The 115,343-nt window shown below is 68.6% G+C and carries 103 protein-coding genes, 5 tRNA genes and 3 pseudogenes (2 of these 111 only partly in view); 19 read left to right on the top strand and 92 right to left on the bottom strand.

Annotation, left to right across the window (positions count from 1 at the left end; all coding sequences use genetic code 11):
• The 4 genes in view from LXX_RS05740 to pgl are tightly spaced (at most 26 nt apart) and all read left to right on the top strand, a layout consistent with a single transcriptional unit that may run on beyond the window.
• Nucleotides 1–992: the 3' portion of a glucose-6-phosphate isomerase gene (locus LXX_RS05740; RefSeq protein ID WP_011186004.1), read on the top strand. 619 nt of this gene lie to the left of the window's left edge; the window shows 992 of its 1,611 coding nt (coding positions 620–1,611); the start codon falls outside the window, past its left edge; the stop codon is at nucleotides 990–992.
• A 26-nt stretch (nucleotides 993–1,018) separates the two neighbouring features.
• Nucleotides 1,019–2,560 (top strand): glucose-6-phosphate dehydrogenase, encoded by a 1,542-nt coding sequence (gene zwf / locus LXX_RS05735; protein ID WP_011186003.1) that lies wholly within the window; start codon nucleotides 1,019–1,021, stop codon nucleotides 2,558–2,560.
• Nucleotides 2,557–3,519 (top strand): glucose-6-phosphate dehydrogenase assembly protein OpcA, encoded by a 963-nt coding sequence (locus LXX_RS05730; RefSeq protein ID WP_011186002.1) that lies wholly within the window; start codon nucleotides 2,557–2,559, stop codon nucleotides 3,517–3,519. Before zwf ends, LXX_RS05730 begins: the two co-directional genes overlap by 4 nt.
• Nucleotides 3,516–4,286, top strand: coding sequence for a 6-phosphogluconolactonase (gene pgl, locus LXX_RS05725; protein ID WP_041767495.1), 771 nt, complete (start codon nucleotides 3,516–3,518; stop codon nucleotides 4,284–4,286). Before LXX_RS05730 ends, pgl begins: the two co-directional genes overlap by 4 nt.
• A 79-nt stretch (nucleotides 4,287–4,365) precedes the next feature.
• Here the strand turns inward: pgl and LXX_RS05720 are convergent, their stop codons facing one another.
• The 10 genes from LXX_RS05720 to uvrA form a co-directional block, all read right to left on the bottom strand.
• Nucleotides 4,366–4,731, bottom strand: coding sequence for an RNA polymerase-binding protein RbpA (locus tag LXX_RS05720; protein ID WP_011186000.1), 366 nt, complete (start codon nucleotides 4,729–4,731; stop codon nucleotides 4,366–4,368).
• A 30-nt stretch (nucleotides 4,732–4,761) separates the two neighbouring features.
• Nucleotides 4,762–5,007, bottom strand: coding sequence for a preprotein translocase subunit SecG (gene secG, locus LXX_RS05715; protein WP_011185999.1), 246 nt, complete (start codon nucleotides 5,005–5,007; stop codon nucleotides 4,762–4,764).
• 67 nt (nucleotides 5,008–5,074) lie between these two features.
• A complete protein-coding gene (gene tpiA, locus LXX_RS05710) occupies nucleotides 5,075–5,878 on the bottom strand; it encodes a triose-phosphate isomerase (protein ID WP_011185998.1) in 804 nt (267 codons plus the stop codon).
• Between the two features lie 2 nt (nucleotides 5,879–5,880).
• Nucleotides 5,881–7,092 carry a phosphoglycerate kinase gene (gene pgk / locus LXX_RS05705; RefSeq protein ID WP_011185997.1) on the bottom strand — a complete coding sequence of 404 codons (1,212 nt, stop codon included), beginning with the start codon at nucleotides 7,090–7,092 and terminating at the stop codon, nucleotides 5,881–5,883.
• Between the two features lie 15 nt (nucleotides 7,093–7,107).
• Nucleotides 7,108–8,118 (bottom strand): type I glyceraldehyde-3-phosphate dehydrogenase, encoded by a 1,011-nt coding sequence (gap, locus tag LXX_RS05700; RefSeq protein ID WP_011185996.1) that lies wholly within the window; start codon nucleotides 8,116–8,118, stop codon nucleotides 7,108–7,110.
• Between the two features lie 102 nt (nucleotides 8,119–8,220).
• Entirely contained in the window at nucleotides 8,221–8,847 is a 627-nt protein-coding gene (locus LXX_RS05695; RefSeq protein WP_011185995.1) for a superoxide dismutase, read from the bottom strand.
• Between the two features lie 80 nt (nucleotides 8,848–8,927).
• Nucleotides 8,928–9,908, bottom strand: coding sequence for a DNA-binding protein WhiA (whiA, locus tag LXX_RS05690; protein ID WP_011185994.1), 981 nt, complete (start codon nucleotides 9,906–9,908; stop codon nucleotides 8,928–8,930).
• 56 nt (nucleotides 9,909–9,964) lie between these two features.
• Complete coding sequence (gene rapZ, locus LXX_RS05685) at nucleotides 9,965–10,852, bottom strand: RNase adapter RapZ (protein WP_011185993.1); 888 nt, start codon at nucleotides 10,850–10,852, stop codon at nucleotides 9,965–9,967.
• An 87-nt stretch (nucleotides 10,853–10,939) separates the two neighbouring features.
• Nucleotides 10,940–12,910 carry an excinuclease ABC subunit UvrC gene (gene uvrC / locus LXX_RS05680; RefSeq protein WP_011185992.1) on the bottom strand — a complete coding sequence of 657 codons (1,971 nt, stop codon included), beginning with the start codon at nucleotides 12,908–12,910 and terminating at the stop codon, nucleotides 10,940–10,942.
• 10 nt (nucleotides 12,911–12,920) lie between these two features.
• Entirely contained in the window at nucleotides 12,921–15,836 is a 2,916-nt protein-coding gene (gene uvrA / locus LXX_RS05675) for an excinuclease ABC subunit UvrA (protein WP_050737860.1), read from the bottom strand.
• A gap of 707 nt (nucleotides 15,837–16,543) precedes the next feature.
• Between uvrA and LXX_RS05670 the strand changes: the two genes are divergently transcribed.
• Together LXX_RS05670 and LXX_RS05665 are read left to right on the top strand one after the other, a co-directional pair.
• Nucleotides 16,544–16,747, top strand: a complete 204-nt coding sequence (locus LXX_RS05670; RefSeq protein WP_041767491.1) for a hypothetical protein — start codon at nucleotides 16,544–16,546, stop codon at nucleotides 16,745–16,747.
• Between the two features lie 23 nt (nucleotides 16,748–16,770).
• A complete protein-coding gene (locus LXX_RS05665) occupies nucleotides 16,771–17,094 on the top strand; it encodes a hypothetical protein (protein WP_041767488.1) in 324 nt (107 codons plus the stop codon).
• 181 nt (nucleotides 17,095–17,275) lie between these two features.
• On the opposite strand, the gene uvrB is transcribed toward LXX_RS05665, so the two are convergent.
• The 5 genes from uvrB to polA all read right to left on the bottom strand — a co-directional run bounded on the left by uvrB (nucleotide 17,276) and on the right by polA (nucleotide 26,356).
• Complete coding sequence (uvrB, locus tag LXX_RS05660; protein WP_011185989.1) at nucleotides 17,276–19,342, bottom strand: excinuclease ABC subunit UvrB; 2,067 nt, start codon at nucleotides 19,340–19,342, stop codon at nucleotides 17,276–17,278.
• Nucleotides 19,343–19,419: 77 nt separating this feature from the next.
• A complete protein-coding gene (gene coaE, locus LXX_RS05655) occupies nucleotides 19,420–20,016 on the bottom strand; it encodes a dephospho-CoA kinase (RefSeq protein ID WP_011185988.1) in 597 nt (198 codons plus the stop codon).
• A 112-nt stretch (nucleotides 20,017–20,128) separates the two neighbouring features.
• Nucleotides 20,129–21,571 carry a 30S ribosomal protein S1 gene (gene rpsA / locus LXX_RS05650; protein WP_011185987.1) on the bottom strand — a complete coding sequence of 481 codons (1,443 nt, stop codon included), beginning with the start codon at nucleotides 21,569–21,571 and terminating at the stop codon, nucleotides 20,129–20,131.
• Nucleotides 21,572–21,964: 393 nt separating this feature from the next.
• A complete protein-coding gene (locus tag LXX_RS05645) occupies nucleotides 21,965–23,638 on the bottom strand; it encodes a DUF885 domain-containing protein (protein ID WP_011185986.1) in 1,674 nt (557 codons plus the stop codon).
• Nucleotides 23,639–23,668: 30 nt separating this feature from the next.
• Nucleotides 23,669–26,356 carry a DNA polymerase I gene (gene polA, locus LXX_RS05640; RefSeq protein WP_011185985.1) on the bottom strand — a complete coding sequence of 896 codons (2,688 nt, stop codon included), beginning with the start codon at nucleotides 26,354–26,356 and terminating at the stop codon, nucleotides 23,669–23,671.
• Nucleotides 26,357–26,423: 67 nt separating this feature from the next.
• Between polA and LXX_RS05635 the strand changes: the two genes are divergently transcribed.
• Nucleotides 26,424–26,828: a hotdog fold thioesterase gene (locus tag LXX_RS05635; protein WP_011185984.1), complete on the top strand. Its 405-nt coding sequence runs from the start codon at nucleotides 26,424–26,426 to the stop codon at nucleotides 26,826–26,828.
• 69 nt (nucleotides 26,829–26,897) lie between these two features.
• On the opposite strand, the gene LXX_RS05630 is transcribed toward LXX_RS05635, so the two are convergent.
• Nucleotides 26,898–27,503, bottom strand: coding sequence for an ANTAR domain-containing response regulator (locus LXX_RS05630; protein ID WP_011185983.1), 606 nt, complete (start codon nucleotides 27,501–27,503; stop codon nucleotides 26,898–26,900).
• A 38-nt stretch (nucleotides 27,504–27,541) separates the two neighbouring features.
• Here LXX_RS05630 and LXX_RS05625 point away from each other — a divergent pair.
• Nucleotides 27,542–27,625 (top strand) — tRNA-Leu (locus LXX_RS05625).
• A gap of 605 nt (nucleotides 27,626–28,230) precedes the next feature.
• Here the strand turns inward: LXX_RS05625 and LXX_RS16665 are convergent.
• Together LXX_RS16665 and LXX_RS16660 are read right to left on the bottom strand one after the other, a co-directional pair.
• Complete coding sequence (locus tag LXX_RS16665) at nucleotides 28,231–28,407, bottom strand: hypothetical protein (protein WP_370558485.1); 177 nt, start codon at nucleotides 28,405–28,407, stop codon at nucleotides 28,231–28,233.
• Between the two features lie 43 nt (nucleotides 28,408–28,450).
• Nucleotides 28,451–28,588 (bottom strand): annotated as a pseudogene (locus LXX_RS16660) (FBP domain-containing protein); the annotation flags it as partial.
• A 590-nt stretch (nucleotides 28,589–29,178) separates the two neighbouring features.
• On the opposite strand from LXX_RS16660, the gene LXX_RS05615 reads away from it, so the two are divergent.
• Together LXX_RS05615 and LXX_RS05610 are read left to right on the top strand one after the other, a co-directional pair.
• On the top strand, nucleotides 29,179–29,928 hold the full coding sequence (locus LXX_RS05615; protein WP_141692832.1) for a hypothetical protein: 750 nt from the start codon (nucleotides 29,179–29,181) through the stop codon (nucleotides 29,926–29,928).
• 247 nt (nucleotides 29,929–30,175) lie between these two features.
• Nucleotides 30,176–30,940 (top strand): EamA family transporter, encoded by a 765-nt coding sequence (locus LXX_RS05610; RefSeq protein ID WP_223227732.1) that lies wholly within the window; start codon nucleotides 30,176–30,178, stop codon nucleotides 30,938–30,940.
• Between the two features lie 50 nt (nucleotides 30,941–30,990).
• Here the strand turns inward: LXX_RS05610 and pyk are convergent, their stop codons facing one another.
• From pyk to LXX_RS05365, 49 genes and pseudogenes are all read right to left on the bottom strand, one after another.
• A complete protein-coding gene (gene pyk / locus LXX_RS05605) occupies nucleotides 30,991–32,457 on the bottom strand; it encodes a pyruvate kinase (RefSeq protein ID WP_011185979.1) in 1,467 nt (488 codons plus the stop codon).
• A gap of 64 nt (nucleotides 32,458–32,521) precedes the next feature.
• A complete protein-coding gene (locus LXX_RS05600) occupies nucleotides 32,522–33,979 on the bottom strand; it encodes a glutamate synthase subunit beta (protein ID WP_011185978.1) in 1,458 nt (485 codons plus the stop codon).
• Nucleotides 33,980–34,021: 42 nt separating this feature from the next.
• The gene (gene gltB / locus LXX_RS05595; RefSeq protein ID WP_011185977.1) at nucleotides 34,022–38,599 is read right to left on the bottom strand and encodes a glutamate synthase large subunit; all 4,578 of its coding nucleotides are present in this window, start codon (nucleotides 38,597–38,599) and stop codon (nucleotides 34,022–34,024) included.
• 155 nt (nucleotides 38,600–38,754) lie between these two features.
• Nucleotides 38,755–39,759 carry a prolipoprotein diacylglyceryl transferase gene (gene lgt / locus LXX_RS05590; RefSeq protein WP_011185976.1) on the bottom strand — a complete coding sequence of 335 codons (1,005 nt, stop codon included), beginning with the start codon at nucleotides 39,757–39,759 and terminating at the stop codon, nucleotides 38,755–38,757.
• 81 nt (nucleotides 39,760–39,840) lie between these two features.
• Complete coding sequence (trpA, locus tag LXX_RS05585) at nucleotides 39,841–40,626, bottom strand: tryptophan synthase subunit alpha (protein ID WP_011185975.1); 786 nt, start codon at nucleotides 40,624–40,626, stop codon at nucleotides 39,841–39,843.
• On the bottom strand, nucleotides 40,623–41,834 hold the full coding sequence (gene trpB / locus LXX_RS05580) for a tryptophan synthase subunit beta (protein ID WP_011185974.1): 1,212 nt from the start codon (nucleotides 41,832–41,834) through the stop codon (nucleotides 40,623–40,625). Before trpB ends, trpA begins: the two co-directional genes overlap by 4 nt.
• Nucleotides 41,834–42,604, bottom strand: coding sequence for an indole-3-glycerol phosphate synthase TrpC (gene trpC / locus LXX_RS05575; RefSeq protein ID WP_041768260.1), 771 nt, complete (start codon nucleotides 42,602–42,604; stop codon nucleotides 41,834–41,836). Before trpC ends, trpB begins: the two co-directional genes overlap by 1 nt.
• Nucleotides 42,605–42,620: 16 nt before the next feature.
• Entirely contained in the window at nucleotides 42,621–42,881 is a 261-nt protein-coding gene (locus tag LXX_RS05570) for a DUF6704 family protein (RefSeq protein WP_041767484.1), read from the bottom strand.
• A gap of 69 nt (nucleotides 42,882–42,950) precedes the next feature.
• Nucleotides 42,951–43,649, bottom strand: a complete 699-nt coding sequence (locus tag LXX_RS05565) for a Trp biosynthesis-associated membrane protein (RefSeq protein ID WP_011185971.1) — start codon at nucleotides 43,647–43,649, stop codon at nucleotides 42,951–42,953.
• Nucleotides 43,639–45,198 (bottom strand): anthranilate synthase component I, encoded by a 1,560-nt coding sequence (locus LXX_RS05560; RefSeq protein WP_011185970.1) that lies wholly within the window; start codon nucleotides 45,196–45,198, stop codon nucleotides 43,639–43,641. Before LXX_RS05560 ends, LXX_RS05565 begins: the two co-directional genes overlap by 11 nt.
• A 47-nt stretch (nucleotides 45,199–45,245) precedes the next feature.
• A complete protein-coding gene (hisI, locus tag LXX_RS05555) occupies nucleotides 45,246–45,623 on the bottom strand; it encodes a phosphoribosyl-AMP cyclohydrolase (protein WP_011185969.1) in 378 nt (125 codons plus the stop codon).
• Nucleotides 45,620–46,384, bottom strand: a complete 765-nt coding sequence (gene hisF / locus LXX_RS05550; protein WP_011185968.1) for an imidazole glycerol phosphate synthase subunit HisF — start codon at nucleotides 46,382–46,384, stop codon at nucleotides 45,620–45,622. The genes hisI and hisF overlap by 4 nt, the downstream gene beginning before the upstream one ends.
• A complete protein-coding gene (gene hisG, locus LXX_RS05545; protein ID WP_011185967.1) occupies nucleotides 46,384–47,223 on the bottom strand; it encodes an ATP phosphoribosyltransferase in 840 nt (279 codons plus the stop codon). The genes hisF and hisG overlap by 1 nt, the downstream gene beginning before the upstream one ends.
• Before the next feature lie 48 nt (nucleotides 47,224–47,271).
• Nucleotides 47,272–47,535 carry a phosphoribosyl-ATP diphosphatase gene (locus tag LXX_RS05540; RefSeq protein ID WP_011185966.1) on the bottom strand — a complete coding sequence of 88 codons (264 nt, stop codon included), beginning with the start codon at nucleotides 47,533–47,535 and terminating at the stop codon, nucleotides 47,272–47,274.
• Between the two features lie 2 nt (nucleotides 47,536–47,537).
• Complete coding sequence (gene rpe, locus LXX_RS05535; protein ID WP_011185965.1) at nucleotides 47,538–48,200, bottom strand: ribulose-phosphate 3-epimerase; 663 nt, start codon at nucleotides 48,198–48,200, stop codon at nucleotides 47,538–47,540.
• Between the two features lie 134 nt (nucleotides 48,201–48,334).
• Nucleotides 48,335–49,728: pseudogene (locus LXX_RS05530) on the bottom strand (RsmB/NOP family class I SAM-dependent RNA methyltransferase).
• Entirely contained in the window at nucleotides 49,725–50,633 is a 909-nt protein-coding gene (fmt, locus tag LXX_RS05525) for a methionyl-tRNA formyltransferase (RefSeq protein WP_011185964.1), read from the bottom strand. The pseudogene LXX_RS05530 and the gene fmt overlap by 4 nt, the downstream one beginning before the upstream one ends.
• Before the next feature lie 49 nt (nucleotides 50,634–50,682).
• Nucleotides 50,683–52,656 carry a primosomal protein N' gene (locus LXX_RS05520; RefSeq protein ID WP_011185963.1) on the bottom strand — a complete coding sequence of 658 codons (1,974 nt, stop codon included), beginning with the start codon at nucleotides 52,654–52,656 and terminating at the stop codon, nucleotides 50,683–50,685.
• A gap of 2 nt (nucleotides 52,657–52,658) precedes the next feature.
• Nucleotides 52,659–53,852 (bottom strand): methionine adenosyltransferase, encoded by a 1,194-nt coding sequence (metK, locus tag LXX_RS05515; RefSeq protein ID WP_011185962.1) that lies wholly within the window; start codon nucleotides 53,850–53,852, stop codon nucleotides 52,659–52,661.
• A 41-nt stretch (nucleotides 53,853–53,893) separates the two neighbouring features.
• Entirely contained in the window at nucleotides 53,894–55,177 is a 1,284-nt protein-coding gene (locus tag LXX_RS05510; protein WP_041768258.1) for a bifunctional phosphopantothenoylcysteine decarboxylase/phosphopantothenate synthase, read from the bottom strand.
• A 98-nt stretch (nucleotides 55,178–55,275) separates the two neighbouring features.
• Complete coding sequence (rpoZ, locus tag LXX_RS05505) at nucleotides 55,276–55,539, bottom strand: DNA-directed RNA polymerase subunit omega (RefSeq protein ID WP_011185960.1); 264 nt, start codon at nucleotides 55,537–55,539, stop codon at nucleotides 55,276–55,278.
• A gap of 88 nt (nucleotides 55,540–55,627) precedes the next feature.
• Nucleotides 55,628–56,590 carry a guanylate kinase gene (gmk, locus tag LXX_RS05500; protein WP_041767480.1) on the bottom strand — a complete coding sequence of 321 codons (963 nt, stop codon included), beginning with the start codon at nucleotides 56,588–56,590 and terminating at the stop codon, nucleotides 55,628–55,630.
• Complete coding sequence (gene pyrF / locus LXX_RS05495) at nucleotides 56,583–57,461, bottom strand: orotidine-5'-phosphate decarboxylase (protein ID WP_011185958.1); 879 nt, start codon at nucleotides 57,459–57,461, stop codon at nucleotides 56,583–56,585. The genes gmk and pyrF overlap by 8 nt, the downstream gene beginning before the upstream one ends.
• A complete protein-coding gene (gene carB, locus LXX_RS05490) occupies nucleotides 57,458–60,739 on the bottom strand; it encodes a carbamoyl-phosphate synthase large subunit (protein WP_011185957.1) in 3,282 nt (1,093 codons plus the stop codon). The genes pyrF and carB overlap by 4 nt, the downstream gene beginning before the upstream one ends.
• A complete protein-coding gene (carA, locus tag LXX_RS05485) occupies nucleotides 60,739–61,890 on the bottom strand; it encodes a glutamine-hydrolyzing carbamoyl-phosphate synthase small subunit (RefSeq protein ID WP_041767477.1) in 1,152 nt (383 codons plus the stop codon). The genes carB and carA overlap by 1 nt, the downstream gene beginning before the upstream one ends.
• 1 nt (nucleotide 61,891) lies before the next feature.
• Entirely contained in the window at nucleotides 61,892–62,125 is a 234-nt protein-coding gene (locus LXX_RS12645) for a hypothetical protein (RefSeq protein WP_050737859.1), read from the bottom strand.
• A 284-nt stretch (nucleotides 62,126–62,409) separates the two neighbouring features.
• Nucleotides 62,410–63,726: a dihydroorotase gene (locus LXX_RS05475; RefSeq protein ID WP_011185954.1), complete on the bottom strand. Its 1,317-nt coding sequence runs from the start codon at nucleotides 63,724–63,726 to the stop codon at nucleotides 62,410–62,412.
• A gap of 17 nt (nucleotides 63,727–63,743) precedes the next feature.
• A complete protein-coding gene (locus LXX_RS05470) occupies nucleotides 63,744–64,691 on the bottom strand; it encodes an aspartate carbamoyltransferase catalytic subunit (protein WP_011185953.1) in 948 nt (315 codons plus the stop codon).
• The gene (gene pyrR, locus LXX_RS05465) at nucleotides 64,688–65,239 is read right to left on the bottom strand and encodes a bifunctional pyr operon transcriptional regulator/uracil phosphoribosyltransferase PyrR (protein WP_011185952.1); all 552 of its coding nucleotides are present in this window, start codon (nucleotides 65,237–65,239) and stop codon (nucleotides 64,688–64,690) included. Before pyrR ends, LXX_RS05470 begins: the two co-directional genes overlap by 4 nt.
• Before the next feature lie 408 nt (nucleotides 65,240–65,647).
• Nucleotides 65,648–65,977: a hypothetical protein gene (locus LXX_RS05460; protein ID WP_141692831.1), complete on the bottom strand. Its 330-nt coding sequence runs from the start codon at nucleotides 65,975–65,977 to the stop codon at nucleotides 65,648–65,650.
• 85 nt (nucleotides 65,978–66,062) lie between these two features.
• Nucleotides 66,063–66,302 carry a hypothetical protein gene (locus tag LXX_RS15505; RefSeq protein ID WP_041767472.1) on the bottom strand — a complete coding sequence of 80 codons (240 nt, stop codon included), beginning with the start codon at nucleotides 66,300–66,302 and terminating at the stop codon, nucleotides 66,063–66,065.
• A gap of 558 nt (nucleotides 66,303–66,860) precedes the next feature.
• Entirely contained in the window at nucleotides 66,861–68,366 is a 1,506-nt protein-coding gene (locus tag LXX_RS05450; RefSeq protein WP_141692829.1) for an RHS repeat protein, read from the bottom strand.
• Nucleotides 68,326–71,631: a DUF6531 domain-containing protein gene (locus tag LXX_RS05445; protein WP_155806790.1), complete on the bottom strand. Its 3,306-nt coding sequence runs from the start codon at nucleotides 71,629–71,631 to the stop codon at nucleotides 68,326–68,328. Before LXX_RS05445 ends, LXX_RS05450 begins: the two co-directional genes overlap by 41 nt.
• 94 nt (nucleotides 71,632–71,725) lie before the next feature.
• Nucleotides 71,726–72,433 (bottom strand): DsbA family protein, encoded by a 708-nt coding sequence (locus LXX_RS05440; RefSeq protein ID WP_011185951.1) that lies wholly within the window; start codon nucleotides 72,431–72,433, stop codon nucleotides 71,726–71,728.
• Nucleotides 72,430–72,864: a transcription antitermination factor NusB gene (nusB, locus tag LXX_RS05435; protein WP_011185950.1), complete on the bottom strand. Its 435-nt coding sequence runs from the start codon at nucleotides 72,862–72,864 to the stop codon at nucleotides 72,430–72,432. The genes LXX_RS05440 and nusB overlap by 4 nt, the downstream gene beginning before the upstream one ends.
• Nucleotides 72,864–73,427: an elongation factor P gene (efp, locus tag LXX_RS05430; RefSeq protein ID WP_011185949.1), complete on the bottom strand. Its 564-nt coding sequence runs from the start codon at nucleotides 73,425–73,427 to the stop codon at nucleotides 72,864–72,866. Before efp ends, nusB begins: the two co-directional genes overlap by 1 nt.
• Before the next feature lie 102 nt (nucleotides 73,428–73,529).
• Nucleotides 73,530–73,967 (bottom strand): type II 3-dehydroquinate dehydratase, encoded by a 438-nt coding sequence (locus LXX_RS05425; RefSeq protein ID WP_041767466.1) that lies wholly within the window; start codon nucleotides 73,965–73,967, stop codon nucleotides 73,530–73,532.
• Between the two features lie 5 nt (nucleotides 73,968–73,972).
• Entirely contained in the window at nucleotides 73,973–74,200 is a 228-nt protein-coding gene (locus LXX_RS05420; RefSeq protein ID WP_011185947.1) for a hypothetical protein, read from the bottom strand.
• A gap of 110 nt (nucleotides 74,201–74,310) precedes the next feature.
• Nucleotides 74,311–75,390: a 3-dehydroquinate synthase gene (gene aroB / locus LXX_RS05415; protein WP_011185946.1), complete on the bottom strand. Its 1,080-nt coding sequence runs from the start codon at nucleotides 75,388–75,390 to the stop codon at nucleotides 74,311–74,313.
• On the bottom strand, nucleotides 75,387–75,935 hold the full coding sequence (locus LXX_RS05410) for a shikimate kinase (protein WP_050737857.1): 549 nt from the start codon (nucleotides 75,933–75,935) through the stop codon (nucleotides 75,387–75,389). Before LXX_RS05410 ends, aroB begins: the two co-directional genes overlap by 4 nt.
• Nucleotides 75,928–77,136: a chorismate synthase gene (gene aroC / locus LXX_RS05405; protein WP_011185944.1), complete on the bottom strand. Its 1,209-nt coding sequence runs from the start codon at nucleotides 77,134–77,136 to the stop codon at nucleotides 75,928–75,930. The genes LXX_RS05410 and aroC overlap by 8 nt, the downstream gene beginning before the upstream one ends.
• Nucleotides 77,137–77,177: 41 nt before the next feature.
• Entirely contained in the window at nucleotides 77,178–78,728 is a 1,551-nt protein-coding gene (locus LXX_RS13535; RefSeq protein ID WP_068981839.1) for a shikimate dehydrogenase, read from the bottom strand.
• The gene (mltG, locus tag LXX_RS05395) at nucleotides 78,721–80,250 is read right to left on the bottom strand and encodes an endolytic transglycosylase MltG (protein ID WP_223227731.1); all 1,530 of its coding nucleotides are present in this window, start codon (nucleotides 80,248–80,250) and stop codon (nucleotides 78,721–78,723) included. Before mltG ends, LXX_RS13535 begins: the two co-directional genes overlap by 8 nt.
• Nucleotide 80,251: 1 nt before the next feature.
• Complete coding sequence (gene ruvX, locus LXX_RS05390; RefSeq protein WP_011185941.1) at nucleotides 80,252–80,719, bottom strand: Holliday junction resolvase RuvX; 468 nt, start codon at nucleotides 80,717–80,719, stop codon at nucleotides 80,252–80,254.
• Between the two features lie 3 nt (nucleotides 80,720–80,722).
• On the bottom strand, nucleotides 80,723–83,380 hold the full coding sequence (gene alaS, locus LXX_RS05385; protein WP_011185940.1) for an alanine--tRNA ligase: 2,658 nt from the start codon (nucleotides 83,378–83,380) through the stop codon (nucleotides 80,723–80,725).
• Nucleotides 83,381–83,424: 44 nt separating this feature from the next.
• Nucleotides 83,425–83,616 (bottom strand): hypothetical protein, encoded by a 192-nt coding sequence (locus LXX_RS05380; protein ID WP_011185939.1) that lies wholly within the window; start codon nucleotides 83,614–83,616, stop codon nucleotides 83,425–83,427.
• A 61-nt stretch (nucleotides 83,617–83,677) separates the two neighbouring features.
• A complete protein-coding gene (locus LXX_RS05375) occupies nucleotides 83,678–84,055 on the bottom strand; it encodes a DUF948 domain-containing protein (RefSeq protein WP_011185938.1) in 378 nt (125 codons plus the stop codon).
• A gap of 108 nt (nucleotides 84,056–84,163) precedes the next feature.
• Nucleotides 84,164–84,787 carry a 30S ribosomal protein S4 gene (gene rpsD / locus LXX_RS05370; RefSeq protein ID WP_011185937.1) on the bottom strand — a complete coding sequence of 208 codons (624 nt, stop codon included), beginning with the start codon at nucleotides 84,785–84,787 and terminating at the stop codon, nucleotides 84,164–84,166.
• 183 nt (nucleotides 84,788–84,970) lie between these two features.
• Nucleotides 84,971–86,311 carry a replication-associated recombination protein A gene (locus LXX_RS05365; RefSeq protein WP_011185936.1) on the bottom strand — a complete coding sequence of 447 codons (1,341 nt, stop codon included), beginning with the start codon at nucleotides 86,309–86,311 and terminating at the stop codon, nucleotides 84,971–84,973.
• 117 nt (nucleotides 86,312–86,428) lie between these two features.
• Between LXX_RS05365 and LXX_RS05360 the strand changes: the two genes are divergently transcribed.
• From LXX_RS05360 to LXX_RS05350, 3 genes are all read left to right on the top strand, one after another.
• On the top strand, nucleotides 86,429–87,199 hold the full coding sequence (locus LXX_RS05360; protein WP_041767459.1) for a peptidylprolyl isomerase: 771 nt from the start codon (nucleotides 86,429–86,431) through the stop codon (nucleotides 87,197–87,199).
• Nucleotides 87,200–87,256: 57 nt separating this feature from the next.
• Nucleotides 87,257–88,486, top strand: a complete 1,230-nt coding sequence (locus LXX_RS05355) for a DUF349 domain-containing protein (protein ID WP_041767457.1) — start codon at nucleotides 87,257–87,259, stop codon at nucleotides 88,484–88,486.
• Nucleotides 88,487–88,602: 116 nt separating this feature from the next.
• Nucleotides 88,603–89,187, top strand: a complete 585-nt coding sequence (locus tag LXX_RS05350) for a hypothetical protein (RefSeq protein ID WP_050737856.1) — start codon at nucleotides 88,603–88,605, stop codon at nucleotides 89,185–89,187.
• On the opposite strand, the gene LXX_RS05345 is transcribed toward LXX_RS05350, so the two are convergent.
• The 11 genes from LXX_RS05345 to pdxS form a co-directional block, all read right to left on the bottom strand.
• Nucleotides 89,174–91,423, bottom strand: coding sequence for a RelA/SpoT family protein (locus LXX_RS05345; protein ID WP_041767454.1), 2,250 nt, complete (start codon nucleotides 91,421–91,423; stop codon nucleotides 89,174–89,176). The two genes, LXX_RS05350 and LXX_RS05345, sit on opposite strands and share 14 nt — an antisense overlap.
• A 91-nt stretch (nucleotides 91,424–91,514) precedes the next feature.
• Nucleotides 91,515–91,868, bottom strand: coding sequence for a rhodanese-like domain-containing protein (locus LXX_RS05340; RefSeq protein ID WP_041767451.1), 354 nt, complete (start codon nucleotides 91,866–91,868; stop codon nucleotides 91,515–91,517).
• A 9-nt stretch (nucleotides 91,869–91,877) separates the two neighbouring features.
• Nucleotides 91,878–92,894 (bottom strand): protein translocase subunit SecF, encoded by a 1,017-nt coding sequence (gene secF / locus LXX_RS05335; RefSeq protein WP_011185930.1) that lies wholly within the window; start codon nucleotides 92,892–92,894, stop codon nucleotides 91,878–91,880.
• The gene (gene secD / locus LXX_RS05330) at nucleotides 92,894–94,624 is read right to left on the bottom strand and encodes a protein translocase subunit SecD (protein ID WP_041767448.1); all 1,731 of its coding nucleotides are present in this window, start codon (nucleotides 94,622–94,624) and stop codon (nucleotides 92,894–92,896) included. The genes secF and secD overlap by 1 nt, the downstream gene beginning before the upstream one ends.
• A gap of 67 nt (nucleotides 94,625–94,691) precedes the next feature.
• The gene (gene yajC / locus LXX_RS05325; RefSeq protein ID WP_011185928.1) at nucleotides 94,692–95,093 is read right to left on the bottom strand and encodes a preprotein translocase subunit YajC; all 402 of its coding nucleotides are present in this window, start codon (nucleotides 95,091–95,093) and stop codon (nucleotides 94,692–94,694) included.
• A gap of 71 nt (nucleotides 95,094–95,164) precedes the next feature.
• Nucleotides 95,165–96,208, bottom strand: a complete 1,044-nt coding sequence (gene ruvB, locus LXX_RS05320) for a Holliday junction branch migration DNA helicase RuvB (protein WP_011185927.1) — start codon at nucleotides 96,206–96,208, stop codon at nucleotides 95,165–95,167.
• Nucleotides 96,205–96,828, bottom strand: a complete 624-nt coding sequence (gene ruvA, locus LXX_RS05315; protein WP_011185926.1) for a Holliday junction branch migration protein RuvA — start codon at nucleotides 96,826–96,828, stop codon at nucleotides 96,205–96,207. Before ruvA ends, ruvB begins: the two co-directional genes overlap by 4 nt.
• Nucleotides 96,825–97,445: a crossover junction endodeoxyribonuclease RuvC gene (gene ruvC / locus LXX_RS05310; RefSeq protein WP_176714776.1), complete on the bottom strand. Its 621-nt coding sequence runs from the start codon at nucleotides 97,443–97,445 to the stop codon at nucleotides 96,825–96,827. The genes ruvA and ruvC overlap by 4 nt, the downstream gene beginning before the upstream one ends.
• Nucleotides 97,446–97,463: 18 nt before the next feature.
• Nucleotides 97,464–98,222: a YebC/PmpR family DNA-binding transcriptional regulator gene (locus LXX_RS05305; protein WP_011185924.1), complete on the bottom strand. Its 759-nt coding sequence runs from the start codon at nucleotides 98,220–98,222 to the stop codon at nucleotides 97,464–97,466.
• 64 nt (nucleotides 98,223–98,286) lie between these two features.
• Nucleotides 98,287–98,883, bottom strand: coding sequence for a pyridoxal 5'-phosphate synthase glutaminase subunit PdxT (gene pdxT, locus LXX_RS05300; RefSeq protein ID WP_011185923.1), 597 nt, complete (start codon nucleotides 98,881–98,883; stop codon nucleotides 98,287–98,289).
• Nucleotides 98,873–99,772 (bottom strand): pyridoxal 5'-phosphate synthase lyase subunit PdxS, encoded by a 900-nt coding sequence (gene pdxS / locus LXX_RS05295; protein ID WP_011185922.1) that lies wholly within the window; start codon nucleotides 99,770–99,772, stop codon nucleotides 98,873–98,875. The genes pdxT and pdxS overlap by 11 nt, the downstream gene beginning before the upstream one ends.
• A gap of 69 nt (nucleotides 99,773–99,841) precedes the next feature.
• Between pdxS and LXX_RS05290 the strand changes: the two genes are divergently transcribed.
• On the top strand, nucleotides 99,842–101,191 hold the full coding sequence (locus LXX_RS05290) for an aminotransferase class I/II-fold pyridoxal phosphate-dependent enzyme (protein ID WP_011185921.1): 1,350 nt from the start codon (nucleotides 99,842–99,844) through the stop codon (nucleotides 101,189–101,191).
• Nucleotides 101,188–102,039, top strand: coding sequence for a pyridoxal kinase PdxY (pdxY, locus tag LXX_RS05285; protein WP_011185920.1), 852 nt, complete (start codon nucleotides 101,188–101,190; stop codon nucleotides 102,037–102,039). Before LXX_RS05290 ends, pdxY begins: the two co-directional genes overlap by 4 nt.
• A 30-nt stretch (nucleotides 102,040–102,069) precedes the next feature.
• Here the strand turns inward: pdxY and LXX_RS05280 are convergent, their stop codons facing one another.
• The 8 genes from LXX_RS05280 to LXX_RS05255 form a co-directional block, all read right to left on the bottom strand.
• A complete protein-coding gene (locus tag LXX_RS05280) occupies nucleotides 102,070–102,696 on the bottom strand; it encodes an HIT family protein (RefSeq protein ID WP_041767443.1) in 627 nt (208 codons plus the stop codon).
• The gene (gene thrS, locus LXX_RS05275) at nucleotides 102,684–104,660 is read right to left on the bottom strand and encodes a threonine--tRNA ligase (protein ID WP_041767442.1); all 1,977 of its coding nucleotides are present in this window, start codon (nucleotides 104,658–104,660) and stop codon (nucleotides 102,684–102,686) included. The genes LXX_RS05280 and thrS overlap by 13 nt, the downstream gene beginning before the upstream one ends.
• Nucleotides 104,661–104,679: 19 nt before the next feature.
• Nucleotides 104,680–105,120, bottom strand: coding sequence for an exo-beta-N-acetylmuramidase NamZ domain-containing protein (locus LXX_RS16185; RefSeq protein WP_050737855.1), 441 nt, complete (start codon nucleotides 105,118–105,120; stop codon nucleotides 104,680–104,682).
• Entirely contained in the window at nucleotides 105,102–105,773 is a 672-nt protein-coding gene (locus tag LXX_RS16180; protein WP_141692827.1) for a DUF1343 domain-containing protein, read from the bottom strand. The genes LXX_RS16185 and LXX_RS16180 overlap by 19 nt, the downstream gene beginning before the upstream one ends.
• A 48-nt stretch (nucleotides 105,774–105,821) precedes the next feature.
• Entirely contained in the window at nucleotides 105,822–106,004 is a 183-nt protein-coding gene (locus LXX_RS14230; RefSeq protein ID WP_011185917.1) for a hypothetical protein, read from the bottom strand.
• Between the two features lie 211 nt (nucleotides 106,005–106,215).
• Nucleotides 106,216–106,287, bottom strand: a tRNA-Val gene (locus LXX_RS05265).
• Nucleotides 106,288–106,309: 22 nt separating this feature from the next.
• A tRNA-Cys gene (locus LXX_RS05260) sits at nucleotides 106,310–106,380 on the bottom strand.
• Nucleotides 106,381–106,450: 70 nt separating this feature from the next.
• Nucleotides 106,451–106,523, bottom strand: a tRNA-Gly gene (locus LXX_RS05255).
• Between the two features lie 187 nt (nucleotides 106,524–106,710).
• On the opposite strand from LXX_RS05255, the gene LXX_RS05250 reads away from it, so the two are divergent.
• A tRNA-Val gene (locus tag LXX_RS05250) sits at nucleotides 106,711–106,786 on the top strand.
• A gap of 427 nt (nucleotides 106,787–107,213) precedes the next feature.
• Here LXX_RS05250 and LXX_RS05245 read toward each other — a convergent pair.
• Complete coding sequence (locus LXX_RS05245) at nucleotides 107,214–107,660, bottom strand: NUDIX domain-containing protein (RefSeq protein ID WP_011185916.1); 447 nt, start codon at nucleotides 107,658–107,660, stop codon at nucleotides 107,214–107,216.
• A gap of 265 nt (nucleotides 107,661–107,925) precedes the next feature.
• Here LXX_RS05245 and LXX_RS05240 point away from each other — a divergent pair, with 265 nt between their 5' ends.
• A complete protein-coding gene (locus LXX_RS05240) occupies nucleotides 107,926–109,209 on the top strand; it encodes a MalY/PatB family protein (protein WP_068981838.1) in 1,284 nt (427 codons plus the stop codon).
• Here the strand turns inward: LXX_RS05240 and LXX_RS16655 are convergent.
• From LXX_RS16655 to zapE, 4 genes and pseudogenes are all read right to left on the bottom strand, one after another.
• A pseudogene (locus LXX_RS16655) lies at nucleotides 109,128–109,781 on the bottom strand (PLP-dependent transferase); the annotation flags it as partial. The gene LXX_RS05240 and the pseudogene LXX_RS16655 sit on opposite strands and share 82 nt — an antisense overlap.
• A gap of 71 nt (nucleotides 109,782–109,852) precedes the next feature.
• Entirely contained in the window at nucleotides 109,853–111,040 is a 1,188-nt protein-coding gene (locus tag LXX_RS05230) for an ammonium transporter (protein WP_041767437.1), read from the bottom strand.
• 216 nt (nucleotides 111,041–111,256) lie between these two features.
• Nucleotides 111,257–112,531 (bottom strand): ammonium transporter, encoded by a 1,275-nt coding sequence (locus LXX_RS05225; RefSeq protein WP_041767435.1) that lies wholly within the window; start codon nucleotides 112,529–112,531, stop codon nucleotides 111,257–111,259.
• A 208-nt stretch (nucleotides 112,532–112,739) separates the two neighbouring features.
• A complete protein-coding gene (gene zapE, locus LXX_RS05220) occupies nucleotides 112,740–113,792 on the bottom strand; it encodes a cell division protein ZapE (protein ID WP_011185913.1) in 1,053 nt (350 codons plus the stop codon).
• A 124-nt stretch (nucleotides 113,793–113,916) separates the two neighbouring features.
• Between zapE and LXX_RS05215 the strand changes: the two genes are divergently transcribed.
• Both LXX_RS05215 and LXX_RS05210 read left to right on the top strand, forming a co-directional pair.
• Complete coding sequence (locus tag LXX_RS05215; protein WP_011185912.1) at nucleotides 113,917–114,810, top strand: sulfurtransferase; 894 nt, start codon at nucleotides 113,917–113,919, stop codon at nucleotides 114,808–114,810.
• Nucleotides 114,807–115,247, top strand: coding sequence for a SufE family protein (locus tag LXX_RS05210; RefSeq protein ID WP_011185911.1), 441 nt, complete (start codon nucleotides 114,807–114,809; stop codon nucleotides 115,245–115,247). Before LXX_RS05215 ends, LXX_RS05210 begins: the two co-directional genes overlap by 4 nt.
• A gap of 11 nt (nucleotides 115,248–115,258) precedes the next feature.
• Here LXX_RS05210 and LXX_RS15490 read toward each other — a convergent pair whose 3' ends face one another.
• A protein-coding gene (locus LXX_RS15490; protein ID WP_256030715.1) for an alpha/beta hydrolase family protein crosses the window boundary here: on the bottom strand, nucleotides 115,259–115,343 show its 3' portion. Its footprint extends 368 nt past the window's final position; only the last 85 of its 453 coding nucleotides appear in the window; its start codon lies beyond the right edge, outside the window; the stop codon is at nucleotides 115,259–115,261.

Below are 115,343 nucleotides of genomic sequence, written 5' to 3'. Positions count from 1 at the left end.
GTCTCGCCGGAGTGGATGTCTCCGAGCTGCTGGACGAGGCGGAGGCGACGCTCATCGAGCTCGCCGTCGACAACAATGCGAACCCGGGCCTCGTGCTCGGGGCGGCGATCGCCGGAACGGCCCCGCTGCGCGACAAAGTCGGCATTGTCGCCGACGGCACCCACATCGTCGGCTTCGCCGACTGGGCGGAACAGCTGATCGCCGAGTCCACCGGCAAAGAGGGCACCGGCCTGCTGCCCGTCGTGCTCGACAAACTCGCCCCCGAGCTGGAGGTCAAGCCCGCCGATCTGCAGGTCGTCCGTCTCGTCGCCAATGCGCAAGCGCACCACCTGTTGCCGGCCGACCGGCACGAGGGCGAGATCCTCGTCTCCGGCAGCCTTGGCGCGCAGCTCATCGTCTGGGAGTACGCCACCGCCGTCGCCGGCCGCCTGCTCGGGATCAACCCCTTCGACCAGCCGGATGTGGAGGCCGCCAAGGTGGCCGCCCGCGCACTGCTCGACAACCGTCCCGAGCCGGTCGCCCCCGCGTTCACCGCGGGCGGGGTCGAGGTGCGGACCACCGGAGACTTCCTCGGCGACGCCTCCACCCTGGACGCCGCCGTGGACGCGCTCCTCGCCCAGCTCGGCCCCGACGGCTACGTCGCGGTGCAGGCCTACGTCGACCGGATCGGGCTCCCGCAGCTCGCGGGCGTGCGCGACCTGCTCGCCGCCAAGGCCGAGCGTCCGGTCACCTTCGGCTGGGGGCCTCGCTTCCTGCACTCGACCGGTCAGTTCCACAAGGGCGGACCCGCCGTTGGCGTGTTCCTGCAGATCACCGCCACAGCCCCCGAGGATCTGGAGATCCCGGACCGTCCGTTCACCTTCGGCGAGCTCATCCAGGCTCAGGCGGCGGGCGACGCCAGCGTCCTCGGTGAGCACGGCCGCCCGGTGCTGACCCTGACGCTCACGAACCCTGGGGCGGATGTCGTCTCGCTGTTCGAGGCCGCCAACTGAGCCGTCGATCTAAGGAGATCAAACCTTTGCCACCGGTGGACATCACCCCAGAGTTCAATCCGCTCCGGCTCCCCTCCGATCGACGGCTGAACCGCATCGCCGGTCCGAGCAGTCTCATCATCTTCGGCGTCACAGGCGACCTGTCGCGCAAGAAGCTGATGCCGGCCGTGTACGACCTCGCGAACCGCGGTCTGCTGCCTCCCGGGTTCTCCTTCGTCGGCTTCGCCCGGCGCGACTGGGAGGATCAGGACTTCGAGAAGGTCGTCCACGACGCGGTCAAGCAGTACGCGAGAACGCCGTTCGACGACGACGTCTGGAAGCAGCTCACCCAGGGCATCCGCTTCGTCCCCGGCGAGTTCGACGACGCCGAGGCGTTCCGGCGCCTCAAGGAGACCGTCGAATCGCTGGACGAAGAGCGTGGCACGATGGGCAACCACGCGTTCTACCTCTCGATCCCACCGAAGGCGTTCCCGCTCGTCACCGAGCAGTTGCGCACATCGGGTCTCGCCGACCAGTCCGGCACGGGATGGCGTCGCGTCGTCATCGAGAAGCCGTTCGGCTCCGACCTGACGACCGCGCGCGAACTGAACCACGTTGTCGAGTCCGTCTTCCCGCCGGACTCGGTGTTCCGCATCGACCACTACCTCGGCAAAGAGACGGTTCAGAACATCCTGGCGCTACGGTTCGCGAACGAGCTGTACGAGCCGATCTGGAACGCCAACTACGTCGACCACGTTCAGATCACGATGGCGGAGGACATCGGCGTCGGCGGCCGGGCCGGCTACTACGACGGCATTGGAGCGGCCAGGGACGTCATCCAGAACCACCTGTTGCAGCTCCTCGCGCTCACCGCGATGGAAGAGCCCATCTCGTTCGACGCGACGGACCTCCGCACCGAGAAAGAGAAGGTCCTCGCCGCAGTCCGCCTGCCGGAGGACTTGGGGAAGGCGACCGCTCGCGGGCAGTACTCCAGCGGCTGGCAGGGGGGTGAGAAGGTCGTCGGATTCCTGGAGGAGGATGGGATGAACCCGCGCTCCGCCACCGAGACCTACGCAGCCATCAAGCTCGACATCGGCACCCGGCGCTGGGCGGGCGTCCCGTTCTACCTGCGCGCCGGGAAACGACTCGGCCGCCGTGTCACCGAGATCGCGGTCGTGTTCAAACGCGCTCCGCAGCAGCTCTTCGCGGAGTCTCAGACCAGCGCGCTCGGCCAGAACGCACTCGTGATCCGCGTCCAGCCGAACGAGGGCGTCACGATCCGCTTCGGCTCCAAAGTGCCCGGCGCCGGGATGCAGGTGCGCGATGTCAGCATGGACTTCGGCTACGGCCACGCCTTCACCGAAGCGAGCCCCGAGGCCTACGAACGGCTCATCCTCGATGTGCTGCTCGGCGATCCGCCGCTCTTCCCCCGCCACGAGGAGGTCGAGCTGTCCTGGAAGATCCTGGACCCGATCGAGGAGTTCTGGGCCACGCAGGGCCAGCCCGAGCAGTACCGCCCCGGAACCTGGGGCCCGAAGTCGGCCGACGAGCTGCTCGCTCGCGACGGCCGCGTTTGGAGACGCCCGTGATCGTCGATCTTCCCGACACCACCACCAGCAACATCTCGAAGACACTGGTCAAGATTCGCGAAGAGGGCGGCGCGGTCGCCCTCGGGCGGGTCCTGACCCTGATCATCGCCACCCATCTGGGCCAGGAGGAGGAGGCCATCGAGGCCGCCAACGACGCCTCCCGCGAGCACCCGATGCGCGTCATCGTGGTCTCGACCGAAGAGAAGCGCTCCGCGAACGACGATGGCCGGCTGGACGCCCAGATCCGCGTCGGCGGTGACGCCGGTGCGAGCGAGGTCATCGTGCTCCGGGCCTACGGCGAGACCGCAAGCGACGAAGAGGGACTGGTCACTGGCCTGCTTCTCCCCGACGCCCCGGTCGTCGTCTGGTGGCCCGGCATCGCACCCGCGAAGGTCTCGTACTCGCCTCTCGGACGCATCGCCACCCGCCGGATCACGGATGCCTCCGCGCAGCCGAACCCGCAGGAGGCGCTCGCCCGCCTGGCCGAGACCTATGCGCCGGGCGACACCGACTTCGCCTGGACCCGTCTCACCCTGTGGCGGGCCCAGCTGGCCGCTGTTCTCGACCAGCCGCCGTACGAGCCCATCCAGGGCGTTGAGGTGGCCGGGGCAGCCGACTCCCCCTCCACCCTCCTCCTCGCCGCGTGGTTGCGCTTGCAGCTGCGGATTCCGGTGCAGTACGACCTCGCTTCGCGCGCGGTCGGCTCCAGCGGCATCCACGGCGTCCAGATGGAGCGGTCGTCCGGCACGATCGAGCTGGAGCGCGAGGCGCCGAACGTGGCGCGTCTCTCCCAGCCCGGTCAGCCCAGCCACGACCTCGCGCTGCCCCGCCGCAGCCTCCGGGACTGCCTCGCGGAAGAACTGCGTAGGCTGGACCCGGACGACCTCTACGGCGAGGTGATCACGAAGGGTCTCGGTCTTCTCGGGACCCCGGACGAAGGAGCGGGCACGACAGCATGACGAACGAACGACGGGTTCTTGTCCACCCCGACAAGGAGGCCCTGACGGCCTCGGTGGCGGCGCGGTTCCTCACCAAGACGATCGACATCCTGGACGATCGGAACGAGGCCAATATCGCTCTCACCGGCGGCGCGATGGGCATCGCGGTACTCGAGGCGGTGAATGCCTCCCTCGCCCGCGACACGATCGACTGGTCGAAGGTGCATTTCTGGTGGGGCGACGAACGCTTCGTCGAGCGCGAGAGCCGGGATCGGAACGAGCGCCAGGCGCGCGAGGCGCTCCTCGACTATCTGGACGTGCCTGCGGAGAACATCCACCCGTTCCCGGCCGAGGACGACATTCCGGACATCGACGAGGCCGTGCGCGTGTTCGCGGCGGAGCTGGAAGCCTTCGCTCCCGACGGCGAGCTCTTCCCGAAGTTTGACATCACCTTCCTCGGTGTCGGACCCGATGGCCACATCGCCTCGCTGTTCCCCGACCGCCCCGGCATCCGCGAGACGGAGGCAACGGTGATCGCTGAGCGCGAGGCGCCCAAGCCGCCGCCGCAGCGCCTCAGCCTGACCCGCCCGGTGCTCAACGCTTCGGACCGGATCTGGCTGGTGCTCGCCGGCAGCGACAAAGCAAGCGCCCTCGGCCTCGCCCTCGCGGGTGCGAGCTACACTGAGGTGCCGGTCGCGGGCGCCAAAGGCCGCAAACGCACCGTGTTCTTCGTGGACCTGGATGCCGCCGTGGAGGTCCCCGAAAACCTCATCGCACCGAGCTACTAGCCCGGGCTGCGAAAAGGAAGCCCCCGCCGGTCGGTTCGTTCTGAACCGACCGGCGGGGGCTTCGTGGTCTCGCGCAGTGTCAGGTGCTGGTGAGCTTCCCGCGGCGGGCGCGAAGCTGGTTCAGCGCGTCCTCCAGAAGCTGCTCCGCTTCTTCCTCCGAACGACGCTCCTTCACATAGGCAAGGTGCGTCTTGTACGGCTCGGCTTTGGCGACCGACGGCGGGTTATCCTTGTCGCGGCCGGCCGGCAAACCGGTCGACGGCGAATCGATGACCTCCGGGATCTCTTCGTCCGGCAGGTTCGCCGCGAAATAGCGCACGGTCTCGTTTCCGAGCGCGTCCCAATACGAGATGGCGATGCGGTCCGCGTGGAAACCGCGGTCCTGCTCCCCCATCGGGCCCGCACCGACACGCGAACCGCGAATGGCGCTTCCTCCGGATGCCACTGATACTCCTCTGGTGAAAAGGGTGCGCCGTCAGGCGCTGAACTTGGTTATGAGACCGAGGACCACGATGCACACGATCCAGATGAGGCCCAGGATGACGGTGATCCGGTTGAGGTTCCGTTCCGCGACCCCCGACGCACCGAGGTTGGAGGTGACGCCCCCACCGAACATGTCGGAGAGACCGCCGCCACGACCCTTGTGCAACAGAATGAGCAGCGTCAGCAGGAGGCTGGTGATACCCAGCAGCACCTGCAGGACGACCTGGAGAATCTGCACGCTTTCCCTTTCACTGCGCCGGACCGTGCCCGACGAAAACCAAGGACCAGTATAACGGTCAGCCGCGTCAGATCACGTGCTTCTGGTACCGGATGATCGCGGCGAACTCGGCGACATCGAGGCTCGCACCGCCGACGAGAGCACCGTCCACGTTCGTCTCGCGCATGAAGCCGGCGATGTTACCCGACTTCACCGAACCGCCGTAGAGGATGCGGGTCTTCGCCGCGACCTCATCGCCCAGTGCCTCCGCGATCACAGCGCGGAGCGCCGCGGCGACCTGCTCGGCTTGCTCCGGCGTCGCCGCCTGGCCCGAGCCGATGGCCCAGACGGGCTCGTACGCGACGACAAAGTCCGCCGCCGAGTCGATGCCTGCGAGGGCCGCACGCAGCTGGGCGACCGGAACGGCGCTCGCGCCGTGCTTCTCCAGGTCTTCGGCCGTCTCACCGACGCAGACGATCGGCGAGATGCCGTTCTTGACCGCTTGCGCGGTCTTCGCCGCGACCTGCTCATCGGTCTCGTTGTGCAGGGTGCGCCGCTCCGAGTGGCCGATGATCACATAGCGGGCCTCGAGTGCCGCGAGGAACGACGCAGCGATCTCGCCGGTGTAAGCGCCCGAGTCATGTTCGGAGACGTCCTGGCCGCCGAACGCGATCGGAAGCTTGTCGGCCGCGACCAGCGTCTGGACACTGCGCAGATCGGTGAACGGCGGGAAGACCGCCACCTCGACCGCGCCGAAATCGTGACCGGCGTCTTTGAGCGTCCAGGCGAGCTTCTGCACGACCGCGATGGACTGGAGATGATCGAGGTTCATCTTCCAGTTGCCGGCGATGAGCGGCACACGCCGCACACTCGACGTTCCGGCCTCGTTCACTGCTACCAACCCAAAACCTCCAGACCCGGCAGGCGCTTGCCCTCAAGGAATTCGAGGCTCGCACCGCCACCGGTAGAAATATGCCCGAACTGGTCGTCCGAGAAGCCGAGCGCATGAACCGCCGCGGCCGAGTCACCGCCCCCGACGACGCCGAGGCCGTCGACCTCGGTGAGCGCCTGCGCCACGGCCTTGGTTCCGGCCGCGAACGGGGCCAGCTCGAACACGCCCATCGGGCCGTTCCAGAACACCGTGCGCGCAGCGCGGATGCGCTCCGAGAACACCTCTGCGGTCTCCGGTCCGATGTCCAGACCGAGACCAGAGGTGCCCCACCCGGTGTCCTCGATGCGGTCGACGGGACGAACGAGGTGCTCCGCATCCACGCCGAACCTGGAGGCGACAACGACATCTCGCGGCAGCACGATCTCCACGCCCAGCTGCTTCGCCTGCTCCAGGTAGCCCTTGACGGTGCCGATCTGGTCCGCCTCGAGGAGGCTGGAGCCGACCCGGTGGCCGAGCGCGGCGAGAAAGGTGAACAGCATCCCGCCGCCGATGAGCAGCGAGTCGACGCGCGGCAGCAGGTGGCCGATGACGCCGAGCTTGTCCGACACCTTCGAGCCGCCGAGCAGGACCGTGTAGGGCCGCTCAGGGTTCTCGGTGAGGCGGTCGAGCACGTCGAGCTCGGTCGCGATGAGCGCGCCCGCGGCGCTCGGGAGCGCCTTGGCCAGCTCGTAGACGCTCGCCTGCTTGCGATGGACGACGCCGAAGCCGTCGGAGACGAAGGCGTCGCCGAACGCGGCGAGCTCGGCGGCAAACGCCTCACGCTCGCCCTCGTCCTTGCTGGTCTCCCCCGGGTTGAACCGGAGGTTCTCCAGCAGAGCGACATCGCCGTCCTCCAGTCCGGAGACGGCCTCCGCCGCACCGGCGCCGACGGTGTCGCTGGCAAAGGTCACCGGCTTGCCCAGCAGCTCGGAGAGCCGCTGGGCGACCGGAGCCAGGCTGTACTGCGCATCGGGCGCGCCCTCGGGGCGGCCCAGGTGCGAGACGATCGCGACCTTCGCGCCCTGGGCGATGAGAGCGTGGAGGGTGGGGATGGACGCGCGCACACGGCCGTCGTCCGTGATCTTCCCGTCCTTCAGGGGGACGTTCAGATCACAGCGGACGACGACGCGCTTGCCCGCGAGCGAACCGAGTGAGTCGAGGGTGCGAAGCGCCACGGACGACCCCGGCCGTCAGAGACGCTCGGCGACGTACTCGGTCAGGTCGACCAGACGGTTGGAGTAGCCCCACTCGTTGTCGTACCAGCTCGAGACCTTGACCAGGTTGCCGCTGACATTGGTGAGCTCGGAGTCGAAGATCGAGGAATGCGCGTTGCCCTGGATGTCGCTGGAGACGATCGGGTCCTCCGTGTACTGGAGGATGCCGGCGAGCCGGCCTTCGGCGGCCGCAGCGGCGTAGGCCGCGTTGATCTCCTGGACAGTCAGGTCGTCACGGCCCGTGATGAGCGTGAGGTCGACGATCGAGCCGACGGGGACCGGAACGCGGTAGGATGAGCCGCTCAGCTTGCCTTGCAGGTCCGGCAGCACCAGCCCGATGGCCTTGGCGGCGCCCGTCGACGCGGGGACGATGTTCACCGCGGCGGCGCGGGCGCGACGCAGGTCGCTGTGCGGGCCGTCCTGGAGGTTCTGGTCCGCCGTGTAGGCGTGAGCGGTCATCATGAAGCCGCGCTCGATGCCGAAGGCGTCGTTGAATACCTTCGCGAGCGGCGCAAGGCAGTTCGTGGTACACGAAGCGTTCGAGATGATGTGGTGGTTCGCCGGGTCATAGCTCTCCTCGTTCACGCCGAGGACGAAGGTGCCGTCCTCACCGCTCGCGGGGGCCGAGATGATGACCTTCTTGGCGCCGGCCTCAAGGTGCTTCCTGGCGTCGGCGGCTTTGGTGAAGCGGCCGGTCGACTCGACGACGATGTCGACGCCGAGGTCGCCCCAGCCGAGGTTGGCCGGGTCGCGCTCCTCAAGGACCTTGATCGGCTTGCCGTTCACGACGATGCTGTCGCCGTCGAGGTGGACCGTGGTATCCAAGGGTCCGGTGGTCGAGTCGTACGTGAGCAGGTGGGCGAGCGTCTTGTTGTCGGTGAGGTCGTTCACCGCGACGATCTCGACGCCGCTGCCCTTGGCGAGGGCCGCGCGAAGGTAATTACGACCGATGCGACCGAACCCGTTGATACCGATCTTGACGGACACAGATGTCTCCCGTTTGCTTGAAAGGGGCGCCGGAGGCGCGATGTGGTGTGTGGTGAGCGGACGACGGCGTCCCGGGAGGCACCTTCCCGGAACGCCTCTCCGCTATGAGAGTACCAGCAGACCCGAGGTACTCTGGCGCGCCCGGACGAAGCGCTGGCCAACATCGGCCCAGCTGACGATGTTCCAGAACGCCTTGACGTAATCCGCCTTCACATTGACATAGTCGAGGTAGAAGGCGTGCTCCCACATGTCGATCAGGAGCAGGGGGACGGTCGCCGCCGCGAGGTTGGCCTGGTGGTCGTACAACTGCTCGATGATGAGCTTCTGGCTGAGCGAATCCCAGGCGAGGATCGACCAGCCGGAGCCCTGGATGCCGAGCGCCGACGCGGTGAAATGGGCGCGGAACTTGTCGAACGATCCGAAGAACTCGTCGATCGCCGCGGCAAGTTCGCCGTCCGGCTTGTCCCCCCCTTCCGGCGAGAGGTTGTTCCAGAAAACCGTGTGGTTGACGTGACCGGCCAGGTTGAAGGCGAGGTCTTTCTGCAGTTTGTTCACGTAAGTGAGGTTGTCCGCATCGCGGGCCTCGGCGAGTTGGGCGAGCGCGGTGTTCGCACCGTCGACATAGGTCTTGTGGTGCTTGTCATGGTGGAGCTCCATGATCCGACCGCTGATGTTCGGCTCGAGAGCCGAATAGTCATAGGGAAGATCGGCGAGCGTGTAGTCAGCCATTACTCATCTCCAATTGATTCGAGCGACTTTGCCAGTCTAGTGAGAGCAACACCGGCTGCCGCGGGTTGCTTCCCGGGGGGCTACACCTCATCGAAGTCGGCGGGAAGGCTGGCCTCCGTGCTGGGGACGCCCAGATCCGACGCGCGCTTGTCGGCCATCGCCAGGAGACGGCGGATGCGGCCGGCCACAGCATCCTTGGTCATGGGCGGATCGGCGTAGTGACCGAGTTCGTCCAGGCTCGCGTCGCGGTGGGCGAGGCGCAGCCGTCCGGCATACTGCAAGTGCTCCGGGATGTCGTCGCCGAGGATCTCCAGGGCCCGCTCCACTCGCGCGCAGGCGGCGACGGCGGCCTGAGCCGAACGGCGGAGGTTGGCGTCGTCGAAGTTGACCAGACGGTTCGCCGTCGCCCGCACCTCGCGGCGCTGGCGCAGCTCCTCCCAATTGGAGACCGTCTGCGCCGCGCCCATCTGGACGAGCATCGCACTGATCGCCTCGCCGTCGCGGATGACGACGCGATGCACGCCACGGACCTCCCGGGCCTTGGCCGCCACACCGATCCGGCCGGCGGCGCCCACGAGCGCCATCGCGGCCTCGTTGCCCGGGCAGGTAACCTCCAGCGCTGCGGAACGGCCCGGGTCGGTCAGCGAGCCGCTCGCGAGGAAAGCGCCACGCCACACCGCGGCCAGCTCCTCGCGGGAGCCGGTGGTCAGGCGGTTCGGGAGGCCTCGGATCGGCCGGCGGTGCGCGTCGAGCAGGCCGGTCTGCCGGGCGAGCGTCTCGCCCCCGTCGAGCACGCGGACGAGGTACTGGCTGGCGCGGCGCACACCGGAAGTCGAGATCACCGAGACGACGCCGCGAACGCCGTACAGCTCCGCGAGGTCCTTGCGCACACGGCGCGCCAGTTCGGGGGTGTCGAGCTCGCTTTCGACCGCGATCCGGCCGCCGATCAGGTGCAGTCCGCCGGAGAACCTGAGGATGGTGGCCAGCTCAGCGGCCCGGACGGTGGTCTTGCTGACCTCGACCTTCGTGAGCTCGTCTTTGACATCGGCGGTGAGAGCCAATCGGATTCCTTTTCTGTGGGGCGGCGCGGGTCACACCGTGGGGGAGGCGGCCGGCGTCATTCACGACCCAGGTCGCGGTGTTTGATGCTCACTGCGAGACCGGGAAGACTCCTCAACCGTGCAGCGAGCTCTTCGGCAATCGCGACCGAACGGTGCTTCCCTCCTGTGCAGCCTACCGCGATCGTGGCGTGCCGCTTGTTCTCCCGCTGATATCCGGCGAAAATCGGCCGCAACGCCTCGAGGTAGCTCTCGATGAACTCCTCGGCGCCGTTCTGCTGCAAGACGTCGTTCCGGACGACCTCGTCGAGACCCGTGTACGGCCGGAGCTCCGGCTTCCAGAACGGGTTCGGCAGAAACCGGGCGTCGGCCACGAGGTCGGCGTCCGCGGGGAGACCATACTTGAAGCCGAAGCTCATGACGGTGACCTGGACGTCAGCGGTGTTCTCGTCCGCGAAGATGTCGGTGATTCTGGTGGCGAGCTGGTGGATGTTGAGGTCGCTCGTGTCCACGATGATGTCGCTGGACTCGCGGATCTCACGCAGCCGGGCGCGTTCGGCGGTGATGCCGTCGAGGAGTGTGCCGTTCCCTTGCAGCGGGTGCGGCCGGCGCACCTGCTCGAAGCGCCGGACCAGGGTGACGTCCGCGGCCTCCAGGAACAGGACGCGCACCTTCGTGCCCTCGCGCAGGGACTGGATCATCTCCTGCAGGTCGGCGAAGAAGTTGCGGCCGCGCACATCCACCACGGCCGCGATGCGCGGCAGTCCCGACTCGGCCCGATTGGCCAGTTCGATGAGCGGACGGAGCATCTGCGGCGGGAGATTGTCGACCACGTACCAGTCGAGGTCTTCCAGGGCGTTCGCGACCGTGGAGCGGCCCGCCCCTGACATTCCGGTGACGATCAGCACTTCTTGCTGCTCGGCGGTGGTCTCGACGTCGCTCGTCACGGATGCTCCTTCTTCGCGGGCCTGCCCCCCAGCCTACTGAGTGAACGCGGCGGCCACGATGTCCATTCCGTGCTCCCGGCGGCGGCCTCAGCGGTCCGCGAGCCGCTCGAACACCGCCGCCGCGAGCCTCAGGCCGACGCCGCGCACCTCGGCGATCTCCTCGGGCGCCGCCTTCCTCAGCTGTGCAACCGAACCGAAATGCTTCAGCAGCTCCTTCACGCGCGCGGGGCCGAGTCCCGGGATCTCCCCCAACACGGTCGTGATATCGCGCTTCCGCCGGGAGCGCTGGTAGGTGATCGCGAACCGGTGCGCCTCGTCGCGGATGCGCTGGATCAGGAACAGCGCGTCGCTGTTGCGGGGCAGGATGACGGGGAAGTCCGAGCCGGGCAGCCAGACCTCTTCCAGGCGTTTGGCGATCCCGGCCAGGTGGACGCCGGACACACCGGACTCCTCCAGCGCACGGCGGGCGGCGGCCACCTGCGGCTGGCCGCCATCGACGATGAGGAGGTTCGGCGGGTACGCGAACTTCTTGCGACGCCTCTCCGCAGCCTCGACGGCCTCCGCGTCCAGGTCGGTCGCCAGGTCGTGGCCGTTCGCTGGGGTGAGCGCCTCGACGGGCGGCTCCTTACGCAGGTAAGCCAGCCGCCGTGAGATCACCTGGTAGATGGATTCGGTGTCGTCGGCCGACTCGGGGATGCTGAACCGACGGTACTGATCTTTGCGCGGCAGACCGTCCTCGAACACGACCATCGACGCCACGATGTTCGTCCGGCTCAAGTGGGAGACGTCGTAGCACTCCATGCGGAGCGGAGCGTCCTCCATCCCGAGAGCGTCCTGGATATCGCTGAACGCCTTCGACCGCGCGACGAAGTCGGAGCTGCGGCGGGTCTTGTAGAGGATGAGCGCGTTCTTCGCGTTCATCTCCGCGGTCTGCGCGAGGGCGGCCTTGTCGCCGCGCTGGGCCACCTTGAGCTCGACCCGCCCGCTCAGCCGGCCACGGGTCGCCGCCGGGTCGCTGACGCCACCGCCGCTGTTCTCGTGCCGGCGGCCGGTGAGCCACTGCCCCAGCTCGGCGGCATCGTCTGGGAGAACGGGCACCAGGATCTCCCGCGGTGGCGCATCCGCTCCCTCGTAGGCGTTCTGCATGACGGTCTCGATCAGCTCCCCGAGTTCGACATCCAGCTCCTTGTCGACCACCCAGCTGCGCACACCGCGGATGCGTCCGCCCCGGACGATGAACTGCTGCACGGCCGCGGCGAGCTCGTCGTGGCCGATGCCGAAAGCGTCGAGGTCGACGTTGTCCTGGAGCACGACGGCGCTCTTGCCCATCGCGGCCTCCAGGGCCTGGATCGCATCGCGATGCCGCGCGGCTGCCTCGTAGTCCATCGTGCCCGCTGCCTGCTTCATCTTCTCCGTCAGGTCACGGATGTGCTTGCTGTCGTCGCCCGCCATGAAGGAGACGAAGTCCTCGGCCAGCCTCCGATGCTCCTCCGGCGTCACCCGGCCCACGCAGGGGCCGGCGCACTTGCCGATGTCTCCGAGCAGGCAGGGCCGGCCGGTGAGCTCCGCTCGGCGGTACACGCCGTCCGAGCAGCTGCGGACCGGGAACGCCTTGAGCATGAGGTCCACCGTGTCGCGGATGGCCCACACCTTCGTGTATGGGCCGAAGTAGCGCGCGCCCTTCGCGATCCGGTTGCGCGTCACCAGCACCCGCGGGATGCGCTCGCCGAGCGTCACCGCCAGGTACGGATAAGATTTGTCGTCCCGGAACTGCACGTTGAACGGCGGGTTGTACTCCTTGATCCAGGTGTACTCCAGCTGCAACGCCTCGAACTCGCTGCCCACGACGGTCCACTCGACGCTCGCGGCGGTCGTGACCATGCGCCGGGTGCGCTCGTGCAGGCTGCGCAAGGGCTGGAAGTAGTTGCTCAGCCGCGCGCGCAGGTTCTTCGCCTTGCCGACGTAGAGCACGCGGCGCGTCTTGTCGCGGAAGCGGTACACGCCCGGCTGGGTCGGGATCTCACCAGCCTTGGGCCGGTAGCTGACGGTGTCTGCCACGGAGGGAATCCTAAGCGGCGCCCCGCGCGGCCGACGCCTCGCCCCGCAGGATCTCCTTGAGGAAGTGCCCGGTGTGGCTGCCCGGTGCGTCCGCGACCTGCTCGGGCGTCCCGGTCGCCACGACCGTGCCGCCGCCCGCGCCGCCCTCGGGACCCATGTCGATGATCCAGTCGGCCGATTTGATGACGTCGAGGTTGTGTTCGATGGTGATCACGGTGTTGCCCTTGTCCAGCAGGCCGTTCAGCACCAGCAGGAGCTTGCGGACGTCCTCGAAGTGCAGGCCCGTCGTCGGCTCGTCGAGGACGTAGACGCTGCGCCCGTTCGACCGGCGCTGCAACTCGGTCGCGAGCTTGACGCGCTGCGCCTCGCCGCCGGAGAGGGTGGTCGCGCTCTGGCCGAGCCGCACATAGCCGAGCCCGACCTCCACCAGCGTCTTGAGATAGCGATGGATGGCCGAGATCGGCTCGAAGAACTCAGCCGCCTCGCTGATGGGCATGTCGAGCACCTCGGCGATGCTCTTGCCCTTGTAGTGGACCGAGAGGGTGTCGCGGTTGTAGCGCGCTCCCCCGCACACCTCGCACGCCACGTAGACATCGGGCAGGAAGTTCATTTCGATCTTGATCGTGCCGTCGCCCGAGCAGGCCTCGCAGCGCCCGCCCTTGACATTGAAGCTGAACCGGCCCGGCAGATACCCGCGCATCTTCGCCTCCGGCGTCTCCGCGAAGAGGGTCCGAATGCGATCGAACACCCCGGTGTAGGTCGCCGGGTTCGAGCGCGGGGTGCGGCCGATCGGAGCCTGGTCGACGTGGACGACCTTGTCGAGGTTGTCGAGCCCGGTCACCGTGCGGTGCTTTCCCGGCAGCTTGCGTGCGCCGTTGAGCTTGTTCGCCAGCACGCGGTAGAGGATGTCGTTCACAAGCGACGATTTACCCGAGCCGGAGACGCCGGTCACCGCGACGAACACTCCGAGGGGGAAGTCGACAGTCACCTTCTGGAGGTTGTTGGCTGTGGCGTCCACGACCTTCAGCATCCGCTTCTTGTCGATCGTGCGGCGCTTCGGCGGAACGGGGATCTCGCGGCGTCCGGAGAGGTAATCTCCGGTCAGGGAAGCGGTGTTCTCCACGAGATCGGAATAGGAGCCCGAGTGGACGACGTGCCCGCCGTTCACGCCCGCGCCGGGGCCGATGTCCACGATCCAGTCCGCGGTGCGAATCGTGTCCTCGTCGTGCTCGACCACGATGAGCGTGTTGCCGAGGTCGCGCAGAGCGACGAGCGTGTCGATGAGCCGACGGTTGTCGCGCTGGTGCAGCCCGATGCTCGGCTCGTCGAGCACGTACAGCACGCCCGTCAGTCCGGAGCCGATCTGAGTCGCCAGGCGGATGCGCTGCGCCTCGCCGCCGGAGAGCGTCGCCGCCGCCCGTGCGAGGTCGAGGTAGCTGAGCCCGACCTGGATGAGGAAGTCGAGCCGGATCTTGATCTCGCGCAGCACCTGGGCGCCGATCTTCTGCTCGCGCTCGGTCAGGCGCAGCTTCTCCATGAAGCCACGCGCGTCGCCGAGGCTCAGCTCGGCCGCGTCGGCGATGGAGCTGCCGTGGATGAGCACGGCGAGCACTTCCGGCTTCAGGCGCTTCCCCTTGCAGACGGGACACGGCACCTCGCGCAGATACTCGGCCCACCGGGCGCGCTGCGTGTCTGTCTCGGCCTGCAGGTACTGGCGCTCGATGTAGGGCACCACGCCCTCGAAACCGGAGGTGTAGGACATCTCGCGGCCGTAGCGGTTCTTCCACCGCACCTTGACGTCGAAGTTGTCGCCGTGCAGCACGGCCTCCCGCACGCTCTGCGACAGTTTTCTCCACGGCGTTGTGAGCGAGAACTCGAGGTCCCGCGCCAGGCCGTCGAGCAGCTTCTCGTAGTAGCTGAAGAGGCCCTTGCCCTGCGTCGTCCAGGGGACGATGACCCCCTCGGCAATGCTCAAGTTTTCGTCGCCGAGGAGCAGGTCGTCGTCCACGGACATCCGGATGCCGAGGCCCGAGCACTCCGGGCACGCGCCGAACGGAGCGTTGAACGAGAAGGTCCGCGGCTCGATCTCGGTCAGCTGGAGGGGGTGCCCGTTCGGGCAGGAGAGCTTCTCGGAGAAGCTCTGCCACGCCTCCGGACCCTCACGGTCGACGAAATTGACCTGCACCACCCCCTCCGTCAGCCGCAGCGCGGTCTCCAGCGAGTCGGTGAGCCGTCCCAGGATGTCGGGGCCTGCCACCAGGCGGTCCACCACGACCGAGATGTCGTGTTTGTACTGCTTCTTGAGGGCGGGCGGGTCGCTCAGCTGCACGGGTTCGCCGTCCACCAGCGCTCGTGAATAGCCGCTGGCCGCCAGCTCCTTGAAGAGGTCGACGAACTCGCCCTTCTTCTGGGAGACGACGGGGCTGACGACCATGTACCGGGTGCCCGGCTCTAACTCCATCAGCTGGTCGGCGATCTGCTGCACCGTCTGCCGCTGGATCCTCTCGCCGCAGACCGGGCAGTGCGGCACGCCGATACGCGCCCAGAGCAACCGCATGTAGTCGTAGATCTCGGTGATCGTCCCGACCGTCGAACGCGGGTTGCGGTTCGTGGATTTCTGGTCGATCGACACCGCCGGGCTGAGCCCCTCGATGAAATCCACATCCGGACGGTCCACCTGGCCGAGAAACTGGCGCGCGTACGCCGAAAGCGACTCGACGTAGCGGCGCTGTCCCTCCGCGAAGATCGTGTCGAACGCCAGCGAGGACTTCCCCGATCCGGAGAGGCCCGTGAACACGACCATCGAATCGCGCGGAATCTCCAGATCCACATTGTTCAGGTTGTGTACTCGCGCTCCGCGCACACTGAGATGCGAACCCGTGACCTTGCCGATGTTGCCGGTACCCTGAGTGCTCACTCGTTCCATTCTCCGCTTATTCCCTGGGGCCGCGACCTTTGTTCGCCCAGCGCGCACCCACGCACAGCTGCTCGAACCCGACACACCGTTCGAAGTTTTGTTCGATCCTATCGGGTTCGGCGCACGCTGTGGTGACACGAACAACATGTTCTACCTGCAGGACCTGAAAACGGGCAAAGTGCTCTACTCGTTCCGCGTGGAGACGCGGTGGGCCTCGGACAGCGTTCAAAAAGCATCACGATCGGAAACGTCGTCACCGTCTCCAAGGTGAAGGCCCAATCCATCGGCGCGACCGGAACGGCTCTTGTCTTCCAGTGAGAAGACATCGGACCCGCTCGGGGCCAGCACGAATCCGCACCGCACTCGCACCGAGCCTCGCGCTCGTCACCATCCTTTTGACCAGTTGCACACCGGCATTAACGCGCGAGCGCCTTGAGCTTGACAACGTCGCCGCCATTTCCGCCCAGCTCCGCTGCGACGACAGCCAGACACTCGAAGCGGACATGTTTTGCCGGACCTAGCACCGACGATCAGCGCCGAGAACCAAATCATCGTCGGAAAAAACTGGTACGCCACTGGATCTCCCGTGAAGCTGCGCGAGCTCGCGCGCGAACTGGGCGCCCCGGCACCAGAACCGACCGTGACCCTGAACACATCGCCGCCTCTGATCCCGGAGCACGAGGCACTGGGAATGTGCAGCGCTTACGTCTACCAGCGTGGTCCACACCTCCGTGTTCGACCCCGCCGAGGTCCCCGCTCTTACCAAGGGGAGCGAAGACGCGTACCCGGGCATCCTCGGCATCGTCCAACGCGTGGGAGACGAGTTGAAAGCCGAGAGGGTCTCGGCGGAAACCTTCGATGCGATGGTCACCGCCCACGCCCGCGTGATCCGGGAATACTGCGCGAGGATATACACATAGACACACGAACGAGGAGCCCACGAATGACTCAGCGGACCCCGAAAATCACCCTCCAGGCTGGGATCATCGTCACAGCCGTCGGCGCGGTCGTCCTCATCCTCAGCGGCGACATCGTCCCCAACATGGTCGTCTTCACCGAGCCCTCCGGACAGGCCCTGCTTGGGATCATCAGCATTCTGGCCAGCACGATCCGATTCATCGCGATCCCCCTCGGCTGTGCGCTCATCGCAGCCGGCCTCATCATGCGATACCTGCGCCACCTCCACGACCACCCCCTTCGCGCACCTCGACACCGAAACCGAGCGATAGCCGCGCAATACGGGTTCGTCCGGAAGGACCGCTGCTGAAAGCGTGCGGCTCAGCCTGATCGAGCCTCGGCGAAGGAGATTCTCCACTCCGCGGCCGGGATGGGCCGGAATCGACGAGGATGTCGCGACCCCGCATCGTCGACCATGGCACAGCGCCGGCAACTGTCGACCCCCTCGGCGGCCGTCTGCCGTCGCGCATCGCGCGGTGACCGTGGCGGAGTCAGCTCAGGTGGCCAGCCTTCTCCATCTGCCGCAGGTCGCGCTTGAGGTCCGACAGTTCATCGCGCAGTCGCGCCGCCAGCTCGAACTTCAGCTCGCCCGCAGCGGCGAGCATCTGAGCGTTGAGGTCAGCGATCAGCGACTCGAGCTCGGCCGCACCCTGCGCCGCGATCCCCCCGGACCGCAGAGAGGGGGTCGGGCTCTTCCGCTTCTGGTCCCGTCCGGCGAGGATCTTGGCGGTGTCGGCCTCCTCACGGGCGAGGATGTCGGTGATGTCGGCGATGCGTTTGCGGAGCGGTTGGGGGTCGATACCGTTGGCGCGGTTGTACTCCACCTGCAGCTCGCTGCGGCGGCTGGTCTCCTCGATGGCCTTCTTCATCGAGTCGGTGAGGACGTCGGCATACATGTGGACCTCACCGGAGACGTTCCGGGCGGCGCGGCCGATGGTCTGGATGAGCGATGTCGACGAGCGCAAGAAGCCCTCCTTGTCCGCGTCCAGAATCGCGACGAGCGACACCTCCGGCAGGTCGAGCCCCTCACGCAACAGGTTGATGCCGACAAGGACGTCGAAAACACCCGAGCGCAGTTCGGTGAGGAGCTCGACCCGGCGGAGCGTGTCGACGTCCGCGTGCAAATAGCGGACCTTGACCCCGGCCTCGGCGAGGAAGTCGGTGAGCTCCTCGGCCATCTTCTTCGTGAGCGTGGTTACGAGCACGCGCTCGTCGCGCTCCGCTCGCGCCCGGATCTCTTCGAGGAGGTCGTCGATCTGTCCCTTGGTCGGCTTGACGAGAATCTGCGGGTCGACCAGCCCGGTCGGGCGGATGATCTGCTCCACGACACCGTCGGCGATGCCCAGCTCATACTGGCCGGGGGTGGCCGAGAGATAGACGGTCTGCCCGACGCGCTCCTTGAACTCGTTCCAGCGCAGCGGCCGGTTATCCATCGCGCTCGGAAGCCGGAAGCCGTGCTCCACGAGTGTGCGCTTGCGGGAAGCGTCGCCCTCGTACATCGCGCCGATCTGCGGAACGGTGACGTGCGACTCATCGATCACGACGAGGAAGTCGTCGGGGAAGTAGTCCAGGAGGCAGTGCGGGGCCTCCCCCGGCGCACGGCCGTCGATGTGGCGCGAGTAGTTCTCGATGCCGGAGCAGAAGCCGATCTGCTCCATCATTTCGATGTCGAACTGGGTGCGCATCCGGAGCCGCTGCGCCTCCAGCAGCTTGCCCTCGCGCTCCAGCTCCACCAGACGATCGTGCAGTTCGGTCTGAATGGTGCCGATCGCGCGCTGTATGGTCGCGGGACTCGCGGCGTAGTGGGTCGCCGGGAACACGGACACGGCATCCGTCCGGGCCAGGACCTCGCCGGTGAGCGGGTGCAGCGAGTAGAGCGCCTCGATCTCGTCTCCGAACAGCTCGATGCGCAGAGCGTGCTCCTCGTAGACCGGGATGATCTCGATTGTGTCGCCGCGCACGCGGAACTTCCCGCGCGAGAAATCAATGTCGTTGCGCTCGTACTGCATGGCGACGAACCGGCGGATGAGCTGGTCGCGGCCGACGTTCTGCCCCACCTGCAGCGCAACCATCGCCTCCAGGTACTCCTCCGCGGCGCCGAGGCCGTAGATGCAGGAGACGGTGGAGACCACCACGACATCGCGGCGGCTCAGCAGCGAGTTGGTGGTGGAGTGCCGCAGCCGCTCCACCTCCGCGTTGATCGAGGAGTCTTTCTCGATGAAGGTGTCCGTCTGTGGGACGTACGCCTCGGGCTGGTAGTAGTCGTAGTACGACACGAAATACTCGACGGCGTTGTTCGGCAGCAGCTCGCGGAACTCGTTCGCGAGCTGAGCGGCGAGCGTCTTGTTGTGGGCGAGAACGAGGGTCGGCCGCTGCACCGCCTCCACAAGCCACGCCGTCGTCGCCGACTTGCCGGTGCCGGTGGCCCCCAGCAACACGACATCGGTCTCCCCCGCGGTGATGCGGCCGGCGAGCTCGGCGATGGCCTTCGGCTGGTCGCCGCTCGGCTGGTATTCGCTGACGACCTCGAAGGGACGGACGAGACGGGTGGGTTCCATCCCTCCAGTCTAGGAAGGACCGCCGACACTGAGGCCGGGCCTGCGCTTAGAGCGGAATGGGCTCCGCGCGCAACCGCTCAGCCGCGCAGGCCTGCCCACAGGGCGTCGACCTGCCGATAGGTCTCCTCCAGCGTACCCCCCGTGTCGATCACGAGGTCAGCCGCGGACAGACGCTCCGCGTCCGAGACCTGCGAACCGATCCGGCGTTCGGCCGCGACGGGGTCCATCCCCCGCAGCTCGAACAGGCGACGCGCGCGCGTGGCGGCATCGGCGTGGGCCACCACGACGAGATCGAACGGGTACCGGTTGGCCGACTCGACCAGCAGCGGCACGTCGTACACCACGATGGCATCGGGATCGGCCACGGCGGCGGCCTCAAAACGCGCCGTGGACTCGCGCAGCACAGCGGGGTGCGTGATGCCATTGAGAATGCGCAACGCCGCCGGGTCGCCGAAGACGATCGCGCCCAGCTCGGGCCGGTCGAGGGTGCCGTCTGGGGCGATCACGCCGTCGCCGAACGCGCGGCGGATCTCAGCCAGGGCCGGGGTCCCGGGCTCGACCACCTCGCGGGCGATGCGGTCGGCATCCACCACGGCGGCGCCGAGTTCGGCGAGACGGGAGGCGATGGTCGATTTTCCCGAGGCGATCCCGCCCGTGAGTCCGATCAGCTGCACCCGGCCAGCCTACGCGGTGAGAAAAAGCGTACCCCGTCCACCGGTGTGCGGGTTAACGCCGTGGGCGGCCGGTCCTTTGTGAAGGACCGGCCGCCCACGGCGAGAGACGGACTCAGTTGCTGGAGCTGAGCTTCTCGCGCAGAGCCGCGAGCGACTCGTCATCGGCGAGGGTGCCACCAGCGCCGGTCTCGCTCGAGTAGGAGGCGCTGCCAGCGTCGACAGAGGTCTCTTCGAGCCCCTTCGCCACCTGGCGCTTGTGCGCTTCCCAACGAGCCTGGGCCGCAGCGTACTGCTGCTCCCACTCCTCGCGCTGGGTGTCGAACCCGTCCTTCCACTCGTTGGTCTCCGCGTCGAATCCCTCGGGGTACTTGTAGTTCCCCTGCTCGTCGTACTCGGTGACCATGCCGTAGAGAGCCGGGTCGAACTCGGTGCCTTCGGGGTCGACGCCCTCGTTCGCCTGCTTGAGGCTGAGCGAGATGCGGCGGCGCTCCAGGTCGATGTCGATGACCTTGACGAAGACCTCTTCGCCGACCGACACGACCTGCTCGGCGAGCTCGACGTGCTTGCCGGAGAGCTCCGAGATGTGGACCAGACCCTCGATGCCGTCCGCGACGCGGACGAAGGCGCCGAACGGAACCAGCTTGGTGACCTTGCCCGGTGCGACCTGACCGATCGCGTGGGTGCGGGCGAAGACCTGCCACGGGTCTTCTTGAGTTGCCTTCAAAGACAGCGAGACGCGCTCGCGGTCCAGGTCGACTTCGAGGATCTCGACGGTGACCTCCTGGCCAACCTCGACGACCTCGGAGGCGTGCTCGATGTGCTTCCAGGACAGCTCGGAGACGTGTACGAGGCCGTCGACGCCGCCCAGGTCGACGAACGCGCCGAAGTTGACGATCGAGGAGACGACGCCCTTGCGGACCTGACCCTTGTACAGGTTGTTGAGGAACGTGGTGCGCGACTCGGACTGGGTCTGCTCCAGCAGAGCCCGGCGCGACAGGACCACGTTGTTGCGGTTCTTGTCGAGTTCGAGGATCTTCGCCTCGATCTCCTGGCCCAGGTACGGAGTCAGATCGCGGACGCGGCGCAGTTCGATGAGCGACGCCGGCAGGAAGCCGCGCAGGCCGATGTCGACGATGAGCCCGCCCTTGACCACCTCGATCACGGTGCCGGTGACAACGCCGTCAGCATCCTTGATCTTCTCCACATCGCCCCACGCGCGCTCGTACTGAGCGCGCTTCTTGGACAGGATGAGGCGGCCTTCTTTGTCCTCCTTCTGGAGAACGAGCGCCTCGACGGTGTCGCCGACGTCGACGACCTCGCTGGGGTCGATGTCGTGCTTGATGGAAAGCTCACGCGAAGGGATGACGCCCTCGGTCTTGTAACCGACGTCGAGGAGGACCTCGTCCCGGTCGATCTTGACGACGGTGCCCTCGATGAGGTCGCCGTCGTTGAAGAACTTCAGTGTCTTTTCGACCGCGGCAAGAAAGTCCTCGGCGGACCCGATGTCGTTGACGGCGACCTGCTTCGGCGCCTTGTCGGTCGTTGCGGTTGTCATGTAGTGAATGCTCCGTAATGGACAGGATTCGGGCCGGACGCGAACACGATGTGTGGTCTTCCGCGAACGGCGGCGGATAGAAAGGTCACATGAGTGACGGTCTAGTCTACCCAGGCGGCGCGGGATGCGGCAAGCTGGACCCCAGCGAGGTCAGGGAGCGCCGGTTCCCATTCGGGGAGCACATCGCGGAGCTGAGCCCCGCTTAAGCGCTGGCGTCTGCCCGGACACGGAGCTCATGGAATGTGCCGTGTTCCGGCACGGCGTGGCCTCAGCGCGCCTCGGCGCCGACGCCGTGCCCGATGAGGAAGCCCCCTCCCCGGCCGCACGGGCAGACAAGGGGGACATTCCTCGAACGCGCCGATCGCACGGGACGGCGAGGTCGTCCCGAGAGCGTCAATCGAGGAGCGCCGACGTCAGCGTGTCCAGGCCGACGCCACCGATGTCCAGCGCCCTCTTGTGAAACGCCTTGATGTCGAACGCGGCACCATCGCGGCGGGCGCGCTCATCGCGCAACTGCTCCCAGATACGCTGACCGATCTTGTACGACGGCGCCTGACCAGGCCAGCCGAGATAGCGATTCACCTCGAAGCGCACAAAGCTGGCGTTCATGTTCACATTCCGGCCGAGGAACTCGAACGCGTCCTCGCCGGTCCAGGCACGGGAGCCATCCGGGAGACGCTTCTCAAGGTGGACGCCAATGTCGAGCACGACGCGGGCGGCGCGCATGCGCTGGCCGTCGAGCATCCCGAGCCGATCGGCCGGGTCGTCGAGGTAGCCGAGCTGCTCCATGAGGCGCTCCGCGTACAGCGCCCACCCCTCGGCGTGGCCGGAGGTTCCCGCGATGCGGCGCCAGGAGTTCAGCTGCGCCTTGTTCCAGATCGCCTGGGCGATCTGGAGGTGGTGTCCGGGAACGCCCTCGTGGTAAACGGTCGTCAGCTCACGCCAGGTGTCGAACTCGGTGACACCCGCGGGGACGCTCCACCACATCCGGCCGGCGCGCGCGAAGTCGTCGCTCGGCTCGGTGTAGTAGATCCCGCCCTCCTGCGTCGGAGCGATCATGCACTCGAGGCGGCGGATCTCCGCAAGGATGTCGAAGTGGGACGAGCCGAGCTCCTCGATCGCTCGGTCGCTCGTCTCCTGCATCCAGGTCCGGAGCGCGTCCGTGCCGTGCAGCTTGCGGCTCGCATCGCCGTCGAGGAATGCGATCGCCTCAAGCACGGACGCGCCGGGCTTGATCTCGTTCGCGATGGACTCCTGTTCGGCCGCCATGCGCGCAAGCTCCTCGATGCCCCACTCGTAGGTCTCGTCGAGGTCGACCGTGGCGCCCAGGAAGTCGCGGGAAGCGAGCGCGTAGAGCTCGCGGCCCACAGCGTCCTTCTCCGGGGCGTGCGGCGCGAGCTCGTCACGGAGGAAAGTGGCCAGAGCGGCGTAGGCAGCGGCGGACTTCCCGGCACCGGCGGCCAGCTCTGCCTTCAGCGAAGCGGGTAGCTCCGCGTCGCCGGCTTTCGCTCCGCCGGTGAACGCGAAGAAGAATCCGCTGCCGGCGGCCTGCTTATTGGCCTGGGTGAGAACCTCGCGCACCTGGCGGACGGCCGGGACATTGCCCGCGGCGATCCCGCTGCGGAGCGTCTGGATGTAACCGTCCATCGCCGCCGGGAGGTTGTGCAGGCGCTTCGCGACGCTAGCCCAGTCCTCCTCGGTGTCCGTCGGCAGGAGATCGAAGATGTCGCGCAGTTCCTGGGCCGGCGATGCGATGACGTTGAGGTCGCGCTGAGCGAAGCCCGCCTCGTCCTTCTCGATCCGCAGCTGCAGGTCACGGGTCAGATCGAGCTTGGTGATCCGGTCGACCTCGTCGACGGCCTCCGCGGCCTGGATGCGGGCGAGAGTCTCCGTGACCTTCGCACTGGCCCGTTCCGCTCCGGCGGGTGAGTAGTCGCCGTATTCGCCCTCGCGGCCAGGCCGGCCGAGCCGGACGTGATACTCGGGGTACAGCTCCAATTGGGTGTCGACCCACTTCTCCGCGATCCTGTCGACCGGCGTGGGCTCGCGCTTGTCTGCATTGGCCATGCTCCGAGCCTAAACGACCGCCTGGGTGGCTCAGTGGGCGGCAGAGTCCCAGGTCGAGCCGCGCCCGATCTGGACGTCGAGGGGCACGCGGAGGTCGGCGGCGCCGACCATCCGGGCGCGGACGATCGTTTCCAGGGCATCCCCTTCGCCGGGCGCCACTTCGAAGATGAGCTCATCGTGAACTTGGAGGAGCATCCGCGAGCCGAGCCGCTGGTCGCTCATATCGCCGGCGATCCCGAGCATGGCAATCTTCATGATGTCGGCCGCCGAACCCTGGATGGGCGCGTTGAGGGCCTGGCGCTCGGCGTTCTCACGCAGCACGCGGTTGGTCGAGGTGAGGTCGGCGAACGGACGGCGGCGGCCGAAGATCGTCTCGGTGAAGCCGTCGAGGCGGGCCTGCTCGACCACGTTGCGGAGGTAGTCGCGCACGGCCCCGAACCGCTCGAAGTAGCCGTTCATCAGCTCGCGCGCCTCGGACGTTTCGATGCGGAGCTGCTTGGAGAGCCCGAAAGCGCTGAGCCCATAGGCGAGGCCGTAGGACATTGCTTTGACCTTGGTCCGCATAAGCGGGGTGACCTCCTCGGGCGGAACCCCGAAAACACGGGAACCGACGAAGCGGTGCAGGTCTTCGCCGGCGTTGAACGCCTCGATGAGACCGGGGTCGTCCGAAAGGTGCGCCATGATGCGCATCTCGATCTGCGAGTAGTCCGCCGTCAGCAGTGTCTCGTCCTCGCCGCCCGAGACGAACGACGAGCGGATCTCGCGGCCTTCCTCGGTGCGGATCGGGATGTTCTGCAGGTTCGGATCGTTGGAGGAGATCCGGCCGGTCGAGGTGCCGGTCTGGTCGTACGTGGTGTGGATGCGGCCGTCGCCGGTGACCGAGCGCTCCAGCGTCTCCACGATCTGCTTCAGCTTGGTGGCGTCGCGGTGCTGGAGGAGCAGGCCGAGGAAGGGGTGGGGGCTTTTCTCCTGCAGATCGGCGAGGGAGGCTGCGTCTGTCGAATAGCCGGTCTTCGTCGAGCGGGTCTTCGGCATCCCGAGCTCCTCGAACAGCACCTGCTGGAGCTGTTTGGGCGAGCCGAGGTTGATCTCGTGCCCGATCTCCGCGTACGCACGGGCCGCGAGATCGCTGGCCTTGCCCGTGAGCCGATCGCGCAGACGGGTGAGCGCCACCGCGTCGATCGCGACGCCGTTCAGCTCCATCTCGGCGAGCACGGCGACCAGGGGCAGCTCGATCTCGTCGAGAACCGCGCGGGTGCGCTCGTCCAGGGCGGTGGCCTGACCGTCTGCGACGCGCCGGACGAACCAGGCTTCGGTCGCAGGACTCACCGCATCGGCGAGCGGAACGAGCTGGTTCGGGTCGGACACCGGCAGCGTCTCGCCAAGCACCTCCCACACCTGCTCGGCGAGCGACTGCGGCGCCGATCCCGGCTTCACGAGCCAGGAGGCGATGCGAGTGTCGAACGCGAGGCCGTCCACGGCGAAACCGGCGCGGAGGAGGGTCTTGAACTGCGGTTTGGCGTGGAAAAAGCACTTCCGGGCCGGGCTCGCGAGCCACTCCGTGAGCGCCGCACCGTGGTGACTCCCGTCCTCCCACGGCACGTAGACAGTCTCGGTGGCGGAGGCGAGCCCGAAACCGACCAGCGAGGGACCGCGCTGCCCGGCCGGGCCGACCTCCAGCTGGACCGCGATGGACTCGCCCTCCGCGGACGCCGTCGACAGCCAGTGCGCGAGCTCCTCACCCACGAACGCGCGGACAGGCGGGGCTGTCACCGCACCCGCGTCGCCGGTGTCGGAGAGGGCGGCCGTTCCCTCAAGCATCCCGTCCTCGGCAGCGGTCTTCAGCAAACGGTCAAGCAGCGTTTTGAACTGCAGGCGCGCGAAGATGTCGCGCACGGCGTTCTCGTCCAGCGGTCGCCGCGCGAGGTCTGACGGGCCGACAGGCAGCTCCACATCGTCCAGGAGCTTGTTGAGGCGGCGGTTGCGGAGGGCGTTCTCCTGCTGGTCGCGGAGATTCTGCCCGACCACGCCCGTGATCTCGCCGGCGTGCGCGACGATGTTCGCGACCGTGCCGTACCGCTGCACCCACTTGACGGCAGTCTTCTCGCCGACCTTGTCGATCCCGATCAGGTTGTCGCTGGTCTCACCGACCAGCGCCGCGATCTCGGGGTACTGGTGCGGCTCGATGCCGTAGCGCTCGCGCACAGCGGCCGGATCGTAGACCTTCAGCTCGGAGACGCCGCGGACATTCGGGTAGAGCAGCGTGACCTCATCGGTGACGAGCTGGATGGTGTCTCGGTCGCCCGAGACCAGGAGCACACGGTAGCCCTCCTCGACGCCGCGGCGCGCCAGGGTGGCCAGGATGTCGTCGGCCTCGTAGTCCTCTTTGGCGATGGTCTGGATGTTCATCGCGTGCAGGGCCTCTTCGAGGAGCGGGACCTGGCCGGCGAACTCGGGCGGGGTCTCGCCACGGGTGCCCTTGTACTCCGGGTATTCGCGCGTGCGGAACGAGGCGCGGGAAACGTCGAACGCCACCGCGAGGTGCGTCGGTTTCTGCTGCTGCAGCAGATTGATCAGCATCGCGATGAAGCCGTGAATGGCGTTCGTGTGCTGCCCCTCGCGATTGACGAAGCTGTCCACCGGCAGGGCGTAGAAGGCCCGGAACGCCAGCGAATGGCCATCGATCACGAGAAGGGTAGGCTTTTCGGAGTCTGACACCGGACCAGCCTACAAGCCGCCGGTGACACTCCAGCCGCCGACCGACGATGGCGAGAAAGGGCGATGCATGACCGAGAACGCGCTCGCGTATGTTCAGCGGAGGGGGCTCGGCGCGCTGGCCGAGAAGATGGCCATCGAGATGCTCGAGTTCACGATCGAGCGGGCGGTGGCGCGCATGCCGGTCGCCGGTAACACGCAGCCGGCCAACCTGCTGCACGGCGGCGCGTATGTGGTCCTGGGCGAGTCGCTCGGCTCCATGTCGGCGAACCTCTACGCCGGAGAAGGCCGGCTGGCCGTCGGCATCGAAATCAACGCCTCACACACGCGTTCCGCGACCTCCGGCTACGTCACGGGCGTCTGCACGCCCGTCCACCTCGGCCGCACGCTCACGACGCACGAGATCGCCGTCACCGACGATCAGGGCCGCCGCTGCTCCACAATCCGCATCACGAACCTGATCAAAGAGCGCTAAATCGCCATCGCTCCTCCGTTGTTCCGCGCTGCGAGCGGCGTATCGACGGAACAACGGAGGAATCGTTGGCTATTTCTTGGGGGCGAGCTGCTCGATGATGGCCTGGGCGACGTCGTGCATGGTGAGACGGCGGTCCATGGAGGCTTTCTGTATCCAGCGGAAGGCGTCGGGCTCGGAGAGGCCCATCTTCTCGTTCAGGAGGCCTTTGGCGCGGTCCACGAGCTTGCGGGTCTCGAAGCGCTGCACCATATCGGTGACCTCCGCCGCGAGGGCGAGGATCTGCTGGTGGCGCGCAAGGGCGATCTCGATGGCGGGCAGGAGGTCGTTCGGGGTGAACGGTTTGACGACATAGGCGAGCGCGCCCGCTTCGCTGGCACGCTCGACGAGTTCCCTCTGGCTGAACGCGGTCAGCAGCACGACGGGAGCGATCTGGTCCTTGGACAGGCGCTCAGCGGCAGAGATCCCATCCAGCTGAGGCAGCTTGACATCCATGATCACCAGATCAGGGCGGAGCTCGGTCGCCAGCGCGACAGCGGTCTCGCCGTCACCGGCTTCCCCGACGACCTCGAAACCGTTGTCGCTCAGGATCTCCACGATGTCGAGCCGGATAAGCGACTCATCTTCCGCGACGACAACGCGGTGGGGTGCGGTGGGGGTGGTTTCCTGGTCAGTCACGCAGAGAAGCCTACGGTATTGTTTCTGTGTTGTTGTGCGCCGCTGTGGCGGAACGGCAGACGCGGAGCACTCAAAATGCTTTGTCCTTCACGGGCGTGTGGGTTCGAATCCCACCAGCGGCACAACCGAGAGACCCCTCCATCCCCATTTTTCACAGGCACGGGGTCTCTTCCGTTCTCGCGCTACGCCCATGTGCCACACTCTCATGTCACAAAAAGGCTGGTTAAAATGGCAAAACGGCGATGGCAGCATGCCACCTGTCAGCACGAGGCGCCGAGCGTGGCTAAACGGACCAGCTGAAGCCGTGAAGCCACGGCAGGCGTATGCGGACCACACGCCCACCGTTGAGAAGCTCTTCCAGCCACATCGAACAGAAGTCCGGCGTTGAGGGCCTGACAACCTGGACTCCCCAAGGATTGGACTCGATGGCCCCATCAATCGCCTTCACAGTCACCGTGCCCGCGAAGTCAGTGCCTCCTGTCATGAAACCAGACCACTCTCCTCGCGACCAGCATGGTCAATGATGCAACGGTCGTAGGATCGGAGCGCCCGAAGGCTGGTAGGCAGGGTTTTCTCCTCGTCGTTCTGCGGCTCAGACGACCTCATCGCAAGGCACAAGTGTGCTTCCAGATGACCAGCGGCACAAGCGATTGAGCCAGCAGGCCCTCCCCCGTCAATGACGACCCCCCTCAATAACGACGCAGAGATCAGCCGCGCGTCAGAGGGATCAGAGATGTGTACCGACGACGATGGCGGCGAAGCGCCGCGCTCGCTCGGCGAGTCCGGCGATCCCCTCGTGCATCGCACGCTCGATATCGAAGCCGCCGAACTGCGGCGGCGGCGTGCGGCGGACGTTCTCGCAGCACTCGAACGCGCCGCAGACGAACGCGGACCGTGTCGGCATTGCGGCCGGCCTGGCCGACGCGGCGGGCAGACCAGAAATAGACATCGCGGACACAGTGGACGTCCTGGCACCAGCCGCACATCGTCGGCCTGTGGGACCGTATGGACGCCTCCGACGCACGCAGCAGAATGCCCACCGTCCGCTCGGCGGCCGGGATGACGACATAGCCGCGCTGGGGCACGCTGGGGTCACGCCGTCCGAGGTACTCGCGGCGCTCCCAGTGAATCTCACTGTACACCGGGCGGCAGCGGGAGATCGGCAGCTTCGGAGGTGGAGCAGTTGACGAACGAATCGCGGATCTCCTGGGGAGTCAGGGTCTGCAAGGGCACACCTCCACCGAAGAGATTGCGCTCGCGTCCCATGCTTACACATGTTCCCAGCCTCGACGCCCGGAGGATGGGACGGGCGGGGACCGGCTCATGGCCTCTTGTGCGGCACCGACATACCTGAGGAAATTCAAAGTAGATGTCTGAGCTTTATCCTGACATACTTGCACTGATGCACACCCGAATCCGCAGCAATTCGTATCCGTAAAACGATCTCAGGAAAAGGGTGTTTCGTGCCTGTCCAGAACAGTCGTGTCCCAAACAACCGCTTCGCTCTCTTCGCCGCTGCTCTCTCTGGATTTGTCATCGCGGCCCTGCTGCTCGGCAGTGCTCCTGCCACCGCCACTGCCCCGGCCGCAATCCGCACGGACGGCTCCAACGGTTCCGGCATCACAAGCCTGTGGCCTGGGGCAACCCCATCGACAAGGCGCTAGATGAGCGTGGGATGGGTGAGCCCGCGTTCCAGCCCAGCGCCCTGTCGGCCTTCGCCTCCGCCCACAAGCTGAAAACGGTCTACCTGTCCGTCCCGTGTGCAGCCGACCAAGGCCCGTTCAGCGACTGGCTCCGCTCCGCGGTGAAGGCGTTGCATGGCGCGGGCGTCACCACGGTCGCCGCCCTCGGCGGCGACGTATCGTGGGCCAGCCAGCCTCAGCTCGCCGCCACCTGGACACGATCAGCCCTCACAGCTGCCCCCTTCGACGCCGTGCAATTCGATGTCGAGCCCTGGGTGAACGCCACCGACAGCCAACTGCCGGCCATCGTCGGCGATCTCAGCAACATGTACGACGCGGCCGCTCAAGCGGCCGGAAAGGTTCCGATCGGCGGCGCCCTGCCCTGGTGGCTCGCGACGAAACCCGACCCCAGCGGCGGGACACTGTTCGGCCAGCTACTCTCTCACATCCACTCTGTCGCGATCGTCACCTTCGTCGACCACGCTGAGGGAGAGGACGGCATCGTCGCCCTCGCCCACCCCGCCGCCGCGGTGGCCAGCGCGGCCCGCATCCCGTTCACGATCGGGCTGGAGGCGGACAGCCCCGACGTCGCCGGTGGTTCGGCTGCGACCTTCGGCGATAACTCCGCAGCGGCCTTGGAAGGACAGTCGACGATCGTGCGCGCCCGGCTCTCCGGGCTGAACGGATACAGCGGGATCGCCGTAGAGCACCTGCTCTCCTGGAAAGATCTGCTGACCCGATAGAGCGGACCATCCCGTCCACCGGGGTCCTCGCAAACAAGCCGACGGGCCGGGCCGCCCCGGCCCGTCGGCACGGGGAATTCGGGTAGGGGTCGCGCTACCGGTCAGCGACGGGAAGTAAGCTCGGCGGAGTGAGTTCGCAACGCAGCCGGGTGATCGCCGGGGCCGGCACCCAGGTCGCCACGAAGTCAGCATCAATTTCGGTTCCTCAGTCGCCGGGCTCCTCATCCCGATCGTCGGCTCCCCCGTCGTGGTGGCCGTGCACCAGGTCGTGACCGCCGTCGCCGTTTTGCCGTTCTACCGGCCGAAACGCACGGAACTCACCTGGCGACGGCTCTGGCCGGCGCTCACGCTCGGGGTCGTGCTGTCCGCGATGAACCTCAGCTTCTACGAGGCCGTCGGCCGGCTGGGGCTCGGCATGGCCGCCACCATCGAGTTCCTCGGCCCGTTCGCGCTGGCTCTTTTCGGTTCGCGCCGCCCGCTGGATGTGTGCTGCGCCCTCGCCGCAGCCGCCGGCGTCGTTCTGCTGACCGGGACAGAAGGCGCGATGGACCCGCTCGGCGTCGTGCTCGCGCTGACCGCCGCCGCGTCCTGGGCCGCCTACATCCTGCTGACCCGGCAGGTGGCGATGCGGCTTCCGGGGCTGGAGGGGCTCAGCGTTGCGAGCGTGGTGGCCACTGTCCTGACCGTGCCCATCGCTCTGGTCACGCTGGACTCCTCGCGCATCGACTGGCGGGTCGCGGGTCTGCTGCTGACCGCCGGCATCCTCTCCTCGGCGGTGCCCTACAGCCTCGACACGTTCATCCTGCGGCGGATCAGACCCCGTTTGTATGCGGTGATCACAAGCCTCGGCCCGGTCATCGCGACCGTGTTCGGCGTGCTCGTCCTGGACGAACGTTTCACGGCTGTCCAGCTCGCCGGCATCCTGATCGTGTGCGCCGCCGCCGTCACCCTCGCGACGCAACGCGAAGAACCCCGCTCCGAACTCGAGTCGGCGGCCGGGTCCCTCCCCTGAGCGGAGAGCCGGAACGGGACGGAACTCACTGTCCGCCCACAGGGAGGGGCTCACAGCCGGGAGCGGTCCCCGAAGCGCGAGGCCCTTCGCTGCGTTTCGCTACACAGGACGTCGCCGACCCGGTGTACGCGGATGTCGTTGGTGGTGCCAGGAATCCCGGGAGGCGACCCGGAAATGATGACCACCTTGTCGCCGTTCTCCGCTCGGCCCGTGGACTTCAGCGCCTCGTCCACCTGCGCGACCATCTGGTCGGTGTGGGTGACCCGGTCGACCACGAAGGACTCCACGCCCCAATAGAGCGCCATCTTGCGACGGGTCGACTCCTCCGGTGTGAAGGCGAGGATCCGGATCTTGCTGCGCAGACGCGCCATGCGACGGGCCGACTCGCCGGACTCGGTGAACACGCAGAGGTACTTGGCCTCGACGAAGTCCGCCACCTCGGTCGCGGCCAGGGTGATCGCGCCGGACTGCGTGCGCGGCTTGGTGCCGAGCGGGGCGATCCGGTCGAGACCGTGCTCTTCGGTCGATTTCACGATCTTCGCCATCGTCTGAACGGTGATCTTCGGGTACTCGCCGACACTGGTCTCCCCCGAGAGCATGACCGCATCCGAGCCATCGAGGACGGCGTTAGCGACGTCGGATGTCTCGGCGCGGGTCGGTACCGGGCTCGAGATCATCGACTCCAGCATCTGCGTCGCGACGATGACCGGCTTGGCCGCACGGCGGGCGAGTTCGACCGCGCGCTTCTGCACGATCGGCACCGCCTCCAGCGGCAACTCGACGCCCAGGTCGCCACGCGCGACCATGATGCCGTCGAACGCCTCGATGATGCCCTCCAGAGCGTCAACGGCTTGCGGCTTCTCGATCTTGGCGATGACGGGGACCTTACGGCCCTCCTCGGCCATGATCTCGTGTACGCGCTCGATGTCCCCCGCGTTGCGCACGAACGAGAGGGCGATGAGATCGGCGCCCAGATTCAGGCCCCAGCGGAGGTCGGCCTCGTCCTTCTCGGACAGCGCGGGCACGTTCACCGCGACACCGGGAAGGTTGATGCCCTTGTTGTTGGAGACGGGACCGGCCACGACCACCTCAGTGGTTACGGCCGTGCCATCGGTCTCCAGCACGCGCACGCGCACCTTTCCGTCGTCGATCAGCAGGAAGTCACCCGGCTTCACGTCCTGGGGCAACCCCTTGAACGTGGTGGAGGAGATCTCCTTGGTGCCGATGATTTCCTCGGTGGTGATCGTGAAGATATCGCCCTCGGCGAGTTCGTAGGGACCGGCCTCGAACTTGCCGAGGCGAATCTTCGGGCCTTGGAGGTCGACCAGGACCGCGACCGGTTTGCCGGCGTCCTCCGCAGCCTTCCGAACGTTGGCGTAGACCCCCTCATGCACCTCGTAGCTGCCGTGGCTGAGGTTCATCCGGGCCACGTCGACGCCCGCGTCGACGATGGCGCGGATGTTGTCATAGCTGGAGGTCGCCGGCCCGAGGGTCGCGACGATTTTCGCCCTTCTCATGCTCTTCAGTGCTCCGTGATTCTCGCGCAGTCGAGGACGCGTTCTCGTTTTCGGTGGGGATCCCTCAGACCAGGATGCCGCGGTCCGTGGGACGGACCGGCGCCGGCAGTTGTGTCTCCCCTTCAAGATACCGGTCCACGGCGGCGGCCGCTGCACGGCCCTCGGCGATGGCCCAGACGATGAGCGACTGACCGCGGCCAGCGTCCCCGGCGACGAACACGCCAGCCTCGCTGGTCTGGTAGCCGCCGTCACGCTCGAGGCTGCCCCGCTCATCGAACGGCAGGTTCAGCTGGGAGGAGAGTCCGTCCTGCTCCGGACCGGTGAAGCCCAGAGCGAGAAGGACGAGATCCGCGGGGATCTCCCGCTCGGTGCCGGCCTTCGGCACGCGGTGGCCATCGACATGCTCGGTCTCGGCCACCCGCACCGCGCGCACCTCGCCGTGCTCATTCGCGAGGAACTCGACCGTCGAGACGAGGTACTCGCGCTGACCGCCCTCCTCGTGCGCCGACTGGACTTCGAACAGAGCCGGGGTCAGCGGCCAGGGCTGGTGACCCGGACGCTCGCTCGGCGGCTGTTTGCCGATGGCGAGAGTGGTCACGCTCGCAGCACCCTGGCGGTGGGCGGTGCCGATGCAGTCCGCACCGGTGTCGCCGCCGCCGAGGACGACGACGCGCTTGCTGTCCGCGGTGATCTGGGCGGCGACCTGGTCACCCGCACCCGCCCGGTTCTGCTGGACGAGGTACTCCATCGCGAAGTGAACGCCTGCGAGGTCGCGGCCCGGGATGGGCAGATCCCGCGGCACCATCGCACCGGTGGCGACAACGATCGCGTCGTAACGCGCCCGCAGATCGTCCCAGCCGATGTCGACACCAATCGTCACCCCGGCGCGGAAACGCGTGCCCTCGGCGGTCATCTGACCGATGCGCGCCTCCAGATGCTTCTTCTCCATCTTGAAGTCCGGGATTCCGTAGCGAAGCAGACCGCCGATCCGGTCGTCCCGCTCGTACACGGCGACCGTGTGCCCGGCGCGCGTGAGCTGCTGGGCGGCGGCCAGACCCGCGGGCCCGGAGCCGACGACCGCAACGGTCTTGCCGGTGAGGCGCTCCGGCGGGTGCGGCTGCACCCAGCCGTGCTGCCAAGCCTGGTCGATGATCGACACCTCGACCTGCTTGATGGTCACGGCGGGCTGGTTGATGCCCAGTACGCACGAGGACTCGCAGGGGGCCGGGCACAGCCGCCCGGTGAACTCCGGGAAGTTGTTGGTGGCGTGCAGACGCTCGATTGCTTGGCGACCCTCCCCACGCCACATGAGGTCGTTCCACTCCGGAATGAGGTTCCCGAGCGGACAACCCTGGTGGCAGAACGGAATGCCGCAGTCCATGCAGCGCCCGGCCTGGCGGCGCAGCTGGGCCGGTTCCCCGGCCTCGTAGACCTCTTTCCAGTCCATCAGCCGGACCGGGACGGGGCGGCGCTTCGGCAGCTCCCGCTCGGTCGTCTTCAAGAACCCTTTGGGATCAGCCACAAGTCACCTCTTTTTCGACGGAAACCACACGGTCGGGCAGCCTCATCCGCCAGTCACCTCCAGAATCCGGTTCCACACGACATCACCGTCGGGGTCGAGCCCTTCGTCCGCGGCTTCCTGACGCATCTGGAGCACGGCCGCGTAGTCGCGCGGCAGCACTTTGACGAACCGCGCGACGGTCGCGTCGAAGTCGGCCAGCAGCCGGTCGGCGAGCGCCGAGCCGGTCTCGGTCCGGTGCTTCTCCAGCAGGTCGCGGACGATCTCGATATCGTCGCTGCCGAGCGGCAGCAGCTCGAGTTCGCCGCTCCCGAGAGCCTCCCGGTTGACCCGGGCGGGCGTGAGGTCGTACACGTACGCCGTGCCGCCAGACATGCCCGCGCCGAAGTTGCGGCCGGTGCCGCCGAGGATGACCGCCAGGCCGCCCGTCATGTACTCCAGCGCGTGATCGCCGACGCCCTCGACCACGGCAGTCGCGCCCGAGTTGCGCACGAGGAACCGCTCGCCGACGATGCCGCGGATGAAGAGGCTCCCCTGGGTCGCTCCATAGCCGATCACGTTGCCCGCGATCACGTTGTCCTCCGCTGCGAACGCGCTGTCGCGCGGCGGGCGGACGACGATCTGGCCGCCTGAGAGACCCTTGCCGACGTAGTCGTTGGAGTCACCCTCCAGGCGCAGCGTGATGCCGGCCGGCAGGAACGCGCCGAGCGACTGGCCGGCCGAACCGGTCAGCGTGATGTCGATCGAGCCGGTCGGCAGCCCGTTCTCGCCGTGGCGGACGGTCACCTCGTGGCCGAGCATCGTGCCGACAGCGCGCTCGGTGTTGTGGATGGGCAGGCTCAGCTCCAGCCTGCCGCCGTTCTCGAGCACATGCTGTGCCGCCTCGATCAGCGAATTGTCGACGTGCTCCGCCAGCTCGTGGTCCTGGTCCCGGCCGTGCTTGCGGGGAGCGTCCTCCGGAAGCTCCGGGCCGAGCAGGATGGGCGAGAGATCCATCCCCGACGCCTTCCAGTGCTCGATGGCGCGGTCGACGTCGAGCAGCTCAGCGTGACCGACCGCCTCCTCGAGGCTGCGGAACCCGAGTTCCGCAAGGTGCTCGCGCACCTCCTGGGCGATGAACTCGAAGAACGTCACCACGAACTCCGGTTTGCCGGAGAACCGGGCGCGCAGCTCGGGGTTCTGCGTCGCAACGCCGACCGGGCAGGTGTCGAGGTGGCACACACGCATCATGACGCAACCCGAGACCACCAGCGGCGCGGTCGCGAAACCGAACTCCTCCGCTCCGAGCAAGGCGCCGACGATCACGTCCCGGCCGGTCTTCAGCTGGCCGTCGACCTGCACGACCACGCGGTCGCGCATCCCGTTGAGCATCAGGGTCTGCTGGGTCTCGGTCAGGCCCAGCTCCCACGGCGTGCCCGCGTGCTTGAGCGAGTTGACCGGGGAGGCGCCGGTGCCGCCGTCGTGCCCGGAGACCAGGATGACGTCTGCCAGGGCCTTCGCCGTCCCAGCCGCGACCGCGCCAATGCCCGACTCGGAGACGAGCTTGACGTGGATGCGGGCCCGCGGGTTCGCGCGCTTCAGATCGAAGATGAGCTGCTTGAGGTCCTCGATCGAGTAGATATCGTGGTGCGGCGGCGGCGAGATGAGGCCGACGCCCGCGGTCGCGTGCCGGGTGCGGGCCACCCACGGGTAGACCTTCGCCGGTGGCAGCTGACCACCTTCGCCCGGTTTCGCACCCTGCGCGAGTTTGATCTGGATGTCGTCGGCGTGCGTCAGGTACATCGACGTGACGCCGAAGCGCCCGGAAGCGACCTGCTTGATCGCGCTGCGCCGCTCGGGGTCGAGCAGACGTTCGAGGTCCTCGCCGCCCTCACCGGTGTTGGACTTCGCGCCGAGCCGGTTCATCGCGATCGCGAGGGTCTCGTGCGCCTCCCGGGAGATCGAGCCGTAGCTCATCGCGCCGGTGGAGAAGCGCTTTACGATCGACTCCACCGGTTCGACCTGGTCGATCGGCACCGCCGGGCGCTCGCCGGTCTTCAGCTTGAACATCCCGCGCAGGGTCATCAGGGTCTCGGACTGGTCATCCACGATCGTGGTGTACTCGCGGAAGATGTCGTAGCGGCGCGTGCGCGTGGAGTGCTGGAGGCGGAACACCGTCTCCGGATTGAAGAGGTGGGGCGCGCCGTCACGACGCCACTGGTACTCGCCGCCGGTCGCCAGCCGCTCGTGTGCGATGATCGCGCTCTCGGCCGGATAGGCGGCGAAGTGACGGGCGAGGTTCTCGGCGGCGATCACCTCGATGCCCACACCGCCGAGCTTGCTCGTGGTGCCGGTGAAGTACTCGCCCACGAACTCCTGGCTGAGGCCGACGGCCTCGAAGGCCTGAGCGCCGGCGTAGGAGGAGACCGTGGAGACACCCATCTTCGACATGATCTTGAGGACGCCCTTGCCGAGCGCCTTGATCACGTTCCCGACGGCCTTCTCCGAAGTCACTCCGGTGATCATCCCGCTGCGCACCAGCTCTTCGCAGGTCTCCATCGCGAGATACGGGTTGACGGCCGAAGCGCCGTAGCCGATGAGCAGCGCGACGTGGTGAACCTCGCGCACGTCTCCGGCCTCGACGATCAGGCCGACCTTCATCCGGCTCTCGGCGCGGATGAGGTGGTGGTGAACCGCTGCGAGCATGAGCAGCGACGGGATGGGCGCGAGGTCTTTGGTGGAGTCGCGGTCGCTCAGCACGATGAACTGCGCGCCGGACTCGATGGCCTCGTCCGCTTCGGCGCACATCTCGGCGAGGCGTCTGCGCATCGCATCCTCGCCGGCGTCGAAACGGTAGAGACCGCGGACGGTCGTCGTCAGGCGGCTGCCCGGGCGCGGGTCGATGTGCTGGATCTTCGCGAGTTCGTCGTTGTCGATCACCGGGAAGTCGAGGACGACCTGCCGGGCGTGCTCCGGACCCGCGGTGAGCAGGTTCCGCTCGGGGCCGACACCGAGCGCGAGCGAGGTGACGACCTCCTCGCGAATGGAGTCGAGCGGGGGGTTCGTGACCTGCGCGAACTGCTGCGCGAAGTAATCGAAGAGCAGGCGCGGACGCTCGGAGAGCACCGCGACCGGCGTGTCGGAGCCCATCGCACCGAGCGGTTCGGCGCCCGTCGCCGCCATCGGCTTGAGCAGGACACGGACCTCCTCTTCCGTGTAGCCGAACGTGCGCTGGCGGCGGGTGATGGAGGCCGGGGTGTGTACGATGTGCTCGCGCTCCGGCAGATCCTTCAGGTGGATGCGGCCCTGCTGCAGCCACTCGCCGTAGGGCGCGCCGGCGGCGAGCTCGGACTTGATCTCCTCGTCCTCGATGAGCCGGCCGGCGACCGTGTCCACCAGGAACATCCGGCCCGGACGCAGCCGGCCCTTGCGGACGACGCGACTCGGCTCGATGTCGAGCACACCGATCTCGGAGGCCAGCACGACGAGGCCGTCGTTCGTGATGACGTAGCGGCCAGGACGCAGGCCGTTGCGGTCGAGCGTCGCGCCGACGAGCGAGCCGTCGGTGAACACGATCGCGGCGGGACCGTCCCACGGCTCCATGAGCATCGAGTGGTATTCGTAGAAGTCACGGCGGACGGGGTCGATTTCGGTCTGGTTCTCCCACGCTTCCGGAACCATCATCATCACCGAGTGGGGCAGCGAGCGTCCGGTGAGCGAGAGCAGCTCCACGACCTCGTCGAAGGAGGCCGAGTCCGAGGCGGCGGGCGTCACAATCGGGAGCACCGGGCCCAGCTCGCCGAGCAGCTCGCTCTCGAGCTGCGATTGGCGGGCGCGCATCCAGTTGCGGTTGCCCTGCACGGTGTTGATCTCGCCGTTGTGCGCGATCATGCGGAACGGCTGCGCGAGCTGCCAGGAGGGGAAGGTGTTGGTCGAGTACCGCGAGTGAACGAGCGCCAGCTTGGAGGCGAAGCGCTGATCGGAGAGGTCAGGGTAGAAGGGCTCCAGCTGCAGAGTGGTGAACATGCCCTTGTAGACGATGGTGCGGCTCGACAGCGACGAGAAGTAGATGTCGAGCTCGCGCTCGGCGCGCTTGCGGAGGAAGAACGTCTGACGGTCGAGCGCGATCCCAGCAACCGGATCGCCGTCCTCGGCCGTCCGGGTGCTCGACACGAAGAGCTGCTCGATGACCGGCATCGCGGCGCGTGCCAGATCGCCGAGCTCGTCGGGGCGGTTCGGGACCGGCCGCCAGCCGAGGACGGTCAAGTCCTGCTCGGCGGCGATGGCCTCGACCGCGGCTTTGACGCGCTCGCGCTCCTCCGCGCCGACCGGCAGGAAAGCGTTGCCGGCGGCGTACTCCCCGGCGCCGGGCAGCGCGGTGCCCGACACGGCGCGCAAGAAGGCGTCCGGCACCTGTGTGACGATTCCGGCCCCGTCCCCGGTTCCAGCGTCGGAGCCGACCGCGCCGCGGTGCTCGAGGTTGCGGAGCGCTTCGAGCGCGGCGGCGACGATGTCATGCCCGGCCGTGCCGCGCAGGGTAGCGACCATCGCGAGACCGCAGGCGTCCTTTTCGTGGGCAGGGTCGTAGAGGCCCTGCTTTCCGGGAAGGGCACCGAACCGGTGATGGGGAGGCGTGAGCGCCATAGTTCGACCGTCCTCACAGTGTCGTAGACGTGGGGTGTGGGGTGCGGGGACGCCATCGGCCCTTCAGAAGGGGTTCCGCCGTCGATCCGAGCTGTGTGCGGCCCAGTGGTCCTCGCGCGGCCGGTGGTGCTGGTGGGACCGCCCCGACGGGGGTGTCAGTTCGAGCCGGAAAGGCTTGTGGCCTGGGGCTTATGGGTTCCGGTGCGTTCTTCGTCATCGTCGGCATGGAGAATTTCTTCCGGGTCCGTCTCACCCGATTCTACCTCAGCCTGCGGAGAGACCCACTCACGGCCCGGCAGGTAGGGACCCGGTTCGAGTCCGGTGTGACGCTGCGCTTGCACGCGGAGGATGATCGCACCGAGCACGACGGCGGCGAAAGCGGCCCACACATTGCTGGGGATGCCGAGGAAGCTGAACTCGCTCGGGTCGATGCGGATCGACTCGAGATAGGAGCGACCGAGGCCGTACCAGATCAGATAGACGGCGAGCACCCTGCCCCACTGGAGCCGGAACCTGCGCTCCAGCCAGAGGATCACGAACACCCCGATGACGTTCCAGACGATCTCGTAGAGGAACAGCGGCTGGAACAGCGTCCCCTCCGGCAGACCGACCGGAATGGCTTTGTTGCCGGAGGCGATCTCCAGCCCCCACGGGAGACTGGTCGGCAGGCCGAACAGCTCCTGGTTGACGTAGTTGCCGAGCCGGCCGATGGCCTGAGCGAGGAGCAGCGCCGGCGCGAGCGCGTCGGCGAACGTCCAGAACCGCAACCCGGTCCAGCGGCAGCCGATCCCGACACCCACAGCCCCGCCGATCAGCGCGCCGAAGATGGCGTTGCCACCCTCCCAGATGTTCCAGATCGCACCCGGCTGGAACGGGTTCCAGACGTTGGCGCCGGGGTAGAAGAAGTCGGCCGGATGGGTCACCACGTGGTAGAGCCGTGCTCCGATGATGCCGAGCGGAACGGCCCACAGCAGCACGTCCAGCACGACACCCGGCTCAGCGCCGCGCTTGGTGAGGCGGCGCGAAGTCCACATGGCCGCCACCACGATCCCGGTCAGGATGATGAGAGCGTACGTCTGTATCCGGAACGGCAAGAAGGGCAGATGAATCTGCGCCCACTCGGGGCCCGGGCTCGGGATGCTGGCCATCCAGCTGCTCACCGTCGCAACCACGCGATGACTCACCTTTCGATTGGGGGGTACGCGCGGAGTCGCGCGCGGCCACCCTAGTCTAGATCGGCCTCAGCCGCGAACGGCTCCGCGAGCCAGCTCGGCGGCGATCCGGCCGGCCGCCGCGACGCCCCCCTTCGCCAGCGCCGTGACGAGCGCCGAACCGACGATCGCCCCGTCGGCGTAGTCGAGCACTTCCGCCACCTGCGCGGCGGAGGAGATGCCGAGTCCGACGCAAGCGCTCAGCGCACCAGCCTCGCGAAGGCGACCGACGAGCGTGCGGGCCGCAGCGTCCACATCGGTCCGGACGCCCGTGATGCCCATCGTAGAGACGGCGTAGACGAAACCGCGGCTGTTCGCGGCGGTCTGCCGCCGGCGAGCCTCGGTGGAGGACGGGGCCGCGAGGAAGACCCGGTCGAGGCCGGTGCGCTCGGAAGCCGCGAGCCAGTCGGCGCCCTCGTCGGGGATGAGATCGGGGGTGATGAGCCCGGCTCCCCCGGCTGTGGCAAAATCGTCGGCGAAGCGGTCGACGCCGTACTGCATCACCGGGTTCCAGTAGGTCATGACCAGGACAGGCGCATCGACACGGCTGGTGATCTCGCGCACAGCCGCGAAGCCATCGCGCAGGCGGAAACCGTTCGCGAGCGCGCGCTGCGTGGCGGCCTGGATGACCGCACCGTCCATCACAGGGTCCGAGTACGGGAGGCCAAGTTCGATGACATCGACGCCGTTCTCCGCCAGCGCAACCGCAGCGTCGACGCTCGTCCGCAGGTCGGGGAAACCCGCCGGGAGGTAGCCGATCAGCGCGCCCGCGGCCTCCCCCTTGCGGCGGGCGATGGTGTCTGCCACACGGCTCACGACTGCACGGCCCCTTCTTCGATGAGGCCGAAATAGCGTCCGGCAGTCTCCATGTCTTTGTCGCCGCGGCCCGAGAGGCTGACCAGGACGACTCCCTCCGGTCCCAGCTCGCGGCCAAGGTCGAGCGCCCCGGCGAGGGCGTGCGCGGACTCGATGGCCGGGATGATGCCCTCGGTGCGGCTGAGGAGGCGCAGCGCCTCCATCGCCTCAGCGTCGGACACCGGGCGGTACTCAGCCCGCCCGATCGCCGCGAGCCAAGCGTGCTCCGGTCCGACGCCCGGATAGTCGAGCCCTGCCGAGATCGAGTGCGACTCGATGGTCTGCCCGTCCTCATCCTGCAGGAGCAGACTGCGCGCGCCGTGGAGGACGCCGGGGCGTCCCTTCGTGATGGTCGCGGCGTGACGCGGCGTATCCGCGCCCTCGCCGCCGGCTTCGAAACCGACCAGGCGCACATTCTCGTCATCGAGGAAGGCGTGGAAGATCCCCATCGCGTTCGAGCCGCCGCCGACGCAGGCAGCGACCGCATCGGGCAGCCGGCCGGTGAGCGCGAGCACCTGTTCGCGCGCCTCCTCGCCGATGATCCTCTGCAGATCGCGGACCATCGTCGGGAAGGGGTGCGGTCCCGCGACGGTGCCGAAGATGTAGTTGGTCGTCTCGACGTTCGTCACCCAGTCGCGCATCGCGTCGTTGATCGCGTCCTTGAGGGTGCGGGAGCCGGTCTTGACCGCGACGACTTCGGCCCCGAGCAGGCGCATGCGGGCGACGTTCAGCGCCTGGCGCTCGGTGTCGACCTCGCCCATGTAGATCGTGCAGCTGAGGCCGAAGAGCGCCGCTGCCGTCGCGATGGCGACACCGTGCTGGCCCGCGCCCGTCTCCGCGATGACGCGGGTCTTGCCGATGCGTTTGGTCAGGATGGCCTGGCCCAGCACATTGTTGATCTTGTGCGAGCCGGTGTGGTTGAGGTCCTCGCGCTTGAGGAGGAGACGGGCGCCTCCCCCGTGCTCCGCGAACCGCGGGACCTCGGTGACGATCGACGGTCGCCCCGTATAGGAGCGGTGCAATTCGTCGAGCTGGACGTGGAAGGCGGGGTCGGCCTTGGCGGCCTCCCACGCCGCCGACAGCTCATCGAGGGCGGCGACCAGCGACTCCGGAACGAACCGGCCGCCGAAGTCGCCGAAGTAGGGACCTTCTTCGCTGCGGAGGGGCATCAGACTCCTCGGAACTCGCTGAGCGTCGCGACGGGGTCGCTCGTGACAAGCGCCTCGCCGACGAGCACGACATGCGCACCCGCCGCCCGGTAGTGCGCGACATCGGCGGCCGACTTCACAGCCGACTCCGCCACGCGGATGACATCGGACGGGTACCGCTCGGCCAGACGGCCGAACAGATTGCGGTCCAGCTCGAACGTGGAGAGATCGCGCGCGTTCACACCCACGAGTTTCGCGCCGGTGTCGAACGCACGGCTCAGCTCATCGGCCGTGTGGGCCTCCACGAGCGGAGTCATGCCCAGCTCGACGATGAGATCGTGTAGCTCGGCCAGCCGCCGCTGCTCCAGCGCGGCGACGATGAGGAGCACGAGGTCTGCGCCCGCGGCGCGCGCCTCGAACACCTGGTACGGGTCCGCGATGAACTCCTTGCGGAGGACCGGGAGCGACACGGCCGCGCGCACGGACTCCAGATCCGCCAGTGATCCGCGGAAGCGGCGCTCCTCGGTGAGGACGCTGATCGCGCTGGCGCCGCCGGTCTCGTAGAGGCGGGCCAGCGCGGCGGGATCGGGGATCTCTGCGAGATCGCCGCGAGACGGGCTCGCGCGCTTCACCTCGGCGATGACCTTCACCCGGTCCGCCGGGGCGAGCGCGTCAAGGGCGGGGAGGGGCGGGGCCTGCGCAGCGGCCACGGCCTCCACAGCGCTCAGGGGGCGATCCGCCCGACGCCGGGCCGCATCCTCCAACGCGCCGGCGGTGAGGTCGGCGAGCAAGTCGACGGGCACGGGTTCAGTGGCCCTTCGGCTGGTACTTGGCCCCGCCCACTCCATAGCCCGCACGCTTCATGATCCCGCCGACGAGCAGCCCGACCACGGCGAGACCGGCCGAAGCCCACACGATCGCGGGGAGATCGAAGAAGAACGCGACCGCGCCGATGGCGAAGGCGACGAGCATGATGACCACGGCCGTCCAGGCCGCCGGCGAGTGGCCGTGGCCGGGCTCGACCGGCCCCTGGGCCGTCGACACATTCTCGACTGACTCGGTGCTCATGGGACTCCTGCGCGTCGGGTGCGCGCGGGCGCGCACAGTGGGTGGATCGCTGTCCAGTCTAATGGGTGCTCACCGCGTCGGGTCGTCGCCGCGGCTCAGCTCATCCCAGCTGTCGATCGCGGTGCCGCGATCCAGCGGCGCCGGCTCGGCGGGGAGGGCCGCTTCGGCGCCGGGCGCGGGGCCTGCGGCCGCCTGCGCTCGGGCCGCCTCCTCGGCGAGGACATCTTCGGCCGGGCGGCCGTCTTCGCCCGCGAACCGGGTCTGGTACTTGCGCGACGGACCCGGCCACGCCCGGAGGGACACGATCGCGGTCGCACTCGCCAGAGCGATGATGAGACCCCCGGCGACGGCGAGCCACGGCCAGAACAGGGCGCCGAGACCGTCCACAAGCCCGCGCACGGACACCTCCCCCGCAATCCCAGTCGCAGAGGTGATGGCCGGCCCGACCGCACGCACCGGGTCGCCCAGCGCCGACAGGGACGAGAAGACGATCGAGCCGCCGAGGAGGATGCCGAGCAGGGACAGGACGATGCGGAACGCCGGCCCCGCGGGCGCGAGCGCGGCGGTCAGAGCGAGTCCCGCGAACGAGAGCGCCGTGAGCGCGGGAGCCGCGTCCGATCCAGCAACGGTCACGACACCGTGGTGGTTGGCCGTGTCTGTCAGCCGGACACTGAACCAGATCTGCGTCGCGGAGAGGAGCGCGAAAGCGCCCCCCGCCACGAGGGCGAGGAGGGTCAGGTACTTGATCCGGAGGTTCTCAGTCCGCACCCTGCACCCGTCTCAGTGCATTGGCGACGGCCACCGCCCGCAACGGCGCCGCCGCTTTGTTCTGCGACTCCTCGAACTCCGACTCGGGAACGGAGTCGGCGACCAGCCCGCCGCCGGCCTGCACACGCGCCACACCGTCCATGATCGTCGCCGTGCGGATCGCGATCGCGAGATCGGCGTCGGCGGCGAAGTCGAAGTAGCCGACCACTCCCCCGTAAACGCCGCGCTGCGCGGGCTCCAGCTCGTCGATGATCCACAGCGCCATCGGCTTGGGCGCGCCGGAGAGCGTCCCCGCCGGGAAGGTGGCACGGAAGACGTCGAGCGCACTGGCGTCCGGCAGGAGATCGCCCTCGACGGAGGAGACAATGTGCATGATGTGGCTGAACCGCTCGACGCGCATGAACTCCGTCACCTCGACGCTGCCGGCCGCGCAGACCTTCAACAGGTCGTTACGGGCCAGATCGACGAGCATGAGGTGCTCGGCGCGCTCCTTGTCGTCGGCGAGGAGCGAAGCCTCGAGGTCGAGATCCTCCTCCGGCGTGGCCCCGCGCGGGCGGGAACCGGCGATGGGGTGCGTGAACGCGCGTCCCTCCCGCACCTTGACCAGCGCCTCCGGGGACGATCCGACGATCTCGTAGACGCCGCCATCGGGCCGCTCCAGCGCCAGCAGGTACATGTACGGGCTGGGGTTGAGCGCCCGGAGCACACGGTAGACATCGAGTGCGCCGGCCTCGCAGGCCACCTCGAAGCGCTGCGAGATGACGACCTGGAAGATGTCCCCGGCGACGATCCTCTCCTTGGCGGCCTCGACCGCCGCGAGGAAGTCTGGCTTGGCCGTGCGAGAGACAGGGGGATGCACAGGCACAGCGAGATCCACCTCGGCGAGCCACGCCTCCGCCGGCTGCGCCAGCTCGCCCTGCATCCGATCGAGCCGGGACTGCGCATCCGCCCAGAGCGCGTCGGCGTCGTCGACACCATCGGCCAGCACGTTCGCGATCAGCAGCACTGTGCCGGAGCGATGGTCGATCGCCACGAGGTCGGCCGCGAAAGCGAGGGCCTGGCCCGGGATATCGTAGTCCGCTGGCGGCTGGTCGGGCAGCCGCTCGATCTGGCGGATCGCCTCCCAGCCGATGAAGCCCACGAGCCCCCCGGTCAGCGGGGGCAGGCCGGGGATGCGCGGCGACTGCCAGCGCCGGTGCAGCGCCGCGAGAGCGTCGAGTGGACGGCCAGACGCATCGGGGCCAGCCGCGTCGGGGCCGAGCGCGCGCTCGGCGGAGAGTCCGTAGTCGAGCCAGCGGACCTCCTCCCCTTGCTGGGTCAGAACGCCGAACGAGGCGGCTCCGACGAACGAGAATTGCGACCAGATACCGCCCTGCTCGGCGGATTCCAGCAGGAAGGTGCCCGGCCGGCCGGCGGCGAGCTTGCGGTAGATGCCGACCGGCGTCTCCCCGTCTGCGAACAGTTCGCGCACGACGGGGATCACCCGGTGTGCGCCGGTCAGTGCGTCGAACTTCTCGCGGCTGGTTGTACCGCTGGATGTGGCGATCACAGCTCCTCCGTGTCGTATTGTCGTGTGTGCCGCGACCTCCTGGCCGCTCACCACCCGTCAGCGGCGGATTCGGGACGCTCGCCGAGCACTGGCGCGAGCGGGTCCGCATCAAAACAGGTGTACGTTCCGGTGTGGCACGCGGCGCCGACCTGATCGACCGTCACCAGCAGCGTGTCACCATCGCAATCGAGCGCAACGCCCCGGACGAACTGAATGTTCCCAGAGCTATCGCCCTTGCGCCAGTACTCCTGACGGGAGCGCGACCAGAACGTCACGCGTCCCTCGGTCATCGTGCGGCGGAACGCCTCGGCGTCCATCCAGCCCATCATGAGCACGTCGCGGGTGTACCACTGCTGCACGATCGCCGGAACGAGCCCGGTGTCTGTGAAGCGGATACGCGTCAGCGCCTCATCGAGCCCGGTCATGGCCGGACCTCCATCCCGGCCGCGGCCAGCGCTGTCTTCACATCGCCGATGGTCAGCTCACCGGAGTGGAACACGCTCGCGGCGAGCACGGCGTCCGCCCCGGCGCGGAGAGCTGGAGCGAAGTCGGCGGTTTTCCCCGCACCGCCCGAGGCAATCACCGGCACGGCGCTGAGGGCGCGCATCTCGCGGATGAGCTCCAGGTCGAAGCCCTCCTTCGTGCCATCGGCGTCGATCGAGTTGACGAGCAGCTCTCCCGCACCGAGTTCGATGGCGCGCGCCGCCCATTCCAGCGCGTCGAGGCCGGTCTCGGTGCGGCCACCGTGGGTCGTGACAGCGAAGCCGGAGTCCGTTGACGCCGAACGCTTGACATCGAGCGAGAGCACCAGAACCTGAGCGCCGAAGCGGTCGGCGATCTCGGCAACCAGCCCGGGCCGGGCGATCGCCGCGGAGTTGACGCCCACCTTGTCCGCACCGCTGCCGAGCAGCCGCGCGACATCCTCCGTGCTGCGCACACCGCCCCCGACCGTCAGGGGGATGAAAACCTGTCCGGCGGTCGCGCGCACCACGTCGTAGGTGGTGGAGCGGTCGTCCACCGTCGCCGTCACATCCAGGAAAGTCAGCTCGTCGGCGCCCTGCTCCGCATAGCGACGGGCGAACTCGACGGGGTCGCCCTGGTCACGCAGGTTTTGGAAATTGACGCCTTTCACCACTCGTCCGGCCGCGACATCCAGACACGGAATGACCCGCACGGCAACGCCCATCAGATCCTCGCGGCGTGAATGGAGGTGACGAGGATGGCGCGCGCGCCGAGCTCGTAGAGCGCGTCCATGACCTGATTAGTCTGGTCGCTTCTGATCATGACGCGGACGGCCACCCAGTCCGGCTCCCCCAGCGGCGAGACCGTCGGCGACTCCACCCCCGGCGTGAGCGCGACGGCCTTCTCCAGCAGAGAGACCGGGAGGTTGTAGTCCACCAGCACATACTGGCGTGCGACCATCACGCCCTGCAGCCGGCCCAGCAGCGTACCGGCTCCAGCCGCCGGCGAGGACGAGGAGATGAGCACAGCCTCCGATTCGAGAATGACCGGGCCGAAGATCTCCAGCCCCTGCTTGCGCAGCGTGGAGCCAGTCTCGACCACGTCGGCGACGGCGTCGGCGACGCCGAGGCGGACCGCGGACTCGACGGCGCCGTCCAGCTTGATCAGGGCGGCGTCGACGCCTTCGCCCGCGAGGAACTGCCCCGCGAGACCGGGATAGCTCGTGGCCACGCGCTTGCCATCGAGGTCGGCGAGAGCGGCGTACTGCCCGGACGGCCCGGCGAAGCGGAAGGTGGAAGTGGCGAAGCCGAGCGCGGCGATCTCCGCGGCCGCCGAGCCGGAGTCAAGCAGGAGGTCCCGCCCGGTGATGCCGACGTCCAGTGCCCCCGAGCCGACGTAGGTGGCGATGTCGCGGGGGCGCAGGTAGAAGAACTCGACGCCGTTGCGGGCATCGGAGACGATCAGCTCCTTGGGGTCGCGGCGGCCGGCGTAGCCGGCCTCCTGCAGCATCTGCGCCGCGATCTCGGAGAGGGACCCCTTGTTGGGGACAGCGATTTTGAGCATGGGTTCAGGGCTTTCGTGAGGTGACGGACGAAGAGATGCGGGAGCGCATCACAGATGTCGGTACACATCGGCCAGGGTCAGTCCCTTCGCGAGCATCATCACCTGCAGGTGATAGATCAGCTGCGAAGCCTCCTCTGCGAACGCCTCGTCGCTCTCGTGCTCGGCGGCCATCCAGACCTCGGCTGCCTCCTCCACGATCTTCTTTCCGATGGAATGCACACCCGCGTCCAGCTCGCGCACCGTCCCGGAGCCCTCCGGTCGGGTCGCGGCCTTCTCGCTGAGCTCGGCGAAGAGGTCGTCGAAGGTTTTCACCGTTACAGAGTACTGTGCCAGCGCACGGCCGCGCGCAGCGCCTCGATCCGCTCCGCGGGCTCCCCTCGGAAAACCGCGGAACCGGCGACGAACGTGTCCGCGCCGGCTTCGGCGGCGACCGCGATCGTCTCCTCGGTGATGCCCCCGTCGACTTCGAGCCACACATCCAGCCCGCGGGCTTCCACCGTCTCCCGCAGACGGCGCAGCTTCGGCATCGTCTCCAGCATGAACGACTGCCCGCCGAAGCCGGGCTCCACCGTCATGACCAGCACCTGATCGAACTCGGGCAGAAGATCCAGATAGCCGTCCACCGCGGTGCCGGGCTTGAGCGCGATGCCGGCGCGCGCGCCGAGTGCCCGCAGCCGCCGCGCGAGCGCGACCGGGTCGGCCGCCGCCTCCGCGTGGAAGGTGACCGAGTGGGCTCCGAGCTCCGCGTAGCCGGGCGCCCAGCGATCGGGGTCGTCGATCATCAGATGCACGTCGAGCGGGATGGCGCTGACATCCTGGATGCGCCCCACCATCTGCGGACCGAACGTCAGGTTCGGCACGAAATGGCTGTCCATCACATCCACATGGACGAGGTCGGCCGACGCGATCCGACCGAGATCGCGCTCCAGGTTCACGAAATCCGCCGCCAGGATGCTCGGGTTGATACGCGCTGCCATAGGCTCAGCCTACGGGCAGGGAGGAACGCCGGGCGATCGGCTCCCGCCCGCTTCGCGCGTACCGCAGGATCTCGCGGATCGGCGCTTCCCCGGATGATGAGGTGCGCCACGCCCACGCCGGACCCGGCTCGGCCTCAGCCCGCTTCCGCCTTCGTCAGCAGCGCGATGAACATCGCGTCCGTCAGCTGCCGGTGCGGCCACAGCTGCACGAGGGTGGGGTCCCCGGCGAGGTCGAGCGGCTCGCTAACGAAAGCTTGCACCGCTTCCGCCGTGCGCACCGGCCGCAGCGCCCCCTCGTGGCGGCGCAGCGCGTCCGTGACGACACTGCGGGTCTCGGCGATGTGCGGCGAGCAGGTGACATAAGCCAGCGTCCCGCCCGGTTTGAGCGCGGCCACCGCCGAATCGAGGAGACCCGCCTGCAGGTTCGCCAGCTGGGCCACACCGCGCGGGGTCTTCCGCCAGCGCGCTTCGGGGCGGCGGCGAAGGGCGCCGAGACCGGTGCAGGGGCATCGAGGAGGATGCGGTCGAATGCCGCAGGCTCCGTCTCACCGATCGTGAGGCCATCGCGCTGCCAGACCGGGACATCGAGCGGAACAGCGGCGAGGGCGCGGCGCACCAGCTCCGCCCGCGCCGGGACCAGCTCGTTGGCGACGAGGGTGGCGCCGCCGGCCAGGGCTTCCGCGGCCAGCAGCGCCGCCTTGCCCCCGGCCCGGCGCAGAGGTCGAGCCAGCGCTCCCCCGGTGCGATCGGGCTCGAGCGGGTGAGGGCGAGCGCGGCGAGCTGGGAGCCCTCGTCCTGCACGCGGACGCGGCCCCCGGTCTCGGCCACGAGCCGCTGCGGATCGCCGCCGGGTCGTGAAACCGGGCGGGGAAAAGCGGTCGGGCCGGGCGTCCTCGGGAGCGTCGGCGAGTCCGGGGAGGACGACCAGGTTGACGCGCGGCGCCACGTTGTCGGCGTCGAGCAGCGCTTCGAGCTCGTCGCCGCGGCCCTCGGCCTCCAGCGCACGACGCAGCGTGAGGACGATCCAGACGGGATGCGAGGTGGAAGCGGCAAGCCGATCGTCCTCGTTCTTCGCACCGGCGAGGACGAGCCGCCGCCACTCTGCGGGGGCGTGCCGGCCGATCTCGCGAAGGACACCGTTGACGAAGCCGGTGGCGCTGCGGCTGCCGGCCTGCCGAGCCAGCGCGACGGACTCGTTGACGGCCGCGTGCGGAGCCACGCGGGTCGAGAGCAGCTGGTGCGCGCCGAGACGGAGGACATCGAGGATCGGCGCGTCGATGCGGTCGCCCGGACGGCCCGCCGCCCGGGCGATCACCCGGTCGTAGTATCCCTGCATGCGCAACGTCCCATACGTCAATTCGGTCGCCAGGGCCGCATCGGCGGCCGGGAGCTCGGCGCGGGCGATGCGCGCCGGGAGAAGCAGGTTCGCGTAGGCGTCCGACTCACGGAAGGCGAGGATGACCTCGAGCGCGACCCGGCGTGCATGCTGGGCGTGCGAGCGCTGCGCGGAGGAGGCGCCGCCGCTCACGAGAGCACCGCCTCTCCCCCGGCGCCCCGCCACCAGTCGGCAGCAGCCATGACTCGTTTGCCTGCGGGCTGCACGGTCACAAGCTCGAGCGGGCGGCTCCCGGTGCCGGCCAGGATGCGTTTGCCGTCGGCAACGACCGCTCCGGGCGGGAGCACACCGGCGGCCGTCGGGCGCACCGCGTGGATCTTGAACCGCTCACCGTCAAGCAGCGCCCACGCGCCCGGTTCCGGGGTCACCCCGCGGAAACGCGCATAGACCTCGTCGGCCGGGCGCGTGAGATCGAGCTTCGCGTCGGCGATCCCGAGCTTGGGCGCCGCAACAGGCTCGCCGGACTGCGGGGTCGCCACGGCTGTGCCATCCGCCAGCGCGGCGACGGTGTCAGCCAGCAGCCGGGCGCCCGAGCGCGCGAGATCGTCGAGCAGCTCGCCCGCCGTCTCGTCGGGGCGGATGAGACGGCGCAGTTCGCCGAACACGTCGCCAGCGTCCAGTTCGGGAACCAGCTGGAAGACCGCCGCCCCGGTCTCGCGATCACCCGCGATCAGAGCGTGTTGCACCGGAGCGGCCCCGCGCCAGCGCGGCAGCAGCGAGAAGTGCAGGTTCACCCAGCCCCGGCGCGGCAGCGAGAGCAGGGGCTCGTGGACGAGCCCGCCGTAGGCGACCACGACGCCGACATCGGGCCGCAGCACCCGGACCCGCTCGATCGCCTCCTCGCGAAGCCGGTTGGCGCGGATCACCGAAAGACCCAGCTCCTCGGCCGCGATGGCGACCGGAGATGGGGTCAGGATGCGCTTGCGTCCGAGCGGAGCATCCTCCCGGGTGATCACGGCCGCGACCTCGAAGCGGGCGGCGAGGGCGGTCAGGGAAGGGACGGCGACAGCGGGTGTGCCGGCGAAGACGAGGCGCATGGGCGAAGGTTCTTTCGATCTAGTCGGCCTCCGAGTCTACCCGCGAGGGTCAGAGGATCTCCGGATCGTCGAAGCGCACGCGCAGCGACGGAGCGGGGCGGTAGCCGCCGCGGCCGGCCGGCGCCTTCCGGCGCTGCGTCGCGTTCCGCACCACCTGGCCCCGCACAGCTGCCGCGACCTCGGCTCCACGCGCATACTCGAAGCGCAGGATGCTGCGCACCGTCTTCTCGTCCACCTCCACCGGACCGAGCACGTCGATGAGCAGGCCGGGACCCACCGCGGCGGCGACCGCCTCCACAGCCGCCGGAGCGCCCGTGATCGAGGCGAGCCGCACCGCGGGGGGGAAGCGGAGTCCGCGCCGGTCGGCGAGCTCTTCGCGGGCGAAGTCCACCAGCCGGCCGGTCGCGAAGGCCCGCGCGAGAGCGCCCGACACCCCGACGAGCACGGTGGGCGCGCCAGGCGCGGCCAGGACGGCGGCGCTGGTCCACCAGCGAAGGCAGTCCTCGGCAACACGCAGACTCTCCCGGGCGAGCATCCGCTCGCCGTCGAGCAGCAGGACAGCGCGATAGCCGCCGTCCGCGATCGGCTCGGCCCCGCGGGTGGCGACCACGAGCGCCGGGGCCGGCCCGATGCGCTGCACCGGATGGTCGCCGTCCGCCAGGACGATGCGCGTCCCGGGGAAGGCCCGGCCCAGCTCCTCCGCCGTGCGTCCCGAACCGGGCGTGACCATCCGGAACGCCGTGTGCTCGCAGCGCGAGCAGCTCCAGTCGGTCGCGAGCGCGCCGCACCACTGGCACGAGGGCATCGACCCCGCCTGTCTCTGACCGAGCGGACCGGTGCAGCGGGTGCAGCGGGCGGCCTGTCCGCAGCTCGCGCAAGCGAGCAGAGGAACGTAACCGGGGCGCGCCACCTGCACGAGCACGGGGCCGTGATCCAGGGCTTCCCGGGCCGCCCGCCAGGCTCCCGAAGGGATGCGCGCCGCGCGGGCGGCGGGCTCGTCCGCCTGCTGCGCCGAGGTCAGGACGACTTTCGGCGCAAACGCCCGTTCGGGAGCGATGTCCCGAAGCCAGCCCAGCTCGACCAGCCGCTGAGCCTCGACGCTGCGGACGAGCCCGCTCACGACAAGCGCGCAGCCGGTCAGCTCCTGCCGGACGAGGGCCGCATCCCGGGTGTGGACATAGGGCGCGAGCGGTTCCGCGTGCAGGGGGTCGCTGTCCTCCCAGAGCGCGATCAGCCCCAGATCCTCCGCGGGCGCATACACCACCGATCGGTTGCCGATCAGGATGCGCGGCCCGGCCAGCGCCGTCAAGAAGCCGCGGTAGCGGTCGGCGTTGGCCTGTGACGCATCGGTGCGGACCACCGCCGCGGCCGGGACGATCGCGGCCAGGGCTGCCGACAGCTGCTCCAGATCGCGGTGATCGGGCGCGGCCACGATCGCCGAACGCCCCGCGCTCCAGCTCGCGGCCGCGAGCGCAGCGAGGGTGATCGCCCACTCCCCCACCCAGGTGCCGTCCGGCAGCGGGCTGAGCCAGGGGAGGGGACGGAGGGCAAGGCGTTCGCCGCGCGCGACGGCGGTCTCCAGCGTGCCCTCGCCGTACCCGCGCACGCCGATCGCCGCGGCGGCCGCTGCCGGGTTCCGTTCGCTCTCCGGCTGGGCAAGCCACTGCTTCTCGACGCGCACCATCCGGCCGGGAACCGCCAGGCGCAGGATGTCGCTGGCCGTCCCCGCGCTGCGGTCGGCCAGCCGCCGCGCCAGCCGCCACACCCCGGGCGTGAGCACCGGCACCGGCGAGACGACCGACTCGATCGGGCTGAGCCGGCCCTCATAGGCGCCCTCGGGCTCGGCCCATTCCACGAGGTAGCCGTCGGCGACGCGTCCCGCCGTGCGGAGTGGGACGCGCACCCGGACACCGGGGACCGCGTGGGCGGCCAGCTCCTCGGGGACGAGATAGTCGAAGAAGTGGTCGAGCTGCGGGAGCGGCGAATCGAGGACGACGCGAGCGACCCGGCCGGCCGCCGGCACAGCTACAGCCCCGCGGCCGAGCGCAGGTCGTCGACGCGGTCGAGCCGCTCCCAGGTGAAGTCCGGGAGCTCGCGGCCGAAGTGGCCGTACGTCGCCGTGCGCGCGTAGATCGGCCGGAGCAGGTCGAGGTCGCGCGCGATGGCGGCCGGTCGCAGGTCGAACACCTCACGGATGGCGTGGATGATGCGCTCGTCCGGAACGTGAGCGGTGCCGAAGGTCTCGACGTAGAGACCGACCGGGGCGGCCTTGCCGATCGCGTAGGCGATCTGCACCTCGAGGCGGTCCGCGAGCCCCGCGGCGACCGCGTTCTTCGCGACCCAGCGCAGGGCGTACGCGGCAGAACGGTCCACCTTCGACGGGTCTTTGCCGGAGAACGCTCCGCCGCCGTGACGGCTCGCGCCGCCGTAGGTGTCGACGATGATCTTGCGACCCGTGAGCCCGGCGTCTCCCTTCGGCCCGCCGATCTCGAAGCGGCCGGTGGGGTTGATCAGAGTGCGGATGTGCGAGGTCTCCACTCCCGCGGCGTGCATGACAGGCTCGATGACCTGCTCTATCACATCCGCTCGCAGCTGCTGGCTGGGGATGTCCCGCGCATGCTGGGTGGACAGCACGACGGTCTGCACGCTCTTCGGGACATAGCCCTCGTAGCCGATCGTGACCTGGGTCTTGCCGTCCGGGCGCAGATAGCCGAGCGTGCCGTCCTTGCGCACCGCCGCGAGACGTTCGGCGAGCCGATGAGCCAGCCAGATCGGCAGCGGCATGTACTGCGGGGTCTCGGTGGTGGCGAAGCCGAACATGATGCCCTGGTCGCCCGCGCCCTGCCGGTCGAGGTCGTCCTGACTCCGCTCGGATCGCGTCTCCAGCGCATTGTCGACACCCTGTGCGATGTCCGGCGACTGGGCGCCAATTGAGACGGAGACACCGCACTGCGTGCCGTCGAAGCTGACATCGGAGGAGTCGTAGCCGATCTCTACGATCGTGTCCCGCACGAGCGCCGGGATCTCGACATAGCCTTTGGTGGTGACCTCACCGGCCACATGCACGAGGCCGGTGGTCACGAGCGTCTCGACGGCGACACGGCTGTGCTCATCGACGGCGAGCAGGGCATCGAGGATACTGTCGGAGATCTGATCGCAGATCTTGTCCGGGTGGCCCTCGGTCACAGACTCAGACGTGAAGAGACGCAGATCGGCCATAGTGCTCCTGTTCGATGCCGGCCTCGGTTCGCGGCCGGGTCTCAGACGATGACGTCGAGAATACGATCGGCCACCGACAGTTTGCTCCCGGAGGCCTCCATCACTATATCTCCGCCTCTGCGCAGAACGACGACAGCGTTGCTCTCCGTCTGGAAGCCTTGATCCCAGCCCACCTGGTTGAGCACGAGGAAGTCCGCGCCCTTAGCCGCGAGCTTGCCGCGGCCTCGTTCGAGAAGGAACGACGGTTCGGGCTCTGTCTCGGCCGCGAAGCCGACGATCACCTGTCCGTGACGCTTCTCGCGGGTGAGCCCGGCGAGGATGTCGGGATTGGCGACGAGCTCCAGCGTCAGGGTCTCCCCTGTCTCGGACTTCTTGATCTTGCTGTCGCGACTCGACGCCGGACGGTAGTCGGCCACGGCGGCCGCCATCACCACGATGTCGGCGGCACGGACGGACTCGGTCACGGCCTCCTGCAATTCCAGCGCGGTCCGCACCGGGATGAGCTCGACACCCTCCGGCGGTTCGACTTCCAGGTATGCCGCGATCAGCACGACCTCCGCTCCCCGCGCCTGCGCCGCCCAGGCGAGCGCGACGCCCTGCCGGCCGCTGGAGCGGTTGCCGAAGAAGCGCACCGGGTCCAACGGCTCGCGGGTCCCGCCTGCGGTAATCACGACGCGCTTGCCGCGGAGGTCCACCCCGCCGCGCGGCCTGCGCGCGGCCTCGTTCGCACGCCGGCGCTCCGAGAGCACGACGATGTCAGCCGCGGGCTCGGGGACCGCCGAGACGATCGGGCGCGGCGCGATGCCGACGGCGCGCAACGCGGTCCGGACGATGGTCTCGGTCTCCTCGAAACGGCCCGGCCCGCTGTCGCTGCCCGTCAGCGGACCGGACGCGGGACCGACGACGATCACACCGCGGTCGGTGAGCTTCGCGATGTTGGCCGCCGTCGCCGGGTTCTGCCACATCTCGGTGTGCATCGCCGGGGCGATCACGAGGGGGGCGGTGGAGGCGAGGACGGTGTTGCCGAGCAGATCGTCGGCAAGCCCCGCAGCGAGCTTGGCGATGGTGTTGGCCGTCGCCGGAGCGATCACGATGAGGTCGGCTGACTGGCCGATGGCCACATGCCGCACCTCCGCGACGCCCTCGTACAGATCGGTCGCGACGGGGTTTCTGCTGATCGCCTCCAGCGTCGGCCGGCCGACGAATCGCAGGGCGGCCTCCGTCGCGACAACGTGGACGGAGTGGCCCTCGAGCACGAGCGCCCGGATCACGCCCACAGCTTTGTAGGCAGCGATGCCGCCGGTCACTCCGACGACGATGGTCAAGCGCGCGCTCACGGCGTCACCCCCTCAACGGCAGGGTCCTTGCGCGGCCATCGGCCGCGACGGCCAGGCCGTGCCCGGCGGAAACCCCGGTGCTTGTCTTATTCGGCGGCGGCGATCGGTTTGAGCACGAGTCTGTCCTCGTTGATCTCGTGCATGGCCACGGAGAGGGGCTTGTCGTCCACCGACGAGTCCACAAGCGGCCCGACGTTGTCGAACAGGCTGCCCTCGTGCAGGTCCGCGTAGTAATCGTTGATCTGCCGAGCGCGTTTGGAGGCGAAGATCACGAGCGCGTACTTGGACTCGACTTTGGAGAGCAGGTCGTCGATGGGCGGGTCGATGATGCCATTGGTGCTGGTGGCCATGCGGGATGTCTCCTTGCTTGAGGCAGAACGTGCGCTGCTCGGAACGAAAACGACGCCGCCAGGATGCGGCACGACGAGGGCGGACAGCCTAGGCCGTTGACGGACGTACCGGCGCCGGGCGAACCATCATCAAGTCTACGACCTCCCGAGCGGCATCGGCGACCGTGTGGTTCACAACGCGGTGGTCGAACTCGTTCTGGGCGGCCAGTTCGACCTTCGCGGTCTCCAGACGGCGCTGCTGTTCGGCGGCGTCTTCGGTGCCTCGGCCGGTGAGCCGGCGAACCAGCTCCTCCCAGGTCGGGGGCAGCAAGAAGATCAGGCGGGCCTCCGGCATCGACGCGCGCACCTGGCGCGCGCCCTGGAGATCGATCTCGAGGAGGACGCTCCTGCCGTCGTCCAGCGCTTTCTCGATCGGCGCTCGCGGCGTTCCGTAGCGGTAGGCGTTGTGTACCGTCGCGTGCTCGAGGAGATCGCCGGCCGCGATCATCCGGTCGAACGCGGCATCGTCCACGAAATAGTAATTGACGCCGTCGACCTCACCGGGACGCGGCGAGCGGGTGGTCGCGGAGACCGAGAGCAGCACCTCGGGATAGTTCTCCCGGATGTAGGCCGAGACGGTTCCCTTGCCGACAGCGGTGGGGCCCGCCAGCACCACGAGGTGTTTGCGCCGCCGGACCGGCCGCTCCTCGCGCTCGATGAGAAAAACGCGGAGGCGGAGCCGCTGGTGCCGGCCGAGCCCGCCGAGCCGCTTGGAGGGGGCGATGCCGAGCCGGCGCAGGGCGTCCTGCGTCTTGGTCGTTCCGATGGCCGGGACGCTGAGCAGGAACTCGGTGACCCGGATGCGTCCCTCCACGCCCCCGGGGTCGGCTGTGGCGTGGTCGAGGACGGTCAGCGGCGACAGCTCACGGGCGGCGATGGCGGCTTTGACGCTCGCTCGGGCGCGGCGGGCCGCGACGGCCGCGGCGCTGGCAGCCTTCCGATCCACCTCGGGCGGAGCGGGACGGCGCCGGGCCGGAGACCCGGTGGATGCGTCGGCAGCGGACTCAGGCATGCGCGGCGCACACCTCCTCGGAGCGGCCGGCGATCGCCGCGGCGATGCCGCCGGGACCGGTGGCCAGGAGCCCGCGCGACTCGCTCACGATGACCCCGGGGGCCAGCGACCCGAACAGGCGAGGGACGTCTCCGACCAGCGCGCCCTGATGGCCGAAGCCCGGAGCGAGCACCGGGAACGCCGGCGCGTAGACCCGCTCGGTGTCGATTCCGAACGCGGCAAGGTCGAGGGTCGCGCCGAGCACGAGGCCCACGGAAGCGAAGGGATGCGGGGGCTGCCGCTGGGTGAAGACCTGCACGTCTTCGATGATGGCACGCGCCACGGTGTACCCGGTATTCGGCCCCGAGGCCACGACCGCCTGCTGAAGCGTGGCGGCCTCCGGGTTCGAGGTCGCCGCCAGCACGAACAGCCCCTTTCCGGTCGCCTCGGCGAGACGCATGGGCGCGTCGATCGAGCCGACGCCCTGGAAAGCGGCGATCGTCAGCGCGTCCGCCTCCAGCGGGGAGCCCGGGGTCAGCCACGATTCGGCGTACGCGGCCACGCTCGTGCCGATGTCGCCGCGCTTGGCGTCGGCGATCACGAGCAGGCCGGCGGCCCGGGCAGCCGCGAGCACCTCCTCCAGAGCCGCGTATCCGGCGGCGCCGAACCGCTCGAAGAACGCCACCTGCGGCTTCACTGTCCCGGCACGGCCAGCCGCAGCGTCCACCACCCGCAACCCGAACTCGCGTACGCCCGCGGCCGAGTCCGGCAGGTCCCAGGCTGCGAGCAGGTGGGCGTGCGGATCGATCCCGACGCACAGCCGGCCGCGCGCATCGAACACAGCGACCAGCCGGTCGCCGAAGGGGACGATGCCCCCGGTACAGTCCGTCACCGCCGCGCTGCCCTCTGCGCCGCGTACTCCTGCAGCGAGGTCACCGCGAAGCCGTGCCGCACCGCGTCGAGCGAGGCGACAGCCGCGCTCAGCTCGGCGAGGGTCGTGAACAGCGGTTTGTCGCCCGCGACGGCCGCGGCCCGGATCTCGTAGCCGTCGGCGCGCGCAGAGCGGCCGCTCGGGGTGTTGATAACCACATCCACTTCGTTTCGCGTGATGAGGTCGACGATCGAGTCGCCGTCCGTCGTCTCGCTGTGCTTGCGGATGACGCGCGCCGCGATCCCGTTGCGGTTCAGCACCTCGGCGGTGCCCTCTGTCGCGAGGATGGCGTAGCCGAGCTGCTGCAAGCGCAGCACCGGGAGCACGATCGCGCGCTTGTCGCCGTCGGCGACCGAGACGAACACAGTGCCCGTGAGTGGCATCTCGCCGTAGGCCGCCGCCTGGCTCTTGGCGAACGCGGTCGGGAAGTCTTTGTCGATGCCCATGACCTCGCCGGTCGAGCGCATCTCCGGGCCGAGAACCGAGTCCACGATCTTACCCTCGCGCGTGCGGAACCGCTTGAACGGCAGCACCGCCTCCTTGACCGCCACCGGCGAGTCCATCGGGATGATCGACCCGTCCTGATCCGGGAGCAGACCCTCCGCCACGAGTCCGTCGACCGTGTCACCGACCATGATCCGGGAGGCCGCTTTGGCAAGCGGGATGCCGAGCGCCTTGGACACGAAGGGGACCGTCCGCGATGCGCGCGGGTTCGCCTCGAGCACGTAGAGCACGCCCGCACCGATCGCGAACTGCACATTGAGCAGCCCGCGCACACCGATGCCCTCAGCGATCTTCCGCGTAGCCTCGCGCACGCGGTCGATCTCGCGGCGGCCGAGCGTGATCGGGGGCAGAGTGCAGCTCGAGTCCCCGGAGTGGACACCGGCTTCTTCGATGTGCTCCATCACCCCACCGATGTAGAGCCGCTCTCCATCGAACAGGGCGTCGACGTCGATCTCGATCGCATCGTCCAGGAAGCGGTCGACCAGCAGCGGGTGCGCAGGTCCCACGATCCCCTGGCCGGCGACGCGCTGGAAGTAGGACGCGAGCGAGTCGCTGTCGTAGACGATCTCCATCCCGCGTCCGCCGAGCACGAAGCTCGGACGCACCAGCACCGGGTAACCGATCTGCTCGGCAGCGTGTAGCGCGCTCGCGTAGTCGACCGCTGTGCCATTGCGCGGCGCGACCAGGCCCGCGTTCTCGAGGATGTCCGCGAACAGGCCGCGCTCCTCCGCCAGATCGATCGCGCTCGGGGTGGTTCCGAGGACGCGAACGCCCGCCTCCTCCAGGCCCTTCGCCAGCCCGAGCGCCGTCTGGCCGCCGAGCTGCACGACCACGCCGACCAGCTCGCCGGACTGCGACTCCGCGTGGATGACCTCCAGCACGTCCTCCAGCGTCAGCGGCTCGAAGTACAGGCGGTCGGAGGTGTCGTAGTCGGTCGAGACCGTCTCCGGGTTGCAGTTGACCATGATCGTCTCGTACCCGGCGTCGTGCAGCGCGAACGAGGCGTGTACGCAGGAGTAGTCGAACTCGACGCCCTGCCCGATGCGGTTCGGGCCCGAGCCCAGGATGACGACCTTGCGCGTGTCGCTCGGCGCGACCTCGGTCTCCTCGTCGTAGGACGAGTAGTGGTAGGGGGTGAGGGCCGGGAATTCGCCCGCGCAGGTGTCCACCGTCTTGTAGACCGGCCGCACGCCGAGGATGTGCCGCACCTCGCGGACATCCGCCTCGCCGAAACCGCGCAGCTCCCCGATCTGCGCGTCGGAGAAGCCGTGGTCCTTCGCGAAGCGCAGCGTGTCGGTGTCCAGCGTCTCCGCGGCGCGGATCTGCTCGGCCACCTCGTTGATCAGCACGATCTGGTCGATGAACCACGGGTCGATCTTGGTGGCCTCGAAGACCTGCTCGGGTGTCGCGCCGAGCCGCAGCGCCTGCTGCACATCCACGATCCGGCCGTCGGTCGACGTAGCAATGGACGCCAGCAGCTCCTCGGCCGTTCTGTTCTCGGCACCCCAGTGGAACGACGAGCCCCGCTTCTCCAGCGAACGAAAGGCCTTCTGCAGGGCACTCGTGTAGGTGCGGCCGATCGCCATCGCCTCGCCGACCGACTTCATGGTCGTGGTCAACGTCGGGTCGGCAGCCGGGAACTTCTCGAAGGCGAACCGCGGCACCTTGACGACCACGTAGTCCAGGGTCGGCTCGAAGCTCGCCGGGGTGACCCGGGTGATGTCGTTGGGGATCTCGTCCAGCCGGTAGCCGATGGCGAGCTTGGCCGCGATCTTCGCAATCGGGAAGCCAGTGGCCTTGGAGGCGAGCGCGGACGAGCGGGAGACGCGCGGGTTCATCTCGATGACGATGACACGCCCGTCGGCGGGGTCCACGGCGAACTGGATGTTGCAGCCGCCGGTGTCGACGCCCACCGCGCGGATGATGTCGATGCCGATGTCCCGCAGCTTCTGGTACTCGCGGTCGGTCAGCGTGAGCGCAGGAGCGACCGTGATGGAGTCGCCGGTGTGTACGCCCACCGGGTCGACGTTCTCGATGGAGCAGACGACGACGGTGTTGTCGGCGGTGTCGCGCATGAGCTCCAGCTCATACTCCTTCCAGCCGAGGATGGACTCCTCCAGCAGCACCTCGCTGGTCGGGCTCTGGTGGATGCCGTCGCCGACGATCCGGCGCAGTTCCTCCGACGTGTACGCGAAACCGGAACCGAGACCGCCCATCGTGAACGACGGCCGCACGACCAGCGGATAGCCGAGATCGTCGGCGAACGCCAGCGCCTCCTCCACCGTGTGCGCGATGTGCGAGCGGGCGACGTCGGCCCCCGCGGCGATGACCAGATCCTTGAAGATCTGGCGGTCCTCGCCCTTCTGGATGGCCTCGAACTTCGCGCCGATCAGCTCGACGCCGTACTTCTCCAGCACACCGTGCTCGTGCAGCTGCATGGCTTCGTTGAGCGCGGTCTGGCCGCCGAGGGTCGGCAGGATGGCTTCGGGCTTCTCCTTAGCGATGATGGTCTCGATGACCTCCCAGGTGATCGGCTCGACATAGGTCGCGTCGGCGAAGTCGGGGTCGGTCATGATCGTGGCCGGGTTGGAGTTGACCAGGATGACGCGCACGCCCTCCTCGCGGAGCACGCGGCAGGCCTGGGTGCCCGAGTAGTCGAACTCGCACGCCTGGCCGATGACGATCGGACCAGAGCCGATCACCAGAACGGAGCGGATGTCGGTGCGCTTCGGCATCAGTCGGAGCCTTCCTGGGTTGCGGTGCGATCCTTGATCATGGTGAGAAACCGGTCGAACAAGTAGTTGGCGTCGTTCGGTCCCGCCGCCGCCTCTGGATGGTACTGCACGCTGAACGCCGGAAGGTCGAGGCAGTTGAGCCCCTCGACAACGTTGTCGTTGAGGCTGATGTGGCTCACCTCGACCTGCCCGAAGCCGGCGGGCGAGGCGAAGGTCCCCTCCCGCGGCGCCTCGACCGCGAAGCCGTGGTTCTGCGCGGTGATCTCCACGCGGCCCGTGCGCTTGTCGAGCACCGGTTGGTTGATCCCGCGGTGCCCGAACGGCAGCTTGTACGTGCCGAGGCCGAGCGCGCGGCCGAGCAGCTGGTTGCCGAAGCAGATGCCGAAGTAGGGCAGACCGGCCCGCAGCGTCTCCTGGAGGAGCGCGACGTGCTTGTCGGAGGCCTGCGGGTCGCCGGGGCCGTTGGAGAAGAACAGCGCTGTCGGGTTCAGGCTCAGCACATCCTGCGCCGACACCTGCTGCGGGAGCACATGCACGTCGAGCCCGCGTCCGGCGAGGTTGTCGAGCGTCGACTTCTTGACGCCGAGGTCGAGCACCGCCACCGAGCCGATCCGCTCACCGACCGCCGGCACCGTGTACGGCTCGACGGTCGAGACCTCGGCCGAGAGGTTGCGGCCGGCCATCTTCGACCCGGTGAGCACCAGGTCGAGCTGCTCGCTGTCGCTCAGCCCGAAGTCCTCCCCCGAGAACACACCGGCGCGCATTGCGCCGGCCGACCGGATGTGGCGGGTCACGGCGCGCGTGTCGATCCCGCTGATGCCCACCACGCCCTGCGCCTGCAGGTCGTCGTCCAGGCTGCGCTGCGCGCGGAAGTTCGAGACGACGCGGCTCGGCTCGCGGACGACGAACCCCGCCACCCAGATCTGTCGCGACTCCATATCCTCGTCGTTCGTGCCGGTGTTGCCGATGTGCGGCGCCGTCATGAGCACGATCTGGCCCGCGTACGACGGGTCGGTCAGCGTCTCCTGGTAGCCGGTCATCCCGGTCGCGAACACGACCTCGCCGAGCGTCCGCCCACGCGCGCCGTAGGCCCGGCCCACGTAGCGCTTTCCGTCTTCGAGGACGAGGACCGCAGGTTCGAATGCGCTCATGTCACCCCTCACTTTCGTTGCTGTCGACCGGGCCGGCCTGGCCCGGGAGGATTGCTTGAATGGCCGCGGTCAGAGAGCCGCGGCTCGCCGGGTCCACGACCCGCAAGTAACTGTCGGCGACCGCCCCGCCGGAGGTCGTCCAGCCCACCCGGAGCAGTCCGTCGCGCTCGACCGCCCGGTCGATCGTGACCGTCGCCTGGCCGGTGCCGGTGAAGGCGGAGGCCGGGATGAACACCGTCGTCTCCCCCGCGACGACCAGCCGGATCCCGTCGGGCGAGACCTCGACCGTGCCTTTCCCCGGTACGCCAGGCCGGGCAGCGCGAGCCGCTCCAGGTGCTCCCCGCCCGCGTCGTGGCGACGTAGAGCACCTCGGCCGCCGCGGTCGGGGCCGCCGGGACCTCGGGCGCCGGGTAGCCCCCGCCCGCCGGGGCATCGCGGCGCACCCGGCGCCGCCAGACCGCGACCGCCAGGGCGAGCGCGATGACGACGACGGCCAGGATACCGAGCGTCGGCAGGACCTTATCCACGCGCGCCCCCCACCGACTCCAGCACTGCGCCGTCCAGCACGGTGGCGTAGCCGCGGTGGAACGTCGCGACCACGCGGCCCGACAGCGTCATCGACAGGTACGGCGAGTTGACGCCCTTCCCCGCGAGCTCTCCGGTCGAGAACTCCCGCGCGGCGGCCGGGTCGTAGAGAAACAGCTCCGCCGGAGCGCCCGCCTCGACGGGCGTGCCATGCCCGGCCAGCCGGCCGATGCGCGCCGGCGTCGCCGAGAGCACTCGGGCGATGTCGGCCCAGCCGAGCATCCCGGTGTCGACCACCGACGACTGCACGACCGAGAGCGCGGACTCCAGCCCGACCATCCCGAACGCCGCGGCGTCCCACTCGCAGTCCTTCGCCTCGACGGGGTGTGGCGCGTGGTCGGTCGCGACGATGTCGATCGTGCCGTCTGCGAGGCCCGCTCGCAGCGCCTCGACATCCTCCGAGCGCCGCAGCGGCGGGTTGACTTTGTAGCGGGCGTCGTACCCGCTCACGAGTTCCTCGGTCAGCAGGAGATGGTGGGGAGTGACCTCGGCGGTCACGTCGATCCCGCGCGCCTTCGCCCAGCGGATGACGTCCACCGAACCCGCGGTCGAGACGTGGCAGACGTGCAGCCGCGAGCCGACGTGCTCGGCGAGCAGCACATCCCGCGCGATGATCGACTCCTCGGCCACCGCCGGCCAGCCCGCGAGCCCCAGCTCGCCCGAGAGCGCGCCCTCGTTCATCTGGGCCCCGGCCGTGATCCGCGGCTCCTGCGCGTGCTGCGCGATCACCCCGTCGAACGCCTTCACGTACTCCAGCGCGCGGCGCATCAGCAGCGGGTCGGAGACGCATTTGCCGTCGTCGGAGAACACTCGCACCCGGGCGCGGGAGTCGGCCATCGCGCCGAGCTCCGCCAGCCGTTCGCCTTCCAGCCCAACCGTCACCGCGCCGATCGGGCGGACAGTCGCGTACCCGGCCGCCTCCCCCAGGCTCAGCACCTGCTCGACCACCCCGGCCGTGTCGGCCACCGGCGAGGTGTTCGCCATCGCGAACACCTCCGTGAACCCGCCCGCCGCAGCCGCCCGCGTGCCCGTGAGCACGGTCTCGCTCTGCTCGTAGCCCGGCTCGCGGAGGTGCGTGTGCAGGTCCACGAGCCCCGGCAATGCCAGCAGCCCGTCCGCGTCCACCACCGTCGCACCCGCCGCGGAGAGGCGCACACCGGTCTCCTGGATGCGGCCCCCGGCGAGGAGCAGGTCGGTGCGGGAGCCGTCGGCCAGCATCGCGCCCGTGATTACAAATGTTTCGTCGCTCATCTTCTCGCTCGCCTCGTTCACGCTTCTCGGTCGCCGGACAGCAGGAGGTAGAGGGCGGCCATCCGCACGGAAACGCCGCTCGCGACCTGTTCCCTCACCGTCGAGCGCGGCGAGTCGGCGGCAGCCGCCGAGATCTCCAGCCCGCGGTTCATCGGCCCCGGGTGCATCACAATGCTATCCGCCCGGAGCCGGGCCAGCCGTTCGTCGTCGAGCCCCCAGCGCCGCGAGTACTCGCGCGTGGTCGGGAAGAACGCCGCGTTCATCCGCTCCCCCTGGATGCGCAGCATCATCACGACGTCCGGGTCGGCCGCCAGCGCCGCATCCAGGTCGTACCCGATCGCCGCCGGCCAGCCCGACACCTCCACCGGCAGCAGCGTCGGCGGGGCGACCAGCGTCACCGCCGCGCCGAGCGTCCGCAGCAGCCACACATTCGAGCGCGCCACCCGGGAGTGCAGGATGTCGCCCACGATCGTCACCGCCACCCCGTCGAGGTCGCGCCCCCGCGACCCGCGCCCGTGCAGCCGCCGCCGCATCGTGAACGCGTCGAGCAGCGCCTGCGTCGGGTGCTCGTGCGTGCCGTCGCCCGCGTTGACGATGCGCGCGTCGATCCAGCCGCTCGCCGCGAGCGTCTGCGGCGCGCCGGACGAGTGGTGCCGGACGACGACGGCGTCGGCCCCCATCGCCGCGAGCGTCTGGGCGGTGTCCTTCAGGCTCTCGCCCTTCGAGACGCTGGAGCCCTTGGCGGAGAAGGTGATCACATCGGCCGAGAGCCGCTTCGCCGCCGCCTCGAACGAGATGCGCGTGCGCGTCGAATCCTCGAAGAACAGGTTCACGACAGTCTTGCCGCGCAGCGCCGGAAGCTTCTTGACCTCACGCCCCTGCACGTCCGCCATGTCCTCCGCCACATCCAGCAGCCGGATCGCATCCTCCCGCGCCAGCGTCTTGGTCGACAGCAGATGCCTCATGCGCCACCCTCCTCGATTGTCACAGCGTCCTGGCCGTCCACCTCCGCGAACCGCACGAAGATCCGCTCCGACGCGGCGGAGGGCAGGTTCTTCCCCACGAAGTCCGCCCGGATCGGCAGCTCCCGATGCCCCCGATCCACCAGCACCGCCAACCGGACCGCCCGCGGCCGCCCCAGATCGCTCAGCGCATCCAACGCCGCCCGGATGGTGCGCCCGGAGAAGAGCACATCGTCCACCAACACCACGGTCTTGCCGTCGATCGGCCCCGGCAGCGAGGTCGGCTGCGGGGCCCGCGTGGGGTTCCGCGCCAGATCGTCGCGATACATGGTCACATCGAGCGCCCCCACGATGTCAGCGGACGCCCCGACCGCCTCCTGCTCGATCCGCTGGATGCTCTCGGCGATCCTCCGGGCGAGCACGACGCCGCGCGTCGGGATACCCAGGATCGCCAGACCGTCGATGCCCCGGTTGGACTCCAGAATCTCGTGCGAGATCCGAGTCAACGCCCGGGAGATGTCAGCCTGCTGCAACACGACACGTGTCACCACGCCGACCTCCTTCCCCGCCTCACAGGACGGCTCGTTAAAGGATGTCTACCGAGGAGCGAGCTTAGCAGGTGGGTGGGTGGACGCCGGAGCACACCCCGCCGGCAGTTCTCGCGACAAGACAACCCGATCTGGCGCAGACGCGAGGCGACATCGAGCCCGTCGCAGGACACGTCCCAGACCACGATCGCCAGGTGCAGTTCCTGACGGGTCGCCCATCGGCGCTGGTTGAGGACGGTGGACGCGATCACGGTGGGCCACGATCTTGCCCTCACTTCTCGCATGTCTACCATCTGACGCAGCGCGTGCCGACGAGCGCAGCGCCCGCAATGCCATCCAGCAGGGCGGGCGTTCGTGTTCGGGCAGTCTGCTAAACGATTACGGATTTGCTTCCAACCGAGTTCCGGAGGCCTACCCGAACCTCTCTTTGGCTCGACGAACCTTGATCTTCTTCAATTCCGTTCGGGTAGCCGGCCACCGTTCGGCTTCGAAGCACTGCTCAATGTCCTCTATACGACGTTCGACGAACTCAGCATACGAAGCATCGAGAACAGATGAGGTTTCGGGTCGTCCCGTAAAGAGCCGGCGGACTAGGTCAATCGAGTACCACTCATCAGATCGTCCATCGCCCACCGCAGGGCTCAAGTCGAGGAAGAGTTGTCCCCGATCGCGCGTGAATCGCATTCGGATTGTGCTGGACTCCACAAAGAGAACAGCATCGCCGCTGTTGATCGTCGTCACTTGGGAACTCGTAATGTGAAACCGAGCTCCGTGCCACAGGAAGGCCATGTGTGCCACGACGAAGGTAAGTATCAGGTCCACAGCATCACTCCATCGGCCGAAGCGCCCATTGATTGACCCACTGGTAGTCGTTGCTTTGCAGGTGCTGAACCTCGCGCTCCAAATACGAGCCAGGTCGAATATCCTGCTTGGGCAGCGAGAGAATCATTTTATCGCCCGCCGCGATCCGACCGTCGAGAAAGGACTGATTGAGCGTCCACGGGTCATCAACGCGAGCGACGTCAGACGAAATGAGATCAGCCGTCAGATCCCGCCGATGGAACACTTCGCGACACGACTCGATCGAGAAGTCCCGTCACACCTGTTGCGTCGGTCAGCTCTCCAACCTCAACGATCGGGTCGCTCGCATTCGAAACCGGTGCCGAATTGACTTCGTACTCGCCGGAGTCCCAGATGGTCAATGCAACAAGTTGATTCGATGACACGATCTCTAGGACAACGCTCTCCTTGTTACGGCCCGAAGTGGGTCCGGAAAGGACAACCTCAACCCCAGTCGAAGCCAGTATTTCATAAGCTAGAAGATGCCACTCCACCACTGCCTCAAGAATGCGATTCTCGCTTTCGGACATCACCACACCTCACCTGTCAGATTGCGGAACGGAACATCACCAGGCTCAGCTCGCCCTGGCAATCTTGCCTGAATGCATTCCGGGCCGTAGATAATAGAAGTGCCTTGGCTATGCGGCTTAAGGGTCTCAGACGGCACCTCGTACTCAAAGTATGTGTCCCCACGCGGCGCCGCCCTATACGCATCGGACGGCGGCGGGTTGGCGACTCGGTGCGTGCCTGCATCATTCCCGCATGCTCGTCCTCACTCATCCATCTACCAACTCGGGTCCAAGCATCCGCACCGTCTCCTGTGTTCCCCGACACAGCGCGCGGTGTCGGCACCTCCTCCCTCACCGGTTCCGGCCGAGATCGCTGCAGAGGTCCCCGCCACCCGAAGAACCCCACTGACCGTGAGCGGCTCCCCACTCACCGAATAATCAGCCACCCCCTCAACAGCACCCTCGACCGCGTTCCCCAGCAGGTGCCCACCCAGCTTGCCCACGATCGCACCACCCGGGACCATCCCGAACGCCGCCCCCATCGCCACCGGACCCCAGTTCACCTCACCCGTGGTCGCCTTCTGGATGATCGTGTCCGCCCCCGCACCGATCAGCATCAACCCCACCGGCCCACCCACACCCGTCGCCATCAGGATGCCACCGGCCACCACCATCGCCCCACCCGCGACGTACTCCCAGTTGTCCTTCAACCAGTTCCCGGCAGCCCCCGCCGCCCGAGCCAACGGACCCTGCAGACTGTCCGCGTACCCCTTCAACTCCGCATCCGTGATCGGAGCCAACCCCAACGGATCCACCGCATGCACCGCATCGTTCCCCGCGAACGAATACGGATTCCCCGACCACCCGGCCCCGACCGGCGGCGCCAACGGATCCACCGAAAGGAACCCACGGGTAACCGGGTCATAGGCGCGAGCGCCCATCCACTCCAGACCCGCGACCGTGACACTGCCGTCCACAAGGATGGACAGACCACTCGACACCCCCGCCGCATCGGACACCCGAGCTAGCGCCTCCCACGGGTCGTCGGCCGCTGTCGAGCGGGCCGGGCGCCACGTCTGCGCATTCCAGGTCGAGCCGGTACCGGTCATGCCGCCGGGGGCGTTGACGACGGGCTGGTCGTCCACGCCGAGGAGGTCGGGGATGCCCGCGGCCGTATCCCAGGCCAACGCGACCCCGTCCACCTCGGCCAACTCGCCCAACGCGTCCACCCACAGCGCCGTCCGAGTCTCCCCCTCCACGGCATGACGGGTCACCGAGGACAGCCGCCCGGTCGCACCCCACTCGTACACAGTGCGCTCGCCGCCCACGGTCGCCGACACCCGCCGGCCGGAACCGTTATAGGTGTAGACCGCACGATCGACGCCGTCGACGGTCTCCAGGAGCTGCCCGGCCGCGTCGTAGCGGTGGCGACGGTGTGCTCCGTCCCGCACCTCGTCGACGAGGCGTCCCGCCGGGTCGTACGCCCAGGCGGACGCGCTGACGGCGCCGTCCGTGGCGGTGGTGGAGGCGGACACCAGCTGACACGCGTCGTCGTACGCGTAGGCAGTGCGACCTTCGGGACGGGCGATGCCGCGCACGCGGCCCTCGTCGTCCCGGTCGATCGCGGTGTCGGTCACCCCGTCGGCGTCGACGCGGCTGTGGCGGACGGGGAACCCGTCACGGTACTCCCACGACTGCACGAGATCGCCGGTGTTCGCGCCGGTGAGGCGGCCGTCGGCGTCATAGTCGTAGCGGATGAGGCCGAACACCGTGTTCTCCACCTCGACCACCCGGCCGCTGCGGTCGCGGCGGTAGGAGGTACACCGAGCCGTCTTCGGTCGCGGTCGCGACCTTGTCCTGCTCGGTGTACGTCCTCGTCGTCACGCCGCCGAGGGGGTCAGTGGTGCGCACGAGCCGGCCGCGCAGGTCGTACTCGAAGCGCGTGACGCCGCCGACGCCGTTCGTGGCCGCGACCAGCTGGCCCGCGCCGTCGTAGGCGAACCGGCGGACGCCGAACCGCGTGTCGCTGCTGAAGGTCAGCCGGCCCACCCGGTCGTAGCCGTACCGAGCCGTCCCGACGTCGGGGATCGTCTCGCGGAGCACACGGCCCGCCGCGTCGTACTGGATGCGGTGGATGTCGCCGCCGGGCAGCGTCCGGGCGACCAGGCGGGAGTCGGCGTCGTACTCCAGGGTGGTGCGACCGCCGCCCGCGTCCACCGCGGCGAAGGGGCGCCCGCACTCGTCGTACTCGTAGCGGGTGATGCGGCCCTCCGGGGTGGTGAGGGCGACGACCCGGCCCGCGGGGTCTCGGTCGGCGCGGGTCAGGCCGCCGCCGGCATCTACGAACTCGACGGGACGGCCGGCCGCGTCGTAGGCGACGAGGGACTCACCGCCGCCGCCGGACTGGATGCGGACCGGGCGGCCGTACTCGTCGGTGGCGACGCTGCGGCTGTCGAAGGAGTAGCGGATGGTCTGCACACCGTCCGCGCGCGACCGGGTGGCCTCGGTGCGCACGCCGGTGGGGTCGGCGGTCGCCGCGAGCCGTCCGGTGACGTCGTACTCGCGCAGCCACGAGCCACCGGCGGGGTCGACGATCTCGCGCAGACGCGACAGCGCGTCGTGGACGAAACGCCACTCGGCGCCGTCCGGCAGGCGCATCGAGTCCACGTTGCCGAACGCGTCGACACTCCGCTCGACCCGCCGGCCGAGCGGATCGACCGTCGCGACGAGGTCGCCGTGCGGGCCGTACTCGTACTCGGTCCGCGCGCCGAGCGGGTCGACCGTCGCCGTGAGCTTCGCGCCGGGACCGTACACGAACCGCCAGGTCGACCCGTACGGGTCCTGGCGCGCCGCGAGCAGACCGGCGTCGTCGTAGGTGTAGACCGTGGTCCGGCCCGAGGGGCTGACCGCCTCGCGCACCCGCCCGGTGTCGTCCCGGATCAGGCGGCTGGTGTCCCCGGCGGCGTTGCGGACGCCGATCAGGTCGCCGTGGTCGTCGTAGTCGAAAGCGACGCTCACCCCGACCGGGTCGGTCGACTCCACCAGCCGGGCGCCGACCCAGCTGAGCAGGGTCCGGGCGCCGGTCGGGTCGACGATGACGGAGGGGTTGCGGTCGACGTCGTCCGCGTAGCCGTACTCCACGACGCCGCCCGCCGCGGTGACGAACGTCGTCACCCGGTCGTGCTCGTCGTAGCCGGTGGTGATATCTGCGCCCTCCGGGGTGACGGTGCGGATGCGGCGTCCGCGGGCGTCGTGCGCATGCACGGTCACCGCGCCGTCCCGCTCAGTGAAGGAGACGAGGTTGCCGTGCCCGTCGTACGCCATCGACTGCCGGTGTCCGTCTGCGTCCACGATGCCGACCACCCGGCCGAAGCGGTCGGCGATCCAGGTGTTGGCGTTCGACCCGTCCTCGTCCGAGACCGAGGTCACCCGGCCCAGCAGATAGGCGAACCGCACCCGACGGCCGTAGGGCGTGAGCTGCTCGACGACACGGCCCTGCTCGTCGTAGATGTTCTCGCACTCGACGACACCCGTCGCCGCCTCGACACGGTCGAGGAGACCGTGCTCGTTCCAGCAGTAGCGACGCGTCCCGACGGCGTCGCGCGCGCCGACCAGCCGGCCGTCGTGGTCGTAGAGGTAGTCGACCCGGCGGCCATCGGAGGCGGCCAGGGCGGAGACCCGCGCGCCCGCGTACTCGATGTCGGCCCAGCACCCGAGCTCGTACTCCAGCCGGGCGATCCTGCCGTCGTCGCCGCGGACGACGGTGACGCATGTCCCCGGTCCACGGCCCGACCCGAGCCAGTCACCGGAGAGGCCGAACGCCGTCCACCCGCCCGTGCTGTCCCGGACGACCAGAACCTCGGTGGCGGTCGCGCGCACCTGCGGGAAACCGCTCGCCGGCTCCGCCGCGAGCCAGCGATTCTCCCCGACCCCGCGCGCCCAGCCGCCGCGGTCGCGGGGGAAAGAGAGCTGGCGTCCGTCGTCGAGGGTGACCGCCGCGCCCTCGTCGTCCAGCTCCAGACGCGTGTCGAGCACCGACGACCAGCCGTAGCCGAAGACGCCGACCCGGGTGTCGAGCGAGTTGTACATCCGGGTGACGGCGAGGGACGCCGCCGCTCCGGAGAAGGAGAGGTCGGTCTCGGGTTCGAGGAAGTTGCCCGTGGCCGTGTTCACCGGGTCGTCGGCGAACCCGTTGGTCGGCGGCGTTCCGAGGGCGGAGAACGGGCCGATCGTGAAGTCGTCACGATACACGTCCACGCCCGCCGCCGCCAGAGCCTCCGCGATGGCCACATCCGAGAGGCTCGCGGCGCCGGCGCCGCCGACTGCCTCGAACGCGGCGGCGACCCGCCCGGCCCACTCGGCTTCGTGCCCGTTGGCCGTCAGCCACTCCCGGCACGCACCGATCAGCGATGAGGCGTTGAGCGCCCCCCACGCACCGTTGCACCCCGAATCGTACGAACTGAGCGCGACGGCGAGGAGCCCGACCGACAGCTGGAGCTGCGCGTCGAGCGCGGCGCTGCCGACTTGGAACGATCGCAGATCCGCCGGCACCGCGGACAACGTGCCGCTATGACCACCCGGGGCAGGGATGTCCCGGCCACGCACCGAGACCTCGTGGGCCTGCAACTGCGGCTCGGGCTTCGGCTTCGGCTTCGGCTCGTCCTCGACGCCGAACCATGTGCCGATCTCGTAGCCGACCCCGGCGACCCAGTTCTCCTCGCGCTCGCGCTGCCGCTTCTCCCAGGCCCGCGCCTGACTCCGCCGATCGTCCTCCTCGCGGGCGGCCTGCGCCAACTGGTTCGCAAAGTCGGCGACCGTCCGCAGAGCCTCCGCCAGGGCGGTCGCGCTCTGGGCACCGACGCTCGCGTTGCGCCCGAACACCTCCGCAAAGTAGCCGCGGAACTCCCTGCGCGCGCGACTCACGTGGCCCGCGCGGGTCGCCCGCTGATCGTCGAGCGCCCGCGCTGCGTTCCGCGCCGCGCTCACCAGAGCGTCCACCTCGGAATAGCTGTACCCCGTCGGCTCGTTTCCACCGATCTTCGCCATCGACTCCACCGGAATATGTCATCTCATGTGCGAAATGCACACGAGCAAGACACTAGAAGATGAGGGTGCGACGGAGAAAAAGCGGACCGCTGCGTCAGTTCCCCAGGAACCTCTCGAACTCCCCCGCGTCCTGGACGGACCCCGGATACTGCTTCGCATTCACAAGCACGGTCGGGGTGCCCTGGATAGTGTCGAGAGCCCTCTCACCGTCGACCTCGATAGGGCCGGTCTGCGAGTGGGTGGTGTTCGCCTGCGCCCATGCCTGGTAGGGCCCACTGCGGTCGACGCAGCCGGAGATATCGGCGATGCCGAGGTCGGTGGCACGTTTGGCGAGCTCCTCGTTCGTGAGCCCGCTCGAGTTCTCGGCGGGCTGGTCGGTGAAGAGCGCCTGGTAGTAGTCGAGCACCTTGTGGGGGTCGTGGACGCCGACGCAGGTCAGCGCGGCCGCGGCCCGGGTGGAGTAGCCCGTGCCGTTAGAGAGCCGGTCCAGGAAGGTAAGCGGGTGCAGCCGGAGCGTGATCGAACCGTCTTTGACCGCGTTCGCGAGTGTCTCGCCGTTCGACTTCTCGAACACGCCGCACACCGGGCACATCGCGTCGAACCACACATCGACTTTCTTCGCGCCCGACCCGGCGCTGATGAAGCGTCCATCGAAGTTCACGGCCCCATCTGTGCCCGTCGGCGGTTTGGCCGTCGCGACCGGAACGTTCGCGCTGCCGCCGAGCAGCGAGCACGCCGCAGCAGCGGCGGTCAGAGCGGCCGCGAGCGCGGCAGCGATCAGGATGCGCAGTGTCCGCTTCATCGGTCCACCTCTCCGTCCCGGGGTTTGTTCTGTGCGATTTTCGCCAGCAGGCCGTTCACGAATCCCGCCGAGTCGTCGGTGGACAGCACGGTGGCGGCCTCGACGGCCTCCGAGATGGCGACGCCGTCCGGCACCTGGTCGTTGAACAGCAGCTCCCACACGCCGATGCGCAGGATGGCGCGGTCGACGGCGGGCATGCGCGCGAGCGTCCACCCCTGCGCGTAGGTCTCGATCTGCTCGTCGATCTCCTCCTGATTGTCGATCACACCGTCCACGATCTCGCGAGCGTAGAGCCACGAGGCCTCACGCGCCGGCTCGTTCGCCGCTCGCTCCGCTTCGACGGCCAGGGCGTGCGCCAGCGAGATCTGGCGCACATCGGCACTGAACAGAAGGTCGAGGGCGCGCTTGCGCGCCTTGGTGCGAGCGCTCACTAGTCGTTGACGCGGCCGAGGTAGTCACCGGTGCGGGTGTCCACCCTGACCTTGGTGCCGGTCTCCAGGAACAGCGGCACCTGGATCTGGTAACCGGTCTGCACTGTCGCCGGCTTGGTGCCGCCCGTGGAGCGGTCGCCCTGCAGACCAGGCTCGGTGTAGGTGATCTCCAGAACGACCGAAGCGGGAAGCTCGACGTACAGCGGCGAGCCCTCGTGCAGCGCGACGGTGACGTTCTGGTTCTCGAGCATGAAGTTGGCGGCGTCGCCGACGATCGGGCCCGGGATGGTGATCTGGTCGTAGTCGCTCGTGTCCATGAACACGAAGTCGGCGCCGTCCTGGTAGAGGTACTGGTAGTCGCGGCGGTCGACGTTCGTGATGTCGATCTTCGCGCCCGCGTTGTAGGTGCGGTCCACGGTCTTGCCGGTCGTGACGTTCTTCAGCTTCGTGCGGACAAAAGCGCCACCCTTGCCCGGCTTCACGTGCTGGAACTCGATCACGCTCCAGAGCTGTCCGTCGATATTGATGACGATGCCGTTCTTGATGTCAGCGGTCGAAGCCATGCGCGAATTCCATTCGATATGCGGGAAGATTCGGGTGGATGCGGCGCACCGCGCCGTCCACGGCAGGTGCCGGCGAGCGGCGACCCCAGAAGATTCTAGACGTCAGCGGGCGTTTCGGCGAATGAACGCGAGCGCCAGCCGGTAGGACTCGAAACCGAATCCGGCGATCACACCCGTCGACACAGCGCTGATGACGGAGGTGCGCCGGAACTCCTCGCGGGCGTGCGGATTGGACAGGTGAACCTCGATCACCGTGCCGCCCGCCTTCGTGACGAGCGCGACCGCATCCCGCAGCGCGAGCGAGTAGTGCGTCCACGCCCCGGCGTTCAGGATGACCGGCGCACCCGTATCGGCGGCCTCGTGCAGCCAGCCGAGCAGTTCGCCCTCGGTGTCGGTCTGACGCAGCTCGACCTCAAGCTCCGGCGCATCGTCCTGGAGGAGCGTCCGCAGGTCGTCGAGCGTGCCGGAGCCGTAGACATCGGGCTCGCGCGTGCCGAGGCGGCCGAGGTTCGGACCGTTCAGGACCAGGATGCTGCTCATACCGGTCACCCTACCGGCGTCTCCCCCATCGCGAGCGGACGGACGCGCACGGCCGACCACACCTCGTCCACGGCGAGATTGGCGATCGGCCGCCAGCTGAACGCGCCCGACTCGGCGATGATCGCATCCCGGTTCACGTCGGCGCGCCCGCTCTTCGGGTACACGAACCACACGGCGCGGGAGGCGACGAAGGCGACGGCCACAGCGGCTCGCCCCGGTTCCACCTCCGTCACAGCCTCCGGCAGCGGGGCTGAGGAGCGCGCGGCTCTCCGGCGTCCCCCGACGACGCTCAGCGCATCGCCCGGCCTGACGAGCAGCTTCTGCGCGACGGCCTTGGCGGTCGTCAGGATGCGATCTCCTGGTAGGCGGCGAACAGCAGACTCTGATCCGGGCCGGCGAGCACCGTCGGCCGCGCCACATCGTCGAGCACGATGAAGCGCAACAGGCTCCCGCGCGCCTTCTTGTCGCGCTGCATGGCGGCGAGCAGCGTCTGCCAGCGGCCAAGGGGGTAGCTCGTCGGCAGCGTGAGGGACGCCAGGATGCGGCGATGCCGCTCCACGGCGTCGTCGCTCAACCGCCCGCTGAGGCGACCGAGTTCGGCCGCGAACACCATGCCGACCGCGATCGCGGCGCCGTGCCGCCACTGGTAGCGCTCGGCGTGCTCGATCGCGTGCCCGAGGGTGTGCCCGTAGTTGAGGATTTCGCGCAGGCCCTGCTCGGTGAAGTCCTCACCGACCACGCGCGCTTTGATGCCGATCGACAGTTCGACCACTCGCCGGAACTCCGCAGACTCCGGATCGGTGGCCGCGTCCACATCCCGCTCGATGATGTCGAGAATCTCCGGCTCGGCGATGAAGCCATACTTGACGACCTCAGCAAAGCCCGCGAGCAGTTCGTTCCGCCCGAGGGAGATCAGCATGTCCAGATCGCAGACGACGGCGGCCGGCGCATAGAACGCCCCGACAAGATTCTTGCCTTCCGCCGTGTTGATGCCGGTCTTGCCGCCGACCGCGGCGTCCACCATCCCCAGCAGGGTCGTCGGCGCCTGGACCAGCCTCACACCGCGCAGCCACGTCGCCGCGGCGAAGCCAGCGAGATCGGTGACGGCGCCGCCACCGAGGCCCACCACGGCGTCCGAGCGCGTGAAGTCGGCCTGGCCCATGATGCACCAGAGGAAGGAGGCGACCTCAATGCGCTTCGCCGCCTCCGCGTCGGGCACTTCGGTGAGGAGCACCTCGTACTGCCCGGCGAGCGACTCCCGAAGCTCCGCCGCAGCCGCCCCGAGCGTCGGCGGGTGAACCACGAGCACCTTGCTCACCGCGGAGCCGAGATGCCGCGCGAGATCGAACCGCAGGCCGCGGCCGATCACGACCGGGTACGGGTTCGCTCCGGCGACCAGGATCTCGGTGGTCTCGTCGGTCATCGGCTCTCCTCTTCCGCAACGCCGGTCTGCTCGACCCAGCGGGCGATCTCCTCCACGATGGTCTCCATCGGCCGGCTCGACGTGTCCGCAGTGAAGTCCGCGAGCGCCGCATAGAGGTCCTGCCGCGACGCGACCAGCCGCTTCCAGCTCTCCAGATCGGAGACCAGCGGCCGCTTGCCGTTCTGTATCCGTTTCGCGATCGCCTCCGGCAGCACCGTCAGCAGAACGACACGTTTGCCCTCCAGGTCGGCACGGGTGGCGGGGTCGATAACCGCGCCGCCGCCGAGCGATACCACGCCCGGCCGCCGCACCGCCTCGGCCACTACCGCGCGCTCCACAGCGCGGAAATGCGGCTCGCCGTGCTCCGCGAAGATGTCGGCGATGGAGCCGTGCCGTGCGACGATCACGGCGTCCGAATCGATGAACGACGCTCCGAGCCGCTTCGCGAGCCGCTTGCCGACGCGCGTCTTCCCGGCCGCCGGCGGTCCGATCAGCACGACCGTCGGCGATGGCGTGCTCCCAGAGATCGCCTCGCGCTCAGGCATACGGTGCGCTGACACGCTCGGTCGCCAGGTTCTGCGAGATGGCGTCCAGATAGCCGCGCAGATTGCGCGCCGTCTCGCCGATCGAGTCTCCGCCGAACTTCTCCAGGACCGCGTTCGCGAGCACGAGGGCGACCATCGCCTCCGCGACGACCCCCGCGGCGGGCACGGCGCAGACATCGGAACGCTGGTGGTGCGCGGGCGCGGCCTCGCTGGTGGCGACGTCGATCGTGCGCAGAGCGCGCGGAACCGTCGCGATCGGCTTCATGCCCGCGCGCACGCGCAGCACGCCGCCGGTGCTCATCCCGCCCTCGGTGCCACCGGCCCGACCGCTCTGACGAACGATCGCGCCGTCCTCCGCCACCAGTTCGTCGTGGGCCTCCGAACCGCGGCGGGTCGCCGTCAGGAAACCGTCGCCGACTTCGACGCCCTTGATCGCTTGGATGCCCATGAGAGCCGCTGCGAGCTGGGCATCGAGCCGGCGGTCCCAGTGGACATAAGAACCGAGCCCCGGCGGGAGCCCGTAGGCGAGCACCTCGATCACGCCGCCGAGCGTGTCGCCGTCCTTGTGCGCGGCATCCACCTCCGCGACCATCCGCGCGGAGGTCGCGCGGTCGAAACAGCGCAGCGGGTCGGCGTCGAGCGCGGCGACATCCGCCGGCGTCGGCCAAACCGCGTCCTCGGGGACGCGCACCGGTCCGATGGAAAGCGTGTGGCTCACGAGCGTGATGCCGAGCTCGCCGAGGAAGGAGCGCGCCACCGCGCCGAGGGCCACCCGCGCGGCCGTCTCACGCGCGCTGGCGCGTTCCAAAACCGGACGAGCCTCGTCGAAACCGTACTTCTGCATCCCGGCCAGGTCGGCGTGGCCCGGGCGCGGGCGCGTGAGCGGGGCGCCGCGGGCGCCCGCCAGCTTCTCCGCCGCGATCGGCTCCGGGCTCATAAGATCCACCCACTTGGGCCACTCGGAGTTGCCGATGCGCAGGGCGACCGGGCTGCCGAGGCTCAGCCCGTGCCGGACACCGCCCGAGACCTCGAGCGCATCCTGCTCGAACTTCATCCGCGACCCGCGCCCGTAGCCGAGCTTCCGGCGGGCCAGGTCGGCGCGGATGGCGTCGGGCGAAACGGGGACCCCCGCGGGGAGCCCCTCGAGGACGGCGATGAGTTCCGGGCCGTGGGATTCCCCGGCCGTGAGCCAACGAAGCATGATTCGATTCTGGCACAGCGGCAGAGGCCTCCCCGCCCGCGCTACGCTCCCGCCGCCGCAGCATCCAACGACGTCCCCGCGGCCCCGTCGGGCGGCGTTCCCGGCGTGTGCGCCGCCGCAGCGTCCAACGACGTCCCCGCGGCGTCCACCGCGGCCCCGTCGGGCGGCGTTCCCGGCGTGTGCGCCGCCGCAGCGTCCAACGGCGCCCCCGCGGCGTCCACCGCGGCCCCGTCGGGCGGCGTTCCCGGCGTGTGCGCCGCCGCAGCGTCCAACGGCGCCCCCGCAGCGTCCACCGCCGCAACCGCGAGCATTGCCCGGAGCACAGCCTCTTCGTCGGGCAGCGGCTCCAGCGGGTCACCGGAGACGAACACGCGCACCTGCAGCAGCGCCTGATGAACCAGCATCCCGAGCCCCGACACCACGGTGCCGCCGACGGATTGCCATGCCTTCGCCAGGGTCGTCGGCCACGGCTCGTAGGCCACATCGAGCAGCACGGCTTTGCGCCGCGTCGAGTCTGTGTAGAGCACCGGGATGGACACATCGCCCGGCAAGGTGCTGATCACGAGTTCGGGAACGTCGAGCGAGCGATCGGCCTGCAGGAAGGACCGGATGCGGATGCGCAGCCCCAGCCCGTGAGCCGGCGGCTCGAGCGACAGGCTCTTCTCCAGGTCGCGGACGTGCAAGTCGACCCGCTCTGCCCCGAGTTCAGCGGCCGCCACGAGGGCGGACGCGGCCGTGGCCCCTCCGCCCAGAATGTGAACGTAGCGGACACGTTCAAGCCCCGCCGCCGACAGCGCGCGCACGATGCCGCCGACATCGGTGTTGAACCCGCGGACCTCTTCGCCGTCGAACAGCACCGTGTTCGCAGCACCGGTCTCCGCGGCCACCCTGTCGATATCCGTGAGCAGCGGGATGACGGCCTTCTTAAGCGGCATCGTCAGCGAAAGTCCACGCCACTCCTCTCCGAGACCGTCGAGGTAGGCGGGCAATTCGGCTTCGGCGACCTCTTCGCGGCCATACTCCCAGTCGAGACCCAGCACATCGTAGGCGGCGCGGTGGAGGTCAGGGGATTTGGAGTGGCCGATCGGCGAACCGAGCACCGCCAGGCGCGGACGCTGCAAGACCACCGGCTTCGCGGGCAGAGCCGTCTGCAAGAGAGCGGGCTCAGGTGCCCCGACCGGCTCCGGCGCAGGCTCAGGGGCCCAGACCGACCCCGGCGCAAGCGCCGGCGCAGGCTCAGGCCGCTCCAGAAACAGCTCAGCCTCCGGCGTCTCGGAGGGCGGCTCAGGCGCCGGCCGCTCCAGAAACAGCTCAGCCTCCGGCGTCTCGGAGGGCGGCTCAGGCGCCGGCCGCTCCAGAAACAGCTCAGCCTCCGGCGTCTCGGAGGGCGGCTCAGGCGCCGGCCGCTCCAGAAACAGCTCAGCCTCCGGCGTCTCGGAGGGCGGCTCAGGCGCCGGCCTCTCGCTTTCCTCGACCGTCCTCACGGTATCCTCGGCTTCGTCCTGGGTTTGGGTCTCGAACAGAGCAGCGATCTGCGCTGCCGCGTCGACGCCGGTCGCCTTGCGAGAGGAAGCCTTGCTGGTTCTACTCATACCCGGGATTATCCTTCATCCACTGCTGCCATTTCGCTACGGCGGCGTCATGCTCCGCCGCAGTCGTCGAGAAGATCGTCTCACCGGTCTGCAGGTTCCATGTCACGAAGAACATCCACGGTCCGTCCGCTGGATGCATGACAGCGTTGATCGCGAGATCCCCGGGGTTGGAGATCGGGCCAACCGGCAGTCCAGGGTGGACATAGGTGTTGTAGGGGTTGCCCGCGTCCGCGCGCTCGGCGGCGGTCGTCTCCACGCGATGCGTGTTTCCGTTGCCGTAGGCGACGGTCGCGTCCGATTGGAAGTCCCAGCCCTGCGCGAGCCGGTTGAGGAAGACACGCGCCACCTTCGGATAGTCATCCTTGAGTCCGGCTTCACGCTGCACGATCGAGGCGAGCACGATCGTCTTCCACCGGTCCGCCTGGGCGACCTTCGCAGCGTCCAGCGACTGGAACATGCGGTCCACCATCATCTTGATCGCGTCGTGCGCGCTCGCGCCGGGCGCGAACGTGTAGGTCGCCGGGAACAGGAAGCCCTCAAGCGTCTTGGCCTCCGCCGGCAGCCCGAAGTCGGACGGAGCAGCAGCAGCCTGTTGCAGCTGCGCGAGCGGGATGCCCGTCTTCTCGCTGACCGCCTTCAGGACATCGGCTTCGGCTGTCCCCTCCGGGATGACGACGGACGTGGGCACCCGGGAAGCGGGGTCCTGGAGGGCGATGAGGGCCGCCAGCGCGCTCATCCGTTTGGCGAGCTTGAAGACCCCCGGCTGGAATTGGGGCTCCGGCTTCTGCCGCAGCAACAGGGTGTAGAACGCATCGTTGCTCTTGGTCACGCCGGCCTTGTGCAGATTGGCCGCGATCGTGTCGCCGGTGTCACCCGACTTGATCGTGAACATCACCTGCCCGGCGCCGTTCCCCTTGTAGTCGTCGTCCTTCGGCAGGATCGCGGCGATGACCCGCTCGACCTGCGGCTGGAAGAACACGTACGCTCCAGCGGCCATACCGCCCAGCACCGCGACGATCACGACGAAGACGACGAGGCGACGCGCCCAGCGGCGTCTCCGCTTGGGCTCTTCGCGCGAGAGCGAGTTCTGCTGCCACCAGCCCAGGGGCTGCTCATCCGGGTCCGCCTCCTCGCGCCCGGCCTGCGGCAGCGGGTGGTCCCCGTACTCGTCTTTCTCCGCTGCGAAGTAGTCCGAGCTGTGACGGAGGGGGGCGGGGGCCGGCTCGCGCTGACCGGGCGCGAACCCCTCGGCGTTCCCGCCTCCGGAGGTCGCGACCGGTCCGGTGATGACGGTGTCGAAGTCCAGCCCGGGGAAACTGGCGGATCGTGCGGGCGATTGCGGCCCGGGTGCGCGCGGATTGCGCTGGTCCGTTCCCGAACCCGCGGCCTCGTTGCCGCTCGCAGCCCCGTCCCGCGTCTGCTCCGCCGCACGGGCTTCCCTTGCCTCGCGGCGGGTCAGCGGCTGCCCGGTGACAGCGGGGAAGACAGGCAGGTCGGGTCTCTCCTGCGAGTTCTGTGGCAAACTAGGGTCCAATCCTGGGTTCGACGGGATGGCCCGGCGGACGGCTTGTGGCACGCTCCGCGTCGAGGGCGTGCTGCAAAATTATCGTGGCAGCGGCCTGATCGACAACAGGACGAGAACTTTTGGCATTCTTTCCGGAAGACCGGAGCGCCGAATGGGCCGAGACAGTCGAGAGCCGTTCGTCCACGAGACGCACCGGAGCACCCACCTCGACGACGAGCGCTTCCGCGAACGCAACGGCATCGGCCGTGGATGCGGTGTGTACGCCCGAGAGGGCCAGGGGCAGCCCGACGATGATCTCGACGACTCCGAGATCCGTCACGATCTCGGCGATCCTGCGCCGATCAGCCGCGTCCCCGGAGCGAGCGACCGTTTCGTACGGCGTCGCCAGCGTCCCGTGCAGGTCGGAGCAGCTCACGCCGATCCGCACCGTACCGACATCGATGCCGAGCCGCACACCGCTGCGCACGAGCTATCCGATCGCCGTGCTGACGGCGGCGAGGGCGGCCGGAATGGCGGTCGCGTCCGTGCCACCGCCCTGCGCCAGGTCGGCCTTGCCGCCGCCGCCGCCGCCCAGAACGCCCGCGGCGGTCTTGGCGAGCGCGCCCGCGGTCACACCGGCGTCCCGTGCAGCCTGGTTCGTCGCCACAATCACAACCGGTTTGCCACCCGCGAGCGCCGCTAGCGCGACCGTCGCCGGATCGGAGCCGAGCCGGTCACGCACCGTGATGGCGAGCAGGCGCAGATCGTCCGCTGTGCTCAGCGTGCCCGCATCGGCGGCGACCACCTGAACCGCGCCACGACGCGACACCGCTTCGAGCAGGCCCTGCACCCGGTCGAGCACCGCGCGGGCCTCGAAAGCCTGGATGCGCTTCTCCGCCGCTTTGAGACTCGCCATGAGGTCAGCGATCTTCTCGGGCAGCTGCTCCCGCGGCGTCTTCAGCGAGCTGGACAGCTGCGACACGATCGTGCGCTCGACCGCGAGATCCTTGAAGGCTTCGAGTCCGACCAGCGACTCCACACGGCGATTGGTCGAGCCCACCGACGACTCGCTGACGAGGTTGATCAGGCCGATCTCGGCGCTGCGCGCGACGTGCGTGCCCGCGCAGAGCTCACGCGACCAGGGTCCGCCGATGTCGACGACGCGAACCGTGTCGCCGTATTTCTCGCCGAACAGCGCCATCGCCCCGAGCGCCTTGGCTTCCGCGAGTGGCAGCTCGCGGGTGGTCACCTCGAGGTTCTGGCGGATCGCGCTGTTGGAGATCTCCTCGATCTCGCTCCGGGTCTCCGGCGAGAGGGCCTGGTTCCAGGAGAAGTCGAGCCGCAGATAGCCCGCCTTGTTATACGAACCGGACTGATGCGCGTTGGAGCCGAGCACCTGGCGGAGGGCCGCGTGGATGATGTGGGTGCCCGAGTGCGCCTGCTTCGCACCGCGGCGGTAGTCCGCATCCACCAGGCTCGTCGCCGGAACTCCCACACCGACCTCGCCGCTGCGCACGAGCACCCGATGGCTGACCAGTCCGCGGACCGGCTTCTGGACATCGAGCACGTCGAGCACGTAGCCCGGGCCAACGATCGTGCCGGTGTCGGCGTCCTGGCCGCCCGCTTCGGCGTAGAGCGCCGTCGCGCCCAGGATGACCTCGGCCACCTGGCCCTCGACGGCCTTGTTCGCCGAGTGGCCGTCGATGATGAGGCCGAGCACGCTCGACTCCGTCTCCAGCTCGGTGTACCCGGTGAACACCGTCTCGCCCAGAGCGCGGAGGCCGGAGTAGACGGAGAGGTCGGCCAGCGCTGTCTTCTTGGCTTTCGCGTCCGCCTTCGCGCGCGCGCGCTGGTCGGCCATGAGGGTATCGAACGCCGCACGGTCGACGCTGAGACCCGCTTCCTCCGCCATTTCGAGCGTGAGGTCGATCGGGAATCCGTAGGTGTCGTGCAGCAGGAACGCGGTGTCGCCCGCAAGTTCGCGCTTACCCGCTTTCTGCGTGTTCGCCACGGCGGTGTCTAGAATGCTGGTTCCGGCCACGAGCGTGCGGAGGAAGGTCTCCTCCTCGGCGTACGCCAGCTGCGAGGTGCGGGCAAACTCGGTCTCCACCTCGGGGTACGCCGCCTTCATTGCGTCCCGCGACACCGGGAACAGCGCCGGGAACGTCGCCGCCTCGACGCCGAGCAGCCACATCGCGCGCACTGTGCGCCGCAGCAGGCGACGGAGCACGTAGCCACGGCCCTCGTTCGACGGCGTCACACCGTCGGTCATGAGCATGAGCGCACTGCGGACATGGTCAGCGACCACGCGCAACCGCACATCGTCCTCGTGGGCTTCGTTGCCGTACGGTTTGCCGGCGAGCTCGGCCGCGCGGTCGAGCACCGGGCGCACCTGGTCGATCTCGTACATGTTCTCGACGCCCTGCTTGAGGAACGCGACGCGCTCCAGGCCGAGCCCGGTGTCGATGTTCTTCTTCGGCAGATCGCCGAGGATCTCGAAATCGTCCTTGCCGGTGCCCTCGCCCCGCAGAAACTGCATGAAGACGAGGTTCCAGATCTCCACGTAGCGGTCGTCGTCCGTCGCGGGGCCGCCGTCGATCCCGTACGCCGGGCCGCGGTCGAAGAAAATCTCCGAACACGGCCCCGCCGGCCCCGGCTGCCCCGTGGACCAATAGTTCGTGTCCTTGCCGAGACCCTGGATGCGCTCCTCGGCCAGCCCGGAGACACGCCGCCAGATCTCGCGCGCCTCGTCGTCCTCCTCGTACACCGTGACCCAGAGATCCTTCGGATCGAAGCCGAGACCGCCCTCGGTCTCCGCGGTGGTCAGCAGGTCCCAGGCGAAGGCGATCGCCTGCTCCTTGAAGTAGTCGCCGAAGGAGAAGTTGCCGCACATCTGGAAGAACGTGCCATGCCGGGGGGTCTTGCCGACCTCCTCGATGTCGAGCGTGCGGATGCACTTCTGCACGCTCGTCGCGCGCGGGAAAGGAGCGGGCACGATGCCCGTCAGATAGGGCACGAAGGGCACCATCCCCGCCACCGTGAACAGCAGCGACGGGTCATCGCTCACCAGGGAGGCGGACGGGACGACGGTGTGGCCGCGCCGAGCGAAGAAGTCGAGCCAGCGGCGGTGGATTTCGGCAGTCTGCATGGGTTCCGGTCGTGTCGAAGCGTGCGAGGAGAAGGCGGCGGGCGTCAGTCGCCGTCGATGGCCGAGCGGATCTCGGCCTCGCGCTGGCGGTAGCCGTCCGAGACGGCCTCGCCGAAATCGCGCGCCTTCCTGTCGAGCGAGCTGAAGAACTCGCGGCCACTCGGGGTCTCGTTCACCTTGTGGGCGACGACGAAGCCGATGGCGACCCCGACGAGGAGCCACAGGAAACTCTTCATGGTGTCTCTTCCCTCTTCTGGATGTGCGCGCGTCGGCGTGCGCGGACGCGCCTGCGCAAGTCTAGCCCGCCTTGCGGCGGGCCCCCCGGGTTCTGCCGCCGCCGCGGAACGCCGCGCGGACAGCCGCGCTGAAACAGGCCAGCCTGATCAGTGGGCCGCCGACCGTCGCAGCGAAGAGGGCGACGAGGGCGGACACATTTCCTGTGACGTCCGCGACGTTCCGGGTGATGACATCCACCCGGGCCAGCTGCTTGTTCGTCTCCTGCAGCGTCGTCGCCGTCTCATCGAGAATCGGCGCGATACCGTCACTGGCCTCCTTGATCGCATCCCGCGTCGAGTCGAGCACGCGCCCGAGCTTCAGCAGCGGAACGGCGATGAAACCCACCAGAACAGCGAAAACCCCCGCTGCGATCAGTCCTGCGATGTCGCCTCCGGACACATCGGCCCCTCTCATTCCGTCACGGGCACACTCATCAAGCGTAGCCGCCACAACGACGGACGGGGCCGTGGCCGAAGCCACGACCCCGTCCGGACGTCTCGCGGAGCCTTAGCGGGCCGCGTAGTACTCGACGACCAGCTGGACCTCACAGGTCACCGGCACCTCGGCGCGCTTGGGGCGGCGCTCGAGACGGGCCTGGAGTTTGTCGAGCTCGACCGAGAGATAGGCCGGAGTCTTCGGCAGGACATCGACGTGACCGCCAGCCGCCGCGACCTGGAAGGGCTCGGTGCCCTCGGAACGAGCCTTGACGCCGATGGTCTGGCCCGGCTTGACGCGGAACGAGGGACGGTCCACGAGCTTGCCGTCGACCAGGATGTGACGGTGGACCACGAACTGACGGGCCTGCGAGATGGTCCGGGCGAAACCGGCGCGGAGCACGAGAGCGTCCAGGCGCATCTCGAGGATCTCGACCAGGTTCTCACCGGTCAGGCCCTGCGTGCGGCGAGCCTCTTCGAACGCGATGCGCAGCTGCTTCTCGAGGATGCCGTACTGGGCGCGCAGACGCTGCTTCTCACGCAGACGGACGGCGTAGTCGGAGTCGGCCTTGCGCTTGGTGCGGCCGTGCTCGCCCGGGGCGTACGGGCGCTTCTCCATGTAGCGGGCGGCCTTCGGAGTGAGGGCAATGCCCAGGGCGCGAGACTCACGGGTCTTGCTGCGGGAACGTGAAGACACGGTTTCCTTTCGGTTTTCTCTCTAGAGGTTCAAGGGATGCGGGCACACGTATAAAGCCCGCAGAGAGAGGGATTGTCGCCGTGGACGCCCGGCTAAAGGGCCATTCCGTCGAATCCGCGCCCCTGGCAGCCGCACCGGGAACACGCATCTAGGCCCATCGATTCTAGCAGATCGACGCCGTGCTCACATCCCGCGGACAATGCGCCGCAGCTTGGCCAGCCGCGCCGACACCTCCCGCTCGTTTCCGTGCTCGGTCGGATGGTAGTAGACGGTGTCCGACAGTTCATCCGGGAGATACTGCTGTTCGAGCACGCCGAGCGCGTCGTCGTGCGGATACCGGTAGCCCTTGCCGTGTCCGAGCCGCTTGGCTCCGGGATAGTGCCCGTCGCGCAGGTGCTTCGGCACGCGGCCGATCCGGCCGGCCCTGACATCCGCGATGGCGGCGTCGAGGGCCGTGTAGGCGGCATTCGACTTGGGCGCCGTCGCCAGGTGGACCACCGCCTGAGCGAGCGGGATGCGGCCCTCCGGAAGCCCGAGGAACTGCACTGCGTCGGCAGCGGCAACCGCTATGACGAGGGCCTGCGGATCGGCCATCCCGATATCCTCCGAGGCCGAGATGACGATCCGCCGGGCGATGAACCGGGGGTCCTCCCCCGCCTCCAGCATCCGGGCGAGATAGTGCAGCGCGGCGTCCACATCCGATCCGCGAATGGACTTGATGAACGCGCTGATCACGTCATAGTGCTCATCGCCGTTGCGGTCGTAGCGCAGCAACGCCCGATCGACCGCCTGCGCGACCAGCTCGGCCGTGATCGCCGGCTTCTTCTTGGACGTGGCCGGGGTCAGTGCCGCAGCGGCGACGGAGGCCGCCTCCAGCGCTGTCAGCGCGCGGCGCGCATCGCCCGAAGCCAGACGGACGAGCGCCGCCCGGCCGTCGTCGTCCAGGGAGAACTGACCGGCGAGGCCGCGGTTGTCGGCCACGGCCCGGTCGATCACCAGGCCCAGGTCGTCATCGCCCAGCGTCTCGAGCGTCAGCAGCAGCGAGCGCGAGAGCAGCGGCGAGATGACCGAGAACGACGGGTTCTCGGTCGTCGCGGCGACCAGAATCACCCAGCCGTTCTCCACGCCCGGCAGCAGTGCGTCCTGCTGGGCTTTGGTGAAGCGGTGGATCTCGTCCAGGAAGAGCACGGTGGACACGCCGTACAGATCGCGGGTCGAGAGCGCTTCGTCCATCACAAGCCGGACATCCTTGACGCCCGCCGTCACCGCGGACAGCTCCACGAACCGCCGTCCGGAGGAGTGGGCGATGGCCTGCGCCAGAGTGGTCTTACCGGTGCCCGGAGGCCCCCACAGGATGACGGAGACCGACCCCGACTGCCCCTCCTTGTCGGAGGCGAGCGCCACGAGCGGCGACCCCGGGCGCAGCAGATGCCGCTGACCGGCGACGTCATCGAGCGACGTCGGCCGCATCCGCACAGCGAGAGGCGTCGCTCCTGTGCGGAGCCCCGGTTGCACGTCGACCACATAGCCAGGCTAGTCGCAGTCACCGACATTGCGGTTCCCGGTTTGAGCGGGCACAGCCGCTCCGGATAAGGTTCCTCCAGCATCCATCCGCCCGTCAGCGCACTCGGAGGAATCACCGTGGCCCCCAAGCAGAACGACCGCGACGCCCGTCAGGCCCGCGAACGGCTCCGCGCGTACCAGGCTCGTCAGACCGTACACGAGAAGAAGTCCAAGCGGCGACGGCGGGACAACTGGATCGCCGGCATCGCCGTGATCGCGATCGTGGCGCTCGCGGTCGGGACGCAGGTGCTGTATTTCGCTCAATCGGGAGCCACGGTCCCCTCCGCATCGCCATCGCCTTCCGCGTCCAAGGCGGCTCTCACGCTTCCGTCCCCGACCCTGGCCGGGGGGCGGACCTGGACGGGAACGATGACCGTCAACGGCATCCCGCTCGGCGTCTCGCTCAACGGTGCCTCCGCCCCGCAGGCCGTCTCCTCCACTATCTCCCTGACACAGCGGAAGTTCTACGACGGTCTCAGCTGCCACCGGCTGACCGACGGTGGGTTCTTCGTCTTGCAGTGCGGCGACCCCGCTGGCACCGGCAACGGTGGTCCCGGCTACGAATACGGCCCGATCGAGAACGCACCCGCCGACGACGTCTACCCCGCCGGAACCATCGCGATGGCGCGGCAGAGCAACAAAGCAGAGAGCCAGGGCAGCCAGTTCTTCATCGTCTACAAGACGACGACGATCCCGCACGACAGCGCCGGCGGCTACACCGTCATCGGCAGTGTCACCAGCGGCCTCGACAAGCTGATCAGCGCTGTGGCCGACAAAGGTGTCCAAGGCGGCGGCAGCGATGGCAAGCCCGCCGTGACGACCACGATCGACAGTTTCTCGCTGCGGTGACACCAGCGAGTGCATATAGGCTGATTCCATCGTGGCACCGCAAGCAAGGTGAGGCTCTTGGCTACTTCTGAACAGCACCCCTGGGGTCGCGTCGACGAGTCCGGCACAGTGTATGTCCGAGAGGGCGACGGAGAACGCGCCGTCGGCCAGTACCCGGACGGCACGCCGGACGAAGCGATCGCGTATTTCGAACGCAAATACCTCGATCTCGCCGGGCAGGTCGGCCTGCTGGAGCAGCGTGCGCGGCGCGGCGCCCCCGCCGCCGACATCGCCAAGTCGGTCTCCAAGCTGCGCGCCGCCATCGACGGCGCGAACGCCGTCGGCGACCTCGCTGCCCTCTCCACCCGTCTGAACGCTCTGAGCGGCGCGGTGGAGGAGCTGACCGAACAGCAGAGCGCCGAGGCGAAGGCCGCGCTCGAACAGGCGGTCGCCGACCGCACCGCAATCGTCGAGGAGGCTGAGGCGCTGGCCGCGCAGGACCCGGCCCACACGCAGTGGAAGCAGACCACCGCCACGCTGGACGCGCTCTTCGCGCGCTGGCAGACGCACCAACATGAGGGCCCGCGACTCCCCAAGGGCGAGGCGAACGATCTCTGGAAGCGATTCCGCAGTGCCCGCTCGACCATCGAGCACAACCGCAAGGCTTTCTTCGCGGAACTCGACAACCAGCACCGCGATGTGCGCACCCGCAAGAACGCGCTCATCGAGAGCGCGGAACGCCTCATCCCGCTCGGTGCCGACGGCGTCCCGGAGTACCGCCGGCTGCTCGACCAGTGGAAGCTCGCCGGGCGAGCCGGCAAGAAGAACGACGACGCCCTCTGGGCGCGCTTCAAAGCCGCCGGCGACGCTATCTACTCGGCCAAGGCCGAGGTCGACGCACGCGACAACGAGGAGTACGAGGCCAACCTCCAACTCAAACTCACCCTCCTCGAAGAGGCAGAGCCGCTCCTGAACGAGAAGGACCGCGAGACAGCCCACGCCAAGCTGCTCGCCATCCAGGAGCGCTGGGATGCGATCGGACGCGTTCCGCGCGAACAGGTCCGGAACGTCGAGGACCGTCTGCGCAAGGTCGAGGCCTCTGTCCGCCGGCTGGACGAGGAGCACTGGCAGCGCAACGACCCGGAGAAGAAGGCACGCTTGGAAGGGCTCGCCAGCCAGCTCAACACGGCGATCGCCAAGCTGGAGCAAGAGCTCGACGAGGCGAAGGCCAGCGGCGACGCCGGCAAGATGAAGGCGGCCCAGGAGGCGCTCGACGCCCGCCGCATCTGGTTGAACGCGCTGGGCTGAACACACGCCGCTGAGCAACGAGACAGCATTCCTCCACAGAAAACCGGCGACGACGACTTTCCCACCGATTCTCCGAACCGGACCGGCCTCGCCCCGTCCCCCGGAATGCTGGAGGCATGACGAAAGCATGTCCCCCACTTCTCGACCGCAGCGTCCTTCCGCTCAGCGAGCTTCTCTCGCTCGTGCTCGACGGGCAGCTCTACCGCGTCGGCGATGCCTTCGCACCACCCGACATCCCGGACACGGCCGTCCTCCGCGCGCGCGTCTTCTCGGCGCACCGCCCCGGTATCGCCGTCGCCGACCGGGGAACGGCAGCGTGGATACACGGCTCACGGAGCGCCCCGCCGGTGCGTCCGCAGGTGTGCGTCGATCCCGCGCGACGCAGCCGCCTCTCCCCGGTCTTCGACGCGCAGCAGCGCGCTCTCTACGAGGATGACACCGTCGCCTTCGACGACGTGCGGGTCACAACGCCTCTGCGCACGGCCGCCGATCTCTTGCTGACGCTTCCCGTTTTCCGGGCTGCCGACGCGCTGGAGACACGGCACCTGCTGATTCTCGCAGACGCCAGCACGGAACAGCTGCGCCTTTGTCTCGAACACTCCCGCCGAAGCGGTGTCTCCCGTGCGAAGGAGAGGATCACGGCCATCCGGCGCGCTCACCTGCCGACCCCTGTGCCCTGGCCAGCGCTCAGCCCGCGCTGACGCGATACACGTCGTAGACGGTGTCGATACGGCGGACGGCATTGAGCACGCGGTCGAGGTGGGTGGTGTCCCCCATCTCGAACACGAACCGGCTGAGCGCCAGCCGGTCGCTCGAAGTCGTGACCGTCGCGGAAAGGATGTTCACATGATTCTCCGAGAGCACCCGCGTCACATCGGAGAGCAGCCCGGAACGGTCCAGAGCCTCCACTTGGATCTGCACCAGGAAGACGCTCTTCGAGCTCGGCGCCCACTCGACCTCGATCATCCGCTCGGGCTCCTGCAAAAGAGACTGCACGTTGTGGCAGTTCGCCTGATGCACCGAAACGCCCTGGCCGCGAGTGATGAAGCCAACGATCGGGTCGACCGGCACCGGCGTGCAGCACTTCGCGAGTTTGACCAGAATGTCGGGAGCGCCCCGTACCAGCACGCCGGAATCGCTGTTCCGCAGCTGTTTGGCGCGACCTTTGACCGAAATCTCGAGCTCGCCGTCGGACTCGGCCTCGCTCTGCAGGGAAGCGACGATCTTCTCGATGACGGACTGCGTCGAGATGTGGCCCTCGCCGACCGCCGCGTACAGCGACGAGACATCCACGTGCTTCAGCGACGAGGCGACCTCTACCAGCGCGTCCTGCGTCATGAGCTTCTGCAGCGGAAGGTTCTGCTTGCGCATCGCGCGCGCGATCGCGTCCTTGCCCTGCTCGATCGCCTCGTCTCGGCGTTCCTTCGTGAACCACTGGCGGATCTTGTTGCGCGCCCGTGGGCTTTTGACAAAGGCGAGCCAGTCCTGGCTGGGGCCGGAGTCCGGGTTTTTGGAGGTGAAGATCTCCACCACGTCGCCGGTGGTGAGACTGCTCTCCAAAGGGACGAGGCGGCCGTTGACCTTCGCGCCCATCGTCCGGTGCCCGACTTCGGTGTGGACGGCGTAGGCGAAGTCCACGGGCGTCGCGCCGGTGGGGAGGCCGATCACGCGGCCCTTCGGCGTGAAGACATAGACCTCCTTCGCCCCGATCTCGAAGCGCAGCGAGTCGAGGAACTCGCCCGGGTCGGCGGTCTCGGCCTGCCAATCCGAGATGTGCGCGAGCCACGCGAGATCGGTGCCGTCCCTGCCCGGACCGCCAGAGCTCTTGCCCGTGGTCTGCTCCTTGTACTTCCAGTGGGCCGCGACACCGAACTCGGCTCGCTGGTGCATCTCCTCGGTGCGGATTTGGATCTCGACGGGCCGGCCCTGCGGTCCGATGACCGTCGTGTGGAGCGACTGGTACAGGTTGAACTTCGGCGTCGCGATGTAGTCCTTGAAACGGCCCGGCATCGGCGTCCAGCGGGCGTGGATCTGACCGAGGACCGCGTAGCAATCGCGTACGGTCGTCACGAGAACGCGGATGCCGACGAGATCGTAGATATCGTCGAACTCCCGGCCGCGCACGACCATCTTCTGATAGATCGAGTAGTACTGTTTCGGCCGGCCAACGACCTTGCCCCGTATCCGTGCCGACTTCAGATCGTCGTTGATCGCGTCGATCACCTGCTGGACGAGCCGCTCCCGCTCCGGTGTGCGCTGCTTGACGAGGCTCTCGATCTCCACGTAGAGCTTCGGGTGCAGAACAGCGAACGACAGGTCTTCGAGTTCCCATTTGATCGCCTGGATACCGAGGCGGTGTGCGAGCGGAGCGTAGATCTCCAGCGTCTCCGTCGCCTTGCGCGCGGCGTTCGCGGCCGGCACGAAGCCCCAGGTTCGGGCGTTGTGCAGCCGGTCCGCGAGCTTGACGATCAGAACGCGGATGTCCTTCGACATCGCGACGATCATCTTGCGGACGGTCTCCGCTTGGGCGCTGTCACCGTACTTGACCTTGTCGAGCTTGGTGACCCCGTCCACCAGCATCGCGATCTCACCGCCAAACTGGTCACGGACTTCATCGAGGGTGTAATCGGTGTCCTCGACCGTGTCGTGGAGCAGAGCGGCTGCGATCGTCTTCGCCCCGACTCCAAGGTCGGCGATGATCTGCGCGACGGCGACCGGATGCGTGATGTACGGCTCGCCGGAACGACGCTTCTGGCCGGAGTGCGCGCCCTCGGCGACAGCGTACGCGCGCTCGATCAGCGAGAGATCGGCCTTGGGATCGTGCGTGCGCACCGTGCGGATCAGGGTGTCCACCGCGCCGGCGGGCTGGGAACGGGAGAAGATGCGGGGCACGAGGCGGCGCAGGGACGCGGACTGCGGTGTCGATGTGTCAACCATGTGCTCGCCTCCTGCCTCCATTATCACCGCTCCGGAGGGTCCCTCGTGTACGGGGTGGGGGCCGGGGCGCTCCGGCGAACAGTCCCGATCGTCAGACCACAGTCCCAGGCGAACCATCCGGCCGGGTGACAGCACCGCCGGACGACGCCCAAGCGTCCATGCCGCCGCTGACGTTGGCGGCCAGACGGCTAGCCCGGAGCAGAGCATCGGTCACCATCCGGGAACGGCCTCCGCTGCGGCAGATGACCAGGATCTGTTCGCCCTCGGGCAGCTCATGCTGGCGGCCGTCGAATTCGGAGAGGGCGATGTGGTGAGCGCCTGGGGCGTGCCCCGCCTCCCACTCGCGCTGCTCGCGGACGTCGAGCAACCAGGCCGCGCCCGCCTCGATGAGCTCTCTGGCGCGGGTGGCGGTCACATCCGTCTCGGAGAGGTCGTAGCCGGCCATGCCCGAGCCCTATTCCGCCGCGACCGACTGGACGGCGCTCTGAGCGGCCTTGGGCCGCACGGAGAGCACCCTCTGGTCGTGCTTCCTGATGGCGGGCTCGTGCTCGCGGAACTGCGAGTACATCGGCGCCCCCAGGAAGACAGTGGAGTAGGTGCCCACCACGATGCCGATGAGCAGTGCCAGCGAGATATCGCGGAGGGTCGCGGCGCCGAGGGCGTACGCTCCGATGAAGAGGATCGAGGCCACCGGGAGCACTGCGACGACAGCGGTGTTGATCGAGCGGACGAGAGTCTGGTTGACCGCAAGGTTGACGGACTCCGCGAAGGTGCGCCGGGTGAGGTCCATCTCCTCTTTGGTGTTCTCGCGGATCTTGTCGAACACAACCACCGTGTCGTACAGCGAGTAGCCGAGGATGGTCAGGAAGCCGATCATGGTGGCCGGCGAGACCTCGAAACCGACAAGCGCGTAGATTCCCGCGGTGATGATCAGATCGTGGAACAGCGAGACGATCGCCGAAGCCGACATCTTCCAGGTGCGGAAGTAGAGCGCCATCGCGATGAATGCGAGAAGCAGAAAGACGACCAGGCCCTGAATGGACTGCTGCGTCACGTCCGCGCCCCACGAAGGGCCGATGAAGGTCGAAGAGACATCGCCATCGTCCACGCTGTACGCCTTGGCGAGCGCGTCGGCGACCGCCTTGGTCTGCGTCTCCGAAAGCTGATCCGTCTGGACCTGCACGGCGTCCCGGCCGACGACACTCACATGGGAGACGGCGTTGGGCACGACGCTGGCGAGAGCCGACTGGGCCTTGCGGGTGTCGGTGTTCTGGACGCTGGTGATCTGGAACTGCGATCCGCCGCGGAACTCGATCGAGAAGTTGAAGCCGCCCTTGAGCACCGGGACCAGAATGGAGAGCACGACCATGATGGCCGCGATAGTGTACCAGATCGTGCGTTTGCTGACGAAGGCGAACGAGCGCGCCCCGGTGTAGAGATCATTGCCAAACTGAGTGAGACGGCTTGCCATCAGGAGTCCTTCCCCTCGTCCGATCGATCCGAGGACGACGAAGACGCAGTGAGTTCAGCGGCCTTCCGTTCGGCGATCGTCTGGCGGCGAGCCGCCTCATTGGAACTGCGAGCGGCCTTGCCCCTATTGACCGACAGGGCCGGCGACCGGAACTGCGCCGCCCCGCGGTACACGGCGCCGAGCGCCTGCGGATCGAGGCCGGAGAGCGTGTGGCCCTCGGAGAAGAACGCCGTCTTGGCGAGGAGCTGCAGCGTCGGGTGGGTGAAGAGCAGCACCACGATCACATCAATGATCGTCGTGAGTCCGAGAGTGAACGCGAAGCCGCGCACGTTCGCCGCCGCGAGGATGTACAGAACGATCGCGGCGAGGAGGTTGGTCGCCTTGGACGCGTAGATGGTGCGGCGGGCACGGCCCCAGCCCGCCTCGACGGCGGACTCGAGGGAACGGCCGTCGCGCAGTTCGTCGCGTATTCGCTCGAAGTAGACGATGAAAGAGTCCGCCGTGAAGCCGATGGCCACGATCAGACCCGCGACACCAGCGAGCGACAGACGGTAGTCGTAGTGCCAGGACAGCAGCGAGATGGTGAGCCAGGTGAGTACGCCCGCGACGACCAGAGAGAAGATCGTCACAAAGGCCAGGAGGCGGTACTGGAAGAACGTGTAGATCGCGACCAGGAGGAGCCCGATGAGGCCCGCGATCAGACCCGCGAGGAGCTGGGCTGAGCCGAGCGTGGCGGAGATCGTGTCCTGGCTCTGCACCTTGAAGCTGAACGGCAGGGCGCCGAATTTGAGCTGGTCGGCCAGCGCCTTGGCGCTCGACTCCGTGAAATTGCCGGTGATCTGCGGTTTACCGTCCGTGATGGCCGACTGGGTGGTCGGCGCGGAGATGACTTTTCCATCCAGGACGATCGCGAACTGGTTCTGCGAGCCGGTGAGCCCGACGAGGCGCGTGGTGACATCCGCGAACTGCTTGGTGCCGGTTCCGTCGAAGACGATGTTCACGGCCCACTGTCCGGTGGTCACGCCCTGTGAACTCTGCACCAGGCCGGCGCTCGCGTCCTTGATGTTCTGCCCTTTGACCTCGACCGGGCCGAGCAGGTACTTGACCGTGCCGCCATCGTCGCAAGTGATGAGCGGCTGGTCGGTCGGCGCGGAGCTCAGGTCCTGATGGTCGGCGGACTTGCACTCGAACGCGTTGAATTCGGCCTGCAGCTTCGGCGTGACCCAGGCGAGGTCGCTGCCGTTCTTCGGCGTGGCCGTCGGCGTCGACAGCAGATCCGGCGCGGGCGTCGGCGCGGGGGTGGATTTGCCGTCCGCGCCGACGACCTCATTGGTCGGACCTCCGGCGACGAGCACCGGGCGGAAGTCGAGGCGGGCGCTCGACTTCACCCGATCCAGCGTCTCCTCATCGGGTTTGCCTGGGAGCGAGACGACGATGTTCCGCGAGCCCTCGGTGGAGATCTGCGCCTCCGAGACACCGGAGGCGTCGATGCGCTGGCGGATGATCGAGACCGCCTGATCGAGCTGCTGCTGCTGCACCGCCGCGCCGTTGGACACCTGCGGCGCCAGGATGATCTGGGTGCCGCCCTCGAGGTCGAGGGCGAGCTTCGGCAGCCAAGTGGCGTTGCTGAAGAGGACGCCGGCCGTGAGGGTCCAGAGAAGGACCACCACGATGACGCCGAGCCATGTCAGCGAACGCCAGGCTTTTTTGACCGGGATCGACTTTGCCACCTAGGAACTCAGCTTTCTACGAGTGTTCCGCGCCCTCCTTGCAGGTCGCGGAACACAGCGGATGCTATCAGTCGTCGCTCTTGGCGCCGGGCTTCGGGGACGATTCCTCGATCCGCTCGCCGAACTCGGGCGCGTCGTGACGGATCGCGGTGTCCGTGTTGAGCCCGATCTCGGGGGTGGCGGCGTCCTCGGCGACGACGGCGTCCTTCGGCTCGATGACACGGGCAAGCACCTGACGGTGGACCTTCACAACCTGACCGGGGCTGGTCTCGATAAGCGCAGTGTTGTCGTCCTCATCGACGGACAGGAGCGTCCCATAGAGACCGAAGTTGGTCATGATCTCGACTCCGGGCACCATCTTCGATCGCGTCTCCGCCTGCTCCTTGCTCCGCTTGCGGCTGTTGCGGAACATGAAGAAGACGAGGGCGGCCAGGATGACGACCATCACAATGGTCAACGGGTCAATCATGAAGTGTCTCGAACCTTCCGATGGGTCTGGGTGTAGGCGGGTCTGGGTGTCGGACGAATGGCCAGCTTGAATTATAAGTCATCCATCAGTGATGGAGGCTGTGAGTGTCCTTGCCGGGGAGCCGCGAGGCCGAAATGGCGCCAGGCGGCGACGGTCGCCACCCGCCCGCGCGGCGTCCGCGAGAGCAGTCCGATGCGGACGAGGAAGGGCTCGACCACCGATTCGATCGTCTCCGGCTCCTCCCCGACGGAGACCGCCAGAGTGTTCAGGCCCACCGGTCCCCCCTCGAAGCGCTCCAGGATCGCGTGCAGCACGGCGCGGTCGAGCCGGTCGAGCCCGAGCTCGTTAACGTCGTACAGCTCCAGTGCGGCGTGGACAGCGGCGATGTCGGCTCGCCCGCCGTGGACGAGGGCGTAGTCGCGCACACGGCGGAGCAGGCGGTTGGCGATGCGCGGAGTGCCCCGGCAGCGGCCGGCGATCTCGGCGAGGGCCTCCCCGTCGATCTCGAACTCGAGCATGACGGCGGCGCGCGCGAGGACCTGCGCGAGCTCGCCCTCGTCGTAGAACTCGAGGTGGGCGGTGAAACCGAAGCGGTCCCGGAGCGGATTCGGGAGCAGCCCCGAACGGGTCGTCGCGCCGACGAGCGTGAAGGGCGCCAGGTCGAGGGGGATGGACGTCGCGCCCGCGCCCTTGCCGACCATGATGTCGATGCGGAAGTCCTCCATCGCCAGATAGAGCATCTCTTCGGCGGTGCGGGCCATCCGGTGAATCTCGTCGATGAAAAGCACCTCGCCCGGGGTGAGCGAGGAGAGCAGCGCGGCGAGGTCCCCGGCGTGCTGGATGGCAGGGCCGCTGGAGAGGCGCAACGGCCGGTCGCTCTCGTGGGCCACGATCATCGCGAGGGTGGTCTTGCCGAGGCCGGGCGGCCCGGCGAGCAGGATGTGGTCGGCGGTGCGTTCCTGCATGCGGGCGGCGGTCAGCAGCAGCTGCAACTGGCCGCGGACCTTGGCCTGGCCGACGAACTCGGCCAGCGTCCGCGGGCGGAGGGCGCCCTCGAAGGCGAGCTCCGACTCGGACTCGGACTCGAGCTCGGGGGTGGTCGGATCGTCGCTCATCGGGCCGCCTGGTTCGCGGGTCCGAGGCGGGCGAGGGTCAGCCGCAGCAGGGTCTGGACGCTGTCGCGTTCGCTCTCGGCGGTGCCGGCGATCACTTCGGCGACGGCCTCGCCGGCGACTTTCTCCGGCCAGCCGAGACCGACGAGGGCGACCAAGACGCTGTCGGACACGGAGGACGGGGCGCTGGGTCTCCGGGCGGACGGAGCGGAGGGACGCCGGCAGGCTGCGAGCTTGCCGGTGAGCGACACGACAATGAGCTTCGCGGTTTTGGGACCGATGCCGGAGACCGCGCGGAACGGGGCGTCGTCGGCGGCGGCGACGGCATCCGCCACCTGATCGGGGCTGAGGACGGAGAGCACGCTGATCGCGGACTTCGGGCCGACGCCGGAGACGCCGTTCAGCAATTCGAACACTTGCAGCTGCTCCAGGCCGGAGAAGCCGAAGAGCTGCAGGGAGTCCTCGCGGACGATGAGCGTGGTGTGGACGAACGCCTCGTCGCCGACGCGGAGGGACCGAGCGTGGTCGGGGGTGAGCTGGACGGCGAAACCGACGCCCCCCACGTCGATCACGGCCGCGCCGCCGCTCGCAGAGAGGACGGTGCCGCGGAGAGAGGAGATCACCTGGCCAGCCTACGGGGAGCGGACGACGTCCGGGCGGTGGAGCGCTCCGCGGCGCGCCACGCGGCCTGGGCGGGCGTGAGCGCCGCTCCGGGCACGGCTGCGGGGCCGGCCGCTCCCACCGCTCCGGACGTGGACAAAGCGGCCAGCCCACCCCGCCACGCATGGCAGATCGCGATGGCGAGCGCGTCGGCGGCATCCGCCGGCTTGGGGGCCTCGGGGAGCCCGAGAACGCGGGCGACCATCGCCTGCACCTGCTTCTTGTCCGCCGAGCCGTAGCCCGTGATCGCTGCCTTGACCTCGCTCGGCGTGTGCAAGGCGACGGGCAGGCCGCGCTGCGCGGCCGTGTGCAGCGCGACGCCGCTCACCTGCGCCACACCTATCACCGTCCGCAGGTTGTGCTGCGCGAAGACGCGCTCGATGGCGACCGCCGCCGGGCTGTACCTGTCCAGGAGGGCGGCGATCCCGTCGCCGACGGCGAGCAGCCGCTGTTCGAGGGGCATCTCCGCCGGGGTCCGGATGACCGTCACCTCGACCAGGGTCGCGCGGCGGTCGCGACGCACATCCACCACCCCGACACCGCACCGGGTGAGACCGGGGTCGATGCCGAGCACCCGGATCGTCATGGGAGGCCGCCGCTACTCGTCGTCGAGCTGGGCCTGCACCTCGGCACTGAGGTCGAGGGTGGTGTAGACGTTCTGCACATCGTCCGAGTCCTCGAGGGCGTCGATCAGGCGGAAGACTTTGCGGGCGGCCTCGGCGTCCGTCTGCACCGTGACCGTGGCCACGAACTCGGCGTCGGCCGAGTCATAGTCGATACCGGCCGCCTGGAGCGCCGTGCGCGCCGCGACCAGATCGGTCGCCTCGGTGAGCACCTCGAACGACTCGCCCAGGTCGGTGACCTCCTCGGCACCCGCTTCGAGCACCGCGACGAGCACCGCGTCCTCATCCACTCCGTCCGCGTGGGGAACGACGATGACGCCCTTGCGGTGGAAGTTGTAGGCGACGCTGCCCGGGTCGGCCATGGTTCCGCCGTTGCGGGTCATCGCGGTGCGCACCTCGGCGGCGGCGCGGTTCTTGTTCTCGGTGAGGCACTCGATCAGGAGGGCGACTCCGCCGGGGCCGTAGCCCTCGTACATGATCGTCGTGTAGTCGATGGACTCGCCGGTGAGACCCGCGCCGCGCTTGATCGCGCGGTCGATGTTGTCGTTCGGGACCGAGGTCTTCTTCGCCTTCTGCACGGCATCCACGAGAGTCGGGTTGCCAGACAGGTCAGCGCCGCCGATCTTCGCGGCCACTTCGATGTTCTTGATGAGCTTGGCGAACGACTTCGCACGGCGGGCGTCGATCACCGCCTTCTTGTGCTTGGTCGTGGCCCACTTAGAATGCCCGGACACTGCTGCTCCCTTGAGTTACGTCGTGAACCTGTCCATAGTACTTCCTCGCTTCTGTGCCGCCCCGTCACACTCGCCCGTGTACTTTGACCAGAAAGTACTCATGGAACCGCTTATCCCCACTGAGCTCCGGGTGGAAGGCGGTGCCGAGCAGGTTGTCCTGCTCGACCGCGACGACACGCCCGTCCGGCACGCGCGCCAGCACGGTCGCCCGCGGACCGACGCTCTCCACGATGGGGGCACGGATGAACACGGCGTGCATCGGCTCGGCTCCGAGCGTGGGGAAGCTCAGGTCGGTCTCGAAGGACTCCGCCTGCGAGCCGAACGCGTTGCGGCGAACCGCCACATCCAGGCCGCCGAGGCTCCGCTGGCCCGCAATGCCGTCGACAATGGTGTCGGCGAGCATGATGAGCCCGGCGCAGGTACCGTAGACCGGCAGGCCACCGGCGATCGCGTTCCGCAGCGGCCCGGCCAGGCCGACAGTGCGGGCGAGCTTGTCCATAACGCTGGACTCACCCCCGGGGATGACCAGCCCGGCCACCGTCTCCAGCTCATCCGGTCGCCGGACCCGCACCGCGTCGGCGCCGAGTGCCCACAGCACCGTGAGGTGCTCGCGGACATCGCCCTGCAGAGCGAGGACGCCGACCCGGGGGCTACCAGCCACGCTCGGCGAGCCGGTGCGGTGCGGCGAGGTCGGCGACGTTGATGCCGACCATCGCCTCCCCGAGCCCGCGGGAGACCTCGGCGACCACGCTGGGGTCGTCGGAGAAGGTGGTCGCCCGCACAATCGCGGCGGCGCGTCGTTCGGGGTTGCCCGATTTGAAGATGCCCGAGCCGACGAAGACGCCGTCTGCTCCGAGCTGCATCATCATGGCCGCGTCCGCGGGGGTGGCCACGCCGCCCGCGGTGAAGAGCACGACCGGGAGCGTGCCCGTCTCGGCGATCTCGGCGACCAGCTCATAGGGCGCCTGCAACTCCTTCGCGGCCACGTACAGCTCGTCGCGGCTCATCGCGGTGAGCGCCTTAATCTCTGCGGTGATCTTCCGGATGTGCTTGGTCGCCTCCGAGACATCGCCCGTTCCGGCCTCGCCTTTCGAGCGGATCATGGCCGCGCCTTCGATGATGCGGCGGAGGGCTTCGCCGAGGTTGGTCGCTCCGCACACGAACGGCACGGTGAAGTCCCACTTGTCGATGTGGTTCACGTAGTCGGCGGGTGAGAGCACTTCGGACTCGTCGATGTAGTCCACGTCGAGCGCCTGGAGCACCTGCGCCTCGACGAAGTGGCCGATGCGCGCTTTCGCCATGACCGGAATGCGGACCTCCGCGATGATGGCCTCGATGAGGTCGGGGTCGCTCATCCGGGCCACGCCGCCCTGCGCGCGGATGTCGGCGGGGACGCGCTCCAGCGCCATGACGGCGACGGCACCGGCGTCTTCGGCGATGCGGGCCTGTTCGGGCGTGACGACGTCCATGATGACGCCACCCTTCAACATCTCGGCCAGACCCCGCTTGACACGGCTCGATCCGGTGGTGCTGTGTTCGCTGTCCGTCATCGTCGTCCTCTCCTGCGGAACAAAGAAGTGTTTGGCCTATGCCAAACGATAGCATCGGGTGGGAGGCTCATGGACACGCACAGCATCACAGGAACGACCGCGTCGGAGATCGCCGCCAGCGTGCGCGAGCTGCACGAACGCGGGGAGCTGTGGCACGGCGGCACACTGCCTCCGGTGCGGGAGCTGGCCACGCAGCTCGGAATCAACCGCAACACGGCCGTCGCGGCGTACCGGTTGCTGGCGCAGGCGGGAGTCGTCGTCGGGCGTGGACGCGCCGGAACCGTCATCGCGGAGCGGGAGACAGTGGCACAGGAGGGCTACGCCGCGGGGAGCGCGCTCCGCGACATCGGGACGGGCAACCCGGACCCGCGCCGCATCCCCGGCCTGTCGTACGCGCTGGCACGAGCGGTCGAGCGGCCGGTGCTCTACGGTGAACCCGTGATCGACCCCGAACTGGAGGGACAAGCGCTCGCCTGGGTGCGGGACGCCTTGCCCGGCCGCGAGCTGCGGATCACGGTCACCAATGGGGCCGCCGACGCGGTGGAGCGCCTGCTCGCCCAAGCGCTGCTGCGCGACGACGCGGTCGCACTGGAGGACCCCTGCTTTCTCGCGAGCATCCACACGGTCCGTCTGGGCGGCTATCGGGCCGTGCCGGTGCCGGTGGATGCCGAGGGAATGACGGTCGAGGGCCTCCGCGCCGCGCTCGATGCGGGCGTGCGAGCCATCATCTGCACGCCGCGCGCCCAGAACCCGACCGGGGCGACGCTCTCGCCCGGCCGCGCCGCCGCGCTGCGGGAGCTGCTGGCCACGCATCCCTACGTCCTGGTGATCGAGGACGACCACTTCTCCCTGCTCGCTCAGCGTCCCGCCGAGACGATCATCGGGCCAGACCATCGCCGGTTCGCCCTGGTGCGCTCGGTGTCGAAGTTCCTCGGGCCGGACATGTGCCTCGCACTGGCCGCGACGGACCCGGAGACGGCGGAACGCCTGGCGTTCCGGCTGAATCCCGGCACGATCTGGGTCAGCCACGTGCTCCAGCGGCTGGTGCTGGCGCAGCTCACCAACGACGCGGTGCTGCGGCAGGTCGCAGACGCCGGGCGGCACTACGCGAAGCGCAACGCCTCGTTCGCCGCGCGGCTCACCGAACGGGGGCTGCCCACCGCCGCAGCGGACGGCCTCAATCTCTGGGTAGAGCTGCCGGTGGAGGCGCGGGTCGCGGCCGAGCGGCTGATGCGACGCGGCTGGCTCGCCCGCACCGGCGATGAATTCCTCCTCGCCGAACAGCCGCCGCCGTCTCGCCATCTGCGGCTGACGGTGCATGACCTCAGCGACCAGGAGACGGCGCACCTCCTCGACGATCTCGTCTCGGCGTCCGCCGGAACATCAGGGGCTGCGCGGGGTGAGAGGATCGAGGGATGAAGATCCTCTCGATCCAATCGGCGGTGGCGTACGGCCACGTCGGCAACTCGGCCGCCGTGTTCCCGCTGCAACGCATCGGCGTCGAAGTGCTTCCGGTGTATACCGTGAACTTCTCCAACCACACGGGCTACGGCGCCTGGCGCGGCCCGCTGATCGCGCCGGACGAGGTGCGCGAGGTGATCACCGGCATCGAGGAGCGCAGGGTTCTCGGGTCGATCGACGCGGTGCTGTCCGGCTATCAGGGCAGCGAGGGGATCGGGGACGTGATCGTCGACGCGGTCGCGCGGGTGAAGGCGGCGGACCCGCACGCGGTGTACGCGTGCGACCCGGTGATGGGCAACGCCGCGTCGGGATGCTTCGTCGCTCCGGCCATCCCGGACCTGCTGCGCGACCGCGTCGTGCCGGTGGCCGACCTCATCACGCCGAACCAGTTCGAGCTCGGCTACCTGACCGGCAGCACGCCGGACACGCTGGAGTCGACGCTGGCTTCGGTGGAGGCGGCGCGGGCGATGGGTCCGAGCACGGTGCTCGTCACCAGCGTCGAGCGGCCGGACCGGCCCGAGGGCACGATCGAGATGCTCGCCGTGGACGACACGGGCGCCTGGATCGTCCAGACCCCGCGGCTGCCGATGAAGGCCAACGGGTCCGGCGACGTCACCGCCGCGCTGTTCACCGCGCACTATGTGCGCACCGGGGAGGCCGAGACCGCCCTCCGCAAGACGGTGTCGAGCGTGTACGATCTCCTCGCCAGCACGCTCGAATCGGGTGAGCGGGAGCTGCGGCTGGTGGAGTCGCAGGAGTTCTACGCGAACCCGCGCGAGCAGTTCGCGGTCAGCCGGGTGGGCTGAGCGACTCCGTTCCGCTCGCGAGCGGCGCGCTCAGGCGTCGTCCGTGGGCCAGTCGTCCGTGGACCAGACGTCCGCGAGCGCGGCGCGTACGTCGCTGAGGAGCTGCGGCAGCGCCTTCGTCTTGGCGATGATGGGCAGGAAGTTCGCATCCTGCACCCAGCGCGGAACGATGTGCTGGTGCAGGTGCGCCGCGATTCCGGCACCGGCCACCGCGCCCTGATTCATGCCGATGTTGAAGCCGTCGTTGCGCGAGACCTGACGGATGACGCGCATGGCCGTCTGGGTAAGGCTCCCGATCTCCGCGACCTCCTCGGCCGTCGCTTCGTCGTAGGTCGCGATGTGCCGGTACGGGCAGACCAGCAGGTGACCGCTGTTGTACGGGAACAAGTTGAGCAGCGCGTAGGCGTACACGCCGCGGGCGACGATCAGGGCGTCCTCGTCGTTCAGGCTGGGCGCGACGCAGAACGGGCAGTCGTCTTGGCCCGGCTGCTGACCGTGCTGGATGTAGACCATCCGGTGCGGGGTCCACAGCCGCTGGAACTCGTCCGGAACCCCGGCGAGGTGCGATGGGTCGTCCACGCGCACCGGTTCCGGGTGCGGGGTCTCGTCACCCTCGCCGGCGGGGCCGGCGTAGTCGTCCAGACTCAGGCGGGCCATGCCGTGTCAACCAGCTCGTGGGTCTGGATGCTCGCCACGATCCGCTCGATGGCCTCGTCCACCGCCACGCCGTTCAGCTGGGTGCCGTCGCGGAAGCGGAAGCTCACGGTCCCGGCGCTGGCGTCCTCCTCGCCGACGATCAGCTGGAAGGGCACTTTGGCCTTGGTGTGGGTGCGGATCTTCTTCTGCATCCGGTCGTCGGAGTGGTCGACCTCCGCGCGCACGCCGCGGGCGCGGAGCTGCGCGATCACGTCGTCCAGGAACGGACCGTAGGCGTCGGCGACCGGTATGCCGACGACCTGCGTCGGCGCCAGCCACACCGGGAACGCGCCCGCGTGGTGCTCCAGCAGGATCGCGAAGAACCGCTCGATCGAGCCGAGCAGTGCCCGGTGGATCATCGCGGGCTGCTTGCGGGTGCCGTCGGCCGCGTTGTACTCCAGCTCGAACAGCTCCGGCTGGTTGAAGTCGAGCTGGACGGTGGACAGCTGCCAGGTGCGGCCGATCGCGTCACGCGCCTGCACCGAGATCTTCGGTCCGTAGAACGCCGCGCCGCCCGGGTCGTCCACAAGCTCCAGCCCGGACTCGACAGCGACCTCGCGCAGCGTCTCGGTGGCGGTCTCCCAGCTCTCGTCGCTGCCGACGTACTTCTCCGGGTCTTTGGTGGAGAGTTCCAGGTAGAAGTCGGTCAGACCGTAGCCGCGCAGGGTCTCCAGCACGAACTGGAGCTGACGGGCGAACTCGTCGCGGATCTGCTCCTCGGTCACGTAGATGTGCGCGTCGTCCTGGGTCAGACCGCGCACGCGCGTGAGCCCGGAGAGCGTGCCCGACTTCTCGTAGCGGTACACGGTGCCGAACTCGCTGAGCCGCAGCGGCAGCTCACGATAGCTGCGGCCGCGCGAACGGAAGATGAGGTTGTGCATCGGGCAGTTCATCGGCTTCAGGTAGTAGTCCTGACCCTGACGGGTGACGTTGCCCTCGGCGTCGCGCTCCTCGTCGAGGTGCATGGGCGGGAACATGCCCTCCCGGTACCAGTTGAGGTGCTGGCTGGTCTCGAAGAGGTGCCCCTTGGTGATGTGCGGCGTGTTCACCATCTCGTAGCCGTTCGCGATCAGCCGATCGCGCATGTAGTCCTCGATCTCCTTGCGGATGATGCCGCCCTTGGGGTGGAACACCGCCAGCCCGGAGCCGATCTCGTCTGGGAAGCTGAACAGGTCCAGCTCCACACCGAGCTTGCGGTGGTCGCGTTTGGCGGCCTCCTCCATGCGGGTCTGGTACGCGCGCAGTTCGTCCTTGCTCGGCCAGGCGGTGCCGTAGATGCGCTGCAGCTGCGGGTTCTTCTCCGACCCGCGCCAGTAGGCCGCCGCCACGCGGGTGAGCGCCCAGCCGTTGCCGATCATGCGGGTGTTCGGCAGATGCGGACCGCGGCAGAGGTCTTTCCAGATCGTCTCGCCGGTCTTGGGGTCGACATTGTCGTAGATGGTCAGCTCGCCGGAACCGACCTCGACGGACTCCTCGCCGCCGACCTCAGCGGACTCGGCGTCCGACCCCTTGAGGCCGATCAGCTCCAGCTTGTAGGGCTCGCCGGCCAGCTCCGCCCGCGCCTCCTCGTCGGTGACCACCCGGCGGACGAACCGCTGGCCCGCACGCTGGATGCGCGACATCTCCTTGTCGAGCGCCTTCAGGTCCTCCGGAGTGAAGGGCTCGGCGACATCGAAGTCGTAGTAGAAGCCGTCCGCGATGGGCGGGCCGATGCCGAGCTTCGCCTCGGGATTGACCGTCTGCACCGCCTGGGCGAGCACGTGCGCGGTGGAGTGGCGCAGGATGGCGAGACCGTCGGGAGAGTAGATGGTGACCGGTTCGACGACGTCGGTCGTCGTGACGATGGTCGCGAGATCCTTCAGCTCACCGTTGACGCGCATCGCAACAACGGAACGGTCGGTGAAGAACTCGAAGCCGTCGGCCACCTGATCCACTCCTAAGAGGTCATGTCGAAAGGGATGTGTCAACTCTAACCGGAATGCCCTCGCCGCCCGAGCGCGGAGGCCCGCCTGCGGAGGACTCGGGATGCGGGGCATACAGCCGGTGCGGCTCGGCCCGCTCGCGGAACGCGGCGAGCCCGTCACTCCAGCCCGCGGCGATCGCCTCAGGCGGGAGCCCCGCCGCCAGCGACCGGCGCACACTCGCCGTGCCCGTGAGCCGGTCGATCCAGGGGACCGTCTCCGCCGGCCCGCCGCCGGACGGCAACAGGTCGGTCTCCTCGCGCCAGCCGACGCCCGGCCGCTCGGCGAGCGCCTGAACCAGGTGGAGTCCGGTCCGGAGCCCGTCGAAGGTGTCCGGTGCGGTGAGGTGCAGCTGAACGCCTCCGCACACCAGCCCGGACTGCTTGCCCGACGCCGGGGTCGCCATCATCGCCCGGAAGAGCACGCCCGGGAGCCGGCGCGCTTCAGTTCGTCCGCCAGCGCGACCGCAGCGAGCTCGTCGAGAGCGGAGTGGCCCGCCCACCGGAACGGCACGGTGGTGCCGCGCCCTTCGGAGGCGTCGAGCGCTTCGATCAGGCCGGTTCCGGGGTACGCCCAGGCGGTCTCCCGAGTGGGGAGGTTCGGCGACGGCGGAACCCACGGCAGGCCGTAGCCGTCGAGGTGGCGCGCCGGGTCGTAGCCGGACATCCGCACGACGTGCAGAGCGGGTGGACGCGGGAGGAACTCCCCCGCGAACAGCGTCGCCAGCTCCCCCACCGTGAGGCCGTGCCGCAGCGGGATCTCCCGCAGCCCGACGAACGAGGCCAGAGCGGGTTCGAGCACCGGTCCGTCCATGCGGTCGCCGAGCGGGTTGGGCCGATCGAGCACGATCACCTCGACCCCGGCCTCCCCCGCCGCCTCCATCGCGAGGTACAGCGTCCAGATGTAGGTGTAGAAGCGCACGCCGACATCCTGGATGTCGAACAGCAGCGCATCCACGTCGCTCAGCATCCGCGGAGTGGGGCGCTGGGTCTCGCCGTAGAGCGACCACACCGTGAGGCCGGTGCGCGCGTCGCGGTGGCTCGAGATGTCCGCGCCCGTCGGAGCGCCGCCGAGGATGCCGTGCTCCGGCGCGTAGAGGGCCGTGAGAGTGTAGCCGCCGCTGGGCTAGCCGGCGACGAGCCGGTCCACGGTGTGCCGCAGCTGCGCATCCACCCCGGTCGGGTTGGTGATGAGGCCGATACGCTTTCCCGACAGGCGGGCGAACTCGTCCGGGTCCTCGAACAGGCGCTCCACCCCCAGCCGGAAGGCGGACGGACCGAGAGCTGCGGATGAAGCGGGTGATGCCATGACGAGCAGTATGACGCGCCGATCTCCGACCGCAAAATCAGCTCCGGACCAGCCGCCTGCGCAGCGGCGAGAGGCAGACAGCAACCCCGGAACCGGAAGCCGATCCTGTGCCCTGAGACCAGGATGCGTACCGAGCAGCCTGTGCGCGGGGGCATGGGGGCTCGGTGGGGGTTGACGGAAAAATACCCGATTTCACCGGGGATTCTCTCTGTGGGCGATACTGGGATCGAACCAGTGACCTCTTCCGTGTCAGGGAAGCGCGCTACCGCTGCGCCAATCGCCCAGAACCTGTTCTCACAGGACCGAGGTGGATACGGGATTCGAACCCGTGTATACGGCTTTGCAGGCCGCTGCCTCGCCTCTCGGCCAATCCACCGAACGCCACAACACGGGTAAACCGTACCGTATGTGAGAAGCCCAGGATACAAATATCCTGGACCGACTCGAGCGGATGACGAGACTCGAACTCGCGACCCTCACCTTGGCAAGGTGATGCGCTACCAACTGCGCTACATCCGCATTGCGTTCCACAGTCTCCTGCGGCACTTGAACGACTTTAGCCGATCCTCAGCCCGATGACAAAACCAGCCACGGCGTCCGGGTGTGTCGCGCTCGGCACGTCCGTACGACCGCGCCCGATGTGCGTTCAGGCCGCGCGGTCGGCTAGGATCGAATCTCGCAGCCGGTCTTCCGGGTGCGAACAAACGGGCGATTGGCGCAGTTGGTAGCGCGCTTCCTTCACACGGAAGAGGTCATCGGTTCGAGTCCGGTATCGCCCACCACACAGAGAGGCCTTCCGCTGCTGGGAAGGAGGCCTTTTCGCCGCCGCCATAGCGAAGCCTCGCTCTCATCGTCGCGCACCCCCGGGCACACCGCCGACATGCTGGCGGATGCGATCACGTCCGCTCCCGAGACGCTGAAACGGCGCATAAGGCGCTCACCGAGGGCAGCTTCACCGAGGAACGGAAACGCCTTCCACTACTGGACGACCTCAGAATCGCGCACGCCCGGCTCACCGAGGCAGGCGGATCGGCGCGGAGCAGGCGATACGCAACGGTATGACCCAGTCCGCTACTGAGCATCGCTTGAGCGTAAGCAACGCCACGGCCAACGAATGGTGGCACACCCGTTGCACGAGGAGACGCTGACGCCACTGCCAGCGGTCGAGGAACTCGGCAAGAAGTGACCCGCGAGCAACGGCAACGTTCGCTACGCACAGTCAGAGATGACCCGGTCGATCCACTCTCGTCTCGGCAACTCGACGATCTGAGAGCGTGTGAACCATCCGAGTTCCAGCAGTTCGTCCAGGTCCGGCTCTGCGGCGTCGAGGAGACGACACTCATACGCCGTGGTGACATAGGCCACCCGATCGCCATTGGGATACTGAACCATCATCGATGGACCGCCGTATGCGCCCACGATTCCGTGGACATCTATGTGAGCACCGGTCTCTTCCCACATCTCCCGGATGACGGCGTCCAGCGGTTCTTCCCCCGGTTCCACGGCCCCACCGATCAAGCTCCAGAGACCGGAGTTCGCGTGACGAACCAGCAGGAAGCGGTCAGCGTCGCGGATCACTGCCGTGACCCCCGGTAACTGGAGCAGATCGTTCCCGATCCGCATCCGGATCGACTCGACGTAGTCAGACCGTGGCATGTTGGGAGCTTAGCCGCTGGTCGCTAACCGATCAGGCCGGCTCATGGAGCACGCGAGTTCCGCGACGTTTCCCTGCTCCCCCGGGCACCACCAGGGCGAGCTTGAACTCGAACGAGTACGACGGCTTCGTCGGTTTGATCGCCAAAGCCCCTACGCCACGGATGCGCACGGGTCCGTTCAGAGCGGGGGCTTTCTCTTTCGGCGATCCTTACGCTCCGTGACGCGGACACTCGCGTCTGGACGGCCGCTGCGGCAGCCTGTGACTATGGCTTTCCATCCCGCCCGCCCGCTGGAGCAGCTCTTCGCGACGCGATCGAGCATCAAGTGGCGCCGCTACCCCGCGGACGTCCTGCCGATGTTCGTGGCGGAGATGGACTTCGATGTCGAGCAGGCCATCCTGGATCGGGTGGTGGAGGCGTTGCGGAACTCGGACACGGGCTACCTCGATTCGGCCGGGCTGCTCGCGCCGGCATTCGCCGACTTCGCATGGAACTCCTGGTGCTGGGAGGTGGACCCGGAATGGGTGCGTCTGGCCACAGACGTGACGGTCGGCGTCGTCGAGACGCTGCGGCTCGCGCTGCCGGAGACCGGCGGCCGGGTCCTCATCACACCCCCGGTGTACCCTCCGTTCTTCGAGATGATCGAGGAGGCGAACGCGATCGCGGTCACCGTCCCGCTGCGCGAGGACGCCGACTGGACCCTGGACCTAGGCGCGATCGAGGCGGCGTTCGCTGCCGGGGTGGATGCTTTCCTCCTCTGCAACCCGCACAACCCGACCGGCCGATGTCACAGCCAGGCGGCTTTGGAGACGGTCGCCCGCCTCGTCGCAGGCTACGGCGTCCTGGTGGTGAGCGATGAGGTACACGCGCCGCTGGCCCACCCCAGCGCCCGCTTCGCCCCGTTCGCGCCCGTCGCCCGCGCCGCAGGCGCCCGGGCGGTCACCGTGACCTCCGCGAGCAAGGCGTGGAACCTGGCCGGACTCAAGTGCGCGGTCGTCGTCGCCGCGGAGACGGCGACCGCCACGTTGCTGACGCAGCTGCCGGAGGAGGTCGCGGCGCGCACCAGCATCCTGGGCCTGCACGCCAATGTCGCCGCGCTCTCGTGTCTGGGCTGGCGCGATGCGCTCATGGAACGGGTGGTCGCGAACGTGGGGCTCCTGGAGTCCGAGCTGGCCGTGTACGCACCGTCGGTCCGCGCAGTGCGGCCCGACGCCGGCTATCTGGCGTGGCTCGACTTCCGCTCGACCGGGCTCGGGGACGACCCGGCGAGGAGGCTGATCGAGGAGGGGCGGGTCGCGCTCAATTCGGGGATCGCGTTCGGCGAACAAGGGCACGGCTTCGCGCGGATCAACCTCGCGTGCGAGCCCACGACGTTGTGGAGGCCGTGCGGCGGTTGCGCGAGCTGGGGGAAACGGTCGGCGTGCGCCGCCCAGTCGAAGCGGCCGGCGTCCACCACCGCTCCCCCGATCACCGAGCCGTGCCCGGCGAGCCATTTGGAGGTCGAGTGGATGACGATGTCCGCGCCGTCCTCGATCGGACGCCACAGGTAGGGGGTCGGGACGGTGTTGTCCACGATCAACGGCACCCCGGCGGTGTGCGCGAGCCTGGCGAGGCGTGCGATGTCGGTCACCTGGTTCAGCGGGTTCGGGAGCGTCTCGGTGTAGACGGCCTTGGTCTGCGGGCGGAACCGTGCCAGCCACTCCTCATCTCCGGCCTCGTCGGCGACGTACTCGACGGCGATGCCCTGCCGTTTGAGGACCCCGCGGAACATCTCCCGCGTCCCCTCGTAGAGCGAACGGGTCACCAGGATGTGATCGCCGGCCTCCGCGAGCGCCGAGATCGCGGCGACGATGGCGGCCTGCCCGCTGGCGACGACGATCCCGTCGACACCGCCCTCCAGATCGGCCAGGCGGCGGCCGGCGACCGCATTGGTGGGGTTCTCGTTGCGCGAGTAGGTCCGGCCGCCCCGGCCGGCGAAGCGGTCCTCGCCATCCGCGAAGTCGTCGAAGACATAGCCGGCGGTCTGATAGATCGGGGTGACACGCGCGTTCGTCTCGGTGTCGACTACGGCTCCGGCATGGATCTGGCGGGTCTCGAAGTCGAGCGGACAGTCCTCAGGCATGCGACAACTGTAGTGAGAAGGGGAGGCGCGGCGCGCGTCCCGGGTTAACGGTTCGTCATGCGCGACCGGGCTCAGCCGTCGCAGTGCGGGGCCGGAGGCTCGCGATCGCGTTCCGGGCGTTTGACGCCGGAGCGGACCCGGGTGAGCCCGATCGTGAGCCGCAGCACCAGCGCGAGTCCGGCCGAGACGAGGAAAACGCCGATGAGCACCGAGAGGCCGGCGACCGCCTGGGCCATGAACAGGTCGAAGTTGCCGCTGTCCACCATCCCTGCGCCGCTGGCGAAGAGCCCGGGGAAGAGCAGGCCGACCAGGCTGGCGACCGTCGCGATGACAATGACCGTCATGGCGACCCCGAGCCGGGCGCGCGCGGCCAGATCGACCATCGTGGCGCAGGCGAGAGCCGCGAGAGCGCCGAGCAGCAACGACCAGCCGAGGGTGAGGACGCCCGAGCCCGCGGTAACGGCCACCAGACCGGAGAGAGCGCCGCAGAACGCGCTGGCGATCGTCGGGCGGCGCAGGAAGACCCGGTCGACCAGCAGCCACATGAGGCAGCCGCCCGCCGCCGCGAGGAACGAGTTGACGACGATGAGCGCGGTGTAGGAGTCGACCGCGCCCTCCGAAGCGGCGGTGAGCCCGAACCAGCCGGCGAGGAGGAGAGCGCCGCCGATCGCGACGAGCCGGAGGTGGCGCGCTCCGGGTGCGATATGCTCGCCCCGGCCGCACGCCAGGAGGACCCCCGCGGCGGAAGCGCCCGCCGCGAGCACCAGCAGCGCGCCGCCGAAGTTGATCGCTCCCAGGCCCGCGACCGCCCAGCCGTCGCTCAGCGCCAGCGCCCCGTAGCCGACCGGAGCGAGAACGAGCGCCGACCACAGCACCGCGAACAGCAGCCACGCGCGCAGCGTGATCCGGGAGGCCACCGCCACTCCCAGCAGGGAGGTCGCGACCGCGCAGAGCGCGAGAGCCGACCCGGCCCGCGCGAGACCGTAGACGCCCTGCTTCGCGGCGGCGACGAGCCACGGGTCGGGATGGCCGAGCAGGTGCGGCACGAGGGCCCGACCGGTGACCATCCCGAAACCGCCCGCGACACCGAGGAGAACGACGACCGCGGTCCCGGTGAGACCGAATAGAACGGCGCGTGCGACGCCCTGGCGACCGCCGAGACCTCCGCTGAGGAAGCCGAGACTGGGGACGGCCAGCAGCGTCAGGGCCCCGAAGACGAGGAGAAGCAGCGCGTCCACCTGCTGACTGGTCGCTGCCATCACGCTCCTTAGCCGCCCACTTTGCGCAAGCACCACCTTAGCGGCGTGGGCCCACGAAAGAGGCAGGCCTGGCGATGCGAACGAAGCAGTCCGGCGCCCGTGGTCGCGACCGGCGGGCTGTCACCGCGCCGTCGCCCCCCCGAGAGGCCCTCCACGGGAAGAGCTCTCTCTCCCGGTCCGGGGCGACGGCCGGCCGCCCTGATGTGCGCCCCCGTCTCAGACGGTCTCGAGCGAGTACCCCTCCTCGCCGTGGACGACCGTGTCGACACCGGCGAGTTCGTCCTCGTTCTTGATCCGGAAGCCCATCGTCCGCTGAATGACAGAGCCGATCACGAAGGCCAGGACGAAGGAGTAGATCAGCACTGCGAAGGCGCCGATCGCCTGCGCGCCCAGCTGCACGAAGCTGCCGCCGTAGAGCAGACTGGAGAACGGCTTGGAGGCGTCGCCGTCGATGTGGGTGAAGCCGAAGAAGCCGATCCACAGCGTTCCGATCAGACCGCCGATGAGGTGGATGCCGACCACGTCGAGCGAGTCGTCGAAACCGAGTTTGAACTTCAGGTCCACCGCGATCGCACACACCGCACCGGCGACGAGACCGAGCAGGATGGCCCAGAACGGCGTCAGGATGTTGCATGCCGGAGTGATCGCGACCAGACCGGCGACCGCACCCGATGCCGCCCCGATCGAGGTGGGCTTGCCGTCCTTGACCTTCTCGACCACGAGCCAGCCGATCGTCGCGGCGGCCGGAGCGGCCAGCGTGTTGATCCAGGCGAGGGCGGCCACACCGTCCACAGCGGCCTCCGACCCGGCGTTGAAGCCGAACCAACCGAACCACAGGAGCGCAGCGCCAAGGAGGGTGAGCGGCACATTGTGCGGTTTGCTCATCCCTTTCTGGAACCCGACACGTTTGCCGAGCACCAACGCAAGGGCCAGCCCGGCCGCACCGGCGTTGATGTGGACAGCCGTGCCACCGGCGAAGTCGTTGACGTGCAGAACGCTGGCGATCCAGCCCTGAGAGAGGTTGAACACCCAGAACGCGACCGGGAAGTAAACGACCGTCACCCACATGGCGGCGAACACCATCCACGCGCCGAACTTCGCCCGGTCGGCGATCGCGCCGGAGATCAGGGCGACGGTGATGATCGCGAACGTGGCCTGGAACCCGGCGAAGGCGAGCCCGGACAGATCGGGGGTCATCCCGTCCTTGCCCATGAGGCTGCCCAGGAACCAGTCCGGTGCGCCGAGAACGTGCGGGATGAGCGGCGTTCCGAACGCGAGCCCGTACCCGTAGACGACCCAGAGCACGCTCACGATCGCCATCGCGCCGACGCTCATCATCATCATGGACACGACGCTCTTCGCCCGCACCATGCCGCCGTAGAAGAAAGCGACGCCCGGGGTCATCAGCAGAACGAGGGCTGCGGCCACGAGCAGCCACAGGGAGTTGACGGTCCCTGCCTCTGCGTAGTCCGCTGCTGTGTGAAACACCATGTGAATCCCAACCTCTCTGTGCAATGCCCGGCGGGAGGAATTCCCGTTATCGAGGGCGCTTCGGGTTGTCGCCAGTCTCGCCGCGTCGCGTTTCGGGGGTCGCATCCCCGTGTTTCGGGTCTGTTACGAGCGGCCGATGAGTGTAAACAGTCTGTTTCGGGGAGAGGGGAGCGGACTCCGGATCCGGCGGGAGACTCCCCGAACCGCTCTACGCCGCCGGCGGCAGCTCCCCCGCCGTCAGCGCGATCAACCGGGAGACCGAGCGCAGGTACTTCTTCCGGTATCCCCCGCCAAGCATCTCATCGTCGAAGACTTCGCTGAGCGGGACACCGGTCTGAAGGAGGGGGATCTCCGCGTCGTAAACCCGGTCGATGAACGCCACCAGACGCAGGGCAGCCATCTGGTCGTGCAGCACGGTCACATCGGAGAGGCCGATGACGTCCACGCCCTCCAGCATCTTGATGTACCGGGAGGGGTGGACGGTCGCCAGGTGAGTGATGAGGCCGTCGAACGAGTCGTTCGTCGCGGTCTCGCCGCGGGCGGTGAGCGCTCCGAGCGCTCGGCCGTACTCGTCGGCGGCGAGAGTCGCGGACGAGCCGGCGGTGTCCCGGCGGCGGTAGTCGAGGCCGTCGATGCGGAGGATCTGGAAATGGGCGGAGAGCGACTGGATCTCGCGGAGGAAGTCGCTGGCGGCGAACCGCCCCTCGCCGAGGGCGTTGGGCGGAGTGTTGGACGTGGCGGCGATGCGGGTGCCGGACGCGACGAGCTCGCCGAGCATCCGGGTCATCATCATGGTGTCGCCCGGGTCGTCGAGCTCGAACTCGTCGATGCAGAGGAGGTCCGAGCCGCGCAGCAGCTGGACAGCGCCGGCGTAGCCCAGGGCGCCGACCAGCGCGGTGTACTCGATGAAGGTGCCGAAGTACTTGGGGCCGGGGGCCTCGTGCCAGATCGCCGCGAGAAGGTGGGTCTTGCCGACGCCGAAGCCGCCGTCGAGGTAGACGCCGGGTTCCGTCGGGGCGATCTTCTTGCGGCTCCGGCTGAAGAGGCCGGCCGGGGGCTGCGGCTCCCACGACGTGGCGAACAGTTTGAGGGCCGCCACGGCCCCGGACTGCGACGGATAGCTGCGGTCGGGACGGTACGAGTCGAAGCTCGCGCGCTCGAACTGGGAGGGCGGGACCAGGCTGGACACGATCTCGGCGCCGGTGATCTGCGGCGAACGGTCCGCGAGGCGGGGCAGCGAACCGGTCGTCTCGAGCGTCATAGGGGATGCGCACCTTTTGCGTCGAAGTTGGAAAGGGATCGTCCCGCAACCCGCCACGGCCGCGTAGCCTGGGAAGGCTTCCCTTCAGTCGCAGGGTTTCAGCTTATCCCGGAGGAGGAACCGCATGTCCATCGGTGCCGACCCGTCGCCCGCGTTCGCCGGCTACGCCCACCCCAAGCGCCTGGTCTCCACGGAGTGGCTGGCCGCACAGCTGGGCGCACCGGGCCTCGTCGTGGTGGAGTCGGACGAGGACGTGCTTCTCTATGAGACCGGCCACATCCCGGGCGCGATGAAGCTCGATTGGCACACGGACCTCAACGACCCGGTCATCCGGGACTACGTCTCCCCGGAGCGCTTCGCGGAACTGCTCGGCTCGAAGGGGATCGCCCGCGACACAACGGTCGTCGTCTACGGCGACAAGAGCAACTGGTGGGCCGCCTACGCTCTGTGGGTGTTCACGCTCTTCGGTCACGAGGACGTTCGCCTCCTCGACGGCGGCCGCGACAAATGGATCGCCGAGGGCCGGGAGCTCACCCGTGAGGCCACGGCGCCGCAACCGGCCGAGTACCCGGTGGTGAAACGGGACGACACCCGCGTCCGCACCTTCAAGGACGACGTGCTCGCCCACCGGGGCAAGCCGCTGATCGACGTCCGCTCGCCCGAGGAGTACAGCGGCGAGCGCACCGAGATCCCCGGCTATCCGGCCGAGGGAGCGCTCCGTGCCGGTCACATCCCGTCCGCCGCCTCCGTGCCGTGGGGGCGCGCCGCCGCACCGGACGCCACTTTCAAGCGCCGTCCCGAGCTGGAGGCCCTCTACCTCGGCGAGGCCGGTCTGACGCCGGGCGATGAGGTGATCGTGTACTGCCGCATCGGCGAGCGTTCCAGCCACACCTGGTTCGTCCTGACGCACCTGCTCGGGTTCGAGAGCGTCCGCAACTACGACGGTTCGTGGACGGAGTGGGGTTCGGCGGTGCGCGTGCCGATCGTGATGGGCTCCGAACCGGGCGGTGGCCGATGACCGAGCTGAGCGGGACGCTGGCGGGCATCCGCGACGACTTTCAGGCGCTGGAGCAGAGCGAGCGCCTGCAACTGTTGCTGGAGTTCTCCGACGGGCTGCCCGAGCTGCCGGAGCGCTATCGGGGCCATCCCGATCTGCTGGAACGGGTGGAAGAGTGCCAGTCGCCGGTCTTCATCTTCGTCGAGGTGGATGCGGACGGCATCGTTCAGCTTCACGCCACCGTGCCGCCGGAGGCGCCGACGACGCGGGGGTTCACCTCCATCCTCGTCCAGGGTCTCGCGGGTCTGACCGCAGCCGAGGCGCTCGCGGTGCCGGATGACTTCCCGGGCACGCTCGGGCTCACACAGGCGGTCTCGCCGCTGCGCATCCACGGGATGTCGGCCCTGCTCAGCCACACGGAACGGCAGGTGCGGGAGAAGCTCGCGGCACGGACCTGACGGCGGCCGGCTCAGCGCTCCGCCAGCCACGCCCGGATCGCGGCGCTCCACTTCTCTTCGTCGTAGTTCCACAGTTTGGTGTGGAGCGCTGTGTGG

Origin of the sequence: Leifsonia xyli subsp. xyli str. CTCB07 (assembly GCF_000007665.1) — a bacterium.
In the GTDB taxonomy this organism is placed as follows: domain Bacteria; phylum Actinomycetota; class Actinomycetes; order Actinomycetales; family Microbacteriaceae; genus Leifsonia; species Leifsonia xyli_C.
This window is presented reverse-complemented; position numbering and strand designations above follow the sequence as displayed.

Coding starts and splice junctions, on each gene's coding strand:
- pgl (WP_041767495.1), top strand. CDS start 3,516: ATGACGAACGAACGACGGGTTCTTGTCCACCCCGACAAGGAGGCCCTG.
- LXX_RS05695 (WP_011185995.1), bottom strand. CDS start 8,847: ATGGCTGACTACACGCTCGCCGATCTTCCCTATGACTATTCGGCTCTC.
- uvrA (WP_050737860.1), bottom strand. CDS start 15,836: ATGGAACGAGTGAGCACTCAGGGTACCGGCAACATCGGCAAGGTCACG.
- LXX_RS05665 (WP_041767488.1), top strand. CDS start 16,771: ATGACTCAGCGGACCCCGAAAATCACCCTCCAGGCTGGGATCATCGTC.
- uvrB (WP_011185989.1), bottom strand. CDS start 19,342: ATGGAACCCACCCGTCTCGTCCGTCCCTTCGAGGTCGTCAGCGAATAC.
- rpsA (WP_011185987.1), bottom strand. CDS start 21,571: ATGACAACCGCAACGACCGACAAGGCGCCGAAGCAGGTCGCCGTCAAC.
- LXX_RS05645 (WP_011185986.1), bottom strand. CDS start 23,638: ATGGCCAATGCAGACAAGCGCGAGCCCACGCCGGTCGACAGGATCGCG.
- LXX_RS05635 (WP_011185984.1), top strand. CDS start 26,424: ATGACCGAGAACGCGCTCGCGTATGTTCAGCGGAGGGGGCTCGGCGCG.
- LXX_RS16665 (WP_370558485.1), bottom strand. CDS start 28,407: ATGCCGACACGGTCCGCGTTCGTCTGCGGCGCGTTCGAGTGCTGCGAG.
- LXX_RS05615 (WP_141692832.1), top strand. CDS start 29,179: ATGGGTGAGCCCGCGTTCCAGCCCAGCGCCCTGTCGGCCTTCGCCTCC.
- pyk (WP_011185979.1), bottom strand. CDS start 32,457: ATGAGAAGGGCGAAAATCGTCGCGACCCTCGGGCCGGCGACCTCCAGC.
- gltB (WP_011185977.1), bottom strand. CDS start 38,599: ATGGCGCTCACGCCTCCCCATCACCGGTTCGGTGCCCTTCCCGGAAAG.
- trpB (WP_011185974.1), bottom strand. CDS start 41,834: ATGCCCCTCCGCAGCGAAGAAGGTCCCTACTTCGGCGACTTCGGCGGC.
- LXX_RS05570 (WP_041767484.1), bottom strand. CDS start 42,881: ATGAGCACCGAGTCAGTCGAGAATGTGTCGACGGCCCAGGGGCCGGTC.
- hisI (WP_011185969.1), bottom strand. CDS start 45,623: ATGACCGGGCTCGATGAGGCGCTGACGCGTATCCGCTTCACAGACACC.
- hisF (WP_011185968.1), bottom strand. CDS start 46,384: ATGGGCGTTGCCGTGCGGGTCATTCCGTGTCTGGATGTCGCGGCCGGA.
- hisG (WP_011185967.1), bottom strand. CDS start 47,223: ATGCTCAAAATCGCTGTCCCCAACAAGGGGTCCCTCTCCGAGATCGCG.
- rpe (WP_011185965.1), bottom strand. CDS start 48,200: ATGGCAGCGCGTATCAACCCGAGCATCCTGGCGGCGGATTTCGTGAAC.
- fmt (WP_011185964.1), bottom strand. CDS start 50,633: ATGCGCCTCGTCTTCGCCGGCACACCCGCTGTCGCCGTCCCTTCCCTG.
- metK (WP_011185962.1), bottom strand. CDS start 53,852: ATGGCCGATCTGCGTCTCTTCACGTCTGAGTCTGTGACCGAGGGCCAC.
- rpoZ (WP_011185960.1), bottom strand. CDS start 55,539: ATGGCCACCAGCACCAATGGCATCATCGACCCGCCCATCGACGACCTG.
- gmk (WP_041767480.1), bottom strand. CDS start 56,590: ATGCCTGAGTCCGCTGCCGACGCATCCACCGGGTCTCCGGCCCGGCGC.
- carB (WP_011185957.1), bottom strand. CDS start 60,739: ATGCCGAAGCGCACCGACATCCGCTCCGTTCTGGTGATCGGCTCTGGT.
- carA (WP_041767477.1), bottom strand. CDS start 61,890: ATGAGCGCATTCGAACCTGCGGTCCTCGTCCTCGAAGACGGAAAGCGC.
- LXX_RS05475 (WP_011185954.1), bottom strand. CDS start 63,726: ATGAGCGACGAAACATTTGTAATCACGGGCGCGATGCTGGCCGACGGC.
- LXX_RS05470 (WP_011185953.1), bottom strand. CDS start 64,691: ATGAGGCATCTGCTGTCGACCAAGACGCTGGCGCGGGAGGATGCGATC.
- LXX_RS05445 (WP_155806790.1), bottom strand. CDS start 71,631: ATGGCGAAGATCGGTGGAAACGAGCCGACGGGGTACAGCTATTCCGAG.
- LXX_RS05440 (WP_011185951.1), bottom strand. CDS start 72,433: ATGAAGCGGACACTGCGCATCCTGATCGCTGCCGCGCTCGCGGCCGCT.
- efp (WP_011185949.1), bottom strand. CDS start 73,427: ATGGCTTCGACCGCTGACATCAAGAACGGCATCGTCATCAATATCGAC.
- LXX_RS05425 (WP_041767466.1), bottom strand. CDS start 73,967: ATGAGCAGCATCCTGGTCCTGAACGGTCCGAACCTCGGCCGCCTCGGC.
- aroB (WP_011185946.1), bottom strand. CDS start 75,390: ATGACCGACGAGACCACCGAGATCCTGGTCGCCGGAGCGAACCCGTAC.
- LXX_RS05410 (WP_050737857.1), bottom strand. CDS start 75,935: ATGCCTGAGCGCGAGGCGATCTCTGGGAGCACGCCATCGCCGACGGTC.
- aroC (WP_011185944.1), bottom strand. CDS start 77,136: ATGCTTCGTTGGCTCACGGCCGGGGAATCCCACGGCCCGGAACTCATC.
- LXX_RS13535 (WP_068981839.1), bottom strand. CDS start 78,728: ATGAGTAGAACCAGCAAGGCTTCCTCTCGCAAGGCGACCGGCGTCGAC.
- alaS (WP_011185940.1), bottom strand. CDS start 83,380: ATGCAGACTGCCGAAATCCACCGCCGCTGGCTCGACTTCTTCGCTCGG.
- LXX_RS05380 (WP_011185939.1), bottom strand. CDS start 83,616: ATGAAGAGTTTCCTGTGGCTCCTCGTCGGGGTCGCCATCGGCTTCGTC.
- LXX_RS05350 (WP_050737856.1), top strand. CDS start 88,603: ATGACGAAAGCATGTCCCCCACTTCTCGACCGCAGCGTCCTTCCGCTC.
- LXX_RS05345 (WP_041767454.1), bottom strand. CDS start 91,423: ATGGTTGACACATCGACACCGCAGTCCGCGTCCCTGCGCCGCCTCGTG.
- LXX_RS05340 (WP_041767451.1), bottom strand. CDS start 91,868: ATGGCCGGCTACGACCTCTCCGAGACGGATGTGACCGCCACCCGCGCC.
- secF (WP_011185930.1), bottom strand. CDS start 92,894: ATGGCAAGCCGTCTCACTCAGTTTGGCAATGATCTCTACACCGGGGCG.
- yajC (WP_011185928.1), bottom strand. CDS start 95,093: ATGATTGACCCGTTGACCATTGTGATGGTCGTCATCCTGGCCGCCCTC.
- ruvB (WP_011185927.1), bottom strand. CDS start 96,208: ATGAGCGACGATCCGACCACCCCCGAGCTCGAGTCCGAGTCCGAGTCG.
- pdxS (WP_011185922.1), bottom strand. CDS start 99,772: ATGACGGACAGCGAACACAGCACCACCGGATCGAGCCGTGTCAAGCGG.
- LXX_RS05290 (WP_011185921.1), top strand. CDS start 99,842: ATGGACACGCACAGCATCACAGGAACGACCGCGTCGGAGATCGCCGCC.
- pdxY (WP_011185920.1), top strand. CDS start 101,188: ATGAAGATCCTCTCGATCCAATCGGCGGTGGCGTACGGCCACGTCGGC.
- LXX_RS05280 (WP_041767443.1), bottom strand. CDS start 102,696: ATGGCCCGCCTGAGTCTGGACGACTACGCCGGCCCCGCCGGCGAGGGT.
- LXX_RS14230 (WP_011185917.1), bottom strand. CDS start 106,004: ATGGCATCACCCGCTTCATCCGCAGCTCTCGGTCCGTCCGCCTTCCGG.
- LXX_RS05245 (WP_011185916.1), bottom strand. CDS start 107,660: ATGCCACGGTCTGACTACGTCGAGTCGATCCGGATGCGGATCGGGAAC.
- LXX_RS05240 (WP_068981838.1), top strand. CDS start 107,926: ATGGCTTTCCATCCCGCCCGCCCGCTGGAGCAGCTCTTCGCGACGCGA.
- LXX_RS05230 (WP_041767437.1), bottom strand. CDS start 111,040: ATGGCAGCGACCAGTCAGCAGGTGGACGCGCTGCTTCTCCTCGTCTTC.
- LXX_RS05225 (WP_041767435.1), bottom strand. CDS start 112,531: ATGGTGTTTCACACAGCAGCGGACTACGCAGAGGCAGGGACCGTCAAC.
- zapE (WP_011185913.1), bottom strand. CDS start 113,792: ATGACGCTCGAGACGACCGGTTCGCTGCCCCGCCTCGCGGACCGTTCG.
- LXX_RS05215 (WP_011185912.1), top strand. CDS start 113,917: ATGTCCATCGGTGCCGACCCGTCGCCCGCGTTCGCCGGCTACGCCCAC.
- LXX_RS05210 (WP_011185911.1), top strand. CDS start 114,807: ATGACCGAGCTGAGCGGGACGCTGGCGGGCATCCGCGACGACTTTCAG.